The organism is Streptacidiphilus fuscans (assembly GCF_015690355.1).
GTDB lineage: Bacteria > Actinomycetota > Actinomycetes > Streptomycetales > Streptomycetaceae > Streptacidiphilus > Streptacidiphilus fuscans.
On sequence record NZ_JADPRT010000005.1, the window covers coordinates 427637 to 542100 of the forward strand.

The following is a 114464-nucleotide window of genomic DNA, read 5'->3' on the forward strand; positions in this document are numbered from 1 at the left end:
CACCTCCTGGGCGGTGTGGAAGGCCGACACACCCTGCAGCTCCTGACCCGACGAGGCACGAGCACGAGTCGCGAGACGTGAGACGCGAACAGCGGCTGCTGCCGGCTACGACCGCAGCAGCCGCTGCTCCTTCGCCGTGGCGACGGCCGCCGCGCGGGTGTCGACGCCGAGCTTGGCGTAGATGCGGCCGAGGTGGGTCTTGACCGTGGCCTCGCTGATGAACAGCTGCTGGGCAATCTCGCGGTTGCCCAGGCCCTTGGCGAGCTGGCCCAGGATGTCGAGCTCGCGCGGGGTCAGCGAAGGCTGCGGCGCGCGCATGCGGGCCATGACGCGGCTGGCGACGGGTGGGGACATCGTCGAACGGCCCTGCGCCGCCGCCTGGATGGCGGTGAACAGCTCGTCGGGCCGTTCGGCCTTGAGCAGGTAGCCGGTCGCGCCCGCGTCGATCGCTCGGGTGATGTCGGCGTCCGTGTCGTAGGTGGTCAGCACCAGCACCCTGGGACCGTGGGGGTCGGCGGTGAGGCGGCGCGTGGTCTCCACGCCGTCGATGCCGTCCCCGAGCTGAAGGTCCATCAGGACCACGTCCGGCCGGTGGTGCGCGGCGGCGGCCAGGGCCTCCTCGCCGGTGGCGGCCTCGGCGACGATCTCGATGTCGGGCGCGCTGCCGAGCAGCGCGGTCAGTCCGGCGCGGACCACGGCGTGGTCGTCGCAGAGCAGGACGCGGATCACGCGGCAACCTCCTCGGACGCGGCCGGGCCGGGGCCCAGCGGCAGGATCGCGGTGACGGTCGTGCCGGCTCCCGGCGCGGACTCCACGCAGAGCCGTCCGCCCAACTGGCCGAGCCGCGCCCGCATCGCGGGCAGGCCGTGGCCGCCGTCCGGTCCGGGTGCCGGGAGCATGTCGGGGTCAAAGCCCCGGCCGTCGTCCCAGACGTCCAGGATGACCTGGTCGTCCAGGTAGGTCAGGGTCAGCGTCGCGGTGGACGCCTCCGCATGGCGGCGGATGTTGGCCAGCGCGCCCTGGGCCACCCGCAACAGTGCTCCCTGCACGCGCTCCGGAAGATCGACGGGCGCACCGTCGACGTGCAGACGCGCTCCCTCGCGCAACAGAGCGCCCTCGCGCTCGGCGACGGCGCGCAGCGCGTCGGGAAGGCTGTCGGTCTCGGCAAGGTCGGCGGGAGCGAGGTCGTGGACGAAGCGGCGCGCCTCCGCCAGCGAGCGGGCGGTAGAGGCCGACGCGGCGGCGAGATGGCCACGAGCGGCGCCCGGATCGCGCTCCCAGCTGCGGTCGGCGGCCTGGAGCAGCAACTGCTGGCTGGTCAGGCCCTGGGCCAGGGTGTCGTGGATCTCGGCGGCAAGCCGCTGGCGCTCCGCCAGCATCCCGGCACGGCGCTCGGTGGCGGCCAGTTCGCCGCGCGTGGCGACCAACTCGGTCATGCTGGCGCGCAGCCGGTCGGTCTGACGCATCGAGTGCAGCAGCACGGTGACGGCCAGGGCCGCGATCGCTGGCGGTGCGAGCAGCACGTTCGGGTCCCAGCCCGACAGCCGCACCTCGGAGCCGACGATGCAGCCGGTCAGCAGCCCGATCAGCACGATCGCGGGCCGCACCGGCAGGATCCGCAGCGCGGAGTAGAGCAGCGGCACCGCGCACCACGAGCAGCTCGGCGCGAGCAGGGCCAGCGCCAGCCAGGCCGCGACCACGCAGCCGAGCCAGACGCGCGGACGCGCGCGCATCGCGTCGCCCAGCAGGTAGAGGACGGCGAGCAGCGCACCGGCTGCCAGTACCCACGGGGTGCGCGGGTCGCCGTGGTGCCGCTCCAGGAACCGGGCGAGGGAGGCCAGCAGGAGGACGAAGAACGCGACCCGCATCACGAGCGCGAGCCGCTGGTCGTCCGCGTCGGCCTCGGCGTAGGCCGCGACGTCGGATGCCGCCCCGGCTGCGGCGTCCCCGGCACCGGTCCGGTCCTCGGCCTCAGCCCTGGCTCCGGCGCTGGCCTCGGCCTCGGACGGCACGGCCGCTGCGGTCATCACGCGTTCCTCTCCCACTGCCGTCGCCTTCGACGTCTTCCCTGGTCACCATCGGTCACTCTCCATCGTCACACGCCCTGCGGGACGCGCATCAGCCGATCGGTCGACCCTCGCGTCCCCCGTCCGGGCGCGCGGGACGACCTCGACGGGCGACCGAAAGGCCTGATCAGCGACCCGAGGATGGAATCACCGAGGCCCGAACGGCGGGCCCCGTCCGAGAACCGGAGCGAACCTCCCATGAAGCCCACCCTTCGCCGCAGCCGCAGCCGTGCCACCGTCCTGACCGGCGCCGCCACCCTGGCCGCGCTGACCGCGGGCGTGGTCGGCGCGGTCTCCGCCACGGCGAACTCCCCCGCCCCGGCCGCCGTCTCCGCTCCGGCGTCCACGACCACGCAGACCACCCACCTGACCGAGGACGCCGCGCTCAAGGCGGCGCAGGCCGCGCTCAGCGCCGCCACCAAGGCCGGTCAACACGTCTCCGTCGCCGTCGTCGACCGGGACGGCAACACCGTCCTCACCCTCCGCGGCGACGGCGCGGGCCCGCAGTCGTACACCTCCGCTCAGGAGAAGGCGTACACCGCCGTCTCCTGGAACGCGCCGACCTCCGTGCTCGCGGGTCGCCTGGCCCAGACGCCCACGCTGAAGGACATCCCCGGCACGCTCTTCCTCGCGGGCGGCGTTCCGGTCGACGCGAAGTCCGCGCCGATCGCGGGCATCGGCGTCGCGGGTGCGCCCAGCGGCGACCAGGACGAGACCTTCGCCGCGGCGGGCGCGGCGGCCCTCGGTCGCTGATCCCCAAGCCTTCGGGCTCAGGGGCTCAGTGGGTCTTCTAAGGTGTGGGGCGTGCCGTACACCTGGGGCCCGTTGCCCGAGGGGCTGAGCCCCGCCGAGAGCCGGATCGTCGACGCGCTCAGGGCCCTGAAGGACGCACACGGACTGACGTTCAAGCAGTTGGGCCGGCTGACGCACTACAGCCACTCCTCGTGGGAGCGCTGGCTCAACGGCAAGCGTCCGGTCACCCCGGAGGCGGTCCGCGTGCTGGGCACGGCGCTGGGCGCGGACGTCGCCGAGCTGCTGGAGGCGCTCGGCGGCGCCCGTGCGGCGAAGTCCGGCGAGACGCCGACCGACCCGTCCGCGTCGCGGCCATCGGAACCGACGCCGGAACCGACGCCGGAACGGATACCGGAACGGACGTCGGAACCGACGACCGGCCCGGCCCAGTTGCCCGCTGTCGAGGGCCGACTGGTCGGCCGCGACGACGAGTTGCGGCGGATCGTGGACCTGCTGGTCGACGGCGACGACGTGCCGGGCATGGTGTCCACCGTGGCCGTCACGGGCAGCGGCGGGCTCGGCAAGACGGCGCTGGCCGTCCAGGCGGCACATCTGGCGGCACCTCACTTCCCCGACGGCCAGCTGTACGTGGACCTGCGCGGCGCGGATCCGACGCCGGGCGACGCCGCCGAGGTGCTGGGAGCGTGGCTGCTGGACCTCGGAGAGAGCGCGGCCGAGCTTCCTGCCGATCCGCAGGCGCGCGCCGCGCGGTTCCGCACGGTGGTGGCCGGTCGGCGGATGCTGCTGGTCCTGGACAACGCGGCCGACGCCGCGCAGGTCCGCCCGTTGATCCCGGGCACGTCGGGCTGCGCGGTGCTGGTCACCTCGCGCTCGCGGCTCGGTGGTCTGCTCGGCGCCCGGCATCTGGCCCTGACCACGCTCGACGACGACGCGGCGCGTCAACTGCTCGGCGCGGTGGTCGGCAGAGAACGGACGGACGCCGAACCCGAAGCCGTGGACCGGCTGTTGAGCTGCTGCGCGGGTCTCCCGCTCGCGCTGCGGATCGCCGGCGCGCGGCTGGCCGGTCGCGCCGCGTGGACGGCCGCGGTGCTGGCCGAGCGGCTGAGCGACGAGCGCCACCGGCTGGACGAACTCGCGGTGGGCGACGTGGCCGTACGCAGCGCGTTCCAGGCCAGTTATCGCAACCTCGCCGGGATCCGGCCGACCTCCCCGCCGGACGCGTTCTCCCCGGCGCTGGCTTTCCGCCTGCTCGGGCTCTTTCCCGGGAACCGGTTCTCCGCGCATGCGGTGGCCGCCCTCCTCGGCGCGCCGGTACGACGGGCCGAGGACCTGCTGGAGGCACTCGCCGACGCCCACCTCGTCGAGTCGGCGGCCCCGGGCTACTACCGGCTGCACGACCTGCTGCGCTCCTACGCGCTCGAACTCGCCGAGGCCGAGGAGTCCGCCGACGCCCGCCGCTCGGCGCTGGCCCGGCTGGTGCACTGGTACATCCACAGCGCCTCCGCCGCGTCGGACCAGCTCGCTCCACGCAACGTCCGCTGGGGCCTGGATCTGATACCGCCGGGCGAGCTCGCCCTCTCGTTCCGCGACGGCGACGCCGCGTGGCAGTGGCTTCTCGACGAACTTCCCTCTTTCTCCGCGCTCGCCACGCGCGCCGACGAGTTCCTGCCCGGCCCCGAGGCGTGGATCCTGGTCGAGCAGTCCCGCGAGGCCTACCTCCAGCAGGGCCTGCTGTTCGACCTGCACGCGATGCACGAGATCGGCCTCCGCTGCGCCCGCCGCATCGGCGACGCCGCAGGCAGCGCCCGGATGCTCGTCGCCATCAGCTACATCCTGCTGACCTGGGAACGCGCGGAGGAGTCCTACGCCGCCGCCCGCGCGGCCATCGACGCCGCCGAGCAGGCGGGCGATCCCCGGCTCACCGCTGCCGCGGCGGCGAACTACGCGCGCTCGCTCTACGACCGGTCACTCAGTCGGCAGGACGCCTTCGACGAGGCCGTGCACTGGTTCGAGCGCGCGCTGCGCGAGATCGCCGTCGTCGGCCCGGCCGACCAGTTGGCCACGACGCTGCTCAACTTCGGCATCATGTACCGCGACACCGACCACCACCATGAGGCCGACGCCCACCTGAACGAGGCGCTGCGCCTGATCCGCACCATGGACTGGCCCTATGGCGAGGCCTTCGCCCTCGCTGCGGTGGGACGTCTGCGGCACGCCCAGAACCGGGTCCCCGAAGCCCTGCCCATCCTCCAGGAGTCCCTGGCGATCCGGCTGCGGATCGGCGACCGGCTGGGCTGCACGGTCAGCCACGCGTACCTCGCCGAGGCCCTGCTCGACCTGGACCGGGCGTCGGAGGCCCGCGCGGCCTGGGAGGAGTCGATCAAGCTGCTCGACGAAGTCGGCATCGCCGCAACCAAACTGGGGATCCACATCAAGCTCCGCGCCCGCTTCGACGACCTGGACGCGTGACGGGCTCACGGGCTGCCCGCACCGCCTGAACCGTCCGGCCCGTCCGCGATCCGGTAGCCGACCGAGGGCACCGTGGTGATCACCGGCGGACTGCCGAGCTTGCGGCGAAGACGGCCGACGGTGACGGCGACCGTATTGGTGAAGGGGTCGGCGTTCTCGTCCCAGACCTGTTCGAGCAGGGCTTCCGCGCTCAGGAACGCAGGGCTGGCCTGTAGCAGCGCTGCCAGGACCTCGAACTCCTTGACGGAGAGTTCGAGTCGGTGCCCGTCACGGGTGGCGCTGCGCCGAACCGGGTCCAGCTCGATACCGGCGCCCCGCAGCAGCCGGGCCTTGGCGTAGGGACGGCGGCGTGCCAACCCCCGCAGCCGCAGCACGAGTTCAGGGAAGTGGAAGGGTTTGACCAGGTAGTCGTCCGCGCCCAGGCCCAATCCTCCGACGCGGTCGGCGGCGGAGTCCGCGGCGGTCAGCATCAGCACCATCGGGCGCTCGTCCCGCTCGGTGATCAGCTGGCAGAGGGTGTCGCCGTGCAGGCCCGGCAGGTCCCGGTCCAGGACGACCACGTCGTAGCCGTTGGTGTCCAGCTTGGCCGCCGCCTCCAGGCCGTCGTAGGCGATGTCGACGGCCATCCCCTGGTCACGCAGGCCCTCGGCGACGATCTCCGCGAGCGCGCGGGCGTCCTCCACAACGAGCACCCTCATGCCGCACCCGCTTCCACGTCTGCTCCGTCGCCTGCTCTGTCGTCTGCTCTGTCCATCGCGGCGGGCAGGGTGACCACGACGCGCAGGCCGCCGCCGTCCCGTGCCGTGAGCTCCAGGCGGCCGTCATGCGCCTCGGCGACGGCCGCGACGATCGCCAAGCCGAGCCCCGAACCCCGCGCGCCCGTCCGATCGGGTCCGGCACGGTGGAACGGACGGGTGAGCTCGGTGACCTGACTATCCGTCAGCACGGAGCCTCCGTTCTCCACGACGAGCGTCACCACGGGTCCGTCGTCACGAACGACAACCTGGACCCAGCCGCCCGGCTCGTTGTGGATCACGGCGTTGTCGACCAGGTTCTCCACCAACCGCCGCAGCAGGGTCCGGTTTCCGCGCGCCGAGGCGCCCGGCGCGGCCTCCAGCTGATCGACGGAGAGTCCCCGCGCGGTCAGCGCCTGTTCGACAAGGTCGTCCAGCGGGACGGACTCCGGCTCGGGCAGCTCGTGCTGAGCCCGCGCCAGCGTCAGCAGCCCCTCCAACAGACGGTCGACCTGGTCGAGTTCGCCGCGCACTCGACCGGCCAGGACGCGGGTCTGCTCCGGCAGCGGGCCGGGTTTGGCCAGCGTGACGTCCACTGCCGCGCGCATGGTGGCCAGCGGGGTACGCAGTTCGTGCGAGGCGTCGGCCACGAAGCGGCGCTGCGCGGCGAAGGAGTTCTCCAGGCGGGAGAGCAACGCGTCGACGGTGTCGCCCAGGTCGCGCAGTTCGTCGTGCGGGCCGTCGACGGAGAGGCGCTCGTGCAGGCTGTCGGCGGAGATCCGGCGGGTGGTCGCGGTCATCATGCGCAGCGGACGCAGCACCCGGCCGGCGGCGTACCAGCCCAGCACCAACGACAGCAGGCCCGTCGCCAACAGCCCGACCGCGGAACCCAGCAGCAACTGCTCGTGCTGCCGGGCCTGCGCCTGCGCGAGTTGGTGTTCCAAGCTAGCGATCCGCGCCAGCGCCGCACCCGACGCGCCCTGCAACGCGCCACCGGAGCCCGGGCGCGGCGCGACGTCCACGGAACCGCCCGCGAACGCCGCGACGACGGCCAGCGTCGCGACTCCCGAGACCAGGAACAGCCCCGCGTACAGGTAGGTGAACCGCCAACGCACGCTTCGGCGTCGCGACGTGCGTCCGGACACGGTCTCGTCCCTCACCAGCGCTCCTCCCGCTCACGTCTCGCTCGCGTCTCGACAGGTCTCGCTCACGGTGACTCCTGCTCAGGCTAGGCGAGCCGACCTAACAGCGGCATGACAGCGGGCGTTCCGGCCCTGTCATGCCCCTCGGAGCAGCCTGGGCGACATCGAGCACGGACAGGCGAATCGGAGAGAGGGTGACCGATGGACGGCGGGATCGAGGTCGAGGGCCTGCGCAAACGCTTCGGCGCGACGCAGGCACTGGACGGGATGAGCTTCGTGGTGCGACCGGGCCGGGTGACCGGCTTCGTCGGGCCGAACGGAGCGGGCAAGTCCACCACGATGCGGGTGGTGCTGGGGTTGGACAGGCCCGACGCGGGCCGCGCCCTGGTCGGCGGGCAGCCGTACCGGAGCCTTGCGGAGCCGCTGCGCCGACTCGGCTCGTTGCTGGACGCGGGGGCCCTGCAACCCAGCCGCACCGCGCGCAACCACCTGCTCTGGCTCGCCCAGACGCAGGGTCTGCCGCCGAGCCGGGTGGATCACGTGCTCGGCCAGGTCGGGCTGGCCGACGCGGCGCGGCGCCGGGCGGGCGGCTTCTCGCTGGGGATGCGCCAGCGACTCGGCATCGCGGCCGCGCTGCTCGGCGACCCGCCCGCGTTGATGCTGGACGAGCCCTTCAACGGCCTGGACCCGGAGGGCATCCGGTGGATCCGGGCGCTGCTCACGTCGCTGGCCGCAGCGGGTCGCGCGGTGCTGGTGTCCAGCCACCTGATGAGTGAGCTGGAGGGTGTCGCCGACCATCTGGTCGTGGTCGGCCGGGGTCGCGTCGTCGCCGACACCGGCGTGCGCGAGCTGTTGGACGGGGTCGCCGCCGGACGGGTGACCGTGCGGACTGCTGCCCCGTCGGCGGCGGAGGAGGTCCTCGCCCGCGCGGGGGCCGAGGTGCGGTCGTCCGGACCGGACTCGCTCACCGTCACCGGTCTCACGGGTGAGGCGATCGTGGCGCGACTCACCGGCAACGGCGTCCCCTTCGCCGAACTGTCCTCGCACCGCGTCACGTTGGAGGAGGCCTACCTGGAACTCACCCGGGACGCCGCACAGTTCCGCGCTTCGCTCGGCCAGGAAGACCAGGAGACCAGGGAGGCTGGGCGATGAGGACCCTGCACGCGGAATGGACCAAGTTCCGCACCCTGCGCGGCTGGGTGCTGGCCTGCGTCGGCGCGGCGCTGGCCACGGTGCTGTTCGTGCTGATCGGCACGGTCTCGTCGAACCAGCACCAGGGAGGCGCCGCCGCACTCCCGGTCGGGCCGGGCGGCGAGGCGGTCGACGACAGCTACTCCTTCGTCCACCGCGCACTGACCGGCGACGGCACGCTCACCGTGCAGGTCACCGCGTTGACCGGCGTCCTCAGCGATCCCGCCGGTCCTCCGGGCCGCACCTCGCCCGGCGTCACGCCGTGGGCCAAGGCCGGCATCATCGTGACGTCGAGCCTCACGCCGGGGTCCCCGTACGCGGCGGTCATGGCGACCGGCGCGCACGGCGTCCGGATGCAGGACGACTACGTCCACGACCGCGCCTCCGACCTGACGGGACGAACCTCCCCGGCCGCGCCGCAGTGGTTGCGGCTGGTCAGGGCCGGGACGACCGTGACCGGCTACGCGTCGGCGGACGGGACGCGCTGGACCGAGATCGGCACCGCGTCGGTCTCGGGCGGCACGGTCCAGGCGGGCCTGTTCGTGACCGCCCCCGCCGCCGTGCAGACGAGCGGAGGCGGCGGCAGCTCCCCCGCGACGGCGACCGGCACCTTCGGCCGGCCCGCGCTCAGTGGAGCGGGCTGGCAGGGCACTTGGGCCTACGCACAGGTCGGCCAGGACGCGGGCGCCTCCGGCAGCTACGTGCCAGGAACCGCCGGGGGCTACCGGGCGGTCGGCGACGGCTTCAGCATCACTGGCGCGGGCGACATCGCACCGGTCGTCGGCGGACCGGCCGGCGGACCGGCGTTCACCGTGGAGACGTTCCTGGTCGGCACCTTCGTCGGCCTGATCGTGCTCGCCGTGGTCGCCGCGCAGTTCGCGGCCGCCGAGTACCGGCGCGGGCTGCTCGGGCTGACTCTGGCCGCCACCCCGAAGCGGGGCCGAGCGCTGGGGGCGAAAGCCGTGCTGGTCGCGGCGGTCGCCTTCGTCGTCGGCGCGGGTGCGGCGGCGCTGAGCCTGCCGCTGGGCGAAGCACGCGCTCACGCCGTCCACTTCGCGGTCCTCACGGTCCCGACGGCGGAACAGCTGCGGGCCGTGCTCGGGACCGGTCTGCTGCTCGCCGCGGCTGCGGTACTGGCGCTCTCGCTCGGGGTGCTGCTGCGCCGAAGTGCCACGGCGACCACGGCTCTTGTCGCCGTGACCGTCCTGCCGTACCTGCTGGCACTCGGTGGAATGCTGCCGACCGGAGCGGCCCAGTGGCTGCTGCGCCTCACCCCGGCGGCGGGCTTCGCGATCCAGCAGACGCTGCCGCGCTTCGCGCAGGTGCTCTCCGTCTACACCCCCTCGAACGGCTACTTCCCGCTGCCGCCCTGGGCCGGATTGGCCGTCCTCGCGGGGTGGGCGCTCGCCGCCCTCGCCGCCGCGGCGTTCGTGCTGCGCCGGAGGGACGGATGAACGCCGTCGTGCTGGGGCGCGCCTGCCGCGCGGAGTGGACCAAGCTGCGGACCGAGACGGGCTTCCTGTGGCTGCTGCTGGGCCTGGTCGTCGTCACGGTGGCCGTCGGGGCGGCGACCTGCGACGGCGCCCGGAGCGTCGCCGACCCCGCGCGGCTCGCGCTCAGCGGGGTGACGGCCGGTCAGGCCGTCGCCGTGATCGTGGCCGTGCTGAGCGTGAGCGGCGAGTACGGCAGCGGGATGATCCAGCTGACGCTGTCCGGGGTTCCCACGCGGGGCACGGTTCTGGCGGCGAAGGCGGCAGTGCTGAGCGCGACCGTCGCGGCGGTGGGCGGCGTCGCGGTCCTGGGGTCGCTGCTTCTCGGCCACCTGCTGCTCACGGGCGCGCCCCTCTTCACCGACGGGCCGTCGCTGCGGGCTGCCGCCGGGTCGGTCCTCTACCTGGTCCTGGTCACGCTGCTGACACTGGGCATAAGCTTCGCGGTCCGCGACGGCGGGGTGGCGTCGGGCACGGTGCTGGCGCTGCTGTACCTCTTCCCTCTGCTCACCCATGTCGTGACCGACCCCTGGCTGCAACGGCAGTTGGCTCGCATCGGCCCGATGCCCGCCGGACTGGCCGTGCAGGCAACAACCGGTCTCGACCGGCTGCCGATCGGTCCGTGGACGGGCTTGGGCGTGCTCGCCCTCTGGGCGGGCGTCGCCCTGCTCCTCGGCGGTGCGCTCCTGCGACGCCGGGACGCCTGAGACGCAAGGTCGTGGCCCGTGCGCCTGACGCGGGCCGCGACGTGCGTCACCCGACGGCGCGGGGGCGAGTTGATCGGCCCTTACGAGTCCTGACATGCTCAGACCCGTGACGGTTTCACCTCTCTCCTCCCCCTCGTCCTTGACCCGGCGCCGCCTGCTCGGCGGCGCGGTCAGCCTGGCCGCCCTGGGCTCGTTCGCCACCGCGTGCGGCGGCAGCTCCGCGTCGCCGTCGAGCGACGCCGCGAGCGCGTCCACCGCACCGTCCGCGAGCCCGTCCCTCGCCACCGGCAGCTCCGTGGACGCGGAGCTGATCGCCCGTCGCTATCCGGGGCTCAAGCCGTTCGCGCCGGCGCCCCCGCCGCCAGCCGTCAAACCGATCACACTCAGCCTCGCCCACCCGCAGGTCTTCTCCCGGGTGCCGATCACGGAGAAGGTCGTCTTCGTCACCATCGACGACGGCCTGGAGAAGGACCCGGCGTTCATCCAGATGGTCAAGGACTTCCAGGTCCCGCTGACCGTCAGCCTCGCCGACACGCTCATCATGGACGACTACAAGTACTTCGCCGAACTGCACGCGACGGGCTTCGTCTCGATCCAGAACCACACGCTCACCCACCCCCTGGACATGCCGCGTCTGTCCGCCGAGCGGCAGTTGGCGGAGATCGCCGGGCAGCAGGAGAAGCTGCGCAAGGAGTACGGCGTGGCGCCGTACCTGTTCCGGCCGCCGGGCGGCAACTACGACTCCGCCACCGTCGCGGCGGCCAGGCAGGCGGGCCTGCGCGGCATGATGCTGTGGAAGGAGTCGATGGAGATCCACGACATGCAGTACCAGACCGCCGACCACCGGCTGCGCCCCGGCGACATCATCCTCTGTCACTTCCGCGGCCCGGCCCAGCTCAAGGGCGAGACCATGGTCCAGATGATGGCCAACCTGTACCGGCACATCCAGGCCCAGGGCTTCACCGTCGCCGACGTCACCGACTACGTCTGACGGCACGCACGCGCGGTCCACCGCTGGGCGGGCTCGGCCCAGTCGGTGGGTGCGCCGGTACGACTCCGTTGGAAGCAAACCCTGTTGGAAGCGTTGACGATGCCCATGGTCGGTGGGAACGTTTCCAGGCTTGCGTATCTCAGTTGCGTCCTTCCGGGCGTTCTGGACAGAGGAGTCCTCTTGCGCTTCGCACCTCTTCGGCTGGCTCTCGTCTCCGCCGTGATCGTCCTGGCGACGGCCGGCACCGCCGCCGCGGCCACCCCTGCGGCCACCCCGCACCCCGACAACCGGGGCGACGCCAAGTCCCGTGCCGCTTCCGCCTACCAGGCCCTGAACACGTACCTGGCCGTCGACGACGGCTCGGGCCTGTACCACGAGCAGTACCCGGTGCAGTCCACCGACAACGCGTACTCCTACGAGTGGTCGTTCTCCCAGGCCCACGTCGCGACCCTGGACCTGGCCACGGTCGATCCGCGCTACAGATCGGCGCTCGCCCAGCGCGCGGCGGCGCAGGAGCACTACTGGAAGCCGTCCGGCGGCACCACGGGCCTGCCCGGCTACGCCTCCTACCCGGTGGCGCCCTACGGCGGGGGCGGCGACTTCTTCTACGACGACAACGACTGGGTCGGTCTGGAGAAGGTCCAGTCCTACCTCACCAGCGGTGACCCCGCGTCACTCGCCCGAGCCGAGCAGATCTTCACCCTGGTCGAGTCGGGCTGGGACACCGACCCGACGCACGCCGACCCCGGCGGCGTCTTCTGGACCCAGGCGTCGTGGAGCCACGACCGGAACACCGTCTCGACCATGCCCGCCGCGGAACTCGGGCTGCGGCTCTACCAGATCACGCACAAGGCCGAGTACCTGCAGTGGGCGCTGCGGATGTACCAGTGGACCAACACGTACCTGCAGAGCCCCAGCGGGCTCTACTGGGACCACATGGACCTGACGGGCACCGTCGACCCCACCATGTGGTCCTACAACCAGGGCGTCCCGGTCGGCGTCAACGTCCTGCTCTACCAGGTCACCGGCGACCCCTCGTACCTGCGTGAGGCCCAGCGGATCGCCGACGCCACGTACACCTACTACGTGACCGGGGGGCGGCTGGCCGGTCAGCCGATCTACTTCAACTCGATCATGTTCAAGAACCTGCTGCTGCTGGAGTCGGTGACCGGCGAGGACCGGTACGACCAGGCCATGGCCGCCTACGCCGACCAGGTGTGGTCCACGCAGCGCGACCCGGCCACCGGCCTGGTGCAGCTCGACTCGTCGGGCACCACCCAACTGCTCCAGCAGTCCGCCTTCGTGCAGATCTACGCGGCTCTCGCGATGCACCGCTCGGACTGGTCGGCACTGTACTGAGCCAACGCTCCAGGGTGTTTGACTGACCGTCAGTGCCTGGCCGTGCGGCTGCGTCCCTGCCTGACCTCTCCGCTGCCGCGGACGATCAGGTGGACCGGCAGCACGGTCCGGCGCGGCGGACCGCTCTCGCCGTGGATGCGGTCCAGCAGCAGCCGGGCCGCATGCCGCCCGAGCTCCTCGGTGTCCGCGGCCACCACCGTGACCGGCGTCTGCATCAGATCCGCGAACCGGAAGTCGTCGAAGCCCACCAGGCCGAGCCGCTCGCGCAGTTGCTGGGTGGCCCTCAGCACGCCCTCGGTCAGAAAGCTGGTCGTCGCGAAGACGGCCGTCGGCGGCTCCGCCGAGGCCAGCAGGTCGCGCGTGGCACTGGCGGCGTCGGCCGCGGACCCGCGGTTGAGCGTGACGATCAGCCGCTCGTCGACGGGGAGCCCGGCCTCGCGCAGCGCCCTGCGGTAGCCGCGCAGCCGCCGTCCGGTGGTGTAGTAGGACGGCGCGACCAGGATCGCGATCCGCCGGTGGCCCTGCTCGATCAGGTGCTCGGTGGCACGGCGCGCGCCGCCCTCGTTGTCGAGCAGCACCACGTCGGCGTCGGTCCCAGTGGCCGGGCGGTCGACGAAGACCAGCGGCACCCGGTCGTGGGCGTTGAGGTGGTCCAGGTACGAGTGGTCGCCCTGGTCGGGGACGACGATCAGGCCTGCCACCCGACGGCCGATCAGATTGGCGATGGCGCGCCGCTCCACCTGCGGGTCCTCATCCGCCGTGCTCAGCAGCACGGCGTAGCCCTCGCGCCCGGCGACCTCGACCGCGGCCTTGGCCAGCGAGGCGTAGAACGGGTTGGTCAGGTCCCCCAGCAGCAGCCCGAAGGTGTGCGAGTGCTGCCCCGGGCGCAGTGAGCGGGCGATCTCGTTGCGCTGGAAGCCGATGGCCTCGATCGCGGCCAGCACCCGGCCGGCGGTCTCCTCGCGCACCGCGCCGGAACCGTTGAGCACGCGCGAGACCGTGCCCAGGCCGACCCCGGCGCGCTCTGCGACGTCACGCATCGTCGGCCTGCTGGCGGGCGGCGGAGGCGGTACGCGGCTGCTCACCTGTGGATGACACCTTCTCTCGACGAGCGGGGCCGGGACAGGGCGCTCCCTGCCCCGGCGTCCCAGATTACGACCGGCGTCCGGGCCCGACCTCGCCAGGCCTCATCACGCCTCGCCAGGCCTCACCGGGCCGGGTCCTAGCCGTTGCTGTTGCTGTTGATCACGTCGTTGATCTTGCTGGTCATCGTCTGCAGGTCGGAGAGCGGCTTCTTGCCCGAAAGGATGTCCGGCCAGTAGGCGGTGATCAGGTCCGTCGCCTGGCTCGCCCACTGGGTGGTGAAGCGGACGCCCACGGTGGTGCTGTCGGTCAGCTCGGTCTTCACCGTGGCGGCGACACTGGTGAGCTTCGCGCTGTCGAGCGCGCCGAAGTAGGCGCTCTGCGCGGGGAGGTAGGCGGGCGGCGCGACGGGGGACGAGGGCAGCACCTTGTTCCACACGGTGGATTCGAGGTACTGCAGCACCTTGAACGTCGCGTCGGCGTTCTGGGTGTAGCTGGGGGTGCAGATGCCGACGGCGTCGTAGAGCGTCGCCGGGGTGTTCTGCTGCGGTATCGGCGCGAAACCGTAGTCGATCTTCGGCTTGTCGGTGAGGAAGCCCGCCGCGAGCCACTGACCGCCGAAGAGCATGGGCAGCGAACCCGCCGCGAAGGCAGACTGGGTGTTGCTCGGATCGTATCCGGGAGGTGCGACGGCCCCGGACTGGATCGCGGCGGCGAGCTTGCCCACCCCGGCGACGTAACTGGCGTCCGCCGTCACCTTGGTGGGCTTGTTGACGGAGTCGGTGAACGGCGCGCCGCCGGCCGAGACCGAGTAGGTGCTCATGGTGAACGGTCCGTCGGTGGAGGTCATGTTGTCGGCCACCATGCCGTAGCTCGCGCCGTTGCGGTGCGCGAGCGCGGTGGCGTCGTGGAACATCTGGTCCCAGGTCCAGCCGGACGCGGGCAGCGGCAGACCGGCGGCCTTGAAGGCGTCGACGTCGTACCAGACGCCGTAGGTGTTCATCAGCGAGGGCAGGCCGCCGATCTTGCCGTCCGCGGTCTTCCAGTTCTGCATGGCCGAGGGGACGAAACTCCCGGCCCCGAAGCCACTGCCACTGCCGTTTCCGCTGCCGCTGCCACCGCCGGACAGCCGTGAGGACCAGTCGGTGAGCAGCCCCTCGCTGCTGTACTGCTGCTCGGTGTCGTTGCCGCACCAGAACAGGTCCGGCAGCTTCCTGGCCTGGGTCAGCGAGGAGAGCTTGTCGCCGAAGTTGCCGCTCGGCGTGTCCAGCCGTTTGACGGTGATGTTCGGGTCGTGGAACCCGGCCAGCGCCTGGTCGATCAGCGCGTTCGTCTGGGCGGTCTCCCAGGTCATGATGGTGACGGTGACCGGCCCTTTGGCCGTTCCGGATCCCGAACCGCTGCCGCACCCGGTGGCGGTGAGCAGCGCGGCGGCCGTGAGTGCGGCTGCGCCCAGATACGTGGACTTCTTCATGTGTCGGCTCCCAGTGGGTGGTTGGGGTGGATCAGCGCTGACTGACGCCGCCCAGGGCGCCGAGGCCCTGGATGAAGTAGCGCTGTGCGACGAAGAACACGGCCAGCGGGGGAAGCATGTAGAGCAGGTTGGTGGCCATGTAGAGGTTCCAGTCGGGCGTCTGACCGGCGAAACCGGAGACGAAGGACGCCATGCCCACGCTCAGCGGCCACTTGTCCGAGGAGTAGAGGTAGATCAGCGGGTTGAGGAAGTCGTTCCACGACATCTGGAAGGCGAGGATGGCCATGGTGATCCAGGCCGGCCGGGTCATCGGCAGCATGATGCGGGTGAAGATCCGGAAGTGCCCGGCCCCGTCCATCTTGGCGGCCTCGTCGATGGAGTACGGGATGGCCAGGAAGTACTGGCGGGCCAGGAAGATGAAGAGCGGGTTGCCGCCGAGCCAGGCCGGGACGATCAGCGGCAGCCAGGTGTCGTACCAGCCGATGTCCTTGAAGAGCTGGAACAGCGGGATGATCCCGACGACGGGCGGCAGCAGCATCGAGCCGACGAACAGGTAGAACCACAACTTCCGTCCCCGGAACCGGAGTCGGGACAGCGCGTAGCCCGCCATCATCGAGGTGAGCACCCCGCCGACCACCGAGAGGCCGGTGATGATCACCGAGTTCAGCAGCAGCCGCGGAAAGTGGATCGCGGCCGGGCCGTTGACGAAGTTCTCGACGTGGTACTGGGACGGCAGCAGTTTCGGCGGCACCTCGAACAGGGCCGTGTTCCCCTTGAGCGCGATGGTGACCATCCACAGGATCGGCATGATCATCACCGAGCAGACCAGCAGCGCGACGACGTACCACGAGGTGGTGGGCAGCCAGCGACCGAGGCGGGATCGGCGCGTACGGAACCGGCGCGGACGGGATCGGCGCGGACGGGACGGTGCCGTGGTCCCGAGCACGGGCGCGGCCTCAGGAACGCTGGTCATGGTAGGTCCAGACGGAGGAGAAGCGGGCGGAGGCGGCGACCAGCACGACGATGACCAGGAAGAGCACCCACACCTGGGCCGAGGCGTAGCCGAGTTGCGGCAGGCCGCCCAGGTTGGGGAAGGCGTGGTTGTAGATCGACAGCATCAGCGTGTCGGTGCTGAAGCCGGGTCCTCCGTTGCCGCCGTCGGAGAGGATCTTCGGCTGGTTGAAGGTCTGCAACGCGGTCGTCAGCTGCAGCACCAGTTGCAGCACCATGATCGGCCTGATCAGCGGCAGCGTGATCCGGAAGAACACGGCCACGCTGCCTGCCCCGTCGATCCGGGCCGCCTCGTAGAGTTCGGTGGGCACGGCCTGAAGCGCGGCCAGAAAGATGATCATCGTGGAGCCGACGCCCCAGAGCATCACGATGACGATCGAGGGCAGCGCCATCGAGGAGCTGGACAGCCACATGCTGGTGGGCAGGTGCAGCCACTTCAGTACCTCGTTGGCCAGACCGACCTGGGGATCGAAGACGAACTTCCACAGCGTGATGGTGGCCACCACCGGGAGCACCACCGGCAGGTAGCACAGGGTGCGCACCAGTCGGACCCCGCGCAGCCGCTGGTTGCAGAAGACCGCGAGGGCCAGGCCCAGCACCAGCGAGAACGGCACGTAGAGGACGACCAGTTCGACGGTGGCGCGCACCGAGGGCCAGAACGACGGGTCGGTCGAGAACAACCGGCGGAAGTTGCCGAGGCCGACGAACTGAGGTGGCGTCAGGCCGTTGTAGCGGGTCAGCGCGAAGTAGCCGGAGCGGATCAGCGGGTAGACCACGAAGACGGCGAAGCCGATGATCGCGGGCGCCAGGAACGCGTACGCGGCGGCCGCGTCGGAGCTCGCCCGGCGGCGGGAGCGCGCACGCAGGACGCCACGCAGGCGGCGCCACCCGTGGGCGCGGTCGGGAGCGGCGGAGTCCGTGGGAGGCGGCGCCGCTGCCTCCGGGGGCGGGGAGATCGTCAACTCGTTCACTGCTCCTGTCCCGACCCCGGGTAAAACCCCTGCGACGAAGTCGACTTGAGGGACGCTTATGGATGTTCCGAAGAGTGTTGCGGTAACGTTTCCAAAGCTGCTCGGTGACCTCACCGTGACGCAAGGCCTGGAGGGAGTCAAGGGTCGCGATGGTAACGTTTCCGGCGAGAGAGCCGTGGGCAGCACCGGAGTCACTGGACGAGCTCGGTCGGGAGCTCGCGACGCGGTTGGGCGGCACTCCGGCCGCCGGGATCGTCGCCGCCTGCCTCACCAACTCCTGGACCACCGCGATGTCGTGGGCCGCCACCGCGCCGGGCGAGCCCCCCGAGGTCTTCGTGCGGACCGGGGACATCCCGGCGATGTGGCTGCGCGACAGCACCGCCCAGATGCGCCCCTATCTGGCGGTCGCCGCAGCGGACCCGGGGGTCGCCGACGTCCTGGCGGCGGTGTCCCGGCGGCAGTCTCGCTACGTGCAGCTGGACCCCTACGCCAACGCCTTCAACGCATCGGCCGACTCCGCGCACGGCGAGCGGCACGACCGCCCCACCCCCGGCCCGTGGGTGTGGGAGCGCAAGTACGAGCTCGACTCACTCAGCGCGCCGCTGCAACTGGCCTACGCCCTGTGGCGGGCGACCGGACGGGTGGACCACCTGGTCGACCACACCGTTGACTCGACGTTCCGTCAGGCCGCGTGGACCATCGTCCGGTTGTGGCGCACCGAGCAGGCCCACGAGAACTCCCCCTACACCTTCGTCCGGCCGCGCGGCCCCTTCCGCGGCGACAGCCTCGCCCGGCGCGGGCGCGGAGACGCCGTGGCCCGCACCGGCCTGACCTGGTCCGGCTTCCGTCCCAGCGACGACCGCTGCGCCCACGGCTACCTCACCTCGGCGAACGCCCTCGCCTCAACCAGCCTGCACGGCCTCGCCGAACTCGCCACGAAGGTGCTGGCCGACACCGAACTGGCCGAGGAGGCCCTGGCTCTGGCCGCCGAGATCGACGGCGGGCTGCTGGCCCACGCGGTCGTCGAGCACGCGGGCTCCCGCGTGCTCGCCTACGAGGTCGACGGCCTCGGTGCGGCGCTGCTCGGCGACGACGCCAACCTACCCAGCCTGCTGAGCCTGCCGCTGAGCGGCTGGTGCACCACCGCGGACCCGCTCTACCTGGCTACCCGCGCGCTGGTCCTCTCCGACGCCAACCCCTGGTACTACAGCGGCAGTCACGCGTCCGGCATTGGCAGCCCGCACACCGCCAAGCGCCATGTCTGGCCCCTCGCTCTCGCGACGGCCGGGCTGACCGGCAGCGGGCAGGACGCGGTCGCGGCGCTGGAGACGCTGGCCAGGACGACGGCGGGCACCGGTCTGATGCACGAGAGCTTCCATGTGAACGACCCGTCCCGGTTCACCAGGCCCTGGTTCGGCTGGGCCAACGCGGCCTTCTCCGAGCTGGCGATGGAGGTGTCCGGCAGCGGCGGCGTGCGCCACCTGTTCCCCACCCATCCCCGCGCCCTCCCCCACGCCGGGTCCTGAACGGGCACCGGCACCGGCTCGCTGCGGGCGGTCACGCTCCGACGAAGCTCACCGTCTCCGTCATTTCCGCCCGCCCGGTGCGGAGCCTCGGCACGCCCTCCTGCTCGAACCCCACGGAGATGCCGCAGACCAGCACGCGATCGTCATCGGCCCCGACCGTCCGGCTGACGGTCCTGCGGTACATGGTCCACATCACCTGGGGGCAGCTGTGCAGCCCTTCCGCCCTCAGCAGCAGCATGACCGTCTGCAGGTACATCCCCGCGTCAGCCCACTGACCCGGCCCCATCGTCCGGTCGAGATAGCAGAACAGGACGACCGGCGCGCCGAACGCCTCCGAGTTCAGGGCCGCGATCTTCCGGGGCCGGTCGGGGTCGTCACGCTCGATCCCCAGCGCTTGGTACCGCTGAGCCGCCGCGGCGGAGAAGCGGTCCAGATACGGCGAAGGCAGTTCGTCCGGATACATCGGATACTCCCGCTCGTCACCCGGATCTCCCGCCAGCGCCCTGGCGGTTGCGCGCCTCTTCAGTTCGGCCAGGGGCTCTCCGGTCACGACGTACACATGCCACGGCTGGAGGTTCCCGCTGGACGGGGCCCGCGTCGCCGCGGTCAGCACGCGTTCGAGAACCTCCTTGGGCACCGGCTCGTCGCTGAACGCCCGCACGGCCCGGCGGCTGTCCACGGCCTCGTACACATCCACGTCCTCGCGTCCTCTCACTCGACCGCAGCCCTCGACCCAACCGTATGCAGCGGTCGGCGCCGAGCCACGACGGGCCCCGCCCTCGCACAGGCGTAGCATGCAGGCGACGACGGGCATGATCGACTCAGCGGCGGACCAGCGGCGGACCAGCGGATCGGGAGTTGTGGCACGATGACGGACAGTCAGGACTGGATGTGGGCGGCCGCGACGGAGACCGCGCCCGCGCCTTCGCTGCGTCCGGAGGTGCCGCACTCCGCGCGCATCTACGACTTCTTCCTCGGCGGCAAGGACAACTTCCCCGCCGACCGGGAGGCGGCGGTCGAGATCGCACGCGTCTGGCCCAGCCTGCCCGTCTCCATGCGCGCCAACCGGCAGTTCATGCGGCGCGTCATCCACCAGCTGGCCACCGAGCACGACATCCGCCAGTTCCTTGACCTGGGCACCGGCCTGCCGACCGAGCCGAACGTCCACCAGGTCGCCCAGGCCGTGCATCCGGACGCGCGGATCGTGTACGTGGACAACGACCCGCTCGTGCTCGTGCACGCCCGAGCGCTGCTCACCGGCACCCGCGAGGGCCGGATCAGCTACATCGACGCGGACCTGCACGACACGGAGGCGATCCTCGCGTCCCCGCAGCTGCACCAGATCCTGGACCTGACCCGGCCGGTGGCGGTCAGCCTCTTCGCCATCCTCCAGTTCGTCACCTCCGAGGACGCCGCCCGCGCGATCATCCGCAACCTGGTCGCCCCGCTCGCCTCCGGCAGCCTCCTGGCGCTGTCGACCGTCACGGCGGACAGCAACCCGAAGGAGGTCGAGGAGGGCCTCGCCGTCTACGCCGCACGCGGCATCCCGGAACGCGCCCGCACCCGCGCCGAGGTCGCGGCCCTGCTCACCTCCGCCGGCCTCGAGGTCCTCGACCCCGGCGTCCAACTGGTCCACCGCTGGCACCCGGACGAGACCTCCGCCGCCCTCCCGGACGAGCACGTCCAGATGCACGGCGCGATCGCCCGCAAGCCGTAACTCTTGTCGCCGCTCGCCAGAGCACGTCACAGCGGGGCGGAACACGAGTCGCGCAGGACCAGGCGCGGCTGGACGTCGATGTGCACGACCGGCATCGACGACGCGTCGCCCAGCGCGCCCAGCGCACCCTGCGGGCTCAGCGCGCCCAGCGCTTCCAGCAGTGTGCGGACGGCGAGTTGGCCGACGCGGCGCTTCGCGGGCGAGACCGCCGTCAGCGGTGGGACGGTGAACTCGGAGAACTCGTCGTCGTAGGCGACAAGCGAGAGCTTGCCCGGGATCGGGAAAGCGTCGGCCAGGCCGCTCTGCAGCAGCGCGAGCGCGTCCTCGTCGGAGTGGCAGAGCAGGGCGGTGACGCCGTTGGCCGTCAGGTCGGCGGCCAGGGCGCGGGCCGACTCCGGGGTCCACTGCGGCCAGCCCGGCACGTCCGCGCCCGCGATCGGGGGCATCGCCGTGGGCAGGCCCAGTTCGGTGTGCGCGTCCTGCCAGCCGCGGCGTACCGCGAAGGCGGTCGGCGTGTCGCCGCGCACGAAGAGCGCGATGCGTTCGTGCCCGAGGGCGTGCAGGTGGCGGACGGCGGCCGCCGCGCCGTCTTCGTGGGCCGAGCGCACCCAGGACGTCGACGCGGCTGCCGCGCCTCCCGCCCGGCGTTCGACCAGCACCGTGGGGACGGGCAGGGAGGTGGCCCAGTCGGTGACGATGCCACCGTCCGGGTCGGCCGAGGCCGGGGCCAGCAGCAGGCCAGCGGCGCCCGCGTCGAGCAGGCCGTGGACCAGGTCAGCCTCGCGATCCGCGCTGTACTCGGACACGGCCAGCAGCAACCGTCCTCCCACACGCGCGAGTTCGGCGCGCACGCCCTCGACGATGCCGGTGAAGTAGTACGCGGACTTGGGCACCAGCATCCCGACCACCGGACCGGCGGCCTCGTCCTGCGCGATCGCGGGGGCGAGCTCCTCCGGCAGCTCCCGGCTCGCTCCCTCCGGGAGCACAGCGCCTCCGTGCACGCGGCGCACCCGGCCCTCGGCGGCCAGGGTCTCGATGTCCCGGCGGATGGTGACCTCGGAGGCGCCCAGGGCCTCGGCCAGATCCGCCACCTTCGCCACGCCGCGCCTGCGGACGGCGGCGAGGATCTCGGCTTGTCGCTGCGCTGCGAGCACCGGCCCCCCTCAGAGCTCCACGCGGTGGTGAACCCCGACCCGAGTCCGCGTGGTGCGGAATCTAGCAGTCGGGCCGAGAGGCGAAAACCCCAACTGCTTACGTTTCTGCGTGCTTGGCTTCGTTTCTGATTGTTATTCATCGAATCTCTTGACACTCGATCAGATTCGCTCAAAGCTCTCCGTGCCGCGAACCGACGACGTCACGAGGTGATCAGGTGTCACGTGCACGACGCTCCCACCGCACCAGAACGCTCGGCTTCCTTCTCGCAACCGCCCTCGGCCTGGCCGGACTTGGCACGGTCGCCCCCACGCAGGCCCGCGCCCAGGCAAACGCCCAGGCCGGCGCCCAAGGAACCACCACCTACGTCGACTGCTCCCAACCCGTCGACGGCAACGGCACCCAGGCGTCCCCGTACAACTCCCTCGCCGACGTCAACGCCATCGTCTTCGCCGCGGGCGACACCCTCGCCTTCGCCGACGGGACGACCTGCACCGGCACGCTGTCGCCCCAGGGCAGTGGCAGCGCCTCCGCGCCCGTCACGATCACGGACTACGGCAACGGCGCGCTGCCCGTGATCGACGGCGCGGGCGCGGCCTCGGCCGTCACGCTCACCAACCAGGACCACTGGACGGTCGAGAACCTCGACCTCACCGACAACGCGGCGACCGAGGCCCAGCGCACCGGCCTGCTGATCCAGTCGACCGACGGCACCGCGCACACCGGCTACACCGTCCAGAACCTGGTCGTCGACGGCGTCGCGGGCGAGACGAACAAGGCCACCCAGAGCACCGCGTTCGTCTACTCCGCGGGCATCGAGTTCGGCGCCAGCAACACCGGCTCGACCCTCGACGACGTGCTGGTGACCGACAACCAGGTGAGCAACGTCGGAGGCGGCGGCATCAAGGTCCGCACCGGCGCGCTGACCGACCAGGGGTCGAACGTCCTCGTCGAGGACAACACCGTCTCCGACGACGGCGGCGACGGCATCGTCGTCGAGTACGCCGACTCCCCCGTCATCCAGGACAACACCGCGACCGGCCTGGGCACCGGGACCTACCCGTGGACCGGCGGCAACTTCGCCGGGATGTGGGTGCTGGGCGACCACGACCCGACCATCCAAAGCAACGTCGTCACCGGGACGATCATGTCCGCCTACGACAGTGAGGCCTTCGACTGCGACTGGGGCAACACCGGGACCTGCACCGTGCAGTACAACCTGACCTACCACAACGCGGGCGGGTTCTTCCTCAACTGCGACGGCTGCGGCACCTCCGGCGCTCCCGCCGAGGTGGTCCGCGACAACATCTTCCAGGACGACTGCCGCAGCATCAGCAGCGGCAACGCCGCGACGCTCTCCTTCTACGACAACGACGTCTACTGCCCGGACACGGCGTTCAGCGTGCAGTGGCCGACGAACAGCACGATCGAGAACAACGTCTTCGTCGGCGAGTCCAGCTCCAGTCTGCCCACCGGGAGCGGGACCAGCTACCTGTGGAACGTCTTCCAGGGCGTCCCGCGCCCGACCGCCAACGGCATCGCCGCCGACCCGAAGTTCGTCGACCCGGGCACCGTCGCGCTCACCCCGGCCGCCGCCACCGGCTTCCGACTCTGCGCGTCCGCGCCGGGGTTGGCCAACGGCGCGCCCGTGGCGAACAACGGCGGCCGGGACTTCTTCGGCAACCCCGTCTCCGCCACCGCCAAGCCCGACCGCGGTGCCTACAACGGTCCTGGCGTGTCCGGCTGTTGAAAGTATTGCCACCCGGCAGCGCGTTCGCTTTCATGTTCATGCCCAAGTGAACACGAGTGAGCAGAACATGAGCAGAAAGGAGCCTGATCCATGCGCACCTTACGCATCCGCGCGGCAAGTGCCGCGCTCGGAGCCGCGCTCGCGCTGACCGGGGCCCTGGCGGGAAGCACCGCCGCGCAGGCGTCGACCACGGCGACCTCCGGCGACGGCGCACCGCTCGCGGTCACCCCGCCCATGGGCTGGAACGACTGGGCCCACTACCAGTGCGGGGTCAGCGAAGCGGTCGTCAAGGCCAACGCCCAGGCGCTGGTCAGCTCGGGCCTGGCCGCCAAGGGCTACAACACGGTCACCGTGGACGACTGTTGGCTCGCCTCCAGCAGGGACGCGGGCGGCAACCTGGTCGCCAACCCGACGCTCTTCCCGGACGGCATGGCCGCGCTCGGCAGCTACCTGCACGGACTCGGCCTCAAGTTCGGCATCTACGAGGACGCGGGCTCCCAGACCTGCGGCGGCTACCCGGGCAGCGGCGTCCCGAACGGCGGCGGCGCGGACCACTTCGCCCAGGACGCCAAGCTCTTCGCCTCCTGGGGTGTCGACTACCTGAAGCTGGACGGCTGCAACGTCTACCAGGCCAAGGGCCAGACCCAACTCCAGGCCTACCAGGCCGCGTACGCGGCGGAGAACGCCGCGCTCAAGGCGTCCGGACGCGACATCGTCTTCTCCGAGTCCGCGCCCGCCTACTTCCAGGGCAGCGGCGAGGGCGGCACCCCGGACTGGTACACCGTCCTCGGCTGGACCGGCCAGTACGGCCAACTCTGGCGCGAGGGCTGGGACATCGCCACGTACGACGCGTCCAACCCCACCGCGGACCGCTTCTACAGCGTGCTCAACAACTACGGCTACGACCGCTGGCTGGGCCGCTACGCCTCACCCGGCGACTGGAACGACCCGGACTTCCTGATCGCGGGCGACTCCGGGATGACCCCGGACGAGTCGCGCAGCCAGATCGCGCTCTGGGCCATGCTGAGCGCGCCGATGATCCTCTCCTCCGACGTCTCCTCGCTGTCCGCGCAGTCGGTCGCCGACCTGGGCAACAGCGACGTCGTCGCGGTGGACCAGGACCCGCTCGGCAAGCAGGGCGCGGTCGTCTCCTCCGACGGGACCACCGACATCCTGGCCAAGCCGCTGGCCAACGGCGACCGCGCGGTCGCCCTGCTCAACCGGGGTTCCACCGCCGAGACGGTGAGCACCACGACCGCCGACGTCGGCTTCACCGGCGGCAGCGGCTGCACCTGGTCGGTCAAGGACCTGTGGGCCGGCACCACCACGACCAGCACCGACACGCTCACCGCGACCATCCCCTCCCACGGCACGGCGATCTTCCGGGTCAGCCCGTCCTCGGGGTGCGGAGCCACGGTCCCGACGGGGCAGATCGTGGGCAACGGCAGCAAGTGCGTCGACGACTCCGGCAGCGGCACCGCCGACGGCAACCCGGTCATCCTCTACACCTGCACCGGAAACGCCAACCAGCGCTGGCAGTTGGACACCGCCGGCGCTGACGTCACCGTCCGCGCCCTCGGCAAGTGCCTCTCCGTGCAGGGCGGCGGCACAGCCGACGGCACCGCGGTCGTGCTGGCGACCTGCACCGGCGCGGCGGGACAGCTGTGGAGCTACGGGCAGAACGGCAACCTGGTCGACACCCACTCCGGCCTCTGCCTCGACGTCTACGGCGGCGGCACCGCCGACGCCACCAAGCTCGACGCCTGGCCGTGCGGCAGCAACCAGCTCAACCAGATCTGGTCCCTGCCGGTCTGACCAGGAGAAAGTGTCCTCCCTCACGCAAACCCCGAGGTCGGTGACGGGCCGCAGTCAATACAATCACGGGACCGTCGGCCTTCCGGGCCCGCGCCCTGCTGCCAGGCAGGGCACGGTCCTGGCAGGTCAGTTCACCAACTTGTGGGGTTGCACCAATGCTGACGATGCAGGAAGCTCTGCTCGCCCTCAACACGTACTGGTCGAAGCAGGGGTGTCTGGTCGCCCAGCCGATGAACAGTGAGGTCGGCGCCGGAACGCTCAACCCCGCCACCTTCCTTCGGGTCCAGGGCCCGGAGCCGTGGCGGGTCGCCTATGTCGAGCCCAGCGTGCGCCCCGACGACTCGCGCTACGGGGAGAACCCCAACCGCCTGCAGACGCACACCCAGTTCCAGGTGATCCTCAAGCCCGAGCCGGGCAACGCGCAGGAGCTCTACCTGGGCAGCCTCAAGGCGCTCGGCATCGACATCGAGGCCCACGACGTCCGCTTCGTCGAGGACAACTGGGCCTCGCCCGCACTCGGCGCGTGGGGGCTCGGCTGGGAGGTGTGGCTGGACGGCCTGGAGATCACCCAGTTCACCTACTTCCAGCAGGCCGGAGGCCTGACCCTGGACCCGGTGTCGGTGGAGATCACCTACGGCCTGGAGCGCATCCTGATGGCCCTTCAGGGCGTCAGCCACTTCAAGGACATCGTCTACGCGCCCGGCGTCACCTACGGCGAGATCTTCGGCCAGGCCGAGTACGAGATGAGCCGCTACTACCTCGACGACGCCGACGTCGACACCAACCGCGAGCTCTTCGAGGCCTACGCCAAGGAGGCCCGCCGCCTGCTCGACCTGCGGCTGCCGGTCCCGGCCTACTCGTACGTGCTCAAGTGTTCGCACTCCTTCAACGTGCTCGACGCCCGCGGCGCGATCTCCACCACCGAGCGCGCGCGCTCCTTCGCCCGGATGCGCGGCCTCGCCCACGAGGTGGCCGAGCTGTGGGCCGAGCGCCGCGCCGAGCTGAACCACCCGCTGGGCACCGGGACCGGCGTGACCGAGACCGCCCAGGACACCGCCGAGCCCACTCCCGCCCCCGAGCCGGACGGACGGCGGACGCTGGCCTTCGAGATCGGCTTCGAGGAACTGCCGCCCGCCGAGGCCGAGCGCATCGTCGACTCGGTGCGGGAGGCCGTCGAGACGGGACTCGGCGCGACCCGGCTCGGCCACGGCGCCCTGCACGTCGCGGCCACCCCGCGCCGCGTCGTGGTGACCCTGGACGCCGTGGAGCCCGCCGAGCCCGACGGCGAGCAGTCGGTGCGCGGCCCGCGCGTCTCCGCCGCCTACGACGCCGAGGGCGCGCCCACCCCCGCGCTGCTGGGCTTCGCCCGCAGCCAGAACGCCGACCCGGCCGAGCTGACCCGCGCCGAGTTCGGCGGCCGGGAGCACGTCGTGCTGACCCGCCTGGTCCGCGGTCGCTCGGCCCAGGCGGTGCTCGCGGAGGTGCTGCCCGCAGTCGTCTCCGGCCTGCGCGCGGAGAAGAACATGCGCTGGAACGCCTCCGGCCTGTCCTTCAGCCGCCCGATCCGCTGGATCCTGGCCCTGCTCGGCGACGAGGTCGTCCCGTTCGAGGTCTCCGGCCTGGTCGCCGGTCGGACCACCCGCGTCCACCGCACGGCGGCGCAGCCCGTCGTCGAGGTCGCCGTGGCGGACGGCTACATGGAGCTGCTGGCCCGCCACGGGATCGTCGCCGACACCGCCGCCCGCCGCGCCGTCGTCCAGGCCGGCGCCGTGCAACTGGCCGCCCAGGTGGGCGGCGTGGTGGACCTTGAAGGCAACAAGGCCCTGGTGGACGAGATCACCAACCTGGTCGAGTTCCCCACCCCGATCCTCGGCACGTTCGACCGCAAGTACCTGGACCTGCCGGACCAGATCCTCACCACGGTCATGCGCAAGCACCAGCGCTACCTGCCGGTCCTCGACGCCGAGGGCAGGCTGCTGCCGTACTTCATCACCGTCGCCAACGGCGCCTGCGACCAGGACGTGGTCCGGCGCGGCAACGAGGCCGTGCTGCGGGCGCGTTACGAGGACGCCGCGTTCTTCTGGCGCGCCGACCTGGACACCCCGCTCGAAGCGATGCAGGAGCGGCTGCAACTGCTCACCTTCGAGGACAAGTTGGGCTCGATGGCCGACCGGGCGCAGCGGATCGCGTCCACGGCCACCGAGTTCGCCTCGCAGCTGCCGATCGGCGCCCGCGACCTGATCACCCTGGAGAAGGCGGCCGGGCTGGTCAAGTTCGACCTCGGCTCGCAGATGGTCACCGAACTCTCCAGCCTGGCCGGCGTCATGGCCGAGGTCTACGCCCGGCAGGCGGGCCAGCCCGCGGAGGTCGCCCAGGCGCTCTTCGAGACGGAGCTGCCCCGCCACTCGGCCGACCGGCTGCCCGAGTCGACGGCGGGCGCGCTGCTGGCACTCGCCGACCGCGCCGACCTGCTCTCCGGCCTGCTGCCCCTCGGCGGCGCGCCGACCGGCGGCTCCGACCCGTTCGGTCTGCGCCGGGCCGCGCTCGGCGTGGTCAACATCCTCCGCGCCCACCCGGCGCTCTCGCCGCTGACGGTCTCCGGCATGCTGCGGATCGCCGCCGAGCGGCAGCCGCTGGACGTCTCCGTCGAAAGCCTCGACGAGGCAAAGCAGTTCGTCGTCCGCCGCTTCGAACAGCAGCTGCTGGAGGCCGGCCACGCCGTCCAGGACATCCGCGCGGTGCTGGCGCAAGCCGACCGCCCGGTACGGGCGGCCGCGCGCCTCGCGGAGCTCGAAGCAGCCCACGGCACCGAACCGTTGGCGCTGGCGACCGCCGCGGTCCAGCGCGTCCTGCGCATCGTCCCTGCCGGGACCGAGCCCACGCCCGACCCCACGCTCTTCTCCGCCACGGCCGAGAACGACCTGCACCAGATCGTCGTCAAGCTCCGCACCATCCTGGGCGACCACCCCGACCTGACGGCCTTCCTCCAGCAGAGCCGCCCGCTGGTCGAGGCGGTGGACGCCTTCTTCGAGGGCGTCATGGTGATGGACCAGGACCTCACCGTCCGCGCCAACCGCCTCGCGCTGCTGGCCACCGTCCAGCAGCTGGTCACCCCGATCCTCTCCTGGACCGAGCTCAAGTGACCCGGAAGTGACCCGGAAGTGACGCGGCGCCGGTCGCGCCGGTGCCGGTCCGTCCGACGGGACGGGCCGGTGTCGGTGCGACCGGCCCGGCACAGGCGGGACCTGTCAGTCCTGGTACTGCCATCCGGTGATGTGCTCGATCGCGATGGTGACGAGCGCGCCCTCGGGACGGGTCTCCCGGTAGGCGCGGTACTTGGCCGCGAGGAGGTCGAGCGCGCGTTCGCGCTCGGGGCCGTGCTCCCCGATCTCGGCGTGACCGTCGACGCGGACCCACCACAGCTGGGTCCAGTCCTCGTCGTAGTGGTCGACCAGGACGCTCACCTGCGGATTCTCCCGAATGTTCGCCAGGCGGCGCAGCTCGCTGGCGCTCTTCGGCTTGTGGTCGATCGCGAAGTACAGGCGATCGCGCTCGCAGACGAACGTGATCGGAACCAGATGCGGTGCCCCTGCCGCCGACGCGGTGGCCAATCGGGCGGACCTCGCCCGTTCGAGTCGGCTGCGACACTCCTCCGACGTCAGTCTCATGCGGTGAACGTACCTGCTGGCACTCGTCGCAAGGCGGTTCTCTTCGCACGGCGCGGCTGAGTCTTCCATCGTCCGAACAGACGATGAGTCAGTTAGAAGGCGTAGCGCGCTCATAGGGACGTCCAAAGCCGGCCGGAGGCCCGCCCGGCGCTCGGAGTCGCGTGCAACAGTCCGGCAGTGAGCAGCGAAAAGACACTTGCACCGCGTCCGCGTCCGGTCGACGACGCGCCGGACCGGGCGGGCGTGCGCGAGGTGCTCGCGCTGACCGGGCCGTGGCTTCCGGTCCTCTCGTTCCTGGCCAGGTTGCCCGCCGCCCTCGCTCCGACCGGCACGCTGATCATGGTCACGGCCGCGTCCGGGATCGGGAACGCGAGCCTGGCGGCCGGTCTGCTCTGGGTGGGGCAGGCCGTCGGCGGGCCGCTCATCGGGCGGATCGCCGACCGCCGGGGCCATCGGGGCGCACTCGTGGCGGCGTCCCTGCTCAACGCCGCGGCCACCGCCGCATTGGTGGCCTCAGTCACCACCGGGCAGTCGCTCGTCGTCCAGGCGCTCTGCTCTCTGGCAGCAGGACTGACGGTCCCTCAGATCGGACCGCTCTCCCGAGCGCGCTGGGTCGCGCTCATCGCGCGAACCCCGGGTCGTCAGGACGAGCGCCAACTCGTCGCCAGGGCGCTCTCGTTGGACACCCTGCTGGACGAACTCGGCTTCATGGTCGGCCCGGCGCTGGCGGGCTTCCTCGCCGTCGGCATCCGTCCCGCCACGGGGGTGGCGGTGGCCGCGCTGCTGACGGGCGTGGCCGGTACCGCGTTCGCCCGGCATCCGAGCGCGCCCGGTCCGGTCAGGCACTCCGGCAGCGGCAGCAGGTCGCGTCTTCTCTCGACGCCCCTGCTCCTGCTGCTGGCCCTCGCGCTGCTCCAGGGGATGGTCTGGGGCGCGGCCAACGCGGGGGTGAACGCCCTGGCCAGGACGCTGGGCGACCCGGGGATGGCCGGGCCGGTCTGGAGCAGCATGGCGGTGACCAGCTGCGCCGCCGGTCTGGTGGTGACGGTCCGCCGCAGGACGGTCCGGCTCACCGCGCTGCTGCGCGTCGCGGTCGTGGCGCAGGCGGTGCTGGCCGTGCCGCTGCTCGCGGTGCACGGGTTCGCGACGGCGGCGCTCGCCGTGGCAGCGGTCGGCGTGGCCGTCGCGCCCCATCTGATCGCGATCTTCGGGCTGGCCGAGACCGTGGCCGCCGCCGACCGGATGGGCGAGGCGATGACCGTGCTCGGCAGCGGGCTGATCGTCGGCGAGGGGATCGCCGCCCTGCTTGCCGGGCGGCTCGCCGCGACCCACGGCTATCCGGCGGCCCTCGGCACCGCCTGGTGCGCGTCCGCCCTCGCCGCGGTCGTCGCGCTGCTCTTCGTGCGCCGGGCGCGCTTCGACCCGCCCGCCACGCCCGACGCGCCGGGGGTAGCTGCGGTGGCGAGGGGCTCGGGCAGCGTGGTTTGATCGCCCTACCCGGCCCGTTCCGCCCAGCACCGCTCAGCCAACCCAGCACCGCTCAGTCGACCCAGCACCGCCGAGTCAGGCCGGCCCAGCACCGCCGAGCAGCATGCGCAGGAGACGTCGCGACGTGACCACACCCCCCGAGGAGGCCGGAGCGTCCGGTCCCGGGCTGGACGAGGCCGTGCTCAGCGCGCTCTTCACCCAGTCCCCGGTGGGGCTCCAGGTCTACGACCCGCAGCTGCGCCTGGTGCGCGTCAACACCACGACGCGGTTCCTCAGCGACCGCCCGGTCGAGGAGCTGCTGGGCCGTCCGATGACCGAAGTGCTGGACGCGTTCCACGTCGAGGACGTGGACGAGCTGATCGCGGCCACCCAGCAGGTGCTCACCACCGGCACGCCGGTGCGGGAGCGCCGGGTGCGGCTGCACGACCCGGATCCGGAGGCGCCGGTCCGGGTCGCCTCGGCGTCCAGCTTTCGGCTGGAGGGCGCCGACGGCACGGTGCTCGGCGTCACCGCCGCGATCGTCGACATCACCGAGCGCGTGCGCGCCGAGGAGCGACTGGAACTGCTGGACCGGGCCGCCAACACCGTCGGCACCACCCTCGACCTCTTCCGCACCGCCGAACAGCTCGGCGACGTCGTGGTCCCGCAGCTCGCCGACACCTTCTCCGTGCACGTCTTCGACGCCGTGCTGCGCGGCGAGGCGCCGCCGTCGGACACGGACCTGCCGACGCTGGCCCTGCACCGCGCGGTCTTCCGCCGCGCCGCCACCCGAACGCAGCAGCCGCCCAGGACCACGGTCACCCGCAACGACGCGGTCGGCGAGTACGGGGTCGGCAGCCCGTTCCACCGGGCGCTGACGGAGCTGCATCCGGTGCTGATCGAGCGTCTGGACCCCGACGAGCAGCCGTGGCTGGACCCGGTTCACCGGCGGCGCGACGAACTGCTGCTGGCCTCCGGCGCGCACTCGATGATGGTGGTCCCGCTGCTGGCCCGCGGCGTGGTGCTCGGCCTGGCGTCCTTCTACCGCTGGCGCAGCCCCGTGCCGTACGACCACGACGACCTGACGCTCGCCGAGCAGCTGACCTCGCGGACGGCGTTGTCCATGGACAACGCCCGCCTCTACAACCGCGAGCGGTGGGTCGCGGGCGTCGTCCAGCACACCGCGAGGGACACGGGGACCTACTCCCAGTCCGCCGTCGAGGCCGCCCAGGCCTACCGGCCCCCCGGTGCCTCCAGCGTCTGGTTCGACGTGCTGCCGCTCTCGGGCGCCCGGGTCGCCCTGGTCGCCGGTGAGGCCCTCGCGCCGACCGCCCACGCGGCCGCGGCCCTGGGCGAGCTCCGCGCGGCGGTCGCGGCCCTGTCCGAGCTGGACCTGCCGCCGGACGAGCTGCTGACACGGCTTCAGGACATCGTCAGCCGCAACACGCCCGGCGGCGGCTCCGCCGAGCTGGCGGCGGACCCCCGTCGCCCCGTCCCGGCCGCCTGCCTGTACGCGGTCTACAACCCGGTCACCCGACGCCTGCGCGCGGCGAGCGCCGGCGGTCCGGCCCCGGTGGTCGTCACCCCGGACGGAGCGGAGCTGCTCGACGTCGTCCCCGGCCCGGCGCTGGGCCAGGGGGTCGGCGACTACGCCGTCGCCTTCCGCACCCTCCCGGAGGGCAGCCTCGTCGTCCTGCGCAACGGCGCACTGGCTCCCCCGGACCAGGACGACGCGAACGCCGCGTCGCCCTATGCCGACCTGTTGCGCCCGGCCCTCGCCGACGCCCGGCTCCCGCTGCGCGACCTGTGCGTGACCGTCCTCGACGCCCTCGCCCCGCATGCGACGCGCGAATCGCACCCGGACGCGGCGGTCCTGATCGCCCGTCCCCGCGCGCTCGGGCCCGACCGTGCCGTCACCTGGGAGCTGCCGAACAGCCCCCGTTCGGTGGGCGAGGCGCGTGAGCTGGCCACGGAGCAGTTGGCCGCCTGGGGCCTCGCCGAGCTGGTCGACGACGTGGCCCTGGTCGTCAGCGAACTGGTCACCAACGCCGTCCGCCACGCGGACGGCCCCGTCCTGCTGCGGCTGATCCGCGACCGCGCGCTGATCTGCGAGGTCAGCGACGACAGCAGCACCGCACCGCACCTCCGCCGCGCCCTGGACACCGACGAGGGCGGACGCGGCCTCTTCATCACCGCCCAGCTCTCCGAACGCTGGGGCGTCCGCCCGGCCCGCCGCGGCAAGACGATCTGGGCGGAGTTGCCCCTGCCCTAGGGCCTGCGGAGCAGCCGGCCGAACAGCCGGCTTCGCAGCGCCCCGGCCAACCGGAGCAGCAGGTAGAACGAAGCCCCCAACGGAAGCAGCAGGAAGGCGAAGCGCACGAAGTCGGCTGTCGCCGCGATCGCATGCCCCGCTGTGACGGCGGCCACGGCGAGCCGCAGCTGCCCGTCCATCGCGGAGACCGACTGGGCGGTCACCTGTGGCAGCGCGATCAGCGTGTACCCGATCTGGAACACCAGCAGCGAGGTGCTGACCAGAACCCAGACGGTGACCAGCCGTCTCGACCGAGCGGCCAGACGCGCGCCAGGCGCGGGCCCGCGCCGCAGCACGCCGCGCAGCACCGGCCCGACCTGGCCGAACAGGTCGGGGACGCCGGCCAGGTCGGAGAGGATGTAGTAGCCGTCGAGCCGCACGATCGGCACAAGCTGCTGCAGCACCTCGAAGTGCCCGAGGTAGACCGCCGCCAGCAGCACCCCACTGCCCGTGCCCGCATAGCCGCCGAACAGCGCGAGCATGAATACGATGTTGAAGTAGACCCCGCCCAGATCCGTTCGGAGCCGGTCCGCGCGTGGACGACGGTAGACGTCGGTGACATCCGTGAAGAACGACGGCCACAACAGGTAGACGCCGAAGCCGATCCGGCCCGGCCGGGCGCCGCCGTAGCGGCAGGCGGACGCGTGCCCGAGCTCGTGGAAGAGCAGCGAGGCGACCGTCAGACTGAACAGCGCCAACAACTCCCCCGGGCTGCCGACCGCCGCTTCGAGCGTGCGCGCGGCACCGTGCACCACGAAGAACCAGGCGTCGGCGGAGGCGAAGGCCGCGAGAACGAGAGTCACCACGACGGGGTGGTGCAGCAGGAGCAGAGGGGACGTCAGCCGTCTGACCAGGGACGGTCGCACCAGTGTGGCGCGGCCCTTCAGTCCGAGCAGCAGGTCCGCCGACGGTGCGTCACCCGGGACCTCGTCGAGGTCGCCCGGACACACGGCGACGCCGAGCGGCCCGAGCTTCTCCCGGATGAGGAACTCCACGTTCTCCGCGCAGAGTTCGCGACCGAAGGTGGCGCTCACCCGCGCGGCGATCTGGTCGCTGGTGCGGAGGCCGTCGACGGCGCAGACGACATGGTGCAGCAGTTGGGACAGTTCGACGACCTGGCCGTCCGCGCGCCGCACGGTGTAGACGGACTCCGTCGTGCCCGACCCATGGAACCTGCCGTGAACTTCCAGGCCCACAGTGGTGCGTGGGATCCAGCCGCCGGGAGCACCGTCGTCCGGCTCGGGCCTTCGGGCCTCGCCACGGCCGCGGGGGCCGGGGAGCGTGGGCGCCGGAGTGGGCGACGTGCTGGTCCCGACGGAACGGACCGGCCGTGAGCTGTGTGCCGCGTGCTTCCCCATCGCCCTCTCACTCGTGTGCGTTGTCGGCCGCGCCTCCGTGTCCCCTGCCGCCCGGGGGAGCGTGCGACGGGGGACACGGAGGGCTCGTCTCGAACCTCTCAGCAGCTCAGGTCAGGTCAGCAGCGACCCCCGCGGTCACCACCCCGGTGGTCGCCCCGGTCACCGCCACGGTCGCCGCGGTGGTCACCTCCACGGTGGTCGCCGCCCCGGTCGCCCTGGTGGTCGCCCCGGTGGTCTCCCCGGTGGTCCCCGCCGTGCCCGTGCTCCGAGCGCGGGTCGCAGTGGCGGTCGCCGCCCTGGTGACCGCGGTCCCACGTCCCGTTGTGGTGCGTGTCGCCGTGGCCGGTGGTCGGGCAGTCGCCCCGGTGGTGGGTGGGGATCATGCTGCAGGGGTGCGCGCTGCCGCCGCAGTCGAAGCGGAGGACGCCCAGGGCCTCGCGGCCGGGGAGCAGTCCGGCCTTCTGCGAGGCGAGCTCTTCGGTGCTGAACACGTTGTTCCTTCCGAATCAGTGGATTCCCCGAATGGGGTGGTCGTCGGATGCCGGGCCGCTCTGCACGGGGGGTTCGCCCCGGCATCCGACGGGAATGGACGTTAGAAGCGGGTCGGACGCCGCTTCAATCGCCTTCGAAGTGACCACTCACCGGAATTCCCCGGTTTGTTGCGCATTCCTCGCCGAAGCTGCGTCAAAGGCCGAGATCGGCCCCGGTAATGCGAGGCGGTGGTTCACCGGATATTCGCCTCGGAATTCCCCGGCCGGGCCACCCTTTCGGCGTAGCGTCGCGGCGCCTGGACCGGCACCTCCCGCGTCGCCGGCCCCGCCGGGCTCCCCGCGTGCCCGTCACCGCGTCCGCAGGAGGGACAGTCCGGACGGAGCCGGTGCGTGCGGATCGTCCGCGTGAACGAGGAGTAGCTGCCCGAGTAGCCCCGCGTCACGACATCCGCGTAGAGCACCGCCGCCGGAAGGTGGGGACTGCCCGTCAGTTGGCGTCGGCAGTAGTCGAGGAAGGGGTCCAGGGCACTGGGACGGGCGCGCGGGGCGCCGGTGGTTCGCTCGCCGCGCAGATAGGCGCGGATGGTGGCGCGATCACGGCCCAGGTGGCGTGAGATCGCACTGATCGAGTACCCGAGCTGGAAGAGGTCGCGGGCTTCTTTTTCCTCCGCCGCAGTCAGCATCGGCGACCTCACACGGCCACGGGAAAGAGCAACGGAATGTGCTTCACAGGAGACTCCAGGAATCGGGCAGAACAGAAAGGGATGCCCACCGCATTCCGTCGTCGGCGACGGCGACGGCACGGCGTGGAACACCGGCCGGGCCGGTCAGCGGGCCGCCCCGAAACGGTCCGCTCCGACCGGCCCGGCCGGAGAACGGGATGACAGGTCCGCGGCACTCCTCGGCCGCACAGGCAGCTCCGGCGACCTGGAGGCCGCCCACAAAGGAATGGGTCTGTGCACGCGCGTTCGCCACGTTCCCGGTCGCATCGAACCGGCATCCGCAGGCGACGGGCGGACTGTCCAACGACGTTGGACAGTAGTCCCCACCGGACGACACTGCAAGTAGTCAATCAATTACAGATCGTGATCACCCGACACCGATCGACGAATCCGGGGCGCCCGTGAGTCGGTCGTCCTGCTCTCCGGCGAGCTGCCCGGCCCACCGGATCGAGATCAGTCCGCGGTGGGCAGGTCCAGCACGCCGGTGCCGCGCTTGATCAGCTCGCCTGCGACGATCAGGCGCTGGATCTCGGAGGTGCCCTCCCAGATCCGGTCCACCCGCAGCTCGCGGTAGAGCCGCTCGACGGGGTAGCTGCGGTCGTAGCCGCGCCCGCCGAAGATCTGCACGCAGCGGTCGATCACCCGGCCCGAGGCCTCACTGGCGGAGAGCTTGGCGATGGAGGCCTTGGCGTGCAGGGTCTTCCGGTCGGTTTCCGGCTGGTCGGCCTCCCAGGCGACCTGGTGGGTGTAGGCGCGGTGCACCGCGACGTCCGTCGCGCTGTCCGCCAGCATGCCCTGGATCAGCTGGAAGTTGGCGATCGGCTGCCCGAACTGCTCCCGGCCGACGGCCCAGTCACGGGCCAGCTCCAGCCCGCGCTCGGCCGCGCCGATGGTGCGGGCGGCGATCATCAGCCGCTCCTCCGTGAACCAGGACCGGGTGATGTCGTAGCCGTTGCCGACCCCGCCCAGCACGCAGTCGTCCGGGACGAAGACGTCCGTGAAGGTGAACTCGGGGTGCTCGTAGACGAAGGTGTGCATGAAGCGCGGCACCCGGGTGATCTGCACGCCCGGCGAGTCCTTCTCGACCAGGAAGAGCGTGGGCGCCTTCTGCGCGCCCCCTTCGTCTGCGGCTGCGGCGAGCAGGATCAGGAAGTCGGCGTGGTCGCCCACGGTCACGAACCACTTCTCGCCGTTGATCAGCCAACCACCCTCGGTCCTGGTCGCGGTGGTCGCGAGGTTCTGCGGGTCGGAGCCCGCGTTCGGCTCGGTGACGGCGTAGCAGTCGCGGCGCTCGCCCCTGATCACCGGGAGAAGGAACCGCTCGCGCTGCTCGGGCGAGCAGAAGCGCAGCGCGTTGGCGGGACGCCAGACCATGTCCCACAGCGCGCCGGTGAGGCGGCCGAGCTGCTCCTGGACGACGACCTGCTCCAGGACGGTGAGTCCGGCGCCGCCCCACTCGGCGGGCATGTTGACGGCCTGCAGGCCGGAGTCGAGCACAGCCTTGCGGACGGCCTCGTGCGCCTCCGGCGGCAGGCCGTTGTTCTCCTCGCAGTCGGACTCGTAGGCGGCGACGACGTCGGCGAGCTCCCGTGCCCGGGCCTTGAGCTCGACCTGACGGGGGGTGAGGCGGAAGTCCATGGCTTTCCTCGCAGTTGTGGGTGAGGGACGAACGGGCGGGGAGGTCAGTGCGTGGGGAGCTGCAGCGCGCGGGTGCCTCGCTTGATCAGTTCGTTGGCGATGATCAGGCGCTGGATCTCGGAGGTGCCCTCCCAGATCCGGTCCACCCGCAGCTCGCGGTACATCCGCTCGACGGGGTAGCCACGGTCGTAGCCGCGCCCTCCGAAGATCTGCACACAGCGGTCGATGACGCGTCCGGCTGCCTCGCTGGCGGCGAGCTTCGCCGTGGAGGCCTTGGCGTGCAGGGTCTTCCGGTCGGTCCCGGGCTGGTCGGCCTCCCAGGCGACCTGGTGGGTGTAGGCGCGGTGCACCGCGACGTCAGCGGCGCAGTCGGCGAGCATGCCCTGGATCAGCTGGAAGTTCGCGATCGGCTCCCCGAACTGCTCCCGGCCGACCGCCCAGTCGCGGGCCAGCTGCAAGGCCCGCTCGGCCGCGCCGACGGTCCGGGCCGCGATCATCAGCCGTTCGTCGGTGAACCACTCCTTGGTCAGTTCGTAGCCCTGGCCGACCTCGCCCAGCACGTCCTCGTCGGCGACGAAGACGTCGGTGAAGGTGAACTCGGGGTGCCCGTTGACGGCGCTGTGCATGAAGCGCGGCACCCGGGTCATCGCCACGCCCGGGGCGTGCTTGTCGACGAAGAAGAGCGTGGCGGCCCGCTCGGGCCCGGCGTCGGCCTGGACCACCAGAAAGTCGGCGATGTCGCCGCAGGTGACGAACCACTTCTCACCGTTGATCAGCCAACCGCCCTCGGTCCGGGTCGCGGTGGTGGTCCCGGAGGAGGGGTCGGAGCCCGCGCCCGGCTCCGTGACCGCGAAGGCGTCGAACTTCTCGGCGCGGACGATCGGCAGCAGGTACTTCTCCCGCTGCGCCTCGGTGCCGTGGACCAGCACGTTGGCGGGCCGCCAGGGGATGTCCCACAGGCAGTTCGTGACCTTGCCGAACTCCTCCTCGACGATCACCTGGTCGAGCAGTGAGAGGCCTGGACCGCCCAGCTCCACCGGCATGTTGATGGCGTAGACGCCCGCGTCCATGGCGGCGCGGGTCAGCTCCTTGACCGTGTCGGCGGGGAGGGGGCCGCCGGCCTGCTCGGACTGGTCCTCGTACTGCATCAGCAGCCGCGTGTAGGCGGCGGCGCGGCGCTTGAGGTCGGCCTGTTCGGGTGTGTAACGGAAGTCCACGACGTTCCTCCTGGGTGCGTGCGGGGTGGGGGGACGGGTCCGGCGTGGGCAGGACCTCAGCCGAGGACGGCGCGGGAGTCGAGGGCCAGGGCCCCGTGCGGCGTCACCAGCAGCGGGTTGACCTCGAGTTCGGCGATCTCCGGGTGGGCGGCGGCCACGGCCGTGATCCGGGCGACGGCCTGCGCCGCCGCCGCGACGTCCACGGCCGGTCGGCCGCGCACGCCGTCCAGCAGGGCGGAGCTGCGCAGACTGCGCAGCAGCAGCTCGGCCCGCTCGGCGGTGACCGGCGCAAGTGCGAAGGCGACGTCACCGAGCGCCTCGGTCAGCACGCCGCCGAGACCGACCATGGCCACCGGCCCGAACCGGTCGTCGCGCTTGACGCCGACGATCAGTTCGACGCCGTCGGCGAGGTCGGCCATGGCCTCGACCGAGTACGACGGTGCGCCGAGCCGCTCGTGCATCGCCCGGTACGCCGCGACCAGCGCCTCCTCGTCGGCCAGGCGCAGCGCGACGCCGCCCGCGTCGGACTTGTGCAGCAGGTGCAGCGCCTTGAGGACGTAGGGGCCGGCGAATTCGCGTGCGGCATCGCGCAGTTCCGCCTCGGTACGGATCTCCCGCGCGGGCGGGAAGGACACCCCGGCTGCCTCCAGCAGGCGACGGGTCGGGTAGTAGTCGGGGTCCCCGAGCGCCGCGGCGGCCTCGGGCAGTGCCCGCAACTCCCGTGCCCCGGTGGCAGGCGCCAGCGCCGCCAGCGCGCGGGCTGCGTCCTCGACCGCCTCGTAGACCGGGACGCCCGCCTCGACCAGGGTGCGGCAGCTGGGCGACGCCGGATACATGGACTGCACGGCCACCGGCTTTCCGCTCTCGGGCACGGCGGCGGCGATCGCCTCGGCGGCCTTGCGCTCGGCCGCGCCCAAGGTGCCCTCGGCGCCGCCGAGGCCGTCCTCGGACGCCGCGTAACCGCCGAAGTAACCGGTCACCAGGACCGCGTCGACCTCGTCCGTGGCCAGCAACCTCTGCACGGTGCGCGCATAGGACATGGGGTCCTGCTCGCCCATCCCGGCCAGATCGACCGGATTGCCGACGGCCGACTGTTCCCACAGCGCCCCGGTCAGCTCCCGTTGCAGCGGGGCGGACAACTCCGGGACAGCCAGGCCGGTCGCCTCGACGGCGTCGGCTGCGATCGCGCCATGGCCTCCGCCGTCGGTGAAGACCGCGACGTGCCGTCCGCGCGCCCGTCGGCCTGAGTCCAAGGCAGCCAGGACCGAGGCCAGTTCGCGTGGCGTGCGGGTCAGCTCGACGCCTGCGTCGCGGCAGGCCGCCACCACCACGTCGGCGGAGGTGGTCAGCGCCCCGGTGTGGGACTTGGCGCTGCGCGCGGAGGCGTCGCCTCGTCCGGCGGTGAGCAGAACGACCGGCTTCCCGGCGCGTGCCGCCGCCTCGGCGAAGGCCCGGCCGTCGCCGAAGTCCTCGGCGTAGACGGCGATGGCGCGGGTGCCCTCATGCCGGGCGCAGTCGTCCACCAGGTCGACCAGGGTGACGTCCGCCTGGTTGCCCAGCGAGACGAAACGGGAGAACCCGAGTCCGTGCGGCTCCAACCGCAGCTGCAGCTCCAAGGCCAGATTGCCGCTCTGGCTGAGCAACGCCACCCCGCCGGGCGTGAAGTGGTCCGAGGCGAGGTGGAGTTCGGTGGTGTTGTCGGCGATGCCCAGGCAGTTGGGGCCGACCAGCAGCGCTCCGGCCGCGCGGACCCGCGCGGCGACCGCCCGCTGCCGCGCCAGTCCGGCATCCCCCAGCTCGGCGAAGCCCGCCGTGATCGCGACGACCGCTCTGGCGCCGCAGGCGAGCGCCTCGTCCACGGCCTCCTCGAAACCGGCGAGCGGGACGCTGACGACGACCAGGTCCACCGGTTCGCCGATCGCACTGAGGCTGGTCTCGGCACGTCGGCCCAGGACCGTGCCGCCACGCCGGTTGACCAGGTGCAACGGGCGACGACTCGCGGCGCGCAGCGCCTGGACGGCGATGGCGTGTCCGTACTTGGCCGGGTCGTCGCTCGCACCCACGATCGCCACCGAGGCGGGATCGAAAAGGGGGGTCAGGTCACGGACGGCAGGTTCCCTGGTCATCTCTCACCGCTCCAGGCTGAGCGCGCTGTTGGGGCAGGCCGCGACGGCGGCACGGGCGGCATCTTCCTGTTGGGGCGTCAGCTCGACAGCCAGCAGTCGGGCGTAGCCCCACTCGTCCAGGTCGATCAGTTCGGGCGCGGGTTCCAGGCATTCGCCGTAGCCCTGGCAGCGGGTGGCGTCGATGCGGAGTCTCATGGCGTACCTCGGTTCGGTCGGCGAACAGTTCGGTCGGCGAGCAGCGGTCAGTCGACGGCGGCCAGGGCGTGAGGGGTCCCGGCCGGTTCGGGGACAGGGACACGCAGCCGTGCGCCCGCGGCGGGCGGAGTGGCCGCGCACACCGGGCAGGGGTGCCGCAGATGCGCCCCGACGAGCTCGGGAAAGCCGGCGAGAAGAGTGGCGGCCAGCTTGGCGGCGGCGTCGAGCAGGCCGCACGCACCACGACCGGGCAGGCCCTGGGACCAGCGGGCCAGCTGATCGACGCCTGCGTCGGGGCACTGCGCCCGGGTCAGCGCGACCAGGGTGTCGCGCAGGGATCGGGTACCCGAGACGCAGACGCCGCACTGGCGGCTGCTCTCGGCGGCGAGATGATCCACGGCGTCGGCAGCGACCGATACCGGGCACTCGTCCGGCGCGAGAAAGCGGATCGCACCGCAGCCGAGGCCGGTGCCCGCCAGGGCCAGTCGAGCACGGTCGAGCGGCAGTTCGAGTGCGTCGGACACGAGCAGGCCACCGAAGAGGCCGCCCATCAGGACGGCGCGCGGCACGGGCGTCCCCTGGAGACGGGCGAGCTCACGCAGCGTGGTGCGGTAGCGGGCCTCGGTGAGGAGGGCTTCGCCCGAACCGCCCGAGAGGGTGAGCAGAACGGTCCCCGCCGCGTCGTCCCGGTGGGTGAGCAGCGCCAGCCGGGCCAGCGTCTCGACGTTGGCGACCAGGGTGGGCGCGCCGCCGACGCCGTGCTCGAAGGGACGCGGCGGCTTGGCTGTCGGCAGCGCCGGCCCGCCGTCGATCCGCCGCACCACGGCGCTCTCCTCACCTGCCACATAAGCGGGTTCGGTGCGGACCACCTCGATCGGCAGGGCCGGTCGGGCGGCGGCGAGCGCCTTACGGACGCTGCCCTCGGCCTGCGAGTCCGAGAGGTAGACGTAGCCGCGCTCGGCTCCGGTGATCCTGGCCGCCTGGACCAGACCGTCGAGGACCAGATGCGGGCGGGCCCGCACCAGCCAGCGGTCCTTGACCGAACCCGGCTCGCCCTCCTCACCGTTGGCGACCACGACGGGGTCTGTCCCGGCACTGCTCCCCCGCTCCCTTACCGCGCGCAGCTTGACGGCGAAGGGGAACCCCGCGCCTCCGTGTCCGCGCAGGTCGGCGGCCTCGACGCGGGCGAGGAGCGTGTCGGGGTCGACCTCGGCGCGGTGGCCGCGACGAGCGCGGTAGGCGTCCAGGTTCTCGGCGCGGTCGGGGTCCGGTCCCAGGGCCGGCGTGGGTGCGCCGGACAGGGTGCGGATCACGGTCATGGGGTGCCTGCCTCTCGGCTCGGTTCGGGACGGCTCAGTTCGAGGTGGCTCGGGTCGGGGCGGCTCGGGTCGGCAGTGGTGGACCGTCCGGGGGGAAGCCGCTCACGCAGGCGCCGGACGGCCGAGCTGAGCAACGCCCGGTCAGCGGCGGCCTGTTGGTAGGCATCTCCGGGGAGGCCGATCAGCAGCTGGTGATGGCTGAGCACGACCTCCCCGACGACCAGCGCGGTCTCCGGATCGGCCGGCACGACCTGGACGGCCGCGTCCACGACGAGCTGCGTCACCTCGCCCAGGTAGCGGAGCCAGGTCTGCCGGGAGCCGTGGAGGATCAGCCGCTCGATCCGCCGCCGCTCCTCCGCCTCACCGTCCGTCCCTCCGCCGGGGCCTGCGCCGGCCACCTGGCTGCGCAGCCGCGCGACGGCGTACGGCAGTTCGCGTTCCGGCTCGGGGGTGAGCCCGAGCCAGGTCAGCTTGCGGGAACCGTGCATTCCTGCCTCCGCGGGGGACGGAAGAGAACGGTCTGTCGCCGAAGGAACCGGCGCGAACCGTGGTGGGAGAGGGAGAGGTGGTGCCCGAACGAAGCGGTGCCGGGCCCGCTGAACGGTCGCTCCTGGGATGGGACGTCAGGAGCGCCGGAGTCACCCGGGCCGTGGTCGGAACCGTACTGATCAATCAGTCAGTCAGCAAGTATTGACACCGAGCCTTTCAAGCAGCAACCTTGCCGCACCGCTCGCTGAGCAGACAGTCAGTCCGTCCGTTCAGCAGTCGGCTTGCACCGTCAGTCCCTGCCCCTCTTCGGCCCCGTGCGACGAGCAGGAGTGCCATGCAGTCCGAACTGACCCGCCGATCGGCCGACGGGACCGCTCCTCCCGCGGCCCTGTCGGCGGCCTACTACACCGACCCCGCCATCGCCTCCGCCGAGAACGACCACGTCTTCGCCCGTTCCTGGCAGTTGGTATGTCACGAGTCCGACCTGCCCGGCCCGGGAGCCCGGCTCGCCGCCTGGGCGGCCGGCCGCGAAGTGCTGGTGGTCCGCACCGAGGACGGCTCGCTCGCCGCCCACCTCAACGTCTGCCGCCACCGCGGCACCCGGCTGGTCTCCGCACCGGAGCCGTCCGGCAAGGCGATCCGCTGCCCGTACCACGGCTGGACCTACCGGCTCGACGGCAGCCTCGTCGGCGCACCGGAGGCGCGCCAGATCCCTTGCCTGGACAAGCCCAGGCTCGGACTCCACCGGGTGGCCGTCGAATCGTTCCTCGGCTTCGTCTTCGTCAACCTCGACGGCCGCGCCGCTCCGCTCGCCGTGCAGTGCGCCGGACTCGCCGAGGCGGTCGGCCACTACGCCGGGGCCGACCTGGTCCCGGTCGGCAAGAGCCGGATCCACGACCTCGCCGGTGCCGAGGTCCAGCACGCCAACTGGAAGATCGCGGTCGACAACTACCTGGAGGGCTACCACGTCCCGGTCGCCCACCCCGGTCTGATGCGGCTGCTCGACTACCAGCGATACGTCGGCGACGTGCACGGCGGCTACGCGCTCTTCGAGTCACCGCTGCGCGACAAGCCGTCCTCCAACCTGGTCGAGCGGCTGTACCAGCGACTGGCCGCGCCGATGCCCGGCCTGACCGCAGGCGACCGCCGGACCTGGCGCTTTGCGATGATCTACCCCAACACCATGCTGGACTTCTATCCTGACCACGTGATCGCCTGGACCGCCGTCCCCGTCGCCCCCGACCGCGTTGCGGTGCCCGGCGCCTTCTACACCAAGCACGGCGCGAGCCTTCGCACCGCGCTGGCCAGGCGACTGAACATCCATATCGGCTGGATCACCAACGACGAGGACGCCGAACTGGTGGCCCGGGTCCAACACGGCCTGGCCACACCCGGTTTCGAGCCGGGACCGCTCTCCCGCCGGGAGTCGGCGGTAGGCTGGTTCGCCGACCGGATCCGAGCCGACCTCGGCCGTCCCGCAGACCCCGCCGACCCCGGCGGCGACCTCGACAACCTCACCGGCCTTGCAGGAGTGGAAGCGTGAACTCCGAGGAGCGCGCCGAGCAGACCCGCAGGGTGATCCTGCTGGCCGCGTGCGACACCATCGCCGAGGTCGGCTTCGAGAAGGTCCGGATGCGGATGGTGGCGGAGCGCGCGGGGGTCTCCTCCGGCCTGCTGCACTACCACTTCGCGACCAGGGAGAAGCTCTTCCTCGAAGCGCTCGCGTTCTCCTACGAGCACGCCGGTGTCGAGGGCTACGGTGCCCGACCGCCGGAGGCGCAGCCGAACACCTGGCGGCTGGGCCGCGTCATCGACGCCTGTCTGCCGATCGACGCAGAACTGCGCCGCGACTTCCTGCTCTGGCAGGAGCTGCACCTGCGGGCCGTGCGGGACGCCGACTCGTTGACCGTCGCCCGCGACCTCTACGCCAACCTGCGCGACTGGATCGCCGGAGTGGTCCGCGACGGACAGGCGACCGGCGAGTTCACCGCCTGTGACGTCGGCCGGCTGGCCGACCTGGTCATCGCGCTGACGAACGGTTTCGGCACCCGGATCCTGCTGGGCAGCTCGGCGCTGGACGTCGCCGACGCCCGCGACCAGATCTGGTCGCTGATCGCTCCTCAGCTCGGCATCACCACACCTTTCCCCGCCGCTGCGGCCGCCGTCGCGGCCAAGTCGACCACCGTCTCCGCAGGCTGACGCTCCGCCACATCTCCCCCACTGCCGGGCCGCAGTCCGGTGACCGGGCACCGCTGCGCCTCCCGAACAGAGCCGGGGACCGCGCACGCCCTCGGCCGCCCCCTCGGGCCTGTCCGGCGGATCGGCCCAAGCCGAACCCACCCATCCGGAGAGGACACTGATGTCCGATCACCTCCCTCAGCTCTCCCCCCGCTCCCCACTCTCCAGACGTTCCCTGCTGCGCGCCGGCGGCCTCGGCGCCCTCGGCCTCGGCCTGAGCGGTTGCGGCTTCGCGCCGACGAGCAGCGCAGCCGCCGTGGCCTCGATGCCGCCGATCGACGTCAAGGTGGACGGCCCGCTCGTCTACTTCAACTGGGCCGACTACATCGAGCCCACGGTCTTCGCGGGCTTCCAGAAGGAGTACGGCGTCCCGATCATCCAGTCGAACTTCGACTCCATGGAGAGCATGGTCGCCAAGCTCGACGCGGGGAACAGATACGACGTCATCTTCCCCTCGGCCAAATACGCGCAGCGCCTGGTCGAAGCCGGACGGCTGCGCGGCATCGACCACAGCCGACTGCGCAACGCCGAGCTGGTCTTCGGCAGCTACACCTACTTCGCCAACCCCTGGTACGACCCCCGGTCCGCGCACACGGTGCCGTTCACGATGTACAAGACCGGGATCGGCTGGCGCAAGGACAAGCTCGGCTCCCTGACCGGCTCCTGGCAGGACCTGTGGGACGCGCAGTCCAGCGGCACCACCTTCCTCCTGGACGACGAGGACGAGGTGCTCGGCATGGCCGCGCTCAAGCTCGGCCTGGACCTCAACACCACGAACCAGGGCGAGCTGAACCGGATCACCACCCTGCTCGGCACGCTCCGCCCCCACCTGCGCGGCTTCTCCAGCGACGACTACAACAACCTGCTGAACGGCAACGCCACCATGACCCAGGCCTGGAGCGGCGACATGGTCAGCGTGCTCAGCCAGGCGAACGACGCGTCCGTCTACGGCTTCGAGGTGGCCAGGGAGGGGTCGCCGATCAACTCGGACTGCTTCGCGATACCGGCGAACGCCCAGCACCCCGGCACCGCGATGCTCTTCATCGACTACCTGCTGCGTCCCGAGAACGCGATCAAGACCATCAAGTACCTCGGCTACCCGATGCCGGTCAAGGGCACGGAGTCCACCTACGCGTCTCTGGTCGAACAGCTGCCGCAGTGCCTGATCGAGCCCGGCGACCTGCGGCCCGAGCTGTACTTCCAGAACGCGAGCAGTGCCGGCTCGCAGGCGCGCGACGCCGCCTGGACCGACGTGAAGGCGGGCTGAGATGGCGCTGCGCACCACCCCCGGCTCCGCCGCGACCGCCGCCAGGTCCTCCGGGGACGGGTCGCCCACCCCGCCCGACGCGCGCGGCAGGTTCGCCCGGCGCAACCGCCCACCGAGGCCGTCCGCCGCCGGAGCGCGGATGTGGACCTGGTTGACACTGCCGGGCACAGTCTGGATGTCGGTCTTCTTCATCGCCTCCCTCCTGCTGGTGGCCGCGATCTCCTTCGGCACCACCGACCAGCTCGGCGACCCGCGATTCGGCACGAACCTCGGCAACCTCAAGGCGCTGGGCGACCCCGCCTACCGCGACGTGATGGTCCGTTCGCTCGGCTACGCGGCGTTGACCGCGGTGATCTGTCTGCTGATCGCCTACCCCGTCGCCTACGCGATCGCCCTGCACGCGGGGCGGCTGAAGAACGCGCTGATCGCCGCGATCGTGGTCCCGTTCTTCGCCAACTACCTGGTGCGGATGTACGGGTGGTCGGTGGTGCTGTCCGACGACGGGCCGCTGCTGCGGTTCCTGCGCGCGATCGGTCTGGCCGGGCCGCACACGAAGATCCTCAACACCGGGTTCGGCGTGATCGCCGGACTGGTCTACGGCTTCGTGGTCTTCATGATCATCCCGCTCTACGCGGCCATGGAGCGCATGGACACCTCGCTGATCGAAGCGGGTCGCGACCTGTACGGCGGGCCGCTGCGCACCTTCCTCTTCGTCACCGTACCCGCGACCCGGCAGGGCGCGGGGGCCGGCATGGTGCTGGTGTTCCTGCCCGCGATGGGCGACTTCGTCTCCGCCCAGTTCATGGGCGGACCGAACCAGATCATGATCGGCAACCTGATCCAGGACAAGTTCTTCGAAGGTCAGGACTGGCCGCTCGGCTCCGCCCTGACGATGGCGCTGATGGCGGTACTGCTGGTGGCGATGTTCGGCTACCTGCGCCGCACCCGCAAGGACGAGGCGGAGGCCCTGCGATGACCCAGCTCACCCGCACTCCCCGGCGGACTCGCCCGAACCGGCGCTTCGGTCGCCGCCGCGCCGAACGCAAGCCGCTCTTCGCGATCGCCGTCACCGCGGTCTTCTTCGTGCTGCTCTACCTGCCGATCGCGATGGTGGTGCTCTTCTCCTTCAACTCCCAGAAGTCGCTGACCGTCTTCAAGGGCTTCAGCCTCCGCTGGTACGAGGCGTTCTTCCACGACAGCACGCTGCTCAGCTCCCTCGGCATGAGCCTTCAGGTCTCACTGGTCGCCATGGTCGGCTCGGTGGTGCTGGGCGTCGCCCTGGCCCTCGGACTGGTCCGCTCGCGGGGCAGGCTCGGCAACTACGCCGGACTGATCATGATGGTGCCGCTGATCACCCCGGAGATCGTCACCGGCGTCGCCTCGCTGCTGCTCTTCAAGGGTCTCGGGATCACGCTCGACACGGGCACCGTGATGATCGCCGAGATCACCTTCTCCATCTCCTACGTCACCGTGATCCTGCGTTCCCGGGTGGCCGCGCTCAATCCGGAGGTCGAGGAGGCCGCCATGGACCTGGGCGCCACCCGCTGGCAGGCGCTGCGGCTGGTCACCCTGCCCGCGCTACTGCCCGCGATCCTGGCCAGCGCGGTGCTGATCTTCGCCCTGGTCTTCGACGACTTCGTCCTCGCCTACTTCACCACCGGCGTCGACCCGCAGCCGCTGGCCGTGCGCATCTACTCCGCCATCCGCTTCGGCGTCGAGCCCACCATCAACGCGGTCGGAACGCTGATGCTGGCCGGCTCGATCACCCTCATCGGCCTCGCCCTGGCCATCCCCCGCCTCTTCGGCCGCAGCGGCGGCCTCGACCTCATCTCCGGGGAGTAGCAGTGATGGAAACCACTCCTGCGGTCCGACTGGACCACGTCAGCAAGGAGTTCGCCGGCTCCTACGCCGTACGCGACCTGAACCTCGACATCGCACCCGGGGAGTTCTTCTCCCTGCTCGGCCCCTCCGGCTGTGGCAAGACCACCACGCTGCGGATGATCGGCGGCTTCGCCGACCCGACCGAGGGCAGCATCCTGCTCTCCGGCGACGACGTCACCGCGCTGCCGCCCGACAAGCGCAACGTCAACACCGTCTTCCAGAGCTACGCCCTCTTCGACCACCTCAGCGTCGCCGACAACATCGCCTTCGGCCTCAAACGCAAGGGCGTCGCCAAACCGGAGATCCGCGAACGGGTCGGCGCGATGATCGACCTCGTGCAACTGGGCGGCATGGCCGACCGCAAACCGCGCACCCTCTCCGGCGGACAGCGCCAACGCGTCGCACTGGCCCGGGCGCTGGTCAACCGTCCGGCCGTGCTGCTGCTGGACGAGCCGCTGGCCGCGCTGGACCTCAAGCTGCGCCGGCAGATGCAGGTCGAGTTGAAGCAGATCCAGCGCGAGGTGGGCATCACCTTCGTCTTCGTCACCCACGACCAGGACGAGGCGCTGACCATGTCCGACCGGGTCGCCGTGATGAACGGCGGCCGGGTCGAGCAGTGCGGCACGCCTGAGGACGTCTACGAGCGGCCGGAGAGCCGGTTCGTGGCCTCGTTCATGGGCACCTCCAACGTCATCACCGGCGTCTACCGCGACGGCCGGGTCCAGCTTCCCGACGGCCCCGCGCTGCCGGTCGGCCCGCGTCCGGGCATCAGCGACGGAAGCTCCGTCAACATGTCGATCCGGCCGGAGAAGATCTGGCTCTCCGACTTCGAACCCGGCATGCCCGTGGTCAGCGGCGTGATCCGGGAGACCGTCTACTCCGGCCCGACCACGACGTACCTGGTCGAGCTCGCCCCTGGGGTGACCGTCGCCGCGCTGGAGCAGAACACCGCCCGTGCCCGGATGGAGGACCGCTGGGAGGGCGGCGAGACCGTCGAACTCGGCTGGAAGACCGACCACTGCCTGGTCCTGGCGGACTGACCCGACCGAGAGAACGGAGAGGAGAGGAGACGTCAGATGAATCACGACGTCATCGTGCTCGGCGCGGGCCTGGCCGGGCTGAGCGCCGCCCGGGACCTCGCCGCCGCCGGAGTCGACGTGCTGGTCGTCGAGGCACGCGACCGGGTCGGCGGCCGGGTCGAGCAGCAGCACCTGCCCGACGGCCGGACGGTCCAGCTCGGCGGCGAGGTCGTCGGCCGCGCCCACACCGCCTACCTCGGCCTGGTGGGGGAGTTGGGCCTGACGCTGACCCGCAGCTACACCGCGGAGCCGGGCGAGATCGTCCGCGCCACGCCCGAGGGCGTCTCCGCGGGTGATCCCCCGCACTGGTTCGGCCCCGGCGACACCGCCGAGCACCAGCAGGCCACCGAGGAGTTCGTGGCCCTGGCCAAGACCGTGGACCCGGAGGCCCCCTGGTCCCACGAGCACGCCGCGGAACTGGACGCTCTCTCCGTCGGGGAGTGGCTGCGGACCCGCGGGACCTCACCGGCCGTGGTGCGGCTGTGGGAGATCGGCCAACTCGGGCTGGCCTCCGGCTCCAACGAGCGCACCTCGCTGCTGTCGGCGCTGCGCAAGCAGGCTGCCGTGCCGAGCGAGGGCCATTACGACTACGAGGACTGGGAGGGTCTGCGGGTCGCCGAGGGGTCGGCGACGGTGGCGCTGCGGATGGCCGCCGAGCTGGGACCCCGGGTCCGGCTGGGCGCGCCGGTGACAGCCGTCGACATCCGCCCGGACCGCTGCACGGTCCGACTGCGCGGTGGCGAGACCGTGACGTCCTCGGCCGTCGTGTGCGCCCTGCCGGTCGGGCCGCTGCGCGCGATCGCCGTCACCGGGGTCTCCGCCGCACGGCTCAGCTCGCTGCATTCCCAACGGCAGGCGCTCGCAGCCAAGTTGGTCGCTGCCTACGACCGCCCGTTCTGGCAGGAACGGGGGCTCTCCGGCCTCTCCGAGTGCGAGGGCGTGCTCGGCAGCACCTGGCCGCAGAGCACCAGCGTGCTTTCCGCGCTGGTGCCGCCCGAGCGCTACGGCGTGCTGCTCGGCATGCCCACCCACCTGCGCCAGGCCGAACTGCTCGCCGACATCGAGGCCCTCTACGGGCCGGACGCCGCCCGGCCTTCCGCCACCTGGCTGCGACTGTGGGGCACCGACCCGTGGACCCAGGGCTATGTCACCCAGTGGGTGCCGGGCGATGTCCTGCGGGTCGGCCCACTGCACGGCACCCACGAGCCGCCGTTCTACGTCTGCGGATCCGACCAGTGGGTCGCCGGCTACATGGAGGGCGCGGTCCGCACCGGACGCGCCGCGGCCAGGGAGGTGCTGCTCCGTGGCTGACATCGCATCAGGCCTGCTGGCGCACAACCACATCGACGGTCAGGAGCAGGAGGCCGCCGACGGCGGTCGGATGCCCTTGGTCGATCCGGCCACCGGGCGGTTGCGCGGCTATGCACCGTGCTCCGGTGCGGCCGACGTCGACCGGGCCTGCCGCGCGGCCGAGCGCGCCTTCGGCCACTGGTCGCGCACCACACCCGCCGTGCGGCAACGCGCGCTGCTGCGGCTCGCGGAGAGCATGGAGCAGCACGCCGACGCGCTCACCGCCGCCGAGGTCGGCGACACAGGCAAGCCGCCGCAGGCCTTCCGCAGCGACGAACTCCCGGCCGTCGTCGACACCGTCCGGTTCTTCGCCGGAGCCGCGCGCAGCCTGCCCGGCAGTGTCGCGGCCGAGTACACCGAGGGACGCACCTCCCTGCTGCGCCGCGAGCCGCTCGGCGTCTGCGCGCAGATCACGCCGTGGAACTACCCGCTGATGATGGCGGTCTGGAAACTCGCCCCGGCGCTTGCGGCGGGAAACACGGTGGTGCTCAAGCCCGCCGACACCACCCCGTCCTCGACGGTCCTCCTGGCGCGGCTGGCAGCCGAGCACCTGCCGCCGGGCGTGCTCAACGTCCTCTGCGGCGACCGCGGCACGGGAGCCCGACTGGTCGGCCACCCGACCCCCGCCATGGTCGCGGTCACCGGCAGCGTCCGGGCGGGGCGCGAGATCGCGACCGCCTGCGCCGCCGACCTCAAGCGGGTCCACCTGGAACTGGGTGGCAACGCACCGGTGCTGATCCACCAGGACGTGGACGTCGAGGAGACGGCGCAGGCCCTGGCTGACGTCGCCTACTACAACGCGGGCCAGGACTGCACCGCCGTGACCCGGCTCCTGGTCCACCGCAGCATCCACGACGCGTTCACCGCCGCCCTCACCGAGCGGGTCGCCAAGCTGACCACGGGCGGCCCGGACGAGCCTGGCGCCGCCTACGGCCCGCTCAACAACGCCGCCCAACTCGCCCGCGTCCGCGGCCTGCTGGACCGGCTGCCGGAACACGCCGAGATCCTGACCGGAGGTCGCGCCCTCGACCGGCCGGGGTACTTCCACCAGCCGACGGTCGTCGCCGCGGTGCGGCAGGACGACGAGATTGTGCAGGAAGAGGTCTTCGGCCCGGTGGTCACCGTCCAGCCCTTCGCGGACGAGGACGAGGCGCTCCGCCTCGCCAACGGCGTCCGGCTCGGACTGGCCGCGAGCGTGTGGACCCGCGACCTGGACCGTGCCATGCGCGCGACGCGGTCGCTGCGCACCGGCATCGTCTGGGTCAACAGCCACGGCACCACGGTCTCCGAGATGCCCCACGGCGGACGCGGCGACTCCGGCCACGGCAGCGACCTGTCGATGACCGGCCTGCTGGAGTACACACAGGCGAAACACGTGATGCTCTGACGCGGGCGCGTGGGCGCCGGACCCGGCAGGGGCGGTCCGCCGCCCACGCGCACACCACCCCTGAGCAGGGCCGACGCCGCCACCCGGTAAGATCTGGACCGGACTGCGCCGCCCCGACCCGGGCCGGGCGTACGGTCGGACTCTCGTCGAACACGAGGGTGTGCTTGTGGACGGGATCTCCGCACAGCTGGACCTCTCCGCTGGACCTCCCGCCCCCGTTCACCCTCCCGTCGACACGGACGTCAACGTGCCGACGCTGCCAGGAAACAGCCCCGATGAGTCTCGACACCCTCCAACCGCCGCCGTCCCCGCCTGCCGCCCAGTCCGAACGGCCCGAAGCGCTCGCAGCGCCCGAAGCACTCGAACGGGCGACCGACCGGGGTGGCCGCCCCTCACCCGGCGCGGCGCTGCACAGCCTCAGCGGCGCCACCGCGGTGCTGCTGGCACTGGCCGCCGTCGGCGCACTGCTCCACCATCCGGTGCTGATCCCGCCGCTGGCCGCCAGTGCCGCACTGATTCACAGCTCGCCGCGCCTCCCGCTGTCACAGCCGCGCAGCGTCGTCGGCGGGCATATCCTCGCGGCGCTCACCGGATTCGCCGTTCACGCCACCTTGGGGCACTCGCCCTGGGCCGCCGCCGTGGCAGGCGGGCTGGCGATGGGCGCGATGATGCTCGCGCACGCCCCACACTCGCCCGCGTGCGCCACGGCCGTCATCGTCGTGCTGCAGTCCCCCGCACCGGTCGGCTTCCTCGCCCTGCTGACGCCGGCCGTGGTGCTGCTCGTCCTGGCCGGCCACGCAGCATCGCGCGCCCATCCCCGCGCAGCCCGCTATCCGGCCTACTGGTGGTGACCCACCGTCCGCTTCACCCCCGCGCCGCTCGCAGCCGCGCGGTGGCGATGCCGCGGCGGGGGTCGTGGCCGTCGAGCAGGGCGAGCGCATGGCGGTGCAGGGCCGCGTCGTAGCGGGCGTGGCGGCCGAAGTCGAGCGCCAGCGCCGGGTCCACGGCGCTCAGCACCGCCTCGCGCAACGCGACGTGCAGGTGCTCGCGCCACTCCACGACGCCCGGGGCCTCGGAGCGCGGCAGCAGCGGGCCCGCGTAGGCGGCGACGGCCGCCGCCGGGTCGGCGCGGCGCAGGGCCGCCACGACCTCGACCGCGTCGCAGGCCAGCGGCGCGGTCAGCGCGTAGCGGCGGGTCGCGATGCCGCCGCCCAGCGCGCTGCGCAGATGGGAGACCTCCGCCTTGAAGGTCGAGGCGGACACCGAGCGGTCACCGTAGAGGGCGTCGCGCAGCCGCTCCGGCGTGAAGCCCTCGGGCTCCAGCGCCAGCAACGCGAGGATCTCCAACTGCCGTGGGCGCAGCGGCAGCTCGACGCCGTCACGGTGCAGCGCGGGCGTCTCGCCGAGCGCCCGCAGGCGGAACGCGGCGGAGGGCGCCACGGCGGGCGTCGCGGCGGGCACCGCGGCGGGCACCGCCGGCACGTCCTCGCGCAGCCGCTCCTCGATCCCGGCGGCCAGCAGCCGCACCGTGGACAGCGCCAGCGGGTGCGACCGGTCCCAGGTCGTCGACAGGTCCAGCACGCCGAGGACCCGGCCCTGCGCGTCCCGGATCGGCGCGCAGTAGCAGACCCAGCCGTGCAGCGCGGCCAGGTAGTGCTCGGCGGAGAAGACCGTGGCGGCCTGTCCGCGCAGCAGCGCCATCGACAGGGCGTTGGTGCCCATCGCCTGCTCGTCCCACCGGCCGCCCGGCGCGAAGTTGAGCTTCTCCGCCTGTGCCCGCATGTGCCGCCCGCCGCAGGTCCACAGGATGGTCCCGGACTCGTCCGTCACCGCCGCGACGAAGCCCGCGTCGTCGGCGATCCGGCGCAGCTCGTCCGCGACGGACGCGACCGGCTCGCGCAGCCGCGAGTGCGCCCAGCGCGAGCGGGCCGCGTCCGCGTCACCGACCGGCGCCTCCAGGCAGGCCCGGTCCACGCTCGCCCCGCTGCGCGCCCACGACTCCGCCACCTCGGCGCGCAGGCTCGCGGCCTTCTCCCCCGGTCTGCCCAGCTCCGACCAGGCGCGCTCCAACTCCGCACGGCGCCGCCGCAGCCCGGCCGCCGTGGCCGGCTGACCCACCGTCGTCCCGGCCGTCCCGGCCGTCCTGCCCGCCCGCACGCGTCCAGCACTCACGTCATCCATTAACAACGCCCAGGCCGTGCCCGACAAGGGAGTGTGCAGGGCCACCGTTCCAGCCCGGCTCCAGCCCCGCTCCGCCTGGACGCGTGGCCAGTATCCGTCACGAAGGCTGATCTCGAAGAGATATGACGTCCAATCACTCCAACGAGTGGTTGGCACGCGACTCAGCCCGCGCGGCGTGCCATGGGGTTAGCGTCGGGATAGAGCCCGCCGGGGCAGAACCGGGCCAAAACCGGGGCAGAACCGGGGCAGCACCGGGCTTCGGATGCGGGTGCAGGCAAAGGAACGCAAGGAGTTGGCGCTGACTGCGGGGAGGGTGCCGCGATGGTGACGTCCTGGGTGAACGGTCGGCGGTCACGCCCGGCGGACCCGTCTGCCCGTGCCGCCTCGGGCTCCCCCGTGGACGCCGCGAGCGTCTGGGCGCTGCTCGGAGCCGACGGCCGTTCCGCCGCCGCCCGCGACCGGTTCCTGACCGGCGCGGACGCGGGCGACGCGTCGAGCCCGACCGCCGTCGTCCGCGAGCCGGTGCTGGCGTCCTGGCGGCGCTGCCGCGACACGGGCGTGTCGGCCGACCGCACCGAGCTCTCCTACGACCCGGACCTCGACAGCGAGGAGCGCCTGCTGATCGCGTCGTACCCGGTGCTGGAGCGGCTGCACCAGCAGCTGGCGGGCACCGGGGTCTGTGTGCTGCTCACCGACGCCCGGGCCCGGGTGGCGGCCCGTCATGCGGGTGAGCCGGGCCTGAACCGGCATCTCGACGCGATCCAGCTCGCCCCCGGCTTCGGCTGGGCCGAGCACGAGGCGGGCACCAACGGCATCGGCACGGTGCTGGCCGAGGGCCGGCCGGGCGTCGTCATCGGCAGCGAGCACTTCGCCGAGGCGTACCGGCCGTTCGTCTGCGCGGGCGCGCCGATCCGGGATCCGCTGCTGGGCACGATCCGGGGCGTGGTCGACCTGACCTGCTGGCAGCGCGACGCCCACCCGCTGATGTCGGCGCTGGCCCGGGAGGCGGCCCTGGCCGTCGAGCAGCGGCTGCTCGACCAGCGCTCGATCCGCGAACGCGCCCGCTGGGAGGCGGACCAGCGCGCGGCCACGGGCCGGGCCCGGGGCGCCCCGTACGGCCGTGCGTTAGACGGCGCCCTCGCCGACGAGCCGGTGCGCCTGATCGGCGCCGCCCGTGTGCGCCCGCCCCACCCTCCACCCGCAGCGCTGGAGGCACCGCCAGGGCGGGCCGGGCAGGCGAGGCAGGCACGGCAGGACGGGAGGGCAACGAAGATGGCCGGGACCACCGCGAAGGCCGACGACGACACCCACGGCGTCACCACCAGAACCGGCGCCGCCACCGGCGTCACCCACGCCCAACTCGCGGTCGCCGCGCGGAACCGGCTCGCGCTGCTCTGGGAGGCCGGGGTCCGGATCGGCACCACCCTCGACGTGGCGCAGACGGCCGAGGAGCTGGCCGCGGTCGCGCTGCCGGAGTTCGCCCAGTACGCCACCGTCGACCTGGCCGAGTGGGTCCGCGCGGGCCAGGAGCCGCCGCCCGCCGAGACCGGCGAACCGCTGCAACGTGCGGCAACCCGGACCATCCGCGCGGGCGGGCCGCTGCTCCCGCTGGGCGCCGAGGTCCCGTTCGCCAAGGAGGGGGCGCAGGCCCGGGCGCTGCGCGTCGGGCGGGCTGTGCTGGACGAGTGCCCGGAGCGCGTCACCACCGCCGAACCGGGCTTGGCGGACTACCGGATGGCCTCGGTGGTCACCGTGCCGCTGCGGGCCCGGGGCACGGTCCTCGGCGTGGCCTCCTTCTACCGCTCCCGTGACGCCGGACCGTTCCGCGCGGACGACCTGCGGCTGGCCGAGGAGCTGGCGCAGCGCGCCTCCGTCTGCCTGGACAACGCCCGCCGGTTCACCCGCGAGCACTCCCTCGCCCTGACCCTGCAGCGCAGCCTGCTGCCGCACGCCCTGCCTGCGCTCCCCGCGGTCGAGGTGGCCCATCGCTACCTCCCGGCCCAGGAGGGCGTGGGCGGCGACTGGTTCGACGTGATCCCGCTCTCCGGCGCCCGGGTCGCGCTGGTGGTCGGAGACGTCGTCGGCCACGGCCTGCACGCCGCCGCGACGATGGGCCGACTCCGCACCGCCGTGCGCAACTTCGCCGCGCTCGACCTGCCGCCGGAGGAGCTGCTCGGCCATCTCGACGCCCTGGTCGACACCATGGACCGGGAGCTCGACGGCGACCCGGACGCCGGCCCGCACAGCGGCAGCGGCATCATCGGCGCGACCTGCCTCTACGTCATCTACGACCCGGTCAGCGGCAGTTGCACCATGGCCGGGGCCGGGCACCCCTCCCCCGCGCTGATCCTGCCGGACGGAACGGTCAGCTTCGCCGAGGTGCCCTCGGGTCCGCCGCTGGGCCTGGGCTCGACGACGTTCGAGTCGATCGAGCTGCCGCTGCCCGAGGGTTCGCGGATCGTCCTCTACACCGACGGCCTGATCGAGGACCGCGGCCAGGACATCGACGTCGGCATGGCCAGGCTGGGCGCGTCGCTCGTCGGCCGCGACCGCTCGCCCGAGGAGCTCTGTGCGTCGGTCCTCTCCCGGCTGCTGCCGCAGCGGCCCAGGGACGACGTGGCGCTGCTGGTGGCGCAGACCCGGGGCCTGGACGACGACCGGGTGGCCCGCTGGCAGGTCCCGCTGGAGCCGTCCGCCGTGGCCGGGCTGCGGGCCGAGGTCTCCGCCCGGCTCACCGGCTGGGGCCTGCACTCGCTGGCGGCCACGGCCGAACAGCTGGTCAGCGAGCTGGTGACGAACGCGATCCGACATACCGACGGCCCGGTCGAGCTACGGCTGCTCCGCGACCGTGCGCTGATCTGCGAGGTCGCCGACGGCAGCGGCGTCTCCCCCCGGCTGCGCCGGGCCCGCTGCGAGGACGAGGGCGGACGCGGCCTCTTCCTGGTCGCGCAGCTGGCCTCGCGCTGGGGCACCCGGTTCACCGAGGACGGCGGCAAGGTCATCTGGGCCGAGCTCACCACGCCCGGCGGCACGCTGGGATGAGCCCCGATGCCCCGCCGCCGTCCGGCTACGCTGAGGCATGCCCGAAATGATCTCCACACCGCAGCCGCAGCCCTGGCCGACCCGTGCCGAGGCTGTCGACGGCTCCGACGCCGCGGCCGTCCGCCGCGTCAACCTCGCCGCCTTCCCGACGCGCAACGAGGCGGACCTGGTCGACGCGCTGCGTACCGACGCCCGTGCCTGGCTGCCCGACTCGTCCTTCGTCGCCGAGGCCCCGGACGGGACGGTCGCCGGACACGCGCTGCTGACCCGGTGTCATGTCGACGGCGTCCCGGCGCTGGCGCTCGCTCCGGTGGCCGTGCTGCCGCAGTGGCAGCGCCTCGGCGCGGGCACCTCGGTGGTCAACGCGGCGCTGGACGCGGCGCGTGAGGCGGGTGAGCAGTTGGTGCTGGTGCTCGGTCACCCCGCCTACTACGCACGGTTCGGGTTCGTCCCCGCCTCCGGCTACGGCATCAAGCCACCGTTCGAGGTCCCGGACGAGGCGATGATGGCCCTCGCCCTGGACCCGGGCCGCCCGGTCCCGGCCGGATCGATCCGCTACGCCGACGCGTTCGGCGTCGAGGTCTGAGCGCTTCCGGAGGCGGTGGCCGCGACCGGCTCAGCGGCCGGTGACGCGGCGGGGGCCGTGGCAGGCGCCGCTGCCGTGGCAGGCGCCGGTGACGCCGCCGGGGCGAGCGCGTGGGTCGCGGAGCTGGTGTCCACGAACAGCATGCCGAAGGCCGTGGCCATGGCCACGAACGCGTCCGAGGCGTTGACATGCCGGCCGCCGTCGACGACCAGCGCGGCGGCGGCCACCAGCAGCGCGGCACAGCCGATGACCGCGTGGGCGGCCCACATCGCGTCGATGGTGGGCTGCTGCGGCTGCGCCAGGCCCTTCTGGGCCTGCTTCGACGTGGCGGGGTTGATCACCGCGCCCATCAGGCCCGCGGCGAGGGCCGTGAAGACCTTGGCCACGCCCGAGAGGTCGATCTTCGCGGTCTCCCAGGCCACGCCGGCCAGCGCCGCCATCAGCCCCAGATAGGCCACCATCAGCGCAGCGCGTGACCAGGTGGCCGGGTTCCTCACCGCATTCTCCTGTCGTACATGCGTCAGAGGATCGACCACACCGCGCCGTCGGGGCAACACCGCCAGGATAACGATGTGACCCCGAGTCAGACCTGCGGCGGGAACTCCGCCTCGATCACCTCGGCGGAGTCACCCTCGAACTCGAAGTTCTCCAGCGGCACGCCGTAACGGTTGGCGATCTCGTAGAGATCGTGGCGCTCGGTGATCACCGTCTCCTCGCCGAGCGGATTGTTCAGCGCGTCGAGGACCTGGGCGACCACATGCCGGGGGCCGATCTCGGTCTTGACCCAGACCCGCACCGATGTACCGGACTGTCCCGTCATGATCCAATCATCCGTCCGCAAAGCCCTCCGTTCCAGTCGGCACGCCGGGGACAGTGCCCGCGCCCGCACTCCCGTCCCGACGGAGGCGCGGGCGGAAGTGCGGGCGCGAATGCTGCTGTCACGTCAGCTCGCCGAACCGGCCGCCTCGACCAGCTTGGCGTACGGGGCGTTCTTGCGCACCGCCTCGATGCTCTTCTCGCAGGCCTCGCGGCTCTCGAAGACCTCGCTCAGGGCGATGACCTCGCCGGTCGCCGACTTCAGCGTGAAACGGAACTCCTGCGCCTTGTCCTGGTGGACCTCGAACTTGCCGGGCATCCCCGCACTCCTTCGCTCTTCGTTCGACTTCACATCGCCGCGCGTCACGCAGAAGTCACTCTGCGTGGCGAACCGGCTACAGCCGAAGCTAACGCCGATCGCCCGCGTCGGCATCCGGAGCGGGGCGACGCGGGCGATCGGGACGAGCGGACGAGGGTCCGTCAGAGAATGGCGCCCGGGCGGTACTTGGCGGCCTCGGGGTAGCGGGCGGCGACCTCCTCGACGCGGCGGACCACCTCGGCGACCTGGCCGGACGCGGCACCGGTGAAGGAGAGCCGGTCGGCCAGCAGCGCGTCGAGACCGGCGCGGTCCAGCGGGATCCGCTCGTCCGCCGCCAGCCGGTCCAGCAGCTGGTTCTCGCGGACGCCCTGGCGCATGGCCAGCGCGGAGGCGACGGCGTGCTCCTTGATCGCCTCGTGGGCGGTCTCGCGGCCGACACCGGCGCGCACCGAGGCCATCAGCACCTTGGTGGTACCGAGGAACGGCAGGTAGCGGTCCAGCTCGGCGGCGATGACCGCCGGGAAGGCGCCGAACTCGTCCAGCACCGTCAGGAAGGTCTCGATCAGGCCGTCGAAGGCGAAGAACGCGTCCGGCAGTGCGACGCGGCGCACCACGGAGCAGGAGACGTCGCCCTCGTTCCACTGGTCGCCGGAGAGCTCGGAGACCATGGAGGCGTAGCCGCGCAGGATCACGGCCAGGCCGTTGACGCGCTCGCAGGAGCGGGTGTTCATCTTGTGCGGCATGGCGGAGGAGCCGACCTGGCCCTCCTTGAAGCCCTCGGTGACCAGCTCGATGCCGGCCATCAGCCGGATCGTCTTGGCCAGGCTGCCCGGCGCACCGGCCAGCTGCACCAGGGCGGTCAGCACGTCGTAGTCGAGCGAGCGCGGGTAGACCTGGCCGACGCTGGTGAACGCGTGGTCGAAGCCCAGGTGGGAGGCGACGCGCTGCTCCAGCTCGGCCAGCTTCTGCTGGTCGCCGCCGAGGAGGTCGAGCATGTCCTGGCTGGTGCCGACCGGGCCCTTGATCCCGCGCAGCGGGTAACGGGCGATCAGCTCCTCCAGCCGGGTGAAGGCGACCAGCAGCTCGTCGGCGGCCGAGGCGAAGCGCTTGCCCAGAGTGGTGGCCTGCGCGGCGACGTTGTGGGAGCGGCCGGTCATGACCAGCTCGCCGTGCTCGGCGGCGAGCGCGGCCAGACGGGTGAGCAGCGCGACCGTGCGGTCGCGGACGTGCTCCAGGGACTGGCGGACCTGCAGCTGCTCGACGTTCTCGGTCAGATCCCGCGAGGTCATGCCCTTGTGGATCTGCTCGTGCCCGGCGAGGGCGCTGAACTCCTCGATACGGGCCTTGACGTCGTGGCGGGTGACCCGCTCACGCTCGGCGATCGAGACCAGGTCGACCTGGTCGACCACGCGCTCGTAGTCGGCGACGGCGCCCTCGGGCACCTCGATCCCCAGGTCGGCCTGGGCCTTGAGGACGGCCAGCCACAGCTGCCGTTCGAGGACGACCTTGTGTTCGGGGGACCACAGCCGCGCGAGCTCGCCGGAGGCGTAGCGGGCGGCCAGGACATCGGGGATGAAGGGCTTGGCGCTCACGCTGCGCCATTCTAACGGTCCAGCTCAGTGCCGGTCGGACCGGGCCGCCGGACCTGCGCTGTCACGGCCTGCACCGTCGCGGGCCACCCGCGCCTCGATGCCGTCGAGGGCGAGCTCCAGCGAGTCAGCGAAGTAGCGGTCGCGCTTGACCGCCATCGGCTCGCCCTCGACGGGCGGACTGATCCGGTCGGAGTTCTCGACGAAGGCCTCGTCGATGTGCGCCGCCAGCTCCCTGACCTCCTGCATGTAGGCGTCCTCAGTCACCCCGGCGGTGCGGATGCGGATCATCTGCTGGCCCTCGGAGGTGGCGAAGCCGTAGACGAACTGGAAGACGAGCCCGAGCACGGCCGCGTACTGCTCGGGCGGCAGGCCGGTGCGCTCAATGGCGCTGAGCGCGCTGGTGGAGAAGAACAGCGCGTTCGGGCCGAGCGGCAGCACCTCGCCCGCGATCCGGACCGCCCACAGGTGGCGCTGGTAGAAGGCCCGGTACTCGTGCGCCATGGCGCGCAGGTGGTCGCGCCAGTCGGTCTCCTCGGTGAGCGGGGCGATCCGCATCTCGCCGAGCGCCTCGTCCAGGGCGAGCTCCAGCAGGTCGGCCTTGTTGTCGACATACCAGTAGACCGACATGGGGGTGACGCCGAGTTCGTTGGCCAGGCGGCGCATCGAGAAGCCCGCCTCGCCCTCGGCGTCGAGCAGCGCGATGGCGGCGCGGACGATCTTCTGCCGGGTCAGGCCGCTGGGGGCGGCGCCGCGCTTGCGCTCCTTCGGCGGCGCGGCCCAGACGCTGACGCTCGGCAGGGCGGACTCCTGCTTCGCGCTCTCCTTCGCCATGCGGCGCCTTGCCCTTCTTCGCCTGCCCCGTCGATCGATGCGCGGGCACCAGCCTGAGCAAGCCGCACAAGGCGACGCGTGCCCGCGCATCGATCGTAGTCAGCGTGCGGGTCAGGCCGCCGGGGCGGGCTCCGGCTCGCGGGCCTCCGGCTGGCCGGGGACCGTGCCGCCGCCCACCGGGGCCGTGCCCGCCCGGCCGATCAGCCAGGCCGCGACCAGGCCGCCCACCAGCACCGCGACCGCACCGATCAACTGAGCGTTCGTCAGCGAGTCGGCGAAGGCGCTGTGCACCTGGTGGGCCTTGCCGGGACCACCTGCGGCCAGCGCGTCCGGCAGCGAGCGGGCGGCGCCCTGCGGCACACCGGCGGGCAGCGAGGACGCGAACCCGGCCGTCAGCACCGCGCCCAGGACCGCGACGCCCAGCGAGTTGCCGAGCTCGCTCATGGTGCCCATCAGTCCGGAGCCGATACCGGCCCGCTCCGGCGGGATCGAGGACATCACGGCCCCGCCCATCGCGGGCTGGGCGCACGCGATGCCCGCGCCCATCAGCAGCAGGCCCAGCAGGATGCCCGGGTAGGAGCCGTTGTGCCCGAGGACCGCGATGGCCGCGAGTCCGCCGGCCATCAGGGTGAGGCCGACCGCGATGGCGACGGGCGGGGCGAGCTTGGTGGTCAACCGCATGCCGAAGCCGGTCAGGTTCAGCAGCACCACGGTCAGCGCCATCGGCGCGGTGCGCAGACCCGCCGAGAGCGGGCCGTAGCCGAGCACGAACTGCAGGTGCTGGGTCAGCAGGAAGAGCGAGCCGCCCATCCCGAAGGAGACCAGCACCCCGCCCGAGACCGCGCCGCGGAAGCGGGCGTTGCGGAAGAACGACATGTCCAGCAGCGGGTGCGGCGTGCGACGCTCCCACAGCACGAAGCCGGTCATCACGACGACGCAGATCGCCGCGGGCAGCAGGGTGCGGCCGGAGGTCCAGCCGTAGCCGGGGCCCTGGATGATCGCGTAGACGCCCGCGACCAGGCCGACGGTGCACAGCACCGCACCGAGCAGGTCGGGACGGTCGCCGAGCGGGTCCTTGGACTCGGGCACCAGCCGCGCCACGCCGATCAGCCCGAGCACGCAGACGGGCAGGTTGACCAGGAAGACCGAGCCCCACCAGAAGTGCGCCAGCAGCAGCCCGCCGATGACGGGGCCGAGGGCGAAGCCCAGCGAGCCCACGCCCATCGCGGCGGCCATGGCCTTGGGCAGCTCCTCCCCGTCGAAGGTGCGGACGACGATGGCGATGCTGGTGGCGAGCAGCATGCTGCCGCCGACGCCCATGGCCGCGCGGGCGGCGATCAGCTCCCCGGCGGTCGAGGAGAGCGCCGCGCCCGCCGAACCGAGGCCGAAGAAGACCAGGCCGAGCAGCTGCGTCCGCTTGCGCCCGTACCGGTCGGCGAAGCCGCCCGCCGCGATCAGCAGACCCGCCTGGGCCAGCGAGTAGGCGCCGATGACCCACTGGGTCTGCGAGGTGGTCGCGCCCAGCTCCTTGGTCAGGGAGGGGATGGCGACGTTGAGGATGGTGTTGTCCAGAATGACCACGAGCTGGACCAGGCAGAGCACTGCCAGGATCACCCAGCGGTCCGGTCTGCGGTTTGCGGCCGCCCCCGCGGTCCCCACCTGTTCCGGTTGACTGACGGACACTGGCCCCACCCCTTCTACGGTGTACAAGACTTCTACACTGTAGAAGAACGGGCGCAGCAAGCGCCACGGATTATTTCCCTTGTCGCGACTGCGGCTCTGACCTGCGCTTTTCTCCAGCCCGGCTAGCGGACCAGCAGCTCGAGCAAGCGCTCCGCCTCGGCCGCCGGGTCGGCGGAGAGGCCGCAGTGGACCGGACCCGGCTGGACCACGGTGCTGCGCGGCGCGGTCAGCCAGCGGAACCGGCGTCCCGGCTCCTCGTCCACGGCCTGCCCGGCCGCCGCTCCCCCGGCGCAGATCCCGGCCACCGCGTCCAGCGCCGCCCGCACGCCCGCGACGTCCGCGTCGGGGTCGAGCGCCAGCAGCCGCGCCTCGTCCAGGTGCACGGCCGCCCGCAGCACGCCCGCCTGGCGGCTGTAGACCAGCACCCCGGCGTTGATCTGCTCACCGCGTTCGACCCGCGGGACCACCCGCACCAGCGCGTACTCGTAGACCAGCTTCTCGCCCAGCTCGGGGACCGTCCGCACGGTCGGGTACGTCATCAGAACCACTCCTTCGAGGCCCGCACCCGCGCCGTCAGCTGCGCGACGTACGCCGCGCGGACCTCGTCCGGGGAGGCGAAGCCGGGCTCGTCCGCCAGCCAGACGTCAGGGACCAGGGCCAGGACCTCGGTCAGCAGCGCCTCGGTGACCTGCGGCGCGAGCGCGGCGTCAGCAGCGTCGAGGTCGGGGCCGAAGGTGCGCAGCACGTGGTCCGAGGCGTCGTAGGGCTTCTGCGCGGAGGCTGCCGCGCGCGGCCAGTTGTGATGGAAGATCAGGCTGGCGCCGTGGTCGATCAGCCACAGCTCGCCACCCCAGCGCAGCAGGTTGGGGTTGCGCCAGGAGCGGTCCACGTTGCCGATCAGCGCGTCGAACCAGACCACGCGCCCGGCCAGGACCGGGTCCACCGGGAACGCCAGCGGGTCGAAGCCGAGCGCGCCGCTCAGGTAGGCCATGCCGAGGTTGGTGCCGCCGGACCCCATGACCAGGTCCTGCACCTGCTGGTCCGGCTCGCCCACGGCGATCCTCGGGTCCACCTCCAGCCGCACCAGCTCGGGGACGCGGAATCCGAGCCGTCGGGCCAGCTCGCCCGCGACCACCTCCGCGACCAGCGCCTTGCGCCCCTGTGCGGCCCCGACGAACTTGGCGACGAGGAGCGCCCCGCTCTCCCCCTCGACCAGGCCCGGCAGCGAGCCACCCTCCCTCAGCGGCGTCACATAACGATCCGCCGACACCTCACGCAACATGCGCCCCACCCTATCGAGACGCCCGCCCTTGCCTGTGCGCGCACGGTCGCGCCGGACGGACGACCATTCCCCTCCGACCGGTGGCGGGCACTGCGGGTCCGTGCAAGTGTGGCCAGCAATGGTGACCTCGACCGTCAAGGGATGGGCACGATGGAACGACCCAGGATCCTCGTGGTCGGCGGCGGCTTCGCCGGCGTCGAGTGCGCGCGACGGCTGGAGCGGCAGCTCGCGCCGATCGAGGCGGAGATCGCCCTGATCGCGCCGTTCAGCTACGAGCTCTACCTTCCGCTGCTGCCGCAGGTCGCGGCCGGGGTGCTCACCCCGCAGTCGGTCGCGGTCTCGCTGCGCCGGATGCTGCGCCGGACGCGGATCATCCCCGGCGGAGCGGTCGGCGTCGATCCCAAGGCCAAGATGGTGATCCTCCGCAAGATCACCGACGAACTGGCGGCCGAGCCCTACGACTACCTGGTGCTGGCTCCCGGCAGCGTGACCCGCACCTTCGACATCCCGGGCCTGGTCGAGCACGCGCGCGGCATGAAGACGCTGGCCGAGGCCGCCTACGTGCGCGACCACGTGATCTCGCAGCTGGACCTCGCCGACGCCGCCACCAGCCAGCAGGAGCGCATCTCCCGGCTGCAGTTCGTGGTGGTCGGCGGCGGCTACGCGGGCACCGAGACGGCGGCCTGCCTGCAGCGGGTCACCGCCTCCGCGATCCGCCGCTACCCCAGGCTCAACCCGAACCTGATCAAGTGGCACCTGGTCGACATCGCCCCCAAGCTGATGCCCGAGCTCGGCGAGAAGCTGGGCGACGACGCGATGGAGATCCTGCGCAAGCGCGGCATCGAGATCTCGCTCGGCGTCTCGGTCGCCGAGGTCGGCGACGAGTCGGTCAAGCTGACCGACGGCCGGGTCATCCCGTCGCGGACGCTGATCTGGACGGCGGGCGTCGCGGCCAGCCCGCTGGTCAACACCCTGGACGCGGAGACGGTCCGCGGCCGGCTCGCGGTCACCGCGGAGATGCGGGTGCCGCAGTTCGAGAACATGTTCGCGCTCGGCGACGCCGCCGCCGTCCCCGACCTGGCCAAGGGCGACGGCGCGGTCTGCCCGCCCACCGCGCAGCACGCGCAGCGGCAGGGCAAGGTGGTGGCCGACAACGTCATCGCCCTGATCCGCGGCCACGAGATGAAGCCGTACTTCCACAAGGACCTCGGCCTGGTCGTCGACCTCGGCGGCGCGGACGCGGTGTCCAAGCCGCTCGGCATCGAGATGCAGGGCATCGCGGCGCAGGGCGTGGCCCGCGGCTACCACCTGATGGCGCTGCGGACCAATGTGGCCAAGGTCCGCGTGATGACGAACTGGCTGCTCAACGCGACCGCGGGCGACGACTTCGTGCGCACCGGCTTCCAGTCCCGACGGCCCGCGCGGCTGCGGGACTTCGAGTACACGGACTCGTATCTGACCAAGGAGCAGATCCGCGACTACACGGCGGAGTTGGAGGCCAGGAAGTAGGACGGCGAGTACGGCTTCTCCGGGGACTGAACGCCCTGGGCGGCGGGTTGTGACCTGCGCCGTCCAGGGCGCGCCTATTCTGGCATGGGCATGCAGTCATGTCACTCGTCCTGGCGCACTTCTGCGGCGACACGAACGGCGCTACCGGCGTGACTGACAGAAGGTCATAACTTTGCCCGCATGTCCGACAACTCGTCAGTTTCGCTGCCGTCGCCGTCGCTGCCGCACCCGTCCGCGCCCTCGCCCGCACTGCCCTCGCGCCGCCTGCTGCTCGGCTCGGCCGCGGGGGGCGCCCTGCTGAGCGCCGCCTCCCCGGTCCTCGCCGCGCCCGCGCTCGCTGTCGGACGCAAACCCGCACCGAAGCACCCCGCCGCCAAGCCGGCTGCCAAGCCTGCCGCGAAGCGTCCCGCCGCCCACCCGGCCGTCCCCTCCGACGCGCAGGCCGCCGCGGCAATCAAGGCGGAGTACCTGCACGGCTGGAACGGCTACTGCGCCAAGGCGTGGGGCTACGACGAGCTCAAGCCGCTCAGCGGTGGCCACAACGACTTCTTCGCCCCCGGCCACACCTTCGGCCTGTCCATGGTCGAGGCCCTGGACACCCTCTACGTGATGGGCTGCGACGCGGAGTTGGCCCGCTCGCGCGCCTGGGTGGAGGCGCACCTGGACCCGGCCCAGGACGTCGACATGCACGTCTTCGAGGCGGTCATCCGCGTGGTCGGCGGTCTGTTGGCGGGTCATCTGGCCACCCGCAGCAAGGCGTTGCTGACCCGGGCGCGCGAGTTCGCGGACCGGCTGCTGCCCGCCTTCACCTCCTCGCCGACGGGCATCCCCTACACCCACGTCAACCTGCGCACGGGGCAGGTGCAGGGCCGCGAGGTGCCGCTCGCCGAGGCGGGCACCAACATGATGGAGTTCGGCCTGCTCTCCCGGCTGGTCGGCGACTCGCGCTACTACGACGCCTCGCTGCGCGCCTACCGCGCCGTGCTCGCCCGCCGCAGCGCGCTCGACCTGCTCGGCACCACCATCGACGCGGAGAGCGGCCGTTGGCTGGACCACACCTCGATCGCGCCCAACCCGCCCGCCGACTCCTTCAGCGAATACCTGTGGGGCGGCGGCAAGTTGCTGAACGACGCCCAACTGACGCAGTGGTACCGGATGTTGACCCAGGCGGTGCAGACGCACCAGAGCGACGTGCGCGGCGGACTGCCCTGGTACCACCCGGTCGACGCCACCACGGGCGCCCGGACCGGAGGCACGGTCCAGTCCGAACTCGCGTCGTTCTACGCGGGGTTGCTGGGCAAGGGCGGCGACCTGGCACGCGGCGCGGCCTACTTCCGCTCCTGGACCGCCGTCCTGGAGCGTCACCCGGTGCTGCCGGAGACGATCGACTACGCGACGTTCGGCGTCGTCGACTGCGGCGCCCAACTGCGGCCCGAGTACGCCAACTCCGCGTTCGACCTGTGGCGGCTCACGGGTGACGCCTCCTACAAGGCCGCGGCCTGGCGGTGGTTCGAGAACATGCGCAGCAACCACCGCGTCGCGGGCGGCTACACCGTGATCGACGACATGCGTCCCACCCGTCCGGTGCTGGGCGATCTGACGCCGGGTTACTGGTTCGCGGAGAACCTCAAGTACCTGTGGCTGATGTTCTCCGGCACGCCGCGCTTCGACTACCGCGCCGGCATCCTGTCCACCGAGGGGAAGATCCTGGCCGGGGTGCGCTGAGACGGCTGCGGGTGGTCCCGGGTCAGCCGCCAGCGCGCTTCGAGCCCTCGGGCCAGACCCGGACCACCGCAACGCCCGCCGCCCGACTGCGCCGGACCACGTCCCCGGTGCCGCCGGGACCGGCGGGCGGCTCGCCGTCCCAGACCGCGACCAACGTGTCGGCACGGCTGAGCAGCACCTCGTTGGCCGCCTGGTACGCCTCCTCGGAGACCTGGGCGTAGGCGAGCTCGTGCACCTCCACGGCGGCGCGGACCAGCCGGTCGAAGGTCTCCGCCTGCTCGGGCCGAACCTTGTTCTCCCGGTAGTGCCGCGACGGCAGCACGACCACCAACTTGCCCCCGGCGTCCACCAGTTCCTCGGCGAAAATCGTGTCGGCGCCCCTGGCCAGACAGGAGAGCCCGGTGAGCGGCCCCTGTTCGGCGAGGGAGGCCAGCAGCTTGCGCAGTTCGATCCGGACCAGCTCGGCGGTCCGCTCGGTCAGGTCCCTGTGCCCGGTCACCGCCAGCGTCACCACAGTCTCCCCTTCGTCGATGCCGCCATCGGGGCCCTGCTCGCGCGGTCCGTGCTCCGTCCCTCCGACTCCCCCGTCGCCGCGACTCCCCCGTCGCCGCGACTCCTCCGGTCCGCCGCGGGCCCCCTCTTCACCTATGCCCGGCGCGTCCGGTGGGGATGCGGTTGGTTTCGGCCGTGCGGGAGCACGCCGGGGCTCAACGGCGCGAGGCGCGTCTCACCGGCCGGTGAGCCCTTGACGGTCGCGCAGGGTGGCGACGCCGTCGCCGTCGAGTTCGTCGCAGTAGGACGCGCGTCCGGCCATGGCCATGATGAGCGCCAGGGTCGTGCCGTACACCTCCGGCCCGTCCCCGGCGGCGAAGGGGCCGTCAGTGGCCCGCAGCCGCAGGCCGTCGGCGCGCTTCTTGGAGAGGGCGGGCAGGTCGGAGCCCCGGTAGTAGGTGGCCACGCTGGTCAGGGTGGCCACGGGGTAGTCACGCGTGAGGCCGAGCGGTCGGCGGATGTCCTCCCCGTGCACGACGACTTCGGCGAGCATCGCCAGCTTCGGCAGCGGCGGCTTGGTCGTTCCCGTCATCGCCCGGCGGAACCGCGCGAGCGTCTCCTCCGGACTCGCGCCCAGCTGCTCCGCCAGCCGCACGGCCACCTGCCGGTCGAAGTCGAAGCGGCACCGGATCACCCCCACCATCCACCGCACCGGGTTGAGGCTGGCCCCCGCGGTCAGGTGTGCGAGCACCTCGCGGACGGTGAGGCCCTCGCAGAGCGACGCGGTGGCCCACTGCTCCTCGGTCAGCCCGGCCAGGTCGTCGGCCAGGGCGGCCCGCTCGGCGTGGATCAGCGACCAGATCTCGGTGGGCGGTGTCGGCTGGTTCACTCGGGGCTCTGGAGCTGCTCGAACCGCTCGAACATCGGCCGGGCGAGCCGGTGCAGGGACGACGGCTCGGCACCGACGTGCCACCACTGGCAGGTGCCCTTCCAGGTCATCCTGTTCCCCTCGGGGACGGGGACGTCGAACGCGAGTTGCAGCACCTCGTCAGCGTCCGGCGTCGCGTAGGTGGCCGAGGTGGCGAACGCGGCGCTCCAGGACCGCAGGCCCAGATACGCGTCGCAGAGCCAGTCGAGCGTGAGCGCGACGTTCTCGGTGGGACGGACCTCGGCGACGGGCAGGGCCCAGACGTCGTCGCCCTGGTGGTCGAGCAGGAGCACGTAGTCGTCGGCGTCGCCCGGGTGCACCAGGGCCACGACCTGGAACCGGGTGACGCCGTCGCGACGGGCGCGCTCGACCAACTGCTGCGTGGTAAGGAGGTCCGGCTCGCCGAGAGGCGACAGCTGCTCAGTCTGGTTCACAGGTCAAGGATGCCAACCGGGGTTGTCGCCCGCGGACCCGGCTCCGCCAAACGGACCGCCTCCCATCTCCACATTCGGCACATTCGGGTCATTCATGGACGCAACCCAGCGTGGCGTCCATGGCGGTGGGAATGACCACATGATCGGACAGCAGCGGACAGCAGCAGTACGCAGACAGGAGGCCCGCATGGAGCTCGTCGGTCGGCGCACGATCATGGCGGCCGCCTGCGCGTCGGCCGCCGCCGCGGTCACGGGGCTGGCCGGCTGCTCGAACCGGACCCCGGCCACCTCTCCGCCCCAGTGGTGGGGACACGCCCCGGCAGCGGCGGACCAGGCCGGCCGCGCCGACCACCCTGGCGGCGTCCGTGGGGACCAGGCGCGGCCGGTGACGTTGATCGGTGACGGTTCGATGGCGGACACGGGGCCGCAGCCGTTCCAGCCGGTGCCCGAGAAGTTGCAGCCGGGGCAGCGTCCGCCGCAGTTCGTGGTGTTCAGCTGGGACGGCGCGGGTGAGGACAGCAAGAAGCTGTTCTCGCACTTCCGCTCGGTGGCGCAGGAGGTGAAGGCGACGATGTCGTTCTTCCTCTCCGGGATCTACGTGCTCCCGGAGGGCAAGAAGGACCTCTACCTGCCGCCGGGCCACAAGCCGGGCGCCTCCGACATCGGCTACCTGGCCGACGAGCACGTGAAGATGACGCTGGACCAGGTCCGGGGGGCGTGGCTGGAGGGCCACGAGATCGGCACGCACTTCAACGGCCACTTCTGCAGCCCCGCCACCGGTGTCGGCACCTGGACCCCGTCGCAGTGGCGCAGCGAGCTGGAGCAGGCCATCGGCTTCGTCGAGACCTGGAAGACCAACACCGGCCACGCCGACCTGGAGCCGCTGCCGTTCGACTACCGCAAGGAACTGATCGGCGGGCGCACCCCCTGCCTGCTGGGCCAGAAGCACCTGTTGCCCGCGGTGGCCGGGATGGGGTGGAAGTACGACGCGAGCTCGCCCGGCGGGCTGCAGATGTGGCCGGGCAAGACGCCGCAGGGGCTGTGGAACTTCCCCCTCCAGTCGATCCCGTTCCCCGGGCACAGCTTCCAGGTGCTGTCGATGGACTACAACATGCTCGCCAACCAGACCGGCGGCACGCCCAACGGCGATCCGTCCAAGCGTCCGTACTGGCAGCAGCAGTCGTACCTCTCCTACATGGCGGGCTTCAACCGCGCCTACACCACCAACCGCGCGCCGTTCTTCATCGGCAACCACTTCGAGAGCTGGAACGGCGGCATCTACATGAACTCCGTCGAGCAGGCGCTGCGCGACATCGCGGACAGGCCCGACGTCCGCCTCGTCTCCTTCCGGCAGCTCGTCGCCTGGCTGGAGGCGCAGGACCCGTCCGTCCTGGCCAGGCTGCGCACCCTCCGCGTCGGCCAGACGCCCGCCGACTGGCGCGAGTACACCACCCCGCAGCCCGTGTGACTCCGGAGGACCAGCCATGACCAGCTCCGTCGCCGACCTGATGCGCAGCAACCTTCTCGACGTCTTCAACGAACCCGATCCCGCGCGCCGCAACGCGGCCATCGCACGCACCTACGCCGACGACGTGGTGTGGCACGAGCCCGACCGGGTCGTCCGCGGCCGCGAGGCACTGGCGGAACGCGCGACGGCGCTGCGTGCGGAGGCTCCCGGCTGGGTCTTCGAGCCCGACGGCCCCGTCGCCGTCCTCGACGACCTCGGCCACCTCGGCTTCCGGTACGGCCCCGCGGGTCATCCGGTCGCGACCGGGATGGACATCGCCCACTGCAAGGACGGCGTCATCGTCGAGCTGTACACCCTCGTCACCGGCGCCGGGGGCAGCACAATCGCACCATGAGCACCGAAGCCTCCCCCGAGGCGCTGCTGGAGCCGCTCCGCGCGCCGCTGACCGGCTACTGCTACCGCATGCTCGGGGCGGCGACCGAGGTGGACGACGCCGTCCAGGAGACGATGATCCGCGCCCACGGCAACCTGCACCGCTACGATCCGGGGCGCGCGAGCCTGTCCACCTGGGTGCACGCGATCGCCACCAACGTCTGTCTGGACCTGCTGCGCGGGGCACGACGTCGCGCGCTGCCCTGGGACCTGGGACCGGCGGCCACGGGCGGCGCGCTGGGGACGCCGCTGCCGCCCGACCGGTGGGTGGAGCCCCTGGCGGACTCACGGATGGCCCAGGCAGCCGATCCGGCCGACCTCGCCGTGCGGCGGGAGTCGGTGCGGCTCGCCTTCGTCGCGGCCCTGCAGTGGCTCCCGCCCCGGCAGCGCGCCGCCCTGGTGCTGCGCGACGTGCTGGGCTTCACCGCCGAGGAGACCGCGCAGGTCCTCGACACCTCGCTCGCCGCTGCCAACAGCGCCCTGCAACGCGCCCGCGCGACCCTGGTCGAGCACCGCCCCGCCCCGACCGACGCGCCGGACCCGGACGACGCCGCGCAGCGGGACCTGCTGCGCGGCTACGTGGACGCGTTCGAGGCCCACGACATCGAGCGGCTGGTCGGCCTGCTGGCCGACGACGTGCGCTCCGGCATGCCGCCGTTCCTGTGGTGGCTCGACGGCCCGCAGAGCATCGGCGCGGCCATGACCGCCGGGGCCGACGCCTGCGCCGAGGACCGGCTGGTGCCGGGCGCGCCCGCGAACGGCTGCCTGACGCTCGGTCAGTACCGGCCGGACGCGGACGGCGTGCTGCGTCCTTTCGCGCTGCTCGTGCTGGAGCTGCGGGGCAACAGGGTGGCGGAGTGCGTCACCTTCCTCGCCTTCTTCGGCACGGGCGCGCGGTTCGCGGAGTTCGGGCTGCCGCAGGTGCTGGAAAGTTCCTCCGGCTGAAGCGATGAGTTGCGGCCTCCCGCGACGTAGGAGCAGTGACCGACACCTCCTCCACAACGGGAGCCAGAGACCATGAGCCCGACCCCGAACTCCAGCGACACCGACCTCGGTGCCGACCTCAGCGCCCACCGCGGTGCCGACCTCCGCGCCGAGACCTTTACCGAACGCGAACGACTGGCGGACCTGCTGGCGGGCCTCGCCCACGAGCAGTGGGACGCGCCGTCCCTGTGCACGGGCTGGCGCGTCCGTGACGTCGTGGCGCATCTCACCATGCCGTTCCGCGTCAGCAAACCGCGCTTCCTGGCGGGGCTCGCCGCGCACCGATTCGCCTTCGACCGCTACGCGGACGCCGTGGCCCGCCGCGACGGTGACCGGATGAGCGACGCGGACCTGCTCCGCGCGCTGCGCGACAACATCCGCCACCCCTGGCAGCCCCCGGGCGGCGGCCCGGCCGGAGCGCTGAGCCATGACGTGATCCACGGGCTCGACATCACCGAGCCCCTGGGCCTGCCGTCCGCCCCGCCGGAGCGGATCGCGACCGTCCTCGCCCACGCGAAGCCGCGCGCACTGGCCTACTTCGGCGTCGACCTCGGCGGCGTCACGCTGCGGGCCACGGACGCGGACATCGCTCTGGGCACCGGCGATCCCGTGGACCTGCCGGTCAAGGACATCCTGCTGACGGTGACCGGCCGACGTCCGCTGCGCTGACCGCGCCTGCCCCTACACACCTCTGCCTCTGCATCTCATAATCAGATGTCCCACAACGAAAACCTCTATTGGACAGAACTCTGCGGCGCGATCGAGGATTTCTCGTGCGGTAGCACGGTCGATCGACGCGACTCCGGACCACCGGACGGTCTACCGCCTGAGCGGAGGTTGAGATGCCGAGGGAAGAGACCGACGTGGTCGTCGTCGGGGCGGGTCAGGCCGGCGTGGCGATGAGTGAGCACCTGGGGGCGCACGGCATCCCGCACGTCGTCCTGGAGCGGGACCGGATCGCCGAGCGGTGGCGCTCGGAGCGGTGGGACTCCCTGGTCGCGAACGGGCCGGTCTGGCACGACCGGTTCCCGGGGCTGGAGTTCGACGACATCGCCCCCGACGCCTTCGCGCCGAAGGAGCGGGTGGCGGACTACTTCGCCGCGTACGCCGAGAAGATCGGAGCCCCCGTCAGGTGCGGGGTCGAGGTGACCTCCGCGCGCCGGCACGTCGGACGTCCCGGCTTCCGGGTCGAGACGTCCGAGGGCGCCATCGACGCCCGCTACGTCGTAGCCGCGACCGGACCTTTCCAGCGACCGGTGGTCCCGCCCATCGTCCCGGACGGCGCGGTCCCGGTGCAGATCCACTCCAACGGCTACCGCAACCCCGAGCAACTGCCCGACGGCGCCGTGCTGGTGGTCGGCGCGGGGTCGTCGGGCGTCCAGATCGCCGACGAGCTGCGCCGCTCCGGCCGCCGGGTCCTCCTCTCGGTCGGCCCCCACGACCGTCCGCCGCGCGAGTACCGCGGCCGGGACTTCTGCTGGTGGCTCGGCGTGCTCGGCCTCTGGGACGCGGAGACGCCCCCGCAGGGCGCCGAGCACGTCACCATCGCGGTCAGCGGCGCCCGAGGCGGCCACACCGTGGACTTCCGCACCCTGGCCGCCGAGGGCATCGAACTCGTCGGCCTGACCGCCTCCTACGCCGACGGCGTGCTGCGCTTCGCCCCGGATCTGGGTGCCAACATCGCGCAGGGCGACGAGAAGTACCTCGCGCTGCTGCGCGCGGCCGACGCGTACGTCGAGCGCAACGGGCTCGACCTTCCGGAGGAGCCCCAGGCCCACGCGCTCGGCCCGGATCCGGACTGCGTGACCGACCCGGTGCTGTCGCTCGACCTGGCCGAGGCGGGGGTCACCTCGATCGTCTGGGCGACCGGATACGCCGCCGACTACCGCTGGTTGGAGGTCGACGCGTTCGACGAGAAGGGCCGCCCGGAGCAGCGGCGCGGCGTCTCCGCCGAGCCCGGCGTGTACTTCCTGGGCCTGCCCTGGCTCTCCCGCCGCGGGTCCAGCTTCATCTGGGGTGTGTGGCACGACGCCCGTTACGTCGCCGACCACATCGCGACCCAGCGGGGCTATCTCGCCCAGGAGCGCTGAGGCACGCCCGCACCGGACGCCTGTGCCCGGCGAGCGCTGGAGCCGCTCGCCGGGCACACGCTTGGTCAGGCCCCCCAAGCCGTGGGGATCAGGGGCACTGGGGGATGGCGCCGTTGTGGAACGCGGCGGCCCCGTCGAGGTAGGGCCCGAAGACCCACCCCTCGATGTAGGTCTCTCCGCTCGGGTAGACCTCCGCGTCCGCGTGGTACCAGACGTCGCCGGAGTTGCCCACGTTGCCGCCGGCGGTCCAGCAGTTCACCTGCACCGCGTCACCCGCGTGCAGGTCGGGGGCGACCTTGCTGGAGCTCGCGTTGGGCGCGGAGTAGACGCCGATGTTGGAGTTCACCGGGATGAAGTCGTCGGCCTGGGCGGTTCCGCCCGCGAAACCCACCGCGGCCCCCGCTGCGACGAGCACCGCGCCGGACGCGGCAACCCGCTTGAACCATGCACCCATTGTTCTCCCCCTTGAGTTGATTTCGGAGTTGCCGGGCCTGCCCGGCGCGATCAACGATCGACTGTCCGTACCCCTACGGCTAGGCTTTTGCATGAGCATGCAAATGCTCTGCGGCCGGCTCACCGGCCAAGGTCCCAGGGGGGAGACCAGGGTGATACGGATACGTCTGTCCGCGGACGACCTCGAACGGCTACGGGTGGCCGACGCGCCCGACTTCGGCCACGAACTCGCGCTGGGGGGCGCCCATCTGGCCGACCGGACCGCCGACCGGAGGCTCGCGGCATGGCGACTGGACGTGGCACGGGGCTGGAACCCCGACCACAGCAGGCTGTTCGACCTCTACACGCGCCTGTACATCCCCGCGTTCTTCGGCCCGGTCGCCCAGGCGGCACGATCGGGGATCGATCCCGAGTCGCCAGCGACGACCGCCCACCTGCGGGACCTGGCCCGTTCCGGCGCCCTGACTCCCTTCACCCGGGCGCTCGCTGACGGACACGCAGGCGCGGTGCGGGCGCTCAACGGCATCCTCGCCGACGTCAGCGCCAAGGCGCTGGACCCCTACCGGCGCAGGATCACCTCGGCCGTGGCCACCGCGTCGGCGACGGCGAGCGTCCGCGCCGCGGTCGGCGGCACCGACGCCATGCTCAACTCCCTGCACCCGTCGATCCGCTGGGACGACGGAGAGCTACGCCTCAACACCGTCCTCGAAGCCGAGGAGTCCCTCGACGGGCGTCCCCTCATCTTCCAGCCCACCACCCTGGCGACGCGCATCATGTTCGACCCGCTGGCCGAGTCGGTCACCGTCATCTACCCCGCCACCGCTGGCCCCGTGACGCGCGATCCCGAGCTCGACTCCCCACCCGCCGCCCTGGTGTCGCTCCTCGGCGCGACCAGGGCGGCGGCCCTGCTCGCCGTGGGCAGGGGCCCGGCCCTGAACACCCGGCGGCCCGCCCCGGCGCGCGGGGGGTCCGCCCGCGGCGCCTCCCGGCACGCGACCGTCCTGCGCGAGTCCGGCCTGATCGCCACCGTCCGCAACGGCCAGACGGTGCACCACACGCCGACCCGGCTCGGCACCGAGCTGGTCCACGGAGCAGCCGTCCGCAGCCGACCCGACACCGCGCCGAAGACGGCCGGCGCCCCCGGACCGCATCCGGGGGCGCCGGCCTCAGCCGTCCCTCAACCGGCTTGACTCCCCGCCGGGATGGCCGCGTCGACAGCGGCCGGGGTCCGCTGTGCGCGGCGGTCCAGGCCGGCGGCGGTGACCCGGCCGAGGATGCCGAGCGCGAGCAGGACGGCCACCGTGCCGAGCGTGAACGCCTCGAAGACGGTCCGCGAGACACCCCAGGTGCCCGCGAAGTCGTAGTCGACGCCCAGCGCCTTCTCCAGCACGCCCGGGAACAGGGCGATCCACGAGCCGAGCACGATCCAGAGGTAGACCAGGCCGAGGCTGATCCGGAAACCCCAGGTACCGAACGGAACCCGGTACGGCCGCTGCACGTCGGGGTGGTTCCGGCGCAGGGCGCCGAGCGCCGGGATGACGGCGAGGTAGGAGAGCAGCAGCGTGGTGACGGCCACGGTGAGCACGACCTTGAAGTCGGCCGCGGCCGTGCCCTGGACCAGCAGGGTCGCGGCGAGCATGAAGACGGTCGCGGTGACGCCGGAGACGAGGTTCATCCGCACGGGAGTGCCGAGGCGCGGATGGAACGCGCCGAGCCCCCGGCTGAAGAAGCCGCCGTCGGCGGCGGCCATCGCCTGCATCCGGTCGCTGACGATCATCCACGCGCTGCCCTGCGTCATCAGCACGAAGACGAACAGGACGGCGACCGCCGTCAGCAGGGCGTGCCCGGCGCTGCCGTAGCTGCCGAAGACCAGGGACGCCGCGTCGAGGAAGCCGGCAACGCCGGTGATCTGCTTGGCGGGCACCACGGCGAGGATCGCGAAGACGGGCAGCAGGTAGCAGCAGGCGGCGACGGCTCCGGAGACGCCGATGGAGATCGGGACGTCGCGCCTGGGGTTGCGCATCTCCTCACCGGCGGCGTTCGGGGCCTCGAAGCCGACGTAGGCGAAGAGCAGGATGGGTACCAGCGCGAGGAACCCGCCGGTCGTCGGCGCGGTCCCTGACAGGCCGTCGAACCCGTGCTGGACGCCGTAGACCAGCGCGGTCACGGTGACGGTCAGCATCACGCCGACCTTGGCGATCGCGCCGACGGTGGTGATCCACTTGCCGCGCCTGAGCGAGACCACGGCGGTCAGGATGGAGATCCAGATGAAGACCAGCTTGAACGTGTAGTCGGCCACGGTGCCGGTGCCGAGGTGGGTGACGTGGCCGTCCCAGGCCGCGGCGGCGGCGAAGACCAGCGAACCGCCCAGCCAGACCGGGTTGGTGACCCAGTAGAAGAGCGTGGTCAGCGCGGCGGCGGTGCGGCCGTAGGCGAGTTTGACCCACACGTAGGGGCCGCCCTCCTGCGGGAACGCCGCGCCGGTCTCGGCGAAGAGCAGGGCGTAGGGGACCAGGAAGAACAGGCCGAGCAGGGCGGTCCAGGTGACGGCCTCGCCGCCGCCGGTGGCGATCTGCCCGATCACGTCGGCGGAGATCACAGCGGCGACGCCGAGGGCCATGATGTCGAAACGGCCGAGGCTGCGGTGCAGGTTCGGCACGGAGTCGGATCTGTCGTCCGGTGTGGGGACGGCCCGTACGGGAGAGGGGGACACGGGACTCCTCGGAAGGTGGGGAGAGGGAGATGGTCCTTGCGTGCGGGAGTGAAGCCGGGCCGTTCCGCCGGAACGGTGGGGGTGGTGGAACGGCCCGGACAGGACGGATTGACGCTGTGTCAGCCGCGCAGTTCGCCGTTGGGCTGGACGCGCTCCAGGACCTGGCGCATGGCGGCGACGGTCTCCTTGGCCTCGCCCTCGGTCATGATCAGCGCCGGGGAGAGCACCAGGGAGTGGGCGCAGTCGCGGACGATGACGCCGGTCTCGCGGCGGATCACGTCCGGCAGCAGCGGCTGGAGCATCGGCAGCGGCTCGCGCGTGGCACGGTCGGCGACCAGCTCGACGGCGAGCATCATCCCGACCGAGCGGATCTCGCCGACGATCGGCAGGTCGCCCAACTGGGCGTCCAGCTCCCGGTGCAGGAAGCCGCCGATCTCGACGGCGCGGTCCAGCAGGCCCTCGCGCTCGATGATGTCCAGGTTCTCGAGCGCGACCGCGGCGGCCACCGGGTGGCCGTTGTAGGTGTAGCCCATCGGGAAGCCGTGGTCGGCCAGCAGCTGCTCCGCGACATGGTCGCCGACCAGCAGCGCGCCGAGCGGGATGTAGCCGGAGGTGATCCCCTTGGCGGTGACGATGATGTCGGGGCGGACGTCGAAGTGCTGTGCGGCGAACCACTTTCCGACGCGGCCGTAGGCGGTGACCACCTCGTCCAGGATCAGCAGGATGCCGTGACGGTCCAGCACCTCGCGCACCCGCGGCCAGTAGTCAGCCGGCGGCACCAGCATGCCGCCGACGCCCATGATCGGCTCGCCGATCATCGCGGCGATGTTGCCGGGGCCGATCTCGGCGATCCGCTGCTCGAGCTCGGCGATCAGGAAGTCGGTGACGTCTGTGAGTGTCGCAGTCTGCCCCTGGAAGAGCTCGCTGCGGTACGGCCACGGCGGGGTCAGGTGCGAGACGTGCGGCATCATCGGGGCGAAGCCCTCGTGGTAGACCGGGAAGCCGGTCGCCGAGCCGCCGCCGTACCCGATGCCGTGGTAGGCCTTGTCGCGCGCCAGGATCCAGGTGCGGGAGGACTCGCCGCGGCGGTGGTGGTAGTAGCGGGCCATCTTGATGGCGGCCTCGTTGCCCTCCGAGCCTCCGGAGGTGAAGTAGACGTGGTTCAGGCCCTCGGGCGCGATCGAGGTGAGCTTGGTGGCCAGCTCGATCGCCGGGTCGTTGGAGAACTCCCAGAAGCTGGTGAAGTACTCCAGCTTGGCCATCTGCTCGTAGGCGGCGCGGGCCACCTCCTCGCGGCCGTGGCCGATCTGGGCGAGCCAGAGTCCGCCGGTCGCGTCGAGGTAGGAGCGGCCGTCCACGTCGGTGAGGCGGCAGCCGGAACCCTCGGTCATCACGACGCGCTCGGTGACCGAGCCGGGCAGGTAGGGGTGGATGATCCGGGCCCGGTCGGCGTCGCGCAGCTGGTCGGGGCTCATCGGGGTGCGGCTCATGGCGGTGCTGCCTTTCTTGCTTGTCTTGCCGGCTCGGAGACTGAAGCGCTGGGCGGTGCTCAGCCGAAGGAGATCCAGGTCGTCTTCAGGCCCGTGTACTTGTCGAAGGAGTGGAGCGAGAGGTCGCGTCCGAAGCCGGACTGCTTGAAGCCGCCGAACGGCGTCACCGGGCCCAGCGCGTCGACCGTGTTGACCGAGACGGTCCCGGCGTGGAGCGCGTCGGCGACGCGGTGGGCGCGGGCGAGGTCGGTGGTCCACAGCGACGCGGCCAGGCCGTAGTCGGAGTCGTTGGCGATCCGCACCGCCTCGGCCTCGTCCCGGAACGGAAGGACCGTCAGCACCGGGCCGAACAGCTCCTCACGGGCGAGCGGCGCGTCGGCCGGGAGGCCGGTGACGATCGTGGGGTCGACGAACGCGCCGATCCGTTCCGGACGGGTGCCGCCGTGGACGACCCGGCCGCCCTGGGCGCGGGCCGCGTCGACGGCGGCGACCAGGCGCTGGGCCTGAGCCTCGTCGACCACCGGACCGAGACGCGTGGCCGGGTCGAGCGGGTCGCCGGGCCGGTAGCCGGCGGCGTGCTCGGCGACGCGGGCGGTGAACTCCTCGGCGATGTCGGCGTGGACCAGCAGCCGGGTGTTGGCGGAGCAGACCTGGCCGGCGTTGAAGCAGAACCCGAAGGCCGCGCGCTCGGCGGCGGCGTCGAGGTCCGCGTCGGGGAAGACGAGGTTGGGGCTCTTGCCGCCCGCCTCCAGCCAGACCTGCTTGCCGTTGGACTGCGCGGCGTAGGAGAGGAAGAGCCGGCCGACGGCAGTGGAGCCGGTGAACGCCAGCACGTCCACGTCCAGGTGCAGGCCGAGCGCGCGTCCGGCGGTCTCGCCGAGGCCGGGCACGACGTTGAGCACTCCCTCCGGGATGCCCGCCTCGACCGCGAGCCGGGCCAGCAGCAGCACGGACTGCGGCGACTGCTCGGCGGGCTTGAGGACGACGCTGTTGCCCGCGGCGAGCGCCGGGGCCAGCTTCCAGGAGGCCAGGTCCAGCGGGAAGTTCCACGGCACCACCGCGCCGACGACGCCGAGCGGGACGCGGCGCACCAGCGCCAGGTTGCCGGGCGCTGTGGGGGCGACCTCGTCGTAGAGCTTGTCGGCGGCCTCGGCGTGCCAGGCGAAGCAGCCTGCCGCGCCGGGGACGTCGACCGCGAGCGCCTCGGCGACGGGCTTGCCCATGTCGAGCGAGTCGTACAGGGCCAGTTCGGGGCCGTGCTGCTCGATCAGTTCGGCGAGCCGCAGCAGCCGCTTCTTGCGCGCCTCGGGCGCCAGGCCGGACCAGCGGCCGTCGGCGAAGGCGGCACGGGCCGAGCGGACGGCGGCGTCGACGTCCGCGGCGTCGCAGGCGGCGATCTCGGCGAGCGCCTTGCCCGTCGCCGGGTCGACGTCGGTGAACGTCGCGCCGGAGACCGCGTCGCGGTGGTCGCCGTCGACGAAGGCGCGGGTCTGCGGGGTGAGCGCGGCGGCCCGGGCCTGCCAGTCGGAGCGGGAATCGGACTGGGAAGGAGTGGAGTCACTCATGGGAGGGGGTCCTCAGGTGTGCTCGCCAGTTCTTTGATGCGAGATTCAAACAATGGGTGAAGCCCGCGTCAATGACTGGAGCGGATAAACGTTGAAATATTTGATGCGAGTGTCAGAGAATGCTTGGCATGGCGCGACCGAAGAACCAGGAAGCCCGCCGCGGCGCACTGATCGACGCCGCCGGACGGGCCATCGCGGACCGAGGCATGGCCGGACTGCGGATCAAGGACATCGCCGCCGAGGCAGGCGTCTCGGCGGGGTCGGTCCTCTACTACTATCCGGAGCTCGACGACCTCGTCCTCGCCGTCCACCAGGACGCCGTGGAGACCTATCTGACGCAGCGTCAGCAGGACGCCGACGCGCCGGAAGGCCCGGTCGCGCGGATGCGCGCCGCGCTGGCCTCCGGGCTGCCGGAGGGGCCCGACGACCCGGTGCACCGGCTCCTCTTCGAGCTGCACGGCGTCGCCGACCGCAGCGCCGCGCACGCGGCGCTGATGGCGTCGCTCTTCGCCCGCGAGGTGGCCCTCTACTCGACGTTGCTGCAGGTGGGCGCGGCCGCGGGCGACTTCGTGCTCGTCGCCGCAAAGGTGTCCGACCTGGCCCGCAACCTCGTCGCGATGGAGGACGGCTACGGGCTCCACATCGTCGCCCGCAACCCGGCGGTCGACCGCGCCACGGCGCTGACGCTGCTGACCGCCTACGCCCGCGCGATCACGGGGTGTCCCGAGCTGTAGCGTCACCGGCCGCGTTCGCCGCCGCCAGGTTCCCCACCGCCAGGTCGGCCGCCGTCAGCGCGAGCGCCTGCGCGCCCACCAGCAGGGCCGCGTCGGCGGCCGGGGTCGCGCAGGCGGCGGCGAACTCGCGCTGGTGGTTGACGGCAGGGAGCGAGTCGATGCCGATGTACGGGTGCAGCGCGCGGACGACGCGGGAAACGTTGCCCATGTCGGTCGAGGCCCGGTTCATCCGCGCCGCCGGATCGCCCGGCGCGGCGAACCGGCGGCCGAGCGACTCCGCGTTGCGGCGGTAGAGCGCCGCCAGCTCCGCGTCATTGCGGAACTCCGAGTAGGGCGGCGACTCCGGCTCGATCTCCAGCGCGCAGCCGGAGGCCAGCGCACCGGCCCGGAAGCACGCCTCCACCCGGCCCTGGACCTTCTCCAGCTCCTCCAGGCTTCCCGCGCGGACGTACCAACGGCCTTCCGTCCGCTCCGGGATGGCGTTGGGCGCCTCTCCCCCACGGGTCACCAGCCCGTGCACCCGTGTGGTCTGCGGCAGTTGCTGGCGCAGCAGCCCGATGCCGACCTGGGCGACGGTGAACGCGTCGGCGGCGTTGCGTCCCTGCTCCGGATAGGCGGCGGCGTGCGCGGCCCGTCCGGTGTACCGGACGTTCAGGTGGGCCACGGCGAAGGGTTCGGCCTCGGCGACGTCGACCGGGCCCGGGTGGACCATCATCGCCACATCGACGCCCTCGAACGCGCCGCGCTCCAGCATCAGGATCTTGCCGCCGCCGCCCTCCTCGGCGGGCGTGCCCAGGACGGTGACGGTCAGTCCGAGGTCGTCCGCGACCTTGGCCAGCCCGGCCGCCGCGCCCACCGCCGAGGCGGCGATGATGTTGTGCCCACAGGCGTGCCCGAGACCGGGCAGCGCGTCGTACTCGGCGCAGAGCGCGACATGCAGCGGTCCGCTGCCGACGGTGGCGGCGAAGGCGGTCGGCAGCTCGCAGACGCCGGGGGTCACGGCGTAGCCGAGGTCGTCCAGGAGCGAGGCGGTCCAGCGGGCCGCCTTCTCCTCCTCCCAGGCCGTCTCCGGGCTGGCGTGCAGGCGGTGGGAGAGGGCGGTCAACTCCCGCTCCAGCGCGGCGACCCCAGCGCCGACGGCCGCCCTCAGGGCATCGCGGCCTGTCATCACAGGTCCCCGGGGACGCCGTAGCTGGGCGCCAGCTCGGGTGCGAGCGCCCGCTGGACATAGGCGTCCTGCTGCGGCTCCCACAGCCGCCACAGCGCGCCGAGTTCGGCGACCGGGTCGCCCTCGGTCCAGTCGACGCGCAGGTCGACCACCGGCCAGGGCACGGTGTCGGCGACCAGCAGCCCGGCCGAGTGCACCGGCCCCTCCTCGCCCCCCGCCGCGAGACCGGCCGCCAGCCCGTCCAACAGGCGCTGCGCGAGCGGGAGTTCGGGCCGCGCGGCGAAGGCGTCGACCATGGCCCGGGTGACGCCGCCTGCGGCGAGCATGTTGCCCGCCGCCACGCAGTCCGCGCCGATGACCTGCGCGCGGTTCCCGAGCGCGTGCTCGCCGGTGAAGGCGGCGGCGTTGCCGTCGATGCCGACGGCCGTCAACTGGCGCCAGGCGACCAGGCTTTCGGTCTCCGCGGTGTGCCGGACGGCCTCCTCGGCGCTGGAACCGGCCGCGATCAGGTCGAGCAGCCACGGGCCGAGCCGCGGATCGGTGACGTTCTGCGTGCACACCGCCCCGACACCCGCGCGTACATGGGCGCAGCGGGAGGCGACGGCCGGGCTGGAGGAGGTGATCGCCACCCCGACCTGTCCGGTGCGGGCGCAGCGCGCCGCGAGCGAGAAGGTCACAGCAGCTCACCCCGCTCGGCGGCCTTGGCGTGCCGGATCCCGGCGGCCTCGGCCCGGCGCGAGGCCGGGATGACGGCGGTGGCGTCGATCTCCACCAGCCACTCGGGCCGGGCCAGGGCGGAGACCACCAGGCCGGTCGAGACGTAGTGCACGCCCTTGAGCCAGCGGCCCATCACCGTGTAGACCGGCTCGCGGAAGCGGATGTCCGTCAGGTAGACGGTGATCTTCGTGATCTCGTCCAGCGCACTGCCGGACTCCTCCAGCAGCATGGCGATGTTGGCCATCGCCCGCTCCGCCTGCGCCTCGACGTCGCCGATGCCGACGCTCTCGCGGGTGTCCAGGTCCTGGCCGATCTGACCGCGCAGGTAGACCGTGCCCTCGGCGACGACTGCCTGGGCCAGGTCGTTGGCGAGGTTCTGCTCGGGGTAGGTGGCGGCCGTGTTGAAGCGCCGCAGCCGGTGATGGACCATCAGTGACCGCTCCCGGGGCTTGCTGTCTGGGGTGGGGCGCGACCGGAGGAGGCCGCAGCACCACTATGGAAGCGGCACTTCCTTTGGTAAAGCAGATCTTTTAGGGTTGGGTCATCTTCAATTCAGATGAACAGGGGCGCGCCGATGGCAGCAGACACGCCGGACACGGTCCGGTTCACGCTGACGCAGTTGCGCTACTTCGTCGTGGCGGCCGAGGCGGGCAGCATGACGGCCGCCGCCGAGCGGCTGCTGATCGCGCAGTCCGCCGTCTCCACCGCCGTCTCGAACCTGGAGCACGAGCTCGGCGTGCAGCTGTTCATCCGCCGCAAGGGCAAGGGCCTGGTGGCCACCGCCGCCGGTGAACGCCTGCTGCTGCAGGCACGGGAGCTGCTCACCCACGCGTCCGACGTGGCCGCCGAGGCGCGCGGCGGCGAGGGCGGGCTGAGCGGGGTGGTGCGGCTGGGCTGCTTCGTCACCCTCTCCCCCTTCGTCCTCCCCGGCCTGCTGGCCGCGGCGGCGGAGCGCCATCCCCACCTCCGCGTGGACGTCCTCGAAGGCGAGGCCGACGAGCTGGACCGGGCCCTGCGCACCGGGCGGATCGACTTCGCGATCACCTACGACCTCGGCCTGGGCGTCGGCATCGCCCGCGAGACCGTCGCCTCGCTCCCCGCCCACGCGCTGGTCGCCGCCGACCACCCGCTGGCCGGGCGCGGCAGCATCGACCTGGCGGAGCTGGCCCACGAGCCGTTCGTCCTGCTCGACCTGCCGCACAGCCGCGACTACTTCTGGTCGCTGGTCACCGCCACCGGCGTCACCCCGGCGATCCGCCACCGCTCCCACAACTACGAGGCGGTCCGCTCCCTGGTCGCCCTGGGCCACGGCTTCTCCGTCCTGCACCAGCGCCCCGCGACCGAGGCCACCTACAGCGGCGCCCGGGTGTCCGCCCTCGCCCTGACCAACGCGCACCCGCCCCTCGACCTGGTCCTCGCCCGGATGGACGGCGTCCGCCAGACCGCCCGCGCGACGGCCGTGATGGACCTCGCCCACGAGCTCCTCGCCCCGGCCTGACGGTTCGCCAGAGACGAGTGCAGAAAAGAGAGATGCGCGGCTGCCAGGCAGTCGCGCATCTCTCAGCAGCGTCGGGAGTATCCGGCGGTCTCAGGCGGCGATCAGCGCGGCCAGCTCCTTGGCCTTGTCCGCAGCCTCGGCGAGCGCCTGCTCGCGCGACGCCTCGGCCAGCGGGATCAGCTCGGACATGGCCGGGTTGACCTTGGCCAGCGTCAGCTCCGGGGTGATCACGTGGACGTCCAGCTGCATCAGCGCGCCGAGCACGCCCTGAAGGAAGGGCGTGACGTAGTCCAGGCCCTCACGCGGGGTGCCGGCACCGTAGGCGCCGCCACGGGAGGCGACCACGACGACCTTCTTGCCCACCACCGTGGAGTTCTCGCCCGCGGTGCGGCCCATGATGATCACCTGGTCCAGCCAGGCCTTCAGCGTGGACGGGATGCTCAGGTTGTACATCGGGGCGCCGATCAGGACCACGTCGGCGGCCTCCAGCTCGGCGGCCAGCTCGTTGCGCAGGGCCATCGCCTCACGCTGGGCGTCGTCGTGGGTGGACGGGTCGGCGAAGCCAGCCGCGATGCCGACCGCGTCCAGGTGCGGCAGCGGCTGGGCGGCGAGGTCGCGGTAGACGACCGTGCCCTCCGGGTGCTGGGCGAGCCAGTTCTCCCGGAAGGCCTGGGTCACCTCGCGCGAGGTGGAGCCGCCGGCCGGCAGAGCAGCGGAGTCGATGTGAAGCAGGGTGGCCATGGCCGTTCTCCTCGTTCGAAGGCAGGGGAAGTCATGCAAAGTAAGTGAGTGACAAACCCCTAGGGGCTTGTCTTCTCGCACCAGCTTACTTTTTCTCAGCGACTTGGCAAGCGGCGGTACGCTGGACCCATGGCGGAGACAGCAGCGGCGGCACCGGCCGCACAGGGGGAAGAGATGTGCCTCGGCTCGGATGCCGCGGTCGAGCGCGTCTTCAAGCTGTTGGGCAAGCGGTGGACCGGGTTGGTGATCGCGTCGCTCATGTCCGGCCCCGTCCACTTCTCGGATCTGCGCCGCACAGTCCCCGGCATCAGCGAGCGCATGCTCTCCGACCGGCTCACCGAGCTCCAGACGGCCGCGCTGGTCGTCCGCGAGGTGCACGAGGGCCCGCCGCTCCGTGTCGCCTACCACCTCACCGACGCCGGCCGCGCGCTGCGCCCCGCGATGGAGGAGCTGCGCCGCTGGGCCGAGAGCCACCTCCCCGCCGACGGGGGCCCCTGCGTCGGTGGATGCGACTAGACCTCTAGGCTTCCTGGGCTCAGAACACAGCGGTGGCTCAGAACACGGCCGTCGCGTGCATCTCCCAGACGAGAATCTCGGACGGCTCGACCGCGACCACGCGCTGACCGCCGGCGGCGGTGAAGCGGGCCGCGTCGCTGCGGGCAAGGACGCCCGCGCCCTCGATGGAGACCGCGCCGGACGCGACGAAGAGGTGCAGGAACGGCGCCTCGGGCAGCGTGACCTGCTGCCCCGGACGCAACCGCGCCGCGTGCAGGGCGGCGTGGCGGTTGCGGATCCGGATCGCCGTGGCGTCACGGTGCCGGTCCATGCCCGAGGCCACCGTGACCAGTGAGCCGCTCAGGAGTTCGTCGTCGATCTCCAGTTGCTCATAGCCCGGCGTGACGCCGGCCTCGTCGGGCAGCACCCACATCTGGACGAAGTGCACCAGGGTGGTGGGGAGTTCGCCGGTGAGTCGGTAGGTGTCGTTCTTCTCCGAGTGCAGGATCCCGGTGCCCGCGCTCATCCGCTGGGCCAGTCCGGGGTAGATCACGCCGGAGTGACCGCTGGAGTCCTGGTGGACGAGCGACCCCTGGAGCACCCAGGTGACGATCTCCATGTCCTGGTGCGGGTGCGTCTCGAAGCCTGTGCCGGGCTGCACCAGGTCCTCGTTGTTCACCAGCAGCAGGCCGTGGTGCAGGTTGGCCGGGTCCGGCCGACCGGTGCCGAAGGAGAAGGAATGCTTGGAGTCGAGCCAGGACAGCCGGCTCGACTGCCGTCCGTCGGCGCGTCGCACGTCGATCGCTGGTGTCAGTAGTCCGGGCATGGATGCCTCGCCTTGCTAGATATTTCAACCTTCAACTTCAGGCTACGTCTCCATGACATGAATGTTCAAGTGAAAGTGCGCGGATCCAGTGGCTGCGGATTACCCATATCGTCCGCAAGATGCGGCTGATACGCTGCCAGGGTGAGTATTCAGGACGAGGTGCCGACCCGGTCGGACAAGCGGGCGGGCGAGCAGGCGCACGAGCAGGCGGCCCCCTGGCTCACCTCCGGCGAGCTGGACTCCTGGATGGCGGTCGTCCGGCTGATGACCCGCCTCCCCTGGGCGATCGACACCCAGCTGCAGCGCGACGCCGACCTGAGCATGGTCGAGTACATGGCGCTCGCCATGCTCTCCGAGGCCCCCGAGTGGACGCTGCGCATGAGCGCGCTCGCCGAGCACACCAGCACCTCGCTGTCGCGCCTCTCGCACATGGTCAAGCGGCTGGAGAGCCGCGGCTACGTCCGCCGCGAGCCGGATCCGGCCGACGGGCGGTTCACCAACGCGATCCTGCTGCCCGACGGCATGGCCAAGCTCAAGTCCGCCGCCCCCGCGCACGTCGCCTACGTCCGCCACCTCGTCGTCGACAACCTCTCCGGCGAGCGCCTGCGCCGCCTCGGCCAGGACGCCGAGCGGATCCTGCAGCGCATCGACTCGCCCGCACGGTGAGCTGAGGCCCGGCCTCGCCTGGGCTCGACAGGGCCATCCGGGGAATATCCACCCGTTTCGTCACCCTATGACTTGAGCCTTCAAGTTGCCAGGACTAGTGTTTCTCTTGAAGGCTCAAGTCACCCAAGGAGGTCATCATGACCACCGCAACGCCGAAGCCGGGACGCTACGCCATCGACGCGCCCCGATCGGAGATCACCTTCACCACCAAGCACCTGTTCGGACTGGGCACGGTCCGTGGCAGCTTCCGGCTGCGCGGCGGCACGGTGTCCCTCGCCGAGCCGCTGACCGGCACCCGCGTGGACGCCGTCGCCGACGCGACCAGCTTCGACACCGGCAACAAGAACCGCGACCGCCAGGTCCACTCGAAGGCGCTGCTGGACACCGAGGTCTACCCCGACATCGTCTTCGCCTCGACCGGGGCCGAGCTGGACGGGTCCGGCGTCTGGGCCCTGCAGGGCCACCTGACCGCCCACGGCGTCCGCGCGCCCGTCACCTTCACGGCGACCAAGGCCGAGGTCGACGGCGAGGAGATCACCGTCGAGGCGACCGCCACCGTCGACCGCTACGCCCACGGCGTCACCAAGCTCAAGGGCATGGCCGGACGCCGCCTCGTGCTGGTCGCCGCCGTGCGCGCCCGCCGCTCCGACGAGGACGCCGCCCAGGCGTGACAGCGGGCAGAGGCCCTCAAACGGCTGGCGGACGTCAGGCGAACGCGGTCGCCAGCAGCGCGGCGGTCTCGGCGAGCAGCGGCTCGTCGGTCGGTGCGGTGGCGTCGTGCTTGGTCGAGAGGACCGCCATGACGATCGGGCGTCGGGCGGGCGGCCAGACGACGGCGACGTCGTTGGTGGTCCCGTAGCTGCCGCTGCCGGTCTTGTCCTCGACGGTCCAGCCGGTGGGCAGTCCCGCCCGAAGGCGCTTGCCGCCGGTCGTGTTGGCCAGCAGCCAGTCGGTCAGCCGCTCGCGGTCCGGCCGGTCGAGGGCGTCGCCGAGGGTGAGCCGGGCGAAGGTCCGCCCGAGGGCGCGCGGGCTGGAGGTGTCGGTCACCCGGCCCGGCTCCGCCGAGTTGAGCTCGGGCTCCCAGCGGTCGAGCCGGGTGATCTCGTCACCGATGGAGCGGCAGAAGCGGGTGATCGCAGTCGGCCCGCCGAGCAGGCGCAGCAGCAGGTTCGCCGCCGTATTGTCGCTGTAGTCGAGGGCGGCGGCACACAACTGACCGACCGTCATGCCGCCGGCCAGGTTCTGCGGCAGCCCGGTCACGGGCGCGTAGCCGGAGCGCGTGACGTCCGCCTGCGTGTAGTGGATCCGCCTGGCGAGGAACGTGCCGTCGCGGTCGAGGTCCCGCAGCACGGCGGCGACCTCGATCGCCTTATAGGTCGAGCACAGGGGGAACAGCTCGTCGGCCCGGTGGAGCACCGCCCGGCCGGTGTGCAGGTCGCGGGCGAAGACGCCGAGCCGCGCGGAGTGCTCCCGTTCGAGCGCGCGGAACCGCCCGGCGAGCCCCGGATCGACGACGGGGGCCGCGTCCTGGGCCACGGCCGTGCCCGCTCCGGGAAGGGCCACAGTGAGCGCCGTCAGGGCGGCACCGGCCAGAACGCCACGGCGGCTCGGACGCAGCTCCATGAGTCTCTTCCTCCATCTGTGCGTGTGCGACACATCCTCTGTCACTGACGCAACACCCCCGTAGGCCGGTTCCTGACGCGACGGCAGCGGAGCTGACGGTCCATCAACTCGGACGGGTGCCCGCGATGCCGCCATCCGGTGCAGCTTGCACGCCGTCATGGCGCGTTGACGGCCGCGTCACCAGGTCGTCTGGCACGGTGAAGCACCCCGATCAGGGTCGACCATGACGGAGTCCTCATGCAGCAGAATCCGCACCTCGACCGTCACGCCCGACTGGCCCGGAAGGCCCTCGGGCTGGCACTCGCCCTCGGCGTCGTGGTGGGCGTCAGCGCCCCGGCCGTGGCCGCGCCGAGCGGCGCGAAGGGCGACAGGCAGAACGGCGCGCAGGGCGACGCCCGCGCACTGGCGGCGCGGCCGGCCGGCATCGGTCCGCGCACCTGGAGCCACGTGCCCGGCTCTGCCCAGCAGATCATCCTGGTCCAGGGCGACGGCTGGGGTTCGTCGCACAACACCGTGTCGCTCTGGCAGTTCAGCGGCGGCGGCTGGCAGCGCGTGGCGCAGTGGAGCGGCCACAACGGCGAGCGCGGCTGGAGCTCGGACCACTACGCGGGCGACATGCACACCCCCACCGGCGTCTACACCCTGCACGACGCGGGCGGCCGACTCCCCAACCCCGGCACCCGGCTGAGCTACCAGTACTCCCGCGGCATCTACGCCCTCGGCGGCCACTCCGCCAACGGCGCCTCCCGTGCGCACCTGTTCGACTACGTGGTGGCGATCGACTACAACCGCGTGCCCGGCTCCGCGCCGACGGACCAGCGCCGCCCGATGGGCTACTACCGCGGCGGCGGCATCTGGTTCCACGTCACCGACGGGAACTGGACGGCGGGCTGCGTCTCCAACCCGGAAAACGACATGCGGTTGACCGAGCGCTGGCTCGACCCGGCCGCCCATCCGGTGATCGTCATGGGACCGTCGTCCCTGGACGCGCGGTGACGGTCCGGGCGTCCGGTTCCGTTCCGGCAGTTCAGTCGGGCAGGCCCCAGAACGGGCCGTGCAGTCCCACCTCGGCGAAGTAGGCCGCAGCGGAGGCCGGATCGCGGCGCTGGTAGCCCCGGTCCATCCGGCCCGCGTACCAGTGGCGGGCGAGCCGCCACAGGGTGGCCAGGTCCATCACATAGCCGCGCGGCCGTCCGGTGCGCTCCAGCCAGGCGTCGACGCAGTCGGCCGAGCAGAACAGGCGCTGGTGCGCGCAGTGTGCACGACGTCGTCCCAGACGCGGTGCGCCGGGGTGAGGAAGTGGGCCACCTGCTCCCCCGGCGGCGGGGCCTCGCGGCCGACCACCCAGGCGTGCGGGGTGTCGCACGCCGGGCAGCGGGTGGCGACGAGGACGTCCGGCTCGTCGTCCAGCAGGTGGGGAACGGCGAAGGAGTCCCAGGCGCAGCCGCCCCACCACAGGGTGCTGCGGCCCATCACCGAGAAGCCGAGCGGGATCGACGCGAACGGGTGCGCCATGAGGATCCGGTCCTGGGCCTGCGCGTCCAGCACCACGTCGCGATGGTCATGGAGGGCCTGCAGCGCGTGCCGGACGACGGCCTGCGGCAGGCCGGTCGCGGCGGCGAGGTCCGCCGGGGACGGCGCGTCGCCGGTACGGGCGAAGTGGGCGTAGACGGCCAGCCGGACCTGCTCGGTGTCCGCCGCCTGCGACGGTGCGGCGGTGGCGTCGTTCACGTCGGCGCTCCCTTGCTCTGTTGCGGGTCCTCTTGTTGCGTGCAGGCCGGACCGGCCGGGTCAGCGGCCTGGCGGTGGTCCCGCTGCGGCGTGGTCGGAGACGGCGACCACCAGCACGCGGGTGTCCGGGCTGAGGCTGCGCCAGCGGTGGCGGACGCCGCCGGAGAGGTAGAGGGTGTCGCCGCGGCGGAGATGGTGGATCCGGCCTTCGGCCTCGACCTCCGCCGCGCCGTCGGCGACGTACATCAACTCGTCGCCGAGGTGCAGGAATTCGCGGTCGGCCTGCTGATCCCCGGTGAACTCCAGGGCGTGCAGCGGGCGTCGGCCGCGGACCAGGGGACGGACGCCCGCGTCCGGGGACAGGCCCGCGTCTGCGTCGGCCAGGACGATGTCGACCGGCCGGTCCGCGGCATCCGCGACGGCGAGCAGGTCGACCGCGGTGGTCTCCAGCCCGTCGGCGATGCGTTGCAGCGAGCGCATGCTGGGGCGGGCCCGGTCGTTCTCGATCTGGCTGAGGAAGGGGACGGACAGGCCGGTCCGGCGCGCCACCTCGGCGAGGGTGAGGTCGAGGGTCCGGCGCCGCCGCCGGACCGCACCGCCGAGGCGCGGCTCGGCGCGCTCGCCCGTGCCCGTGACCGCCTCGCCCGTGACTGCCTCGCCCGTGATCGCTTCACGCATGATCGCCGCACCTCCCTGCGGTCACCTTACGCACCTCCGGGGCACGTTTCGTACGGCTGCAACACGGCCGACACATCACGCTCCTATCGTCGAAGCACTTTGATGTCATCAAACAAACTTTGATGGGAGCGTGCTTCGTGGCCCAGCGCATCACGACGGCCCGAGTCGACCAGAACCAACGCCGCCGTCGCGGCACCGGGCTCATCGCCCTCGACCCGGACGTCGCCTTCCCCGGCTTCACCCTCTTCGCCCCGTTGACCGGCGGCGGCGAGGTGCACCTGGTCGACCTGCACGGGCGGACCGCGCACCAGTGGCGGTTCCCCTACCGGCCGGGGCGGCACGCCCGGATCGTGCGCGGCGGCGAGCTCGCCTACAACGGCGTGCTGCCCGGCGAGCAGGCGCTCTTCCCGATGTGGCACAAGTACCGGGGCGGCGTGATGCTCCGCGCCGCGCCGGACGGTGAAGTCCTGTGGGAGCACCGGGATCCGCAGCAGCACCACGACGCCCACCACCTCGACGACGGCGGCGTCCTCTACACCGGCGTCGAGCCGCTGCGGGGCACGGAGGCGTCGGCGGTCCTCGGCGGAGTACCGGGCTCGGAGGCCGACGGCACGACGGTGTGGGCCGACACCATCACCGAGGTCGGACCGGACGGGTCGACCCGCTGGACCTGGCGCGCCGCCGAGCATCTGGACCGGGCCGCTTTCCCGCTCCACCCGGACTACGCCCGCGAGCACTGGCCGCTGATCAACAGCGTCACTCCGCTGGCCGACGGCAACGTGCTGGCCAGCCTGCGCAGCGTCTCGGCCGTGGTGGTGATCAGCCGCAGCACCGGCGAGATCCTGTGGCGCACCGAGCCCGGCACGGTCTCGCAGCAGCACTGCCCAACCGAGCTGGACGACGGCCGCCTGCTCGTCTTCGACAACGGCGTCTTCCGGCCCGGCCACGACGTGCCGTACTCGCGCGTCGTCGAGATCGACCGGAACGACGGCCGGGTCGCCTGGGAGTACCACGACCCGGCCAAGGAGTCGTTCTTCGCACCGTTCATGGGCGCGGCCCAGCGGCTACCGGGCGGCAACACCCTGGTCACCGACTCGCCCGCGGGCCGCATCTTCGAGGTGACCGCGGACGGCTACCTGTGCTGGGAGTACGTCGTGCCGCACTTCGGCCCGTACACCGAGACGGAGGTCCGCTCGCTCTTCCCCGCCGAGCCCAACGCCGTCTTCCGGGCCTACCGCTACGCGCCCGAGGAGATACCGTGGCTGGACGCGCGCCCGTGACGGCCACGCCTGCGGCTGACGAGGGCGCGCCGCTGCGACGTCTGCTCCCGCTCGCCTGCCAGCATGTGCTGGCCATGGCGGCGACGCCCGTCTCCACCGCCTTCCTCGTCGCGACCTCGCTCCGGCTGACTGCCGGTCAGACCGCGTCCCTGCTCTCCGCGGTGCTGGTGCTTTCGGGAGCGGGCTCGGTGCTGCAGTCGCTCGGGGTGTGGTCCTTCGGCGCCCGGCTGCCCTTCGTGATGTTGCCCGGCGGGGCCGCCACCGCGCTCTTCCTGCAGATCGCGCACGACCACGGCCCGGCCGTCGCGTCCGGCTCGGTCCTGCTGGCTGCGGCACTGCTGCTCGCGGTCACCCCGTTGTACGGACGGGTGGTCAGGCTCTTTCCCCCGCTGGTCATGGGCGTGACCGTGCTGCTGGTGGGGGTGTCGATGGTCCGGGTCACCACGCAGTTGCTCGTGGGCGCGAACGGGAGCGCGCCGCCGCACGCCCTGGCCGCCGCCGGGCTGACCGTCGCGCTCACCCTCCTCGCCCACCTGCTGCTGCGGGGCGCCTGGCGCCGGTCGGCGGTGCTGGTCGGGATGGTGGGCGGCACCGTCCTGGTGGTCGCCGCCGGGCTCGGCAGGTTCGCTCCGGCCGCCGGAGCGGGCGTCGCGCTGCCGCATCTGCTGCCGTACGGCACACCGGAGTTCGACCTTCCGGCGGCGCTGCCCCTGCTGCTGTTCAGCCTCACCTCGCTGGCCGAGGCCACCGGCCAGACGGTGCTCAACACCGAGAAGCCCGGCAGCGACGAGCAACCCGATCTCGGCCGGGACGTCCCGCGTCTGGCGCGCGCCGACGCGCTGGTCTCGCTGCTCGGCGGGGTCCTGGGCACGCCGCCGATGGTGACCAGCTCGGAGAACGTCGGCCTGACCCGGCTGACCGGCGTCCGCAGCCGCTCCGTGACGGCGACGGCCGGTCTGCTCCTGGTCGCCGCCGGACTGCTCTCCCCGCTGTCACGGCTGGTGGCCGGGCTGCCGACGGCGGTCGTCGCGGGCTCGGCGCTGGTGGTCTACGCGATGATCACGGCGATGGGCGTGGAGCTGCTGGGCCGGGCGCTCGGCCGGACGGAGCCGGACGGCGGCTCGGTCGACGCGCTGGTCGTCGGCCTGGCACTGACGGCGGGTCTGTTGCCGGTGGTGGCACCGGCGCTGTACGCGGGTCTCCCGGGCTGGGCCCGGACCGTCCTCGGCAGCGGCGTCGTGGCCGGGACCCTGACGGCCGTCCTGCTGCACGCGCTGACCTCGCTGCGCTCCTCGGCCTTGCCGGGCAGAGACGGCAGAGGGGAAATTTCGTGCACGAGCCTTGCTGTCTTTTGTCGTGGATGCGTCAATAGGCGCGATCCGGAAGCCGACTGACTTCGTTCCGGAGGCTTCCTCGTGCACCCAGGAAGGAGACTCTCCATGAAGCACGCAAGACTCGGTGCCGGCGCGGCACTTGCCGTCTCGGCCCTCCTCGCCGTGGGCGTGGCGCAGGCGCCCCTGGCCGGCGCGGTCTCGCCCGGCACGGCCACCGTCGCGTTCGACTGCGGCTCCTACGGCTCGGGCTCGGCGACACTGACGGCCTCCCAGGACGGCACCACCGCGACGATCACCCTGTCGACCTCGGCCATCACGGCCCCGTTCGAGATCTCCGCGGACTCCGTCAGCTCCAACCTCACCATGACCAACACCGACGGCAGCACGGTGTCCTTCACCGGCGGCTCCAACCCCGACATCCCGGCCGGCGGCGCGGTCTCGACGGGTCCGCTGACCGGGACGGTCGCGGCGGGCGAGAACCTGTCCGCCACCTCGCTCACGGTCACCGTGTTCGGGATCACGGCCACCTGCACGGCGACCTCCGCGCAGACGCCGCCGTTCTCGTTCTGACCCCAGCGCACGTATGAGACGGCCGACCAGGCCCGGGCATCTGGTCGGCCGTCGTTCGCTCAGCCGAGATCCGGCGCAGGGACGGCGGCCTCGGGGGCGGCGGTCCCCGCCCGCGCCTCGGCGCTGTCCCGACGCGTGCCCAGGACCAACGTCGCGACGCCCGTGACGGCCAGGTTCGGCGCGAGCGAGATCAGACCGGGGTCCCAGTTGCCGATGTCCACGCCGCCGAAGGTCAGCCAGGTGAGGCAGGCGACGCCGGTGACGATGCCCAGCAGCGCCGGGGTCGCGCCGAGACGGTTGCGCCGGGCGAGCGCCGCCACGGTGGCGGGCGCGAGCTGGGCCAGGCCGCCGTAGGTGAGCAGCAGCAGGTTGGTGAGCAGGTCGGGCCGGGTGAGCCCGAGCACCAGGGCCGCCGCGGAGGCCGCGACGACGGTGAGGTGATTGGTCGTCAGGCGGGCCCGCTCGCTGCGGACCGGGACGAGGTTGTGGGAGACCAGGGTGGAGATGCCCATGACGATCGCCGCCGAGGGCACCATCGCCGCGCCCGCGGCCGCCACGGCGATCAGGCCGACCACCCAGCCGGGCAGGCTGTGCGCGGCCATGGTCAGCAGCACCGACTTGCCCGACGTGCCGGGTGCCAGCGCCAGCACTCCCGCCAGGCCGACGATCACCGGGATGCCCAGGGCCACCTGGTAGAGCGGCAGCCAGACGTAGTTGCTGCGCAGCGCCTTGCCGCTGCGGGCGGACAGCACCGGCGGCCACAGGTGCGGCATGGTGTTGAGACCGGACCCGATCGCGCTGATCAGCATCGACGTGGTGAACCAGGTCGCGTCGTAGCCGGGCGCGTGCAGGGTGAGCAGTTGCGGGTGGGTGTGCTGGAGGGTGTGGAAGAGGTGCCCGAGTCCGCCGCTGACGGAGACCGGCACCGCCACCAGCAGCACCAGCAGGGCGAGCACCATCAGCGCGTCCTTGAGGTAGGCGACCCGGGCGATGCCGCGGATGCCGGACCAGAGCACGAAGCCGACCGTCAGCACGGTGGCCAGCACCATGCTCAGGTTCGCGCCCGCGTGGCTGCCGGTGGCGAGTTGGACGATCAGCCCGAGGCCGGTGATCTGCAACTGCAGGTAGGGCAGCAGGAACACCGCGCCGACGACGGCGACGACCTTGCCGAGCAGCGGGCTGCCGAAGCGGTGGGCGAAGAAGTCGGCCTGGGTGAGGTAGCCGTGGTCGCGGCCCAGGCGCCAGGTGCGGGGGCCGATCCAGTACATCGTCACCAGACTGATCGCCAGATAGCCGATGGCGTAGGTGGCGGAGACGCCGCCGTCGAAGGCGAGACCGGCCAGGCCCAGGAAGCTGAAGGTGGTGAAGAACTCCCCCGCCTGAAGGAACCAGGAGGTGGCCGCGGAGAAGTTGCGGTGCCCGACGGTCCACTCCCCCAGCTGCTTGCTGGGGCGTCGGCGTCCGGAGAGTCCGAGGGCGGCGATCGCCACCATGCCCAGGACGGTGATGACCATGCTGGTGTTCATCTCGCGGCCTCCTCGGCGCGGTCGGCGGTGCTCGGGGCGGCGTCGTGGGGGTGGTCGGCCGAGCGTTCGACCGCGTAGAGGGCGACGGTCGTGCCGACCGTCCAGAGCACGGCCCAGACCAGGACGGACGGCAGTCCGAACCAGAGATGCGGGCCGTTGACGAAGGGCAGGAAGGGCGTTGCGAAGAATCCGAGGACCGGAACGCAGGCCCAGACGACGTGCTTCGGCTTCATGGAGTTCCTGTCGGTCAGGGGTGGGGGTGACTCAGGAAGTGGGGGTGACTCAGGAAGAGGGGGTGGCCCGGGAAGTGGGGGTGACTCAGGAAGAGGGGGTGACTCAGGAAGAGGGGGTGGCCCGGGAAGAGGGGGTGACTCAGGAGGGCGGCGTGGCGAAGGTCGGGCGCCGGAGGTGGTGCCGGGTGGCGGACTCGAAGGCGTGGCCGGCGCGCAGGACCGCCAGGTCGGCGCGGGCCGGGCCGACGATTTGCAGGCCGACGGGCAGGCCGTTGGCGGAGAACCCGGCGGGCACGGAGAGCGCGGGCGTGCCGAGCACGCTGATGACGTACGCCGAGCGCATCCAGTCCAGGTAGGTGTGCTGCGGACGTCCCGCGACGACGGCCGGGTACTCCCACTCCACCGGGAACGGCAGCACCTGGCTGACCGGGGCGAGCAGCAGGTCGTACCGCTGGAAGAAGGCGGTCGCCTCCAGGTGCAGCCGGGTACGGGCGGCGGTCGCGCGGGCGACGTCGGTGCCGGTCAGGCCACGGCCCTCCTCGATGTTCCAGACCACGCTGGACTTGAGCGCGTCGCGGTGACGGTCCAGCAGATCGCCGAGGGCGAGGTCGAACTCGTGGGCGCGCAGCGTCCGGAAGACGCCGTGGGCGGCGCGCAGGTCCGGGCAGGCGGGTTCGACGCGCGCGCCGAGCTCCTCGAAGACCTTGAGCTGCGCTTCCAGGACGGCGAGCACCTCGGGCTCGACGTCGACGGTGCCGCCGAGGTCGGGCGCCCAGGCGATCCGCAGGCCGGAGAGGTCGGGCTCCCCCAGCGTGCGGAACGCCTCCCCCGGCGCCTCCAGGCTGGTCGGGCAGCGTGGATCGGGGCCGGCCATGACCGAGAGCAGCAGCGCGACGTCGGTGACGGTTCTCGCCATCGGGCCCGCCACGGCGAGCGTCTCCCAGACGTGCGCCGACGGGTACGACGGCACCCGGCCCGGGGTCGGGCGGAAGCCGACGACGTTGCAGAAGGACGCGGGGTTGCGCAGCGAGCCGCCCATGTCGCTGCCGTCCGCGAGCGGCTGCAGCCCGGCGGCGAGCGCGGCGGCCGCACCGCCGCTGCTGCCGCCCGCGGAGAGGGCGGGGTCGTAGGGGTTGCGGGTGGCGCCGAAGACGGTGTTGAAGGTGTGCGAACCGGCCGCGAACTCCGGCACGTTGGTCTTGCCGATCCGGATCGCTCCCGCCGTCTGGATCCGCTCCACCAGCAGCTCGTCCTCGTCGGGGACGTGGTCGGCGAAGAGCGGCGACCCGTGGGTCGTCCGCATGCCGCGGGTGAGGTGGGTGTCCTTGAACGCGATCGGCAGCCCGTGCAGCGGGCCGACCGGAAGCCCGCGCGCGAGCCGGTCGTCTGCGGCGCGGGCGGCGGCGAGCGCGCCCTCCGGGTCGAGCGTGACGATCGCGTTGATCCGGGCGTTGACCTGGTCGATCCGGTCGAGATGGGCCTGGACCACCTCCCGGCTGGAGAGCTCGCGACGCCGGATCAGGGCGGCGAGCGCGGTGGCGTCGGTGTAGTGGAGCGGCTCGTTCATGGAGTCCTCGGGGCGGCGGAGGGTGACCTGGGTCACGGTTGTTCCTCAGGTTCGCCCATCCTGTGGGCTGAGACGAATCTCGTCAATAGATTGCTCAAAATGACGTTTCTAGTCATTCTTATGAGCGATCCCCCACTTCTGGCCAACAGGAGCAAATCCATGACGCACCACCCCCGCCCCCGGGGCCCACTCGCCGGACGGCTCGTGCTCGACCTGTCCCGCGCGCTGGCCGGACCGCACGCCGCGATGATGCTCGGCGACCTCGGCGCCCGCGTGATCAAGATCGAGGCCCCGGGCCGGGGCGACGACACCCGTGGCTGGGGCCCGCCGTTCGTCGGCCCCGAGGACGCCCGCGAGTCGACGTACTTCCTCTCCTGCAACCGCAACAAGGAGTCGGTGACCGCCGACCTCAAGTCCGAGGCCGGGCGGGATCTGATCACCCGTCTGGTGCGGCGCGCCGACGTGCTGGTGGAGAACTTCCGGCCCGGCGTGCTGGACCGGCTCGGCTTCCCGGTCGAGCGGCTGCACGAGCTCAACCCGGCGCTGGTGGTGCTCTCGATCAGCGGCTTCGGCCACGACGGCCCCGAGGGCGGCCGGGCCGGGTACGACCAGATCGCCCAGGGCGAGGCCGGGTTGATGAGCCTGACCGGCGAGCCCGGCGCCCCCGCCAAGGTCGGCACCCCGATCGCCGACCTGCTGGCCGGGATCTTCGGCGCGACGGCGGTGCTGGCCGCGCTGCTGGAACGCGAGTCCACCGGGCGCGGTCGGGTCGTGCGGACCTCGCTGCTCTCCTCCCTCATCGGGATCCACAGCTTCCAGGGCACCCGCTGGACCGTGGCGGGCGAGGTCCCGCGCGCGACCGGCAACCAGCACCCGTCGATCGCGCCCTACGGCCTCTTCCGCTGCGCGGACGGCGACATCCAGCTGGCGGCGGGCAGCGAGTCGCTCTGGCGTGCCGTCGCCCAGGTCACCGGCCTGGACCCGGACGACGCCCGGTTCGCCAGCAACGCGAACAGGGTGACGCACCGTCAGGAGCTGGCCGCGCTGCTGGAAGGCGTCTTCGCGACCGACAGCGCCGCCCGCTGGCTGGAACGGCTCGACGCGGCCGGGATACCCGCCGGGCGGGTGCGCGGCATCGACGAGGTCTACCAGTGGGAACAGACGCGCCAGCAGGGACTGGTGATCGACGTCGAGCACAGCACGCTCGGTACGATCAGCCTGCCCGGTACGCCGTGGTCCTTCGACGAGGAGGCCGACGAGGCTGCGGTCCACCAGGCGCCGCCCACCCTCGGCGAGCACGACGCCTCGGTCCGCGCCTGGCTCGCGGCCACGGAGGCGGCAGACCGTGACACGGCACTCGCGTCGACCCTGGGGAGCTCGAAGTGACGACCGCCCGCACCACGCCCGCGTCGTTGCAGTTCGCACGGCAGCTGCTGGACGACGGCAGCTGGACGTGCTGGGACACCCCGCCACGCGGCAACCCCACCCACGGCCCCTACGCCGACGACCTCGCCCGAGCACGCGAGCGCAGCGGCGGCGCGGACGAGGCCGTCCTCACCGGCGAGGGCCGCATCCACGGCCGACGGATCGCGGTGATAGTCGGCGAGTTCGGGTTCCTCGCCGGGTCCGTCGGCGTCGCCGCGGCCGACCGGCTGCTGCGCGCCGTCGACCGCGCCACCGCGGAGGGCCTGCCGCTGCTCGCCTGCCCCGCCACCGGCGGCACCCGGATGCAGGAGGGCACGCCCGCCTTCGTCGGGATGGTCCCCATCGTCAGCGCCCTCGCCGCCCACAAGGCCGCGGGGCTCCCCTACCTCGTCCATCTCCGCCACCCCACGACCGGCGGCGTGCTCGCGTCCTGGGGCTCGCTCGGCCACACCACCACCGCCGAACCCCGGGCCCTGGTGGGCTTCCTCGGCCCGCGCGTCTACCAGGCGCTCTACGGCCGCGAGTTCCCGGAGGGCGTCCAGACCGCCGAGAACCTCGACCACCACGGCATCGTCGACGCCGTCCTCACCACCGACCAGCTCCGCGCGCGGACCGGGGACATCCTGCGCATCCTCACCCCGGGCACGGCCGAGACACCCGCCGAGCCGTCCGCCGAGGCGTCCGCCGGGACGCACGCCGACCAGCCTTCAGACCAGCCCGCCGAGGACGTCTGGCAGTCCGTCACCCTCACCCGGGCCGCCGACCGCCCGGGCCTCGCCGACCTGCTGGCGACCGCCGACTCCCTCGTCCCCCTCCACGGCACCGGCGCGGGCGAGCGCGACGACACCCTCACCCTCGCGCTGGCCCGCTTCGACGCCACGCCCTGCGTCGTCATCGGCCACGACCGCGCCCAAGCCCGTCAGCACGGCACCGAGATCACCCCCGCCGGGCTGCGCACCGCCCAGCGAGGCATGCGCCTGGCCGCCGAGCTCGGCCTTCCGCTGCTCACCGTCATCGACACCGCAGGCGCCCAACTCGGCCCGGAGCACGAAGAAGCGGCCCTCGCCGGAGAGATCGCCCGCAGCCTCCAGCAGTTGGTCACGCTGCCCGTCCCCACCCTCAGCCTCCTCCTCGGCCAGGGCACCGGCGGCGCGGCGCTCGCCCTCCTTCCCGCCGACCGCGTCCTCGCCACGCAGCACGCGTGGCTCGCACCCCTGCCTCCCGAGGGTGCTTCCGCCATCCTGCACCGCACCACTGACAGAGCGGCCGACCTCGCCCGCGCGCAGCACATCGGAGCCCACGACCTGCTGCGCGCCGGGACGGTCGACCGGATCGTCGCCGAACCCGACACGCCGTCAGCTCTGATCCGCGCCGTCAGCGCCGCCGTGAGCGGCGAGCTCGCCGCGCTCCGTGCCCGGTCAGGGCCGGTGGCCGGCTCCGCCGACGCCGTGGTGCGTCTCGCGGAGCAGCGGGGTCGCCGCAGCGCTGCGCTTGTACGCCTCGACGACGAGGTGTGACTGGATCGCCTCGACGCGGTGGACCCAGGGCGAGGCGGTGAGGAACTCCTGGAGGGCCTGCTTGGACGGCTGCGTGACGTCCACCAGCAGTTGGTGCTCGCCCATCACGGCGGCGCAGTAGCGAACCAGCGGCGACTCGACCAGCATCGCGCCGACCGGCTCGACCTGGTCCGGCCTGGTCCGGATCCACAGCAGGGCCTCGACCGGCAGGCCGAGCAGGGCCGGCTCGACGGAGGCCCGCACGCTCACCACGCCGCGCCGGGTGAAGGTCTCCAGCCTGCGCCTGACCGTGGCCTCGGACATGCCCGCGACGGCCGCCAACTCCTCATGGGTGCGGCGGCCGTCCTCGGCCAGCGCCTGGAGCAGCCGCCACTCGTCCGGGCCGACCTCGACGTCCGGCGGGTCCACGCGGTCCGGGACCTGGCTGCCGCCGTCCAGCTCGGCCTCCTCGGCCGGGGTCAGCAGGCCGGGACGCCACTCGTGCACGGTCCGGAAGTAGCGCAGCACCGGCGAGACGTGCTGCGAGACGACGCCGGGCAGTGCCGGGATCCGGTCCAGCATCAGGTTGCCGAGCCGACCGGGCGGGCACTGCACCTCCGCCACGCAGTCGAGCGGTCCGGCGACGGCGTAGCTGAAGATCGTGTCGTCCCACTCCGCGACGGCCACGGCGGCGTCCCGGACCGTTCCCGGGCGGCAGTTCAGCCGCACGATGGCCGTCTCGCCCTGGGTGATCAGCCCGGTCACCACGACCTGCCCGCTTTCGAGCAGCCGCAGGCCGCGCCGGGCGACCGTCCGCTCACCCTCGCCGAGCACGGCGGCGATCCGCCGCCACGAGGCCCGTCCGTCGACCTGCAACGCGGCGACGATGCGCCGGTCCAGCGCGTCCAGGCCCTCTTCCGTCGCTGTCACCCTCACACAGTAGCCAGTGGCGGTGACCGGTGGCCTCGCCCGGTCACGCCCGAGTCGCGCCCGGACGACGGCGGGTCCGCCCACCGGCCGTCTAGACTCGGCCGTCAGGGCCGTCAAGACGACGAAACGGGGGCGCAGTTGAGCGGGATCATCGTGGTCGGCGGGGGTATCGCCGGTTCGGCGGCGGCGTTGGCGCTGCACAAGGCCGGGTTCGAGGTGACGGTCCACGAGGCGCATCCGGTGAGCGGCGCGGACATCGGGGCCTTCCTGACGCTGGCCAGCAACGGCATGCAGGCGCTGGCGCAGTTCGACGCGGCCGAGGCGGTGGCCGCCGAGGGTTTCGAGCTGACCGCGATGAACGTGCTGGACGCGGAGGGCGCCGAGCTCGCCTCGGTGCCGCTCGGGGACGTGGAGCATCCGCTCACCCGGTTCCGCTGCCTGCGCCGCGCCGAGCTGGCCGCCGCCCTCCAGCGCGAGCTTACGCGGCGCGGCATCACGATCCGGCACGCCGCGCGGCTGGTCGGCGTCGACGACACGGACGACGGCGTCACCGCGCGCTTCGCGGACGGCTCGTCGGCGGAGGGCGAGTTGCTGGTCGGCGCGGACGGGCTGCACTCCGTCGTCCGCTCGCAGCTGGTCTCCGACGCCCGCCCGGAGTACGCGGGCCAGGCGGTCTTCTACGGCTACACGACCGAGGCCCGGCCCCCGCACACCGACGGGCGGATCACCATGGTCCGGGGCAGCGGCACGGCGTTCGGCTACGCGGTGTCGCCCGCCGGGCAGACGTACTGGTTCGCGCGGGTTCCCGGACCGGCGCTGACGGCGGAGGAGATCGCGGGCACGAAGCCCGCCGAGTGGCGCGAGCGCCTGCTGCCGCTGCTGCGCCCGGACAGCACACCCACCGCCGACATCGTGGCGGCGACGACCGAGATCCTGATGGCGACGAACGCCATGCACCTCACCCCGGGCCTGCCATGGCGCGGTCGGCGCACGGTCCTGATCGGCGACGCCGCGCACGCGGCCTCGCCCGCGACCGGCCAGGGCGCGTCGATGGCGCTGGAGGACGCCGTGGTGCTGGCGAAGGCGCTGCGGGACAGCGCGTCGACGGACGCCGCGCTCGTCTCCTACGAGGCGCACCGCAGGCCGCGCGCCGAGCAGAACATGACGAACAGCGCCCAGCTGACCGCTTCCCGCACCACCGCCGTCTCGCCGGACACCACCCGGCGCGAGCGTCCCTCGACGCGGGTGGACGAGGACGTGCAGCGGACCCTGGACTGGAACACGCCGCTCCAGGCCGCGCCGGACGTGATCTGACGCAGCGTCAACACAGCCCGAGGGCCGACCCACGCTGCCTGCGGGGTCGGCCCTCGGAGTCACCAGAACTGCCGGGTTGTCACAACCTGCCGGTCACCAGCTGTCGTTCAGCGTCCCGCTGCCCGAACCACCCGTGGTGAACGAGTGGTTGTTGCCCGGCTCCCAGGTGATCGAGCCGTCGGGGTTCTTGATGATGTACTTGTACTGGATCGAGGTGTTGGCGGGCAGGCTGACCGTGCCGCTCCACACCGGGTAGCCCGACGAGGAGAGCGGGATCGCCTGCGAGGTGTCCCAGTTGCCCAGCGCCGGGATCGAGCCGACCAGGAAGACGTTCTGCCCGTAGGTCGTGGTCTCGTTGACGTTGAAACTCTCACCGACCGTGCCGGACGCGGCCGTCGGCAGGTAGAGCGCGACCGCGTCGTCCGCCGGGACGGTGACGGTGGCGGTCCCGTTGGTGGCGACCACGACGGTCGAGCCCGTGCACGCGCCCGTCGACGGCGTCAGGTCACCGTGGATGACGTCGCAGTAGTTGCCCGCCGGAAGGCCGGTGGCCACGGTGATGGTCTTGGCCGCCGACTCGTTGTTGACGGCGATCCATCCGCGGTCGCCCCGGCTGAAGGCGATCAGGTTGGAACCGTCGTCGTACCAGTTGGCGACCGGCTGACCGGCGACTGCGTTGTGCCAGCCGACCATGTTGGCGACGCCCTGGTTGCGGTCGGTGCAGAACCAACCGTTGGAACAGTCGGTGTCCGTGACATAGCCGTTGGCGTCGGCGGGCGGGGAGTCGTCGCTGTTGGTCCAGTCGAAGCTGGCGTAGACCTGCGGGACGTCGTAACCCCAGGCCAGCTCGAAGAGGTTGGCCAGGATGTAGCTCGCGCCGGACTTGTAGTTGAGCGTGCTGCCGTTGCGCTCGGTGTCGTGGTTGGTCACCATCGACGTCGACGCGCTCGGCGGCTCAAGACCCCAACTCTGCCCGAACGTCTTCAAGTTGGCGATGTCGCCGGTGAACTGCGTCTTGAGGTCCTGGGCGTAGGTGAACTCGATGACGCTGCCGTTGGACTCGAAGGCGGCCGGCTGCAGCGCGCTGTTGGTGCTGCCCGGGATCACCTCCTGGTAGACGTACGGGCGCTGGTTCGTCCAGGTGGTGTTGTTCACCTGGGCCAGGATCGCGGCCATGTCGGCCTGGGCGATGTGCTTGGCCGCGTCCATCCGGAATCCGTCCACGCCGTCGGCGATCAGGCTGTTGAGGTAGCCCGCCTCGGTCTGCCGGACGTGGGTGGTCTCGGTGGCCAGGTCCTCCAGGTTGGACAGGTCGCAGTCCTGCACCTGGGTCTGGTTGTTCCAGTCCTGGATGGAGAGGTCCGAGTTGGGGCAGTTGCCCGGGTACTGGTGGAAGTCGGCCGAGGTGTAGCCGGGCTGGGAGTAGCTCTCCGTCGACGAGTTGAAGGTGTCGCCGCCGTAGGAGTCGGTGCTGGTGTTGTTGTTGCCCGCCATGTGGTTGAGCACGGCGTCCGCGTAGACCTTGACGCCCGCGTTGTGGCAGGTGGTGACCATGGCGGCGAACTGCGCGGCGTTGCCCATCCGGCTGTTGAGGTCGTAGCCGATCGGCTGGTAGACCTCCCACCACGGGTGGGTGCCCGAGAGCCGGATCGAGTCCTGCGGCGGGGCGACCTCGACCGCCCCGTAGCCCTTCGGGCCGAGCTCGCTGGTGCACTCGTTGGCGACGGAGTTCCAGTTCCACTCGAAGAGGTTCGCGATGACGTCGCCGCCGTCCGGCCCGGTCGCGGCCCGGGCGGGCTGCGCCTGCGTGGTCAACGGCACGACCACGGCTGCGGCGACGAGCACGCCGACGGCGACCCAGCGGGCCGTACCGCCGGACGGTGGGGTGGTGCTGCCGGGCGATGGGGTGCGGCGTCTGATGTGGATGCGCTTCCTCATGGGCCCTCTCTCCGGAGCCAGGGGGTGGGGGTCGCGGCACCGGGCCCCGCGGGCCGCCCTGCCGCGTAGCAGACCCTCTCGCGGCCCTGATGACCGCGTCAATAACTCTGTGCAAAATATTTCGGCAAGTTCCGGCAAGCCCTTGCGGGGAGCTTGCCAGGCAGAAACGCCGCGGGCCGGCCCCCCCCCCCGGGGGGCGGTCCCCGGCGGCGGCCGACCGGGCCCACAGTGGGTCAGAGCGCAGAGCCCTGCCCGAGCTTGAGGCCCCTGACGTCGTTCGGCCCGGTGGACGTGCCGAAGTGCGGCGCGGGCGTGTTGTGGTAGCAGCCGAGGTCGCCGTTGACGGTGTTGGAGCCGACCGCGTTGCCGTCCGGGTCCGCGACCTTGTCGTCGGCGACGAGGATGTTGGTGCCGACGTGGTTGCGGCTGGTGGCCATGTAGCACGAGCGTAGGTGGCTGCTGGTGATGTAGCCGCCGACGTTGTTGTCCTCGAAGTCGTCGTAGGCCGGGGTCGGCACGCCGTTGTTGGCGAGCGTCGCGAAGACGGCCAGCGAGGGCTGGGGGGCGCAGTTGACACCCGCTCCGTCGTTCAGCGTGGTGATGTCGCCCTTGACGGTGTCGGAGTGCAGGATCACCGCGAGCGCGTGGTCGCTGTTGATGTTGCCGCCGACCACGTCGTCGGTGGTGGTGCTGCAGTTGGCGTGCGGGGAGCAGCCCAGCCCCAGCGCCGCACCCCGGTCCACCTGGACGTTGCCCTTGACGTGGACGGTGGCGCCGGTGATCGCGTCGAGTACGGAGTGCGGCGTGACGTAGAGCTGGGTCTCCACGGTCACCTTGCCGCTCGGGATGGTACAGGTGCCGTCGACCACCAGCTCGTAGTAGTAACCAGGGGCAATGTCACCGCCGTGGCAGACCACCGTGGTGGCGCCGTTCGGGACGACATGGTGCGGCACGGCATGGGCGGCGGGCGCGCCGGCGAAGGCGAGCGCTGAGAGAGCGGTCAGGGCCACCGGGGCCGACCTGAGGACGGAACGGAACAACGTACGATCTCCTCGACTCTGCCCCCCACCTGACGTTCTGGCAGCAGTCACGCTATGCGCAGCGCATCCGCCCCGCCACGCAGAGCGACCGAGCAGGTGACGCCCCGTCGGGGGACACGCCACCTGCTCGACCGCCTGCTCAGCCGCCGGCCTGATCGCCGGCCCGAGCGCCGCTCAGCTGAGGTTGAAGTCGTCCGCGAAGACGTTGCCCTGCCCGTACCAGCCGTGGACGAAGACGGTGACCGTCCCGCTGCTCCCGGTGGTGAATGGCACCGTCAGCTGGTTCCAGCCACTGTTGCTGGACCAGGTCGACGCGCTTGCCCCACCGCTGACACCGACGTAGGCGTAGCTGCCCTGGACCCAACCCGACAGCGTGTAGCTGGTGTTGGGCTTGAGCGTCACCGTCTGGTCGCACTCGCCGGTGGCGGACGAGGTCGGGGTGACCTGGAGCGCGTAACTGCCGGAGTGGACCGGGCTGGTGACGACGCCGCTGCCGGACTGGCAGGTCCACGGGCTCAGACTGCCCGACTCGAAGCCCGCGTTGACCAGCGATCCGCCGCCGGTCCCGCCGCCGCCACCGCTGCCGGTCACCGTCAGGTCGTACGTCGCGGTGTGGCTGCCGCTGGACGCGGTCCCGGTGACCGTGATCGGGTAGCTGCCCGCCGCGACCGAGGACCCGACCGTCGCCGTCAGCGTCGCGCTGCCGCCGGAGGTGACCGAGCTCGGGCTGAACGACACGCTCACGCCGGACGGAGCGCCGCTCGCCGACAGGCTCACCGACTCCGCGCTGCCCACCGTCACCGCCGTGTTCACGGCCGCCGTCCCGCTGCCGCCCTGGGCGACCGACGCGGACGAGGGCGAGAGCGCCAGCGAGAAGTCACTGCTGGTCCCGCCACCGCCGCCGCCCGAGGTGCCCTCGTAGGGCACGAACGCGTCCGTGAACGCCAGCGGGTTCTGGCTGATCTCACTGCAGGTGGGCAGCGAGTTGGCACTGCCGCTGCACGCCTGGTCCCGGTCCACCGACCAGAACGCCAACCGCCCCACGCCGTGCTGCGCGGCGAAGCTCTCCACCGTCTGCGCGTCGGCGAGGGTGAAGGTCGAGCCGTCGTCGTTCTTGCCGATCATCGGCGTGATGCCGAGGTTGGCGTAGGTGTAGGACGGGTCGACCGCCTGCATCTGCGCGAGCGTGGACTGCGCGGCGGAGATCGCCGCCTGGCCCATCTCCTCGCCGGTGCCCGCGTAGTAGTCCATGGCCATGACGTTGACCACGTCGATCTTGATGCCCACGTTCTTGGCGGCCTGCAGGATGTTGACGCCGTCCTGGGTCAGCCCGCTGGGGAGGACCGGCAGGGTCATCGAGAACTGCAGGTTGGGGTTGGTCGCCTTGAGGTCCTTCATCGCCTGCATCTGCCGCGCGGCGGACGCGGTGTCGGCGACGGCGGCGCCCTCGACGTCGAAGTCGAGCTGGGTGACGCCGTAGTCGTTGATGATCGCCTGGTAGCCGGCGTCGATGCTGCTCTGCGTCGTGCAGGTCCAGGCGAGCGGCTCACCGCTGGCGCCGCCGGACGAGATGATCACCGACGCGCCCTCGGACTTGGCCTTGGCGATCTCGGGGTCGGTGTAGGAGTCCGCGCCGATCGGAAGCGTGTCGCCCCAGATCTGGTTGCAGCCCTCGCCCAGCACGAAGGCCGCGGTGTAGGCCTTCAGCCCGTGCCCGGTGACGGCCGTGTCGAGCATGCCCTCCTGACCGTTCGACATGTCGACATAGGGAGCGACCGAGTAGACACTCGTCGCCGCGGTACTCGCCGTGGGCGCGAAGGCCCCGACCATCCCGGCGACGGCGAGCGCCAGCGCGCCTGCCGAGGCGGTAAATCTTGCCAAGTGCATGACACAAGTCCCTTCGGGGGTGCCCGACGCGACGGCACCGACGATGTGGGGCGTCGGCACCGACGGACTCGGCGTGCGTCGGGAACGGAGATGTGGGGGGTGTTGCCACGCAGGCCTGGCGTGAGCACTACCAAACAACCTCCGTGAGGCTGCGTCAATAGGACTAGACCAAATTGCCGCCGCAGCGACAGGACTAGTCCACCTTCCGCCGACGACCGCCCGATCCGTACCCGACCGGTACCGGGTCCCGGCCGGGAAATTCAGTGGCCGACGGGGAGTTGGCGGGTCAGAGTCACTCGCCGGGCTTCTGCGCGAGATGCTGCTTCGCGTCCTCGTAACCCGCGTCGCCGGGGGCCTCGGCCGGGCCGTAGACGAGGTTGAGCACGCCGGTGCTGAAGGCCGCGGAGGAGAGCAGTCGCAGCGGGATCGGCTTCTCTCCTTCGCCGGACTCACCGAACAGCCGCATGCCCTTGCCCAGCGCGATCGGGTGCACCAGCAGGTGCAGCTCGTCGAGCAACCCTGCCGCCAGCAGCTGACGCACGACGGAGACCGAACCGCTCAACCCGATGTCCCCGCCGGGCTCGCCCTTCAGCGCGGTCACGGTGGCGACCAGGTCGCCTTCGAGCTGCTCGGAGTTGCGCCAGCTGAAGGTCAGCGGCTGCTTCGAGACCACGATCTTCCGCATGTCCCCCAACGCCTTGGCGAACCCGGCGTCCTCGCCACCCGCCTGCTCGCGCTCCGGCCACGCCCCGGCGAAGCTGTCGTACGTCCTGCGCCCGAACAGGATCGTGTCCGCGCCCGCCAGCTGGGCACCCACGGCTGCGCCCATCTCGTCGTTGTAGTACGGGAAGTGCCACTCGTTGGGAGCCTCCACGACACCGTCGAGCGAGATGAACAGCCCTGCCGTGATCTTTCGCATCGCCATGCCTCCGCGGGAGTGGTACGCCTCCCGCGGACTCTACCGAAATGTCCGTTCCTCACCGCTGCTTCGGTGCCTACGAGGCGAACGCGTCGACCGTCGCGGCGAACTGCTCCGCGTCCTGGAAAAGGAAGGCGTGCCCCGCGTCGGGGTACATCAGGACGTCGGCGCAGCGCAGGCCGTCGGCCAGGATCACGGCGTTGCCCGCCGGGTCCAGGGCGTCCGACGCACCGTCAGCGACCAGGACCGGCACATGGATCCGCCCCAGCTCCCGGCCCTCCCGGTCCGCGCCGGCCATCCACTGCTGGAGGGCGGTGGCCTGCTCGGCCCGCACCGCGTCGGAGACGCCGTAGAAGCCCGGGTACTGACTGATCCCCTTGGCGTACGCGTACGCGGCCGCGAGCTGGTCGGACGGGAACAGGACGGACAGCCGGACCGCCGGGTCCGGGCTGTCGAGCGCCGCGGCAGCGGCGGGCGGGATCGGCAGGGCCTGGCCCGTCCCGGCCTGGGTGGAGGCCAGCACCAACCGCCCCACCTGGCCCGGATGCCGTACCGCCAGCGCCTGCGCCACCATCCCGCCCAGCGACCACCCGAGCACGGTGGGCCGGTGCAGCCGGAGCGCGGAGATCAACGCGCTGGTCTGCTCGGCCATCGCGGGAACCGTCATCGTGCCCGGCAGCGCGCTGGTCTGTCCCACGCCCGCGTTGTCGAAGACGACCACGGTGTGGTGCGCGGCCAACGCGTCCACGAACGCGGGCGCCCAGGCGTCCATCGAGGCGCCGTGTCCCGTCACCAGCAGGATCGGGCTCCCCGCGCCGACCTCGCGGTAGCCGACGTCGCCGTCCCTGGTGTGCGCGATCAACGTCGGCGCGCCCACGATCCCGCTCGCAGGCGCCGGGGCGGACACCGGTGCCGCTGCCGCGACCCCTGTTCCGCACAGAGCCGTCACCACCGCCGTCGCCGCCGCGACTGCAACCCCGACCCGCGCTCGCATGCTGCCGCTGTGCTTCATCCGGCTCCCCGCCCTTCGCTCCCCCACCGACGACCGTCACCCGGGAGCGTAGCCACGGGCAGCCCGCAGCGCCTCCGGGTTTTGCCGCTAAGGCTGAGGGGTTCGGGAGCCCTGACTCAGCCAGGAACAGGAGTCCCGCCAGGCATCCGTGCAGAAGCTGGGCGGTAGCAGTCTTATCAGCTCGCCACCGACCTGGGACGTGCCCACCCAGCCCTCGCGCACGCCGTTGGTGACCGACTGGCACCCGGTCACGGCCTGGAGCAGCTCCACCTCGTGGCCGCCGTCCGTGAAGATCTCCAGCGCCGCCGACCCGGTGTCGTTCGGGCACTCGTAGGTCCCTCCCGGCGGCGTCGGCAGGGCGTTGAGCGCACTGCGGAAGCCGTTGATCGTCGCCTGGTCCGTGATCACCCGCGACGTCCGCTGCACCGTCCGCGTCCCGTTCGAGGCCCAGTACGCGTAGCCGCAGAGCAACAGCCGGTTCGCCGTCAGCGGTTCGAGTACGTCCCCCGTCCCGTACACGTCGGTGGCCTGGTCCTTCGGCGGCTCGGCGGGGCACCGGCCCGTGCGTACCGCCGTCAGGGCCGCCGCGACAGCCGACGGGTCCTGCGTCTGCGTCACGTTGCCGTTGAGCCAGCCACTCGCGTGGATCCCCCACAGCACAGCCGCTACGACCACCGCGAGCGCCAGTGCCTCCTGCCACAGCTTGAGCCTCAGTCGCCGTCTGCCGCCAGGTCTTCGCGCCATCCTCGCCCCCTCGCATCGTGCCCGTAGGACGAAGCAGGAGGCACAACGGTTCCTGACGTGACGTCAGGCCGCCGCGCGCATCGCTCGCAGCGCCCGCAGACCGGCGAACTCCCGTATCCGCAACGCCTTCCCGAGCACGACGAAGGACAGCGCCATCGCCGCTCCGCCCGCCACCAACCCCAGCAGCACCGGCCCCTGGAGCACGTGCGCCGCGCCCCACCCGACCGCGCCGGCCGCGCCCGCCGCCACGACGAGCTTGCCGTAGGTGCGCACCAGGCGCTTCCCGTCGAGGCGGCGCTCCAGCCGGCGCCGCAGTCGGACCGCCGTGACCACCATGCCGAACAGGTACGACACCGCGTAGGCCGCAGCCATGCCGGTGACCGCCCAACGCGGCGGCAGCCACAGGTGACAGGCGGTCGCCAGGACGATGTCGGCGACGGAGATCCACAGCGCCATCCAGAACGGCGTGCGCGTGTCGTCGAAGGCGTAGAAGCCGCGCAGCAGCAAGTACTGGGCGGAGAACGGGATCAGGCCGAGCGCGAAGGCGCGCAGCATCTCGCCCAGCGGGGCCGCCGTGCCCGCCGTGCCGTTGCCGTGGGCGAACATGACCACCGCGATCTCCGGCCCGAAGACCAGGAAGAAGAAGGCCGCCGGCACGATGAGCAGCCCGGTGAGCCGCAGGCCGCGCGAGAGGTCCTCGCGGACGTCGTCCAGGCGGTGCTCGGAGACGGCGCGCGTCATCCGCGGCAGTACGGCCGTGACCAGCGAGACGGTGACGATCGACTGCGGCAGCATCCAGATGTTCTGCGCGAAGAAGTACGCGCTGTTCCCCGCGCCCGCGTTGCGCAGTTGGGCGTCGGCGGCGTTCGCGTAACGCGTCACCACCGCCAGCGCGACCTGGTTGACCAGGACGAAGAGCAGCGTCCAGCGCGCGGCGACCAGGCTGCCCCGCAGTCCGCTGCCGCGCCAGTCGAACCTCGGCCGCCAGCCGAAGCCGCTGCGGACCGACGCGAGGACCAGGCAGGCGGCCTGGACCGCGATCCCGGCCGTGGTGACGGCGCCGAGCAGCAGCACCTCCCACCCGGGGATCCGGCCGGTGCGCGCCGTCGAGCCGAACTGGAGGCAGAAGCCGAACAGCCCGATCAGCACCACGTTGTTGAGCACCGGGGCCCAGCCCATCGCGCCCAACCGCCCTCGGGCGTTGAGCACCTGACCGAACATGAAGAAGCAGCCGTAGAAGAAGATCTGCGGCAGCAGCAGCCGCGCGAAGAGCACCGTCAGCCCGAACGTCGGGGCGGAGCTGGACATGTAGAGCGCGACCAGCTGCGGCGCGAACACGACGGCGGCGACCGTCCCGAGCGCCAGCACGCTGAGCACCATGGTGACCAGCCGCTGCTCGTGCGCCCGTCCCCCGTCGGGGTGTTCGGCGCGGGCGCGCACCAACTGCGGTACCAGAACCGAGTTCAGCGCGCCGCCGACCATCAGCGTGTAGAGGCTGGTGGGCATGGTGTTGGCAGTTTGGTAGGCACCGGCCAGCGAGGCCGTGCCGAGCGCCGCCGCCTGCAGGACCAGCCGGGCCATCCCGCTGCCCCGCGAGGCGAACGTCCCGGCCGCCAGCCAGACGGACGGCCGCACCGAGACCCGCCGGTACCACGGCCCCCGACGCCGCGCGTGCCGCCCGCCCGGCGATCCGCCCCGCGCCCTACCCCGCGACCCACCCTGCGAACTCGCCTGCGTCACATCACCATCACGCATGCGGCACACCCTAGTAGCAGAACGACAACGACCGCGCGCCCTCCGGTACGGGAACCGGAGGGCGCGCGGAACGGTGTCACCGGGCCGCGTCGACGAGCGACTGCCGACCACGACCCGGAGATCAGGACGTCAGGCCTTCGAGGAGGCTCAGACCTGACCGGCCTTCTCCAGCGCGGCGCAGCAGGTGTTGACCAGCAGACGGGTCACCACGTACGGGTCGACGTTGGCGTTCGGACGGCGGTCCTCGATGTAGCCCTTCTTGTCCACCTCGACCTGCCACGGGATGCGCACCGACGCGCCGCGGTCGGAGACGCCGTAGGTGTAGACGTTCCACGGGGCCGTCTCGTGCTTGCCGGTGAGGCGCTGCTCGACACCCGAGCCGTACTGGGTGACGTGCTCCATCACGATGTCCTGGCTGGCGCCGAGCGCCTCGCAGGCGGTGATGATGGCGTCGTAGCCCTCACGCATGGCCTTGGTGGAGAAGTTGGTGTGCGCGCCCGCGCCGTTCCAGTCGCCCTTGGCCGGCTTGGCGTCCAGGGAGACGACGACGCCGTAGTCCTCGGCGACGCGGTGCAGCAGCCAGCGGGCGACCCACATGTGGTCGGAGACCTCGAGCGGGCCGACCGGGCCGATCTGGAACTCCCACTGACCCGGCATGACCTCGGCGTTGATGCCGCAGATGGCCAGACCGGCCTCGATGCAGGCGTCCAGGTGCTTCTCGACGATCTCGCGGCCGACGACCTTGCCCGCGCCGACGCCGCAGTAGTACGGACCCTGCGGGGCCGGGAAGCCGCCCTCGGGGAAGCCCAGCGGGCGGCCGTCCTCGGTCAGGAAGGTGTACTCCTGCTCGATGCCGAAGATCGACTCCTGCGCGGCGAACTGCTCGGCGACGGCCGAGAGACGGGCGCGGTGGTTGGTCTCGTGCGGGGTGCCGTCGGTGTTCCAGACCTCGCACAGGACCAGCACGTTGTCGCCGCCGCGGATCGGGTCCGGGCAGGAGAAGACCGGCTTGAGCACGCGGTCGGAGGCGTGGCCCTCGGCCTGGTTGGTGCTGGAACCGTCGAAGCCCCAGACACCGAGCTCGGCGCCGTCGGCCAGAACCTTGGTCTTCGAGCGCAGCTCGGCGGTCGGCTCGGTGCCGTCGATCCAGATGTACTCGGCCTTGTAACTCACGGGCGCTGACCTCGCAGGTGAACGTGCACGGGTGGGGGGAACGATGCTGTGGCGCTCGGCGTCGCTCCTCTGCGCTGGGGAGTTACGGCCTTGGCTGTTGGATCAGGAGCCTCACAGCACGCAATTTCCCACTCGTTGCCCGTTTGTGAACTGCATGTTAACCAGGCCGGGAGTGGTGCAGTTCACACCCCGAGTGCCGTCGCCGCCGTACCCGCGGCGACGACCTCGCAGGTCACGCGCGCGTGAACACCAGGGACACGTTGTGGCCGCCGAAGCCGTAGGAGTTGGCCAGCCCCGCCTGCCACGCGCCGTGCCGCGGCTCGCCCGCGACCAGGTCGAGCTTGACCTCGGGGTCCGGGTGGTCGAGGTTGCGGATGGCCGGGAGCCGGCCCTCGTGCAGCGCCAGCGCGGTGACCATCGCACCGAGCGCCCCGGACGCGCCCAGCAGGTGACCGGTCATCGACTTGGTCGCCGTCACCACCGGGTGGGTGCCCAGCACGTCCGCGACGACCTGCGCCTCGACCAGGTCCCCGGCCGGGGTCGAGGTGGCGTGGGCGTGCACGATGCCGACGTCCTGCGGCGCGACGCCGGCGTCGGCCAGCGACAGCCGCATCGCCCGCATCTGCCCGTCCGCGTCGGAGGCGGTGATGTGCTCGGCGCTGGAGGTGATCCCGGCGCCCGCGACCCGCGCGTACGCCCGCGCGCCGCGTGCCTTCGCGCGGTCCGCGCGCTCCAGCACCACTAGCACCGCGCCCTCGCCGAGCACGAAACCGTCGCGGTCGGTGTCGAACGGCCGTGAGGCCAGGGCAGGTTCGTCGTTCCGCTTGGACAGCGCGGTCATCTGCGCGAAGCCCGCCATCGGCAGCGCCGCGACGCACGCCTCCGTCCCGCCCGCGACCACGACGTCGGCGCGGCCGAGGCGGATCAGGTCCATGCCCATGGCGATCGCCTCCGCGCCCGAGCTACAGGCGCTCACCGGAGTCCGCGCGCCCCCGCGCGCGCCGAGGTCCATGCTGACCCAGGCGGCCGGGCCGTTGGCCATCAGCATCGGCACCACGTACGGGGAGACCTTGCGCGCCCCGTACTGCTCCAGCACGTCGTCCTGCGCGAGCAGCGATCCGGCGCCGCCGGTCCCGGTCCCGATCACCACGGCCAGCCGCTCGCCGTCGACCTCCGGCCGCCCGGCGTCCGCCCAGGCCTCCCGCGCGGCCACCAGCGCCAGCTG

The 114464-nt window shown here is 72.1% G+C and carries 103 protein-coding genes and 1 pseudogene (2 of these 104 running past the window's edge); 46 read left to right on the forward strand and 58 right to left on the reverse strand.

All coding sequences use genetic code 11. The features are described from left to right. Positions 1 to 46, forward strand: the end of a protein-coding gene (locus I2501_RS15215) for a 3D domain-containing protein (RefSeq protein WP_215909630.1). The gene continues 1082 nt to the left of window position 1, outside the view; 46 of the gene's 1128 nt are visible here — the last part of the coding sequence; the start codon falls outside the window, past its left edge; it ends in the stop codon at positions 44 to 46. 59 nt (positions 47 to 105) lie between these two features. Here I2501_RS15215 and I2501_RS15220 read toward each other — a convergent pair whose 3' ends face one another. Next, the gene (locus I2501_RS15220) at positions 106 to 729 is read right to left on the reverse strand and encodes a response regulator (protein WP_196194514.1); all 624 of its coding nucleotides are present in this window, start codon (positions 727 to 729) and stop codon (positions 106 to 108) included. Continuing rightward, positions 726 to 2027: a sensor histidine kinase gene (locus tag I2501_RS15225; protein WP_196194515.1), complete on the reverse strand. Its 1302-nt coding sequence runs from the start codon at positions 2025 to 2027 to the stop codon at positions 726 to 728. The genes I2501_RS15220 and I2501_RS15225 overlap by 4 nt, the downstream gene beginning before the upstream one ends. 237 nt (positions 2028 to 2264) lie before the next feature. Between I2501_RS15225 and I2501_RS15230 the strand changes: the two genes are divergently transcribed. Both I2501_RS15230 and I2501_RS15235 read left to right on the forward strand, forming a co-directional pair. Next, the gene (locus I2501_RS15230; RefSeq protein ID WP_196194516.1) at positions 2265 to 2819 is read left to right on the forward strand and encodes a GlcG/HbpS family heme-binding protein; all 555 of its coding nucleotides are present in this window, start codon (positions 2265 to 2267) and stop codon (positions 2817 to 2819) included. A gap of 51 nt (positions 2820 to 2870) precedes the next feature. Further along, the gene (locus tag I2501_RS15235) at positions 2871 to 5288 is read left to right on the forward strand and encodes a helix-turn-helix domain-containing protein (RefSeq protein WP_196194517.1); all 2418 of its coding nucleotides are present in this window, start codon (positions 2871 to 2873) and stop codon (positions 5286 to 5288) included. 5 nt (positions 5289 to 5293) lie between these two features. Here I2501_RS15235 and I2501_RS15240 read toward each other — a convergent pair whose 3' ends face one another. Together I2501_RS15240 and I2501_RS15245 are read right to left on the reverse strand one after the other, a co-directional pair. After that, entirely contained in the window at positions 5294 to 5986 is a 693-nt protein-coding gene (locus tag I2501_RS15240) for a response regulator transcription factor (protein ID WP_196194518.1), read from the reverse strand. Beyond that, positions 5983 to 7182, reverse strand: coding sequence for a sensor histidine kinase (locus I2501_RS15245; RefSeq protein ID WP_328806377.1), 1200 nt, complete (start codon positions 7180 to 7182; stop codon positions 5983 to 5985). The genes I2501_RS15240 and I2501_RS15245 overlap by 4 nt, the downstream gene beginning before the upstream one ends. 183 nt (positions 7183 to 7365) lie before the next feature. Here I2501_RS15245 and I2501_RS15250 point away from each other — a divergent pair, with 183 nt between their 5' ends. The 5 genes from I2501_RS15250 (at position 7366) to I2501_RS15270 (ending at position 12902) form a co-directional block, all read left to right on the forward strand. Further along, the gene (locus tag I2501_RS15250; protein WP_196194519.1) at positions 7366 to 8316 is read left to right on the forward strand and encodes an ATP-binding cassette domain-containing protein; all 951 of its coding nucleotides are present in this window, start codon (positions 7366 to 7368) and stop codon (positions 8314 to 8316) included. Beyond that, on the forward strand, positions 8313 to 9809 hold the full coding sequence (locus tag I2501_RS15255) for a DUF1349 domain-containing protein (protein ID WP_196194520.1): 1497 nt from the start codon (positions 8313 to 8315) through the stop codon (positions 9807 to 9809). Before I2501_RS15250 ends, I2501_RS15255 begins: the two co-directional genes overlap by 4 nt. Then, entirely contained in the window at positions 9806 to 10552 is a 747-nt protein-coding gene (locus I2501_RS15260; RefSeq protein ID WP_196194521.1) for an ABC transporter permease, read from the forward strand. The genes I2501_RS15255 and I2501_RS15260 overlap by 4 nt, the downstream gene beginning before the upstream one ends. A gap of 106 nt (positions 10553 to 10658) precedes the next feature. Next, positions 10659 to 11543: a polysaccharide deacetylase family protein gene (locus I2501_RS15265; RefSeq protein ID WP_328806378.1), complete on the forward strand. Its 885-nt coding sequence runs from the start codon at positions 10659 to 10661 to the stop codon at positions 11541 to 11543. 180 nt (positions 11544 to 11723) lie between these two features. Further along, a complete protein-coding gene (locus I2501_RS15270; protein ID WP_236046349.1) occupies positions 11724 to 12902 on the forward strand; it encodes a glycoside hydrolase family 76 protein in 1179 nt (392 codons plus the stop codon). Between the two features lie 29 nt (positions 12903 to 12931). Here I2501_RS15270 and I2501_RS15275 read toward each other — a convergent pair whose 3' ends face one another. The 4 genes from I2501_RS15275 to I2501_RS15290 all read right to left on the reverse strand — a co-directional run bounded on the left by I2501_RS15275 (position 12932) and on the right by I2501_RS15290 (position 17441). Next, positions 12932 to 13942 (reverse strand): LacI family DNA-binding transcriptional regulator, encoded by a 1011-nt coding sequence (locus I2501_RS15275; protein ID WP_196194523.1) that lies wholly within the window; start codon positions 13940 to 13942, stop codon positions 12932 to 12934. A gap of 182 nt (positions 13943 to 14124) precedes the next feature. Further along, positions 14125 to 15459 (reverse strand): extracellular solute-binding protein, encoded by a 1335-nt coding sequence (locus I2501_RS15280; RefSeq protein WP_196194524.1) that lies wholly within the window; start codon positions 15457 to 15459, stop codon positions 14125 to 14127. 31 nt (positions 15460 to 15490) lie between these two features. Beyond that, positions 15491 to 16432 (reverse strand): carbohydrate ABC transporter permease, encoded by a 942-nt coding sequence (locus I2501_RS15285; RefSeq protein ID WP_196194525.1) that lies wholly within the window; start codon positions 16430 to 16432, stop codon positions 15491 to 15493. Further along, on the reverse strand, positions 16416 to 17441 hold the full coding sequence (locus tag I2501_RS15290; protein ID WP_328806379.1) for a carbohydrate ABC transporter permease: 1026 nt from the start codon (positions 17439 to 17441) through the stop codon (positions 16416 to 16418). The genes I2501_RS15285 and I2501_RS15290 overlap by 17 nt, the downstream gene beginning before the upstream one ends. Before the next feature lie 149 nt (positions 17442 to 17590). Here I2501_RS15290 and I2501_RS15295 point away from each other — a divergent pair, with 149 nt between their 5' ends. Then, positions 17591 to 18967, forward strand: coding sequence for a glycoside hydrolase family 125 protein (locus I2501_RS15295; RefSeq protein ID WP_196194526.1), 1377 nt, complete (start codon positions 17591 to 17593; stop codon positions 18965 to 18967). Positions 18968 to 18998: 31 nt separating this feature from the next. Here the strand turns inward: I2501_RS15295 and I2501_RS15300 are convergent, their stop codons facing one another. Beyond that, positions 18999 to 19664 (reverse strand): nitroreductase, encoded by a 666-nt coding sequence (locus I2501_RS15300; protein WP_196194527.1) that lies wholly within the window; start codon positions 19662 to 19664, stop codon positions 18999 to 19001. Positions 19665 to 19835: 171 nt separating this feature from the next. Here I2501_RS15300 and I2501_RS15305 point away from each other — a divergent pair, with 171 nt between their 5' ends. After that, a complete protein-coding gene (locus tag I2501_RS15305; protein ID WP_196194528.1) occupies positions 19836 to 20684 on the forward strand; it encodes an SAM-dependent methyltransferase in 849 nt (282 codons plus the stop codon). Positions 20685 to 20710: 26 nt separating this feature from the next. On the opposite strand, the gene I2501_RS15310 is transcribed toward I2501_RS15305, so the two are convergent. Beyond that, entirely contained in the window at positions 20711 to 21838 is a 1128-nt protein-coding gene (locus tag I2501_RS15310) for a substrate-binding domain-containing protein (RefSeq protein WP_196194529.1), read from the reverse strand. A gap of 215 nt (positions 21839 to 22053) precedes the next feature. On the opposite strand from I2501_RS15310, the gene I2501_RS15315 reads away from it, so the two are divergent. From I2501_RS15315 to I2501_RS15325, 3 genes are all read left to right on the forward strand, one after another. After that, positions 22054 to 23586 (forward strand): right-handed parallel beta-helix repeat-containing protein, encoded by a 1533-nt coding sequence (locus I2501_RS15315; protein WP_328806380.1) that lies wholly within the window; start codon positions 22054 to 22056, stop codon positions 23584 to 23586. 90 nt (positions 23587 to 23676) lie between these two features. Beyond that, positions 23677 to 25401 carry a ricin-type beta-trefoil lectin domain protein gene (locus I2501_RS15320; RefSeq protein ID WP_196194530.1) on the forward strand — a complete coding sequence of 575 codons (1725 nt, stop codon included), beginning with the start codon at positions 23677 to 23679 and terminating at the stop codon, positions 25399 to 25401. A 164-nt stretch (positions 25402 to 25565) separates the two neighbouring features. Continuing rightward, a complete protein-coding gene (locus tag I2501_RS15325; RefSeq protein WP_236046351.1) occupies positions 25566 to 28544 on the forward strand; it encodes a glycine--tRNA ligase in 2979 nt (992 codons plus the stop codon). A gap of 105 nt (positions 28545 to 28649) precedes the next feature. Here the strand turns inward: I2501_RS15325 and I2501_RS15330 are convergent, their stop codons facing one another. Then, positions 28650 to 29069, reverse strand: a complete 420-nt coding sequence (locus I2501_RS15330) for a TIGR03668 family PPOX class F420-dependent oxidoreductase (protein ID WP_196194532.1) — start codon at positions 29067 to 29069, stop codon at positions 28650 to 28652. Between the two features lie 177 nt (positions 29070 to 29246). Here I2501_RS15330 and I2501_RS15335 point away from each other — a divergent pair, with 177 nt between their 5' ends. Both I2501_RS15335 and I2501_RS15340 read left to right on the forward strand, forming a co-directional pair. Continuing rightward, positions 29247 to 30557, forward strand: a complete 1311-nt coding sequence (locus I2501_RS15335; RefSeq protein WP_196194533.1) for an MFS transporter — start codon at positions 29247 to 29249, stop codon at positions 30555 to 30557. A 124-nt stretch (positions 30558 to 30681) separates the two neighbouring features. Beyond that, positions 30682 to 32808 (forward strand): SpoIIE family protein phosphatase, encoded by a 2127-nt coding sequence (locus I2501_RS15340; protein ID WP_196194534.1) that lies wholly within the window; start codon positions 30682 to 30684, stop codon positions 32806 to 32808. On the opposite strand, the gene I2501_RS15345 is transcribed toward I2501_RS15340, so the two are convergent. The 9 genes from I2501_RS15345 to I2501_RS15385 form a co-directional block, all read right to left on the reverse strand. Then, positions 32805 to 34205, reverse strand: a complete 1401-nt coding sequence (locus I2501_RS15345) for a zinc metalloprotease (RefSeq protein WP_196194535.1) — start codon at positions 34203 to 34205, stop codon at positions 32805 to 32807. The two genes, I2501_RS15340 and I2501_RS15345, sit on opposite strands and share 4 nt — an antisense overlap. Positions 34206 to 34321: 116 nt before the next feature. Continuing rightward, entirely contained in the window at positions 34322 to 34696 is a 375-nt protein-coding gene (locus I2501_RS15350) for a hypothetical protein (protein WP_196194536.1), read from the reverse strand. A 233-nt stretch (positions 34697 to 34929) separates the two neighbouring features. Further along, complete coding sequence (locus I2501_RS15355; RefSeq protein WP_196194537.1) at positions 34930 to 35391, reverse strand: terminase gpP N-terminus-related DNA-binding protein; 462 nt, start codon at positions 35389 to 35391, stop codon at positions 34930 to 34932. Positions 35392 to 35871: 480 nt separating this feature from the next. After that, positions 35872 to 37056, reverse strand: a complete 1185-nt coding sequence (locus I2501_RS15360) for an acyl-CoA dehydrogenase family protein (protein WP_196194538.1) — start codon at positions 37054 to 37056, stop codon at positions 35872 to 35874. A 44-nt stretch (positions 37057 to 37100) separates the two neighbouring features. After that, positions 37101 to 38273 (reverse strand): acyl-CoA dehydrogenase family protein, encoded by a 1173-nt coding sequence (locus I2501_RS15365; RefSeq protein WP_196194539.1) that lies wholly within the window; start codon positions 38271 to 38273, stop codon positions 37101 to 37103. A 56-nt stretch (positions 38274 to 38329) separates the two neighbouring features. Then, positions 38330 to 40399 carry an acetate--CoA ligase family protein gene (locus I2501_RS15370; protein WP_196194540.1) on the reverse strand — a complete coding sequence of 690 codons (2070 nt, stop codon included), beginning with the start codon at positions 40397 to 40399 and terminating at the stop codon, positions 38330 to 38332. A gap of 3 nt (positions 40400 to 40402) precedes the next feature. Further along, positions 40403 to 40594 (reverse strand): ferredoxin, encoded by a 192-nt coding sequence (locus I2501_RS15375; protein ID WP_196194541.1) that lies wholly within the window; start codon positions 40592 to 40594, stop codon positions 40403 to 40405. 47 nt (positions 40595 to 40641) lie between these two features. After that, a complete protein-coding gene (locus I2501_RS15380) occupies positions 40642 to 41913 on the reverse strand; it encodes an NADH-ubiquinone oxidoreductase-F iron-sulfur binding region domain-containing protein (RefSeq protein ID WP_196194542.1) in 1272 nt (423 codons plus the stop codon). Beyond that, positions 41910 to 42401, reverse strand: a complete 492-nt coding sequence (locus I2501_RS15385; protein WP_196194543.1) for a hypothetical protein — start codon at positions 42399 to 42401, stop codon at positions 41910 to 41912. Before I2501_RS15385 ends, I2501_RS15380 begins: the two co-directional genes overlap by 4 nt. Positions 42402 to 42736: 335 nt before the next feature. Between I2501_RS15385 and I2501_RS15390 the strand changes: the two genes are divergently transcribed. The 9 genes from I2501_RS15390 to I2501_RS15430 all read left to right on the forward strand — a co-directional run bounded on the left by I2501_RS15390 (position 42737) and on the right by I2501_RS15430 (position 52455). Continuing rightward, positions 42737 to 43945, forward strand: coding sequence for an aromatic ring-hydroxylating oxygenase subunit alpha (locus I2501_RS15390; protein WP_196194544.1), 1209 nt, complete (start codon positions 42737 to 42739; stop codon positions 43943 to 43945). Further along, the gene (locus tag I2501_RS15395; RefSeq protein WP_196194545.1) at positions 43942 to 44601 is read left to right on the forward strand and encodes a TetR/AcrR family transcriptional regulator; all 660 of its coding nucleotides are present in this window, start codon (positions 43942 to 43944) and stop codon (positions 44599 to 44601) included. Before I2501_RS15390 ends, I2501_RS15395 begins: the two co-directional genes overlap by 4 nt. Before the next feature lie 160 nt (positions 44602 to 44761). Further along, positions 44762 to 45907 carry a polyamine ABC transporter substrate-binding protein gene (locus tag I2501_RS15400; RefSeq protein ID WP_196194546.1) on the forward strand — a complete coding sequence of 382 codons (1146 nt, stop codon included), beginning with the start codon at positions 44762 to 44764 and terminating at the stop codon, positions 45905 to 45907. A 1-nt stretch (position 45908) separates the two neighbouring features. Further along, the gene (locus I2501_RS15405; protein WP_196194547.1) at positions 45909 to 46883 is read left to right on the forward strand and encodes an ABC transporter permease; all 975 of its coding nucleotides are present in this window, start codon (positions 45909 to 45911) and stop codon (positions 46881 to 46883) included. Further along, the gene (locus I2501_RS15410; RefSeq protein WP_196194548.1) at positions 46880 to 47749 is read left to right on the forward strand and encodes an ABC transporter permease; all 870 of its coding nucleotides are present in this window, start codon (positions 46880 to 46882) and stop codon (positions 47747 to 47749) included. Before I2501_RS15405 ends, I2501_RS15410 begins: the two co-directional genes overlap by 4 nt. A gap of 5 nt (positions 47750 to 47754) precedes the next feature. Beyond that, positions 47755 to 48828, forward strand: a complete 1074-nt coding sequence (locus I2501_RS15415; RefSeq protein WP_196194549.1) for an ABC transporter ATP-binding protein — start codon at positions 47755 to 47757, stop codon at positions 48826 to 48828. A 36-nt stretch (positions 48829 to 48864) separates the two neighbouring features. Beyond that, positions 48865 to 50178 (forward strand): flavin monoamine oxidase family protein, encoded by a 1314-nt coding sequence (locus tag I2501_RS15420; protein ID WP_196194550.1) that lies wholly within the window; start codon positions 48865 to 48867, stop codon positions 50176 to 50178. Beyond that, entirely contained in the window at positions 50171 to 51604 is a 1434-nt protein-coding gene (locus tag I2501_RS15425) for an aminobutyraldehyde dehydrogenase (protein WP_408022736.1), read from the forward strand. Before I2501_RS15420 ends, I2501_RS15425 begins: the two co-directional genes overlap by 8 nt. Before the next feature lie 275 nt (positions 51605 to 51879). Next, complete coding sequence (locus I2501_RS15430) at positions 51880 to 52455, forward strand: HPP family protein (RefSeq protein WP_196194551.1); 576 nt, start codon at positions 51880 to 51882, stop codon at positions 52453 to 52455. A 13-nt stretch (positions 52456 to 52468) separates the two neighbouring features. Here I2501_RS15430 and I2501_RS15435 read toward each other — a convergent pair whose 3' ends face one another. Further along, complete coding sequence (locus I2501_RS15435) at positions 52469 to 53776, reverse strand: GAF domain-containing protein (RefSeq protein WP_328806381.1); 1308 nt, start codon at positions 53774 to 53776, stop codon at positions 52469 to 52471. A 330-nt stretch (positions 53777 to 54106) separates the two neighbouring features. Here I2501_RS15435 and I2501_RS15440 point away from each other — a divergent pair, with 330 nt between their 5' ends. Both I2501_RS15440 and I2501_RS15445 read left to right on the forward strand, forming a co-directional pair. Then, positions 54107 to 56827 carry a SpoIIE family protein phosphatase gene (locus tag I2501_RS15440; protein WP_196194552.1) on the forward strand — a complete coding sequence of 907 codons (2721 nt, stop codon included), beginning with the start codon at positions 54107 to 54109 and terminating at the stop codon, positions 56825 to 56827. Between the two features lie 37 nt (positions 56828 to 56864). Beyond that, entirely contained in the window at positions 56865 to 57413 is a 549-nt protein-coding gene (locus I2501_RS15445; RefSeq protein ID WP_215909631.1) for a GNAT family N-acetyltransferase, read from the forward strand. Here the strand turns inward: I2501_RS15445 and I2501_RS15450 are convergent. The 8 genes from I2501_RS15450 to I2501_RS15485 form a co-directional block, all read right to left on the reverse strand. After that, complete coding sequence (locus I2501_RS15450; RefSeq protein WP_196194553.1) at positions 57383 to 57910, reverse strand: hypothetical protein; 528 nt, start codon at positions 57908 to 57910, stop codon at positions 57383 to 57385. The two genes, I2501_RS15445 and I2501_RS15450, sit on opposite strands and share 31 nt — an antisense overlap. An 86-nt stretch (positions 57911 to 57996) precedes the next feature. Beyond that, on the reverse strand, positions 57997 to 58233 hold the full coding sequence (locus I2501_RS15455) for a hypothetical protein (RefSeq protein WP_196194554.1): 237 nt from the start codon (positions 58231 to 58233) through the stop codon (positions 57997 to 57999). A gap of 123 nt (positions 58234 to 58356) precedes the next feature. Further along, positions 58357 to 58548 (reverse strand): YegP family protein, encoded by a 192-nt coding sequence (locus I2501_RS15460; RefSeq protein WP_196194555.1) that lies wholly within the window; start codon positions 58546 to 58548, stop codon positions 58357 to 58359. A gap of 161 nt (positions 58549 to 58709) precedes the next feature. Beyond that, positions 58710 to 60140: an adenylosuccinate lyase gene (gene purB, locus I2501_RS15465; RefSeq protein WP_196194556.1), complete on the reverse strand. Its 1431-nt coding sequence runs from the start codon at positions 60138 to 60140 to the stop codon at positions 58710 to 58712. Between the two features lie 24 nt (positions 60141 to 60164). Continuing rightward, on the reverse strand, positions 60165 to 60971 hold the full coding sequence (locus tag I2501_RS15470; RefSeq protein WP_196194557.1) for a TetR/AcrR family transcriptional regulator: 807 nt from the start codon (positions 60969 to 60971) through the stop codon (positions 60165 to 60167). A gap of 111 nt (positions 60972 to 61082) precedes the next feature. Beyond that, the gene (locus tag I2501_RS15475; RefSeq protein ID WP_328806382.1) at positions 61083 to 62585 is read right to left on the reverse strand and encodes an MFS transporter; all 1503 of its coding nucleotides are present in this window, start codon (positions 62583 to 62585) and stop codon (positions 61083 to 61085) included. A gap of 191 nt (positions 62586 to 62776) precedes the next feature. Beyond that, entirely contained in the window at positions 62777 to 63193 is a 417-nt protein-coding gene (locus tag I2501_RS15480) for a DUF3037 domain-containing protein (RefSeq protein WP_196194558.1), read from the reverse strand. Beyond that, the gene (locus tag I2501_RS15485) at positions 63193 to 63936 is read right to left on the reverse strand and encodes a HipA family kinase (protein ID WP_196194559.1); all 744 of its coding nucleotides are present in this window, start codon (positions 63934 to 63936) and stop codon (positions 63193 to 63195) included. Before I2501_RS15485 ends, I2501_RS15480 begins: the two co-directional genes overlap by 1 nt. Positions 63937 to 64086: 150 nt before the next feature. Here I2501_RS15485 and I2501_RS15490 point away from each other — a divergent pair, with 150 nt between their 5' ends. Continuing rightward, entirely contained in the window at positions 64087 to 65445 is a 1359-nt protein-coding gene (locus I2501_RS15490; RefSeq protein ID WP_196194560.1) for an NAD(P)/FAD-dependent oxidoreductase, read from the forward strand. A gap of 180 nt (positions 65446 to 65625) precedes the next feature. Next, complete coding sequence (locus I2501_RS15495) at positions 65626 to 67170, forward strand: glycoside hydrolase family 47 protein (RefSeq protein WP_196194561.1); 1545 nt, start codon at positions 65626 to 65628, stop codon at positions 67168 to 67170. Positions 67171 to 67192: 22 nt separating this feature from the next. Here I2501_RS15495 and I2501_RS15500 read toward each other — a convergent pair whose 3' ends face one another. The 3 genes from I2501_RS15500 to I2501_RS15510 all read right to left on the reverse strand — a co-directional run bounded on the left by I2501_RS15500 (position 67193) and on the right by I2501_RS15510 (position 69024). Next, positions 67193 to 67681 (reverse strand): hypothetical protein, encoded by a 489-nt coding sequence (locus tag I2501_RS15500; protein WP_408022737.1) that lies wholly within the window; start codon positions 67679 to 67681, stop codon positions 67193 to 67195. 216 nt (positions 67682 to 67897) lie between these two features. Next, positions 67898 to 68551 (reverse strand): maleylpyruvate isomerase family mycothiol-dependent enzyme, encoded by a 654-nt coding sequence (locus I2501_RS15505; protein ID WP_196194563.1) that lies wholly within the window; start codon positions 68549 to 68551, stop codon positions 67898 to 67900. After that, positions 68548 to 69024 carry a hypothetical protein gene (locus I2501_RS15510; RefSeq protein WP_196194564.1) on the reverse strand — a complete coding sequence of 159 codons (477 nt, stop codon included), beginning with the start codon at positions 69022 to 69024 and terminating at the stop codon, positions 68548 to 68550. Before I2501_RS15510 ends, I2501_RS15505 begins: the two co-directional genes overlap by 4 nt. A 187-nt stretch (positions 69025 to 69211) precedes the next feature. Between I2501_RS15510 and I2501_RS15515 the strand changes: the two genes are divergently transcribed. The 5 genes from I2501_RS15515 to I2501_RS15535 all read left to right on the forward strand — a co-directional run bounded on the left by I2501_RS15515 (position 69212) and on the right by I2501_RS15535 (position 73998). Next, positions 69212 to 70492, forward strand: coding sequence for a polysaccharide deacetylase family protein (locus I2501_RS15515; protein ID WP_196194565.1), 1281 nt, complete (start codon positions 69212 to 69214; stop codon positions 70490 to 70492). Between the two features lie 16 nt (positions 70493 to 70508). Continuing rightward, entirely contained in the window at positions 70509 to 70886 is a 378-nt protein-coding gene (locus I2501_RS15520; protein WP_196194566.1) for a nuclear transport factor 2 family protein, read from the forward strand. Next, the gene (locus I2501_RS15525) at positions 70883 to 71869 is read left to right on the forward strand and encodes an RNA polymerase subunit sigma-70 (protein ID WP_196194567.1); all 987 of its coding nucleotides are present in this window, start codon (positions 70883 to 70885) and stop codon (positions 71867 to 71869) included. Before I2501_RS15520 ends, I2501_RS15525 begins: the two co-directional genes overlap by 4 nt. Before the next feature lie 72 nt (positions 71870 to 71941). After that, the gene (locus I2501_RS15530) at positions 71942 to 72577 is read left to right on the forward strand and encodes a maleylpyruvate isomerase family mycothiol-dependent enzyme (protein ID WP_196194568.1); all 636 of its coding nucleotides are present in this window, start codon (positions 71942 to 71944) and stop codon (positions 72575 to 72577) included. 173 nt (positions 72578 to 72750) lie between these two features. Further along, positions 72751 to 73998, forward strand: a complete 1248-nt coding sequence (locus I2501_RS15535) for a flavin-containing monooxygenase (protein ID WP_196194569.1) — start codon at positions 72751 to 72753, stop codon at positions 73996 to 73998. Between the two features lie 88 nt (positions 73999 to 74086). Here I2501_RS15535 and I2501_RS15540 read toward each other — a convergent pair whose 3' ends face one another. Further along, positions 74087 to 74452, reverse strand: a complete 366-nt coding sequence (locus I2501_RS15540) for a hypothetical protein (protein WP_196194570.1) — start codon at positions 74450 to 74452, stop codon at positions 74087 to 74089. 151 nt (positions 74453 to 74603) lie between these two features. Here I2501_RS15540 and I2501_RS15545 point away from each other — a divergent pair, with 151 nt between their 5' ends. Beyond that, positions 74604 to 75641 (forward strand): hypothetical protein, encoded by a 1038-nt coding sequence (locus I2501_RS15545; protein ID WP_196194571.1) that lies wholly within the window; start codon positions 74604 to 74606, stop codon positions 75639 to 75641. Here I2501_RS15545 and I2501_RS15550 read toward each other — a convergent pair. The 3 genes from I2501_RS15550 to I2501_RS15560 form a co-directional block, all read right to left on the reverse strand. Continuing rightward, positions 75629 to 77164, reverse strand: coding sequence for an APC family permease (locus I2501_RS15550; RefSeq protein ID WP_328806383.1), 1536 nt, complete (start codon positions 77162 to 77164; stop codon positions 75629 to 75631). The genes I2501_RS15545 and I2501_RS15550 overlap by 13 nt on opposite strands. Positions 77165 to 77283: 119 nt before the next feature. After that, complete coding sequence (locus I2501_RS15555; protein WP_215909633.1) at positions 77284 to 78654, reverse strand: aminotransferase family protein; 1371 nt, start codon at positions 78652 to 78654, stop codon at positions 77284 to 77286. Positions 78655 to 78713: 59 nt separating this feature from the next. Then, positions 78714 to 80219, reverse strand: a complete 1506-nt coding sequence (locus I2501_RS15560) for an aldehyde dehydrogenase (RefSeq protein ID WP_196194572.1) — start codon at positions 80217 to 80219, stop codon at positions 78714 to 78716. A gap of 128 nt (positions 80220 to 80347) precedes the next feature. Between I2501_RS15560 and I2501_RS15565 the strand changes: the two genes are divergently transcribed. Beyond that, on the forward strand, positions 80348 to 80953 hold the full coding sequence (locus tag I2501_RS15565; protein WP_196194573.1) for a TetR/AcrR family transcriptional regulator: 606 nt from the start codon (positions 80348 to 80350) through the stop codon (positions 80951 to 80953). Here the strand turns inward: I2501_RS15565 and I2501_RS15570 are convergent. From I2501_RS15570 to I2501_RS15580, 3 genes are read right to left on the reverse strand one after another with little or no spacing between them, the layout of a single operon-like run. Continuing rightward, positions 80931 to 82121 (reverse strand): M20 family metallopeptidase, encoded by a 1191-nt coding sequence (locus I2501_RS15570; protein WP_196194574.1) that lies wholly within the window; start codon positions 82119 to 82121, stop codon positions 80931 to 80933. The two genes, I2501_RS15565 and I2501_RS15570, sit on opposite strands and share 23 nt — an antisense overlap. Beyond that, positions 82121 to 82798 (reverse strand): DUF1028 domain-containing protein, encoded by a 678-nt coding sequence (locus tag I2501_RS15575; protein ID WP_196194575.1) that lies wholly within the window; start codon positions 82796 to 82798, stop codon positions 82121 to 82123. Before I2501_RS15575 ends, I2501_RS15570 begins: the two co-directional genes overlap by 1 nt. Next, positions 82795 to 83268, reverse strand: coding sequence for a RidA family protein (locus I2501_RS15580; RefSeq protein ID WP_196194576.1), 474 nt, complete (start codon positions 83266 to 83268; stop codon positions 82795 to 82797). Before I2501_RS15580 ends, I2501_RS15575 begins: the two co-directional genes overlap by 4 nt. Positions 83269 to 83412: 144 nt before the next feature. On the opposite strand from I2501_RS15580, the gene I2501_RS15585 reads away from it, so the two are divergent. Continuing rightward, positions 83413 to 84336, forward strand: coding sequence for a LysR family transcriptional regulator (locus I2501_RS15585; protein ID WP_196194577.1), 924 nt, complete (start codon positions 83413 to 83415; stop codon positions 84334 to 84336). Between the two features lie 90 nt (positions 84337 to 84426). On the opposite strand, the gene I2501_RS15590 is transcribed toward I2501_RS15585, so the two are convergent. Continuing rightward, complete coding sequence (locus I2501_RS15590) at positions 84427 to 85077, reverse strand: FMN-dependent NADH-azoreductase (protein ID WP_196194578.1); 651 nt, start codon at positions 85075 to 85077, stop codon at positions 84427 to 84429. Between the two features lie 174 nt (positions 85078 to 85251). Between I2501_RS15590 and I2501_RS15595 the strand changes: the two genes are divergently transcribed. Then, positions 85252 to 85593: a winged helix-turn-helix transcriptional regulator gene (locus I2501_RS15595; protein ID WP_196194672.1), complete on the forward strand. Its 342-nt coding sequence runs from the start codon at positions 85252 to 85254 to the stop codon at positions 85591 to 85593. A 37-nt stretch (positions 85594 to 85630) separates the two neighbouring features. Here I2501_RS15595 and I2501_RS15600 read toward each other — a convergent pair whose 3' ends face one another. Beyond that, entirely contained in the window at positions 85631 to 86398 is a 768-nt protein-coding gene (locus tag I2501_RS15600) for a pirin family protein (RefSeq protein ID WP_196194579.1), read from the reverse strand. Between the two features lie 141 nt (positions 86399 to 86539). On the opposite strand from I2501_RS15600, the gene I2501_RS15605 reads away from it, so the two are divergent. Further along, positions 86540 to 87064, forward strand: coding sequence for a MarR family winged helix-turn-helix transcriptional regulator (locus tag I2501_RS15605; RefSeq protein ID WP_328806384.1), 525 nt, complete (start codon positions 86540 to 86542; stop codon positions 87062 to 87064). A gap of 137 nt (positions 87065 to 87201) precedes the next feature. After that, a complete protein-coding gene (locus I2501_RS15610) occupies positions 87202 to 87735 on the forward strand; it encodes a YceI family protein (RefSeq protein WP_196194580.1) in 534 nt (177 codons plus the stop codon). A gap of 34 nt (positions 87736 to 87769) precedes the next feature. Here the strand turns inward: I2501_RS15610 and bla are convergent, their stop codons facing one another. Continuing rightward, positions 87770 to 88687 (reverse strand): class A beta-lactamase, encoded by a 918-nt coding sequence (bla, locus tag I2501_RS15615; RefSeq protein WP_196194581.1) that lies wholly within the window; start codon positions 88685 to 88687, stop codon positions 87770 to 87772. Between the two features lie 237 nt (positions 88688 to 88924). Between bla and I2501_RS15620 the strand changes: the two genes are divergently transcribed. Next, complete coding sequence (locus tag I2501_RS15620) at positions 88925 to 89683, forward strand: L,D-transpeptidase family protein (protein ID WP_196194582.1); 759 nt, start codon at positions 88925 to 88927, stop codon at positions 89681 to 89683. A gap of 31 nt (positions 89684 to 89714) precedes the next feature. Here the strand turns inward: I2501_RS15620 and I2501_RS40940 are convergent, their stop codons facing one another. The 3 genes and pseudogenes from I2501_RS40940 to I2501_RS15630 all read right to left on the reverse strand — a co-directional run bounded on the left by I2501_RS40940 (position 89715) and on the right by I2501_RS15630 (position 91096). Next, positions 89715 to 89861, reverse strand: coding sequence for a hypothetical protein (locus tag I2501_RS40940; protein ID WP_236046507.1), 147 nt, complete (start codon positions 89859 to 89861; stop codon positions 89715 to 89717). Between the two features lie 18 nt (positions 89862 to 89879). Further along, positions 89880 to 90418: pseudogene (gene merB / locus I2501_RS40605) on the reverse strand (organomercurial lyase); the annotation flags it as partial. A 60-nt stretch (positions 90419 to 90478) separates the two neighbouring features. Next, entirely contained in the window at positions 90479 to 91096 is a 618-nt protein-coding gene (locus I2501_RS15630) for a helix-turn-helix domain-containing protein (RefSeq protein ID WP_196194583.1), read from the reverse strand. Positions 91097 to 91233: 137 nt separating this feature from the next. Between I2501_RS15630 and I2501_RS15635 the strand changes: the two genes are divergently transcribed. The 3 genes from I2501_RS15635 to I2501_RS15645 are packed head-to-tail and all read left to right on the forward strand — an operon-like array spanning position 91234 to position 94280. After that, positions 91234 to 92376 (forward strand): aryl-sulfate sulfotransferase, encoded by a 1143-nt coding sequence (locus tag I2501_RS15635; protein ID WP_328806386.1) that lies wholly within the window; start codon positions 91234 to 91236, stop codon positions 92374 to 92376. Further along, on the forward strand, positions 92355 to 93770 hold the full coding sequence (locus I2501_RS15640) for a solute carrier family 23 protein (protein WP_328806387.1): 1416 nt from the start codon (positions 92355 to 92357) through the stop codon (positions 93768 to 93770). Before I2501_RS15635 ends, I2501_RS15640 begins: the two co-directional genes overlap by 22 nt. A 45-nt stretch (positions 93771 to 93815) precedes the next feature. Continuing rightward, entirely contained in the window at positions 93816 to 94280 is a 465-nt protein-coding gene (locus I2501_RS15645) for a hypothetical protein (protein WP_196194585.1), read from the forward strand. 59 nt (positions 94281 to 94339) lie between these two features. Here the strand turns inward: I2501_RS15645 and I2501_RS15650 are convergent, their stop codons facing one another. From I2501_RS15650 to I2501_RS15660, 3 genes are all read right to left on the reverse strand, one after another. Beyond that, on the reverse strand, positions 94340 to 95806 hold the full coding sequence (locus I2501_RS15650) for a sodium:solute symporter family protein (protein WP_196194586.1): 1467 nt from the start codon (positions 95804 to 95806) through the stop codon (positions 94340 to 94342). After that, on the reverse strand, positions 95803 to 96039 hold the full coding sequence (locus I2501_RS15655) for a hypothetical protein (protein WP_196194587.1): 237 nt from the start codon (positions 96037 to 96039) through the stop codon (positions 95803 to 95805). The genes I2501_RS15650 and I2501_RS15655 overlap by 4 nt, the downstream gene beginning before the upstream one ends. A 139-nt stretch (positions 96040 to 96178) precedes the next feature. Next, positions 96179 to 97606, reverse strand: a complete 1428-nt coding sequence (locus I2501_RS15660) for an amidase (RefSeq protein WP_196194675.1) — start codon at positions 97604 to 97606, stop codon at positions 96179 to 96181. Between the two features lie 159 nt (positions 97607 to 97765). Between I2501_RS15660 and I2501_RS15665 the strand changes: the two genes are divergently transcribed. Both I2501_RS15665 and I2501_RS15670 read left to right on the forward strand, forming a co-directional pair. After that, positions 97766 to 98992 (forward strand): CaiB/BaiF CoA transferase family protein, encoded by a 1227-nt coding sequence (locus tag I2501_RS15665; RefSeq protein WP_196194588.1) that lies wholly within the window; start codon positions 97766 to 97768, stop codon positions 98990 to 98992. Next, a complete protein-coding gene (locus tag I2501_RS15670; RefSeq protein ID WP_328806388.1) occupies positions 98989 to 100548 on the forward strand; it encodes a carboxyl transferase domain-containing protein in 1560 nt (519 codons plus the stop codon). The genes I2501_RS15665 and I2501_RS15670 overlap by 4 nt, the downstream gene beginning before the upstream one ends. On the opposite strand, the gene I2501_RS15675 is transcribed toward I2501_RS15670, so the two are convergent. After that, on the reverse strand, positions 100450 to 101457 hold the full coding sequence (locus tag I2501_RS15675; RefSeq protein ID WP_328806389.1) for an Lrp/AsnC family transcriptional regulator: 1008 nt from the start codon (positions 101455 to 101457) through the stop codon (positions 100450 to 100452). The two genes, I2501_RS15670 and I2501_RS15675, sit on opposite strands and share 99 nt — an antisense overlap. 138 nt (positions 101458 to 101595) lie before the next feature. Between I2501_RS15675 and I2501_RS15680 the strand changes: the two genes are divergently transcribed. Continuing rightward, positions 101596 to 102771, forward strand: coding sequence for an FAD-dependent monooxygenase (locus I2501_RS15680; protein ID WP_196194590.1), 1176 nt, complete (start codon positions 101596 to 101598; stop codon positions 102769 to 102771). Between the two features lie 93 nt (positions 102772 to 102864). On the opposite strand, the gene I2501_RS15685 is transcribed toward I2501_RS15680, so the two are convergent. The 9 genes from I2501_RS15685 to I2501_RS15725 form a co-directional block, all read right to left on the reverse strand. Further along, a complete protein-coding gene (locus tag I2501_RS15685; RefSeq protein ID WP_196194591.1) occupies positions 102865 to 104709 on the reverse strand; it encodes a carbohydrate-binding module family 20 domain-containing protein in 1845 nt (614 codons plus the stop codon). A 233-nt stretch (positions 104710 to 104942) separates the two neighbouring features. After that, positions 104943 to 105719: a hypothetical protein gene (locus I2501_RS15690; RefSeq protein WP_196194592.1), complete on the reverse strand. Its 777-nt coding sequence runs from the start codon at positions 105717 to 105719 to the stop codon at positions 104943 to 104945. Positions 105720 to 105923: 204 nt separating this feature from the next. Beyond that, positions 105924 to 107636 (reverse strand): carbohydrate binding domain-containing protein, encoded by a 1713-nt coding sequence (locus I2501_RS15695; protein ID WP_196194593.1) that lies wholly within the window; start codon positions 107634 to 107636, stop codon positions 105924 to 105926. A gap of 292 nt (positions 107637 to 107928) precedes the next feature. After that, entirely contained in the window at positions 107929 to 108555 is a 627-nt protein-coding gene (locus tag I2501_RS15700) for a dihydrofolate reductase family protein (RefSeq protein WP_196194594.1), read from the reverse strand. A 76-nt stretch (positions 108556 to 108631) separates the two neighbouring features. Beyond that, positions 108632 to 109567 (reverse strand): alpha/beta fold hydrolase, encoded by a 936-nt coding sequence (locus tag I2501_RS15705; RefSeq protein ID WP_196194595.1) that lies wholly within the window; start codon positions 109565 to 109567, stop codon positions 108632 to 108634. A gap of 87 nt (positions 109568 to 109654) precedes the next feature. Continuing rightward, positions 109655 to 110311 carry a hypothetical protein gene (locus I2501_RS15710; protein WP_196194596.1) on the reverse strand — a complete coding sequence of 219 codons (657 nt, stop codon included), beginning with the start codon at positions 110309 to 110311 and terminating at the stop codon, positions 109655 to 109657. A 63-nt stretch (positions 110312 to 110374) separates the two neighbouring features. Continuing rightward, positions 110375 to 111892 (reverse strand): murein biosynthesis integral membrane protein MurJ, encoded by a 1518-nt coding sequence (murJ, locus tag I2501_RS15715; RefSeq protein WP_236046503.1) that lies wholly within the window; start codon positions 111890 to 111892, stop codon positions 110375 to 110377. Positions 111893 to 112213: 321 nt separating this feature from the next. Further along, positions 112214 to 113239, reverse strand: coding sequence for a glutamine synthetase (gene glnII / locus I2501_RS15720; protein WP_196194598.1), 1026 nt, complete (start codon positions 113237 to 113239; stop codon positions 112214 to 112216). A gap of 232 nt (positions 113240 to 113471) precedes the next feature. Continuing rightward, positions 113472 to 114464: the 3' portion of a beta-ketoacyl-[acyl-carrier-protein] synthase family protein gene (locus I2501_RS15725; protein ID WP_196194599.1), read on the reverse strand. Its footprint extends 234 nt past the window's final position; 993 of the gene's 1227 nt are visible here — the last part of the coding sequence; the start codon falls outside the window, past its right edge; the stop codon is at positions 113472 to 113474.

Bases quoted from the DNA above. Each gene is read 5' to 3' on its own strand.
- I2501_RS15325 (WP_236046351.1), top strand. From the start codon at position 25,566: ATGCAGGAAGCTCTGCTCGCCCTCAACACGTACTGGTCGAAGCAGGGG.
- I2501_RS15630 (WP_196194583.1), bottom strand. From the start codon at position 91,096: ATGCGTGAAGCGATCACGGGCGAGGCAGTCACGGGCGAGGCGGTCACG.
- I2501_RS15275 (WP_196194523.1), bottom strand. From the start codon at position 13,942: ATGCGTGACGTCGCAGAGCGCGCCGGGGTCGGCCTGGGCACGGTCTCG.
- I2501_RS15255 (WP_196194520.1), top strand. From the start codon at position 8,313: ATGAGGACCCTGCACGCGGAATGGACCAAGTTCCGCACCCTGCGCGGC.
- I2501_RS15295 (WP_196194526.1), top strand. From the start codon at position 17,591: ATGGTAACGTTTCCGGCGAGAGAGCCGTGGGCAGCACCGGAGTCACTG.
- I2501_RS15305 (WP_196194528.1), top strand. From the start codon at position 19,836: ATGACGGACAGTCAGGACTGGATGTGGGCGGCCGCGACGGAGACCGCG.
- I2501_RS15360 (WP_196194538.1), bottom strand. From the start codon at position 37,056: ATGGACTTCCGCCTCACCCCCCGTCAGGTCGAGCTCAAGGCCCGGGCA.
- I2501_RS15400 (WP_196194546.1), top strand. From the start codon at position 44,762: ATGTCCGATCACCTCCCTCAGCTCTCCCCCCGCTCCCCACTCTCCAGA.
- I2501_RS15570 (WP_196194574.1), bottom strand. From the start codon at position 82,121: ATGACAGGCCGCGATGCCCTGAGGGCGGCCGTCGGCGCTGGGGTCGCC.
- I2501_RS15660 (WP_196194675.1), bottom strand. From the start codon at position 97,606: ATGAACGAGCCGCTCCACTACACCGACGCCACCGCGCTCGCCGCCCTG.
- I2501_RS40940 (WP_236046507.1), bottom strand. From the start codon at position 89,861: ATGGACCTGGCCACCCTGTGGCGGCTCGCCCGCCACTGGTACGCGGGC.
- I2501_RS15535 (WP_196194569.1), top strand. From the start codon at position 72,751: ATGCCGAGGGAAGAGACCGACGTGGTCGTCGTCGGGGCGGGTCAGGCC.
- I2501_RS15285 (WP_196194525.1), bottom strand. From the start codon at position 16,432: ATGACCAGCGTTCCTGAGGCCGCGCCCGTGCTCGGGACCACGGCACCG.
- I2501_RS15580 (WP_196194576.1), bottom strand. From the start codon at position 83,268: ATGGTCCATCACCGGCTGCGGCGCTTCAACACGGCCGCCACCTACCCC.
- I2501_RS15610 (WP_196194580.1), top strand. From the start codon at position 87,202: ATGACCACCGCAACGCCGAAGCCGGGACGCTACGCCATCGACGCGCCC.
- I2501_RS15525 (WP_196194567.1), top strand. From the start codon at position 70,883: ATGAGCACCGAAGCCTCCCCCGAGGCGCTGCTGGAGCCGCTCCGCGCG.
- I2501_RS15420 (WP_196194550.1), top strand. From the start codon at position 48,865: ATGAATCACGACGTCATCGTGCTCGGCGCGGGCCTGGCCGGGCTGAGC.
- I2501_RS15345 (WP_196194535.1), bottom strand. From the start codon at position 34,205: ATGGGGAAGCACGCGGCACACAGCTCACGGCCGGTCCGTTCCGTCGGG.
- I2501_RS15455 (WP_196194554.1), bottom strand. From the start codon at position 58,233: ATGACGGGACAGTCCGGTACATCGGTGCGGGTCTGGGTCAAGACCGAG.
- I2501_RS15705 (WP_196194595.1), bottom strand. From the start codon at position 109,567: ATGAAGCACAGCGGCAGCATGCGAGCGCGGGTCGGGGTTGCAGTCGCG.
- I2501_RS15410 (WP_196194548.1), top strand. From the start codon at position 46,880: ATGACCCAGCTCACCCGCACTCCCCGGCGGACTCGCCCGAACCGGCGC.
- I2501_RS15230 (WP_196194516.1), top strand. From the start codon at position 2,265: ATGAAGCCCACCCTTCGCCGCAGCCGCAGCCGTGCCACCGTCCTGACC.
- I2501_RS15700 (WP_196194594.1), bottom strand. From the start codon at position 108,555: ATGCGAAAGATCACGGCAGGGCTGTTCATCTCGCTCGACGGTGTCGTG.
- I2501_RS15565 (WP_196194573.1), top strand. From the start codon at position 80,348: ATGGCGCGACCGAAGAACCAGGAAGCCCGCCGCGGCGCACTGATCGAC.
- I2501_RS15620 (WP_196194582.1), top strand. From the start codon at position 88,925: ATGCAGCAGAATCCGCACCTCGACCGTCACGCCCGACTGGCCCGGAAG.
- I2501_RS15710 (WP_196194596.1), bottom strand. From the start codon at position 110,311: ATGGCGCGAAGACCTGGCGGCAGACGGCGACTGAGGCTCAAGCTGTGG.
- I2501_RS15250 (WP_196194519.1), top strand. From the start codon at position 7,366: ATGGACGGCGGGATCGAGGTCGAGGGCCTGCGCAAACGCTTCGGCGCG.
- I2501_RS15495 (WP_196194561.1), top strand. From the start codon at position 65,626: ATGTCCGACAACTCGTCAGTTTCGCTGCCGTCGCCGTCGCTGCCGCAC.
- I2501_RS15655 (WP_196194587.1), bottom strand. From the start codon at position 96,039: ATGAAGCCGAAGCACGTCGTCTGGGCCTGCGTTCCGGTCCTCGGATTC.
- I2501_RS15390 (WP_196194544.1), top strand. From the start codon at position 42,737: ATGCAGTCCGAACTGACCCGCCGATCGGCCGACGGGACCGCTCCTCCC.
- I2501_RS15665 (WP_196194588.1), top strand. From the start codon at position 97,766: ATGACGCACCACCCCCGCCCCCGGGGCCCACTCGCCGGACGGCTCGTG.
- I2501_RS15515 (WP_196194565.1), top strand. From the start codon at position 69,212: ATGGAGCTCGTCGGTCGGCGCACGATCATGGCGGCCGCCTGCGCGTCG.
- I2501_RS15385 (WP_196194543.1), bottom strand. From the start codon at position 42,401: ATGCACGGTTCCCGCAAGCTGACCTGGCTCGGGCTCACCCCCGAGCCG.
- I2501_RS15430 (WP_196194551.1), top strand. From the start codon at position 51,880: ATGAGTCTCGACACCCTCCAACCGCCGCCGTCCCCGCCTGCCGCCCAG.
- I2501_RS15280 (WP_196194524.1), bottom strand. From the start codon at position 15,459: ATGAAGAAGTCCACGTATCTGGGCGCAGCCGCACTCACGGCCGCCGCG.
- I2501_RS15490 (WP_196194560.1), top strand. From the start codon at position 64,087: ATGGAACGACCCAGGATCCTCGTGGTCGGCGGCGGCTTCGCCGGCGTC.
- I2501_RS15695 (WP_196194593.1), bottom strand. From the start codon at position 107,636: ATGCACTTGGCAAGATTTACCGCCTCGGCAGGCGCGCTGGCGCTCGCC.
- I2501_RS15685 (WP_196194591.1), bottom strand. From the start codon at position 104,709: ATGAGGAAGCGCATCCACATCAGACGCCGCACCCCATCGCCCGGCAGC.
- I2501_RS15585 (WP_196194577.1), top strand. From the start codon at position 83,413: ATGGCAGCAGACACGCCGGACACGGTCCGGTTCACGCTGACGCAGTTG.
- I2501_RS15645 (WP_196194585.1), top strand. From the start codon at position 93,816: ATGAAGCACGCAAGACTCGGTGCCGGCGCGGCACTTGCCGTCTCGGCC.
- I2501_RS15600 (WP_196194579.1), bottom strand. From the start codon at position 86,398: ATGCCCGGACTACTGACACCAGCGATCGACGTGCGACGCGCCGACGGA.
- I2501_RS15440 (WP_196194552.1), top strand. From the start codon at position 54,107: ATGGTGACGTCCTGGGTGAACGGTCGGCGGTCACGCCCGGCGGACCCG.
- I2501_RS15375 (WP_196194541.1), bottom strand. From the start codon at position 40,594: ATGAGACTCCGCATCGACGCCACCCGCTGCCAGGGCTACGGCGAATGC.
- I2501_RS15320 (WP_196194530.1), top strand. From the start codon at position 23,677: ATGCGCACCTTACGCATCCGCGCGGCAAGTGCCGCGCTCGGAGCCGCG.
- I2501_RS15330 (WP_196194532.1), bottom strand. From the start codon at position 29,069: ATGAGACTGACGTCGGAGGAGTGTCGCAGCCGACTCGAACGGGCGAGG.
- I2501_RS15520 (WP_196194566.1), top strand. From the start codon at position 70,509: ATGACCAGCTCCGTCGCCGACCTGATGCGCAGCAACCTTCTCGACGTC.
- I2501_RS15470 (WP_196194557.1), bottom strand. From the start codon at position 60,971: ATGGCGAAGGAGAGCGCGAAGCAGGAGTCCGCCCTGCCGAGCGTCAGC.
- I2501_RS15460 (WP_196194555.1), bottom strand. From the start codon at position 58,548: ATGCCCGGCAAGTTCGAGGTCCACCAGGACAAGGCGCAGGAGTTCCGT.
- I2501_RS15405 (WP_196194547.1), top strand. From the start codon at position 45,909: ATGGCGCTGCGCACCACCCCCGGCTCCGCCGCGACCGCCGCCAGGTCC.
- I2501_RS15530 (WP_196194568.1), top strand. From the start codon at position 71,942: ATGAGCCCGACCCCGAACTCCAGCGACACCGACCTCGGTGCCGACCTC.
- I2501_RS15415 (WP_196194549.1), top strand. From the start codon at position 47,755: ATGGAAACCACTCCTGCGGTCCGACTGGACCACGTCAGCAAGGAGTTC.
- I2501_RS15480 (WP_196194558.1), bottom strand. From the start codon at position 63,193: ATGACGTACCCGACCGTGCGGACGGTCCCCGAGCTGGGCGAGAAGCTG.
- I2501_RS15380 (WP_196194542.1), bottom strand. From the start codon at position 41,913: ATGACCGTGATCCGCACCCTGTCCGGCGCACCCACGCCGGCCCTGGGA.
- I2501_RS15260 (WP_196194521.1), top strand. From the start codon at position 9,806: ATGAACGCCGTCGTGCTGGGGCGCGCCTGCCGCGCGGAGTGGACCAAG.
- I2501_RS15555 (WP_215909633.1), bottom strand. From the start codon at position 78,654: ATGAGCCGCACCCCGATGAGCCCCGACCAGCTGCGCGACGCCGACCGG.
- I2501_RS15445 (WP_215909631.1), top strand. From the start codon at position 56,865: ATGCCCGAAATGATCTCCACACCGCAGCCGCAGCCCTGGCCGACCCGT.
- I2501_RS15560 (WP_196194572.1), bottom strand. From the start codon at position 80,219: ATGAGTGACTCCACTCCTTCCCAGTCCGATTCCCGCTCCGACTGGCAG.
- I2501_RS15225 (WP_196194515.1), bottom strand. From the start codon at position 2,027: ATGACCGCAGCGGCCGTGCCGTCCGAGGCCGAGGCCAGCGCCGGAGCC.
- I2501_RS15590 (WP_196194578.1), bottom strand. From the start codon at position 85,077: ATGGCCACCCTGCTTCACATCGACTCCGCTGCTCTGCCGGCCGGCGGC.
- I2501_RS15650 (WP_196194586.1), bottom strand. From the start codon at position 95,806: ATGAACACCAGCATGGTCATCACCGTCCTGGGCATGGTGGCGATCGCC.
- I2501_RS15485 (WP_196194559.1), bottom strand. From the start codon at position 63,936: ATGTTGCGTGAGGTGTCGGCGGATCGTTATGTGACGCCGCTGAGGGAG.
- bla (WP_196194581.1), bottom strand. From the start codon at position 88,687: ATGGAGCTGCGTCCGAGCCGCCGTGGCGTTCTGGCCGGTGCCGCCCTG.
- I2501_RS15370 (WP_196194540.1), bottom strand. From the start codon at position 40,399: ATGACCAGGGAACCTGCCGTCCGTGACCTGACCCCCCTTTTCGATCCC.
- I2501_RS15540 (WP_196194570.1), bottom strand. From the start codon at position 74,452: ATGGGTGCATGGTTCAAGCGGGTTGCCGCGTCCGGCGCGGTGCTCGTC.
- I2501_RS15595 (WP_196194672.1), top strand. From the start codon at position 85,252: ATGTGCCTCGGCTCGGATGCCGCGGTCGAGCGCGTCTTCAAGCTGTTG.
- I2501_RS15240 (WP_196194518.1), bottom strand. From the start codon at position 5,986: ATGAGGGTGCTCGTTGTGGAGGACGCCCGCGCGCTCGCGGAGATCGTC.
- murJ (WP_236046503.1), bottom strand. From the start codon at position 111,892: ATGGCCCGGCTGGTCCTGCAGGCGGCGGCGCTCGGCACGGCCTCGCTG.